Below are 114899 nucleotides of genomic sequence, written 5' to 3'. Positions count from 1 at the left end.
GCCTCGGTACGCAGCGGGTTGATCTCCGAGACGGCGCCGACGAACGTGGTCTTGCCCACGCCGAAGCCGCCCGCCACCACGATCTTCGCGCTGGTCGTCGACCGTCCTCCGGCGGCCGCACCGCCGCTAGAGCTTCCGAAGTCCACTGAGCACCCTTTCGAGCAGCGTCACATCCGGCGTGCCGCCGGCCTCTCCGTTTCCTGGCTGGTGGATCGCCACCATGCCCGCCTCGGCCAGATCGGCGACGAGGATCCGGGCCACCCCGAGCGGCATCGACAGCAGCGCCGACACCTCGGCCACGGACTTCACCTCACGGCAGAGGTGGCAGATCCGCTGGTGCTCGGGGAGCAGCCCGGCGAGGTGCGCCGGATCGGCCGTGGTGGACACCAGCGCCTCTATGGCGAGCTGGTACCGGGGTCGCGTCCGGCCGCCGGTCATCGCATAGGGGCGGACCAGCGGCTGATCGCCTTCATGCCCGTACGAGGCGTCGTCGAACGACGCGCCGTACGGATCGTGAGAGGCGGGGGGCGGGGTCATGAATCCTCCGGTCGTGACAGCAGGTGGTCTGCGTGCCGTCTGACTGGGCCGGTGGGGGGCCGGGTGGGGCGGCCGACGGTGTAGATGACACAAAGGCGACAGGCGGGTACGGAGGGGCGTACCCGCCTGGCCGGGGTTAGTGGAGCAGGCTGCCCTGGAGCTCCGCGCGGAGATCCGGGGTGAGGACGCCGCCGGCCCGGTCGACCAGCAGCGCCATCTCGTAGCCGACGAGGCCGATGTCGCATTCGGGGTGGGCGAGGACGGCGAGGGACGAGCCGTCCGAGATGGACATGATGAAGAGGAAGCCGCGCTCCATCTCCACCACGGTCTGGTTGACCGGCCCGCCCTCGAAGATGCGGGACGCGCCCGCGGTCAGCGAGGTCAGGCCGGAGGCGACGGCGGCCAACTGGTCGGCACGGTCACGCGGGAAACCCTCGGACATCGCCAGCAGGAGTCCGTCGGCGGAGACCACCACCGTGTGCGACACCCCGGGGGTGTTGTCCACGAAGCTGGTGATCAACCAGTTCAGATTCTGCGCCGCCTGGCTCATCGCGCTCAAAACTCACGCTCCTGCTGGTGAGTGGGGCCGACATGGAAGCTGCCGGTGTTGCCGGACCCGGCCTGACGTCCCTGCTGGATGCCGCGCCGCAGGTTCGTCAGACGGCCCCGCACGTCGTCGGGCGCCCGGGAGACCTGCGGACCGGACTGGAGCGGCTGCTCCTGCGCCGTGCCCGGCACCAGGTTGGCGCGCGGCACCCGGCGGGGGAGGCCGGAGGTCGTGACGCCGCCGGCCGCGGGCTTGCGCACGCGCTCGGCCTGGCGGACCAGTTCGTCGTTGGGCGTCGCACGCCAGCCCGTCGACGCGGCCTCGCGGCCCTGGCCCTGGCCGGCCGGTCCCTGGCCCTGGCCCGGCGCTTGGCCGGCGCGCTGCGGCACCGCCGGGGCCGGGCGGCCGTACGCGGGCTGCTGCGGCTGCGGTACGACCGGAGTGGGCATCGTCTGGTCGTGCGCCGGGTAGGACTCGCCGGCCGGGCGGCCCTGGTGCCGTCCGCCCTGACCCTGACCCTGGTCCTGCGCCGGGCCCTGCGGGGCGCCGTTCCGGCCCTCCTGCTGGCCGTGGAACCAGTTGGTCTCCAGCGTGTCGTACAGCGGCGTGCGGCCGTCGCCGGCGCCGGCGGGCGGCAGGCTGCCGACCGGCTGGCGCGGGGCGTCGAAGTCCGGGCGCGGGGTGCCGAAGTCCGGGCGCGGGATCGCCGCGGTGGCCGCCGGGTCCTGCGGTTCCCGGCCGCCCTGCGGGACGCCCGGGTCCGGGCGCGGCCCGTCGAAGTCGGGGCGGGGGAACTCGGCCGTGGAGCCCGGGCCCTGGTGGTCCGCCGCCGGGCGCGCGAACCGGCCGGTCGCCTCGTGCTCCTCGTGGCCGCGCGGCACGTCCAGCGGGGAGCGCGGGACACCCTGGTCGCCGGCCCAGCCGCCGGGCTGGGGCCGCGCGGAGCGCTGCGGGCCGCCGGGGAGTTCGGCGCGCGGGCCGCCGGAGGGCGGGAGCTGCTGCTGGCGCTGCTGCCCCTGGCCGCCCTGCGGGGCCTGCCCGGCCTGGCCGCCCTGCCACACGTCGGAGCGGGACGGGATGCCGTCCTGCGCGGCGGGGCCGCCCTGCGGCGCGCCGCCCTGAGCGGGACCGCCCCGGGCCGGACCGCCCTGCGGCGCCTGGCCGCCCTGGTCCCCGTACGCACCGGGGAACCCGGCACCCTGGCCGCGGCCGTCCCGGCCGGGCTGCCCGCCCTGGGGCCCGCCGAACAGCCCGCCGCCCTGCGGCGCACCGCCCTGCGCGCCGCCCGGGCGCCCGCCCTGGTCGTCGCGGCCCGGCAGCGCGGCGCGGGCGCCGCCGGCGGCGCCGACCTGGCCGCGCGCACCGGCGAGGCCGGCGGCGAGCCGGTTCTGCGGCGCGCCGCCCTGGCCGGGACCGCCCAGACCGGGACCGCCCGGACCGGGCCGTCCGCCGCCGGGCATCCCGCCCTGGCCGCCGGGGGTCCGGCCGCCCTGGCCGGAGCCGCCCTGCGGCAGCCCGCCCGGACCACCGGGGCCACCGGGCTTCTTGCCGCCCTGCGTGACGTCCACGGGCAGCATGACCAGCGCGGTCGTACCACCGGAGTCGGAGGGGCGCAGCTGGATCCGGATGCCGTGCCGCAGCGACAGGCGGCCGACCACGAACAGACCCATGCGGCGGGAGACGGAGACGTCCACGGTGGGCGGCGAGGCGAGCCGCTCGTTGATCGCGGCGAGGTCCTCGGGGGAGAGGCCGATGCCGGTGTCGTGGATCTCGACCAGCACGCGCCCGTCGGGCAGCGCGTGGCCGGTGACGCGCACCTTGGTCTGCGGCGAGGAGAACGACGTGGCGTTCTCCAGCAGCTCGGCCAGCAGGTGCACGAGGTCGTTGACGACGCGGCCGGCGACCTCGGTGGCCGGCACGGACGCGAGCTCGATGCGCTCGTACTGCTCCACCTCGGACGCGGCGGCGCGGAGCACGTCGACGAGGGGCACGGGCCGCGTCCACCGGCGGCCGGGCTCCTCGCCGGCGAGGACGAGGAGGTTCTCGCCGTTGCGGCGCATGCGGGTGGCGAGGTGGTCGAGCTTGAACAGCGAGGAGAGCTGGTCCGGGTCGGCCTCGCGGGACTCCAGTTCGGAGATGAGCGAAAGCTGACGCTGGATCAGGCCCTGGGAGCGGCGCGAGAGGTTGGTGAACATCGCGTTGACGTTGCCCCGCAGCAGGGCCTGCTCGGCGGCGAGGCGGACCGCCTCGCGGTGCACGTCGTCGAAGGCCGCGGCCACCTTGCCGATCTCGTCGCGCGAGTGCACGCCGACGGACTCCACGGACGTGTCGACGTCCTGCGGGTCGGCCTCGGAGAGCTGCTTGACCAGCTGGGGCAGCCGCTCCTGGGCGACCCTGGTGGCGGTGTCCTGGAGCCGCCGCAGCGACGTGATCATGGAGCGGGCCACCACGAAGGCGCCGATCAGCGAGACGCCGAGGACCAGGATGATCAGGGCGCCGTTGACGATCGCGTCGCGCTGCGCCTCCTGGCGCAGCTCACGGGCCTTGCTCTCCATCTCGCCCAGCAGCGTGGCCTCGATGGTCTCCATGGCGCGCAGCTTGGTCTCGGCCTCGTCGGTCCAGTCGAGGAACGTACGGGTCTCGGCCCGCTCGAGCCCGTTCGGCTCGCGCAGCACGCGGTCCGCGTACTGGTCGGCGGCCTGGATCGAGGGGTTGCCCGAGTTCAGCGGGCCGAGCAGGTCGGTGGCGTCCCCGCCGGCCGACTCGTAGATCGAGCGGAACGACTTGAGGGCCGCGTTCTCGTTGACGCGGGCGTCCTCGGCGTACTGCCGGTCGTTCTCGTTGAGCTTCGCCTTGTTCTTCGTCGTCTTGGGCAGGGCGGCGGCGATGATCGCCCGCTGCATGGAGGCGTACTCCTTGGCGGACGAGAACGCCGCCAGCGCGCGGGTGCGCTTGATCATCTCGGGGTTGCTGGTGGCCTGCGCCATGTCCTGCGACAGGGTGAGCAGCGACTCGATGAGCCGGTTGTACTTGCCGACCGTCGCGGAGGACATCTGGTTCTTGGCGTAGGCGTCCTTGCGGATCGTGCCGAGCGTGACGACCTGGTTGGCGATCTGGGTGACGTTGGCGCGGATGCTCGCCAGCGCCTCGTCCTCCTGGGTGTCGCCGATCTCGTCGGTGGCGTTCAGGAACGCCCGCTGCGCCGCGTCGGTCTTGTCGCGCGGCGTCTTGATCGTCAGGTTGTCGTCAGCGTAGCCGTTGGCCTTCGGGCCCGCCGACAGGTCGCGCTCCTCCTGGAGCGCCTGCGCGAGGTGGTGCGCCTCGCGGGTGAGCTTGGTGAGCAGCTGCATGTGGTCCAGCTGCTCCATGTTCTCCATCGACTCCTGGATGCGGAGTCCGCCCAGCGAGGTCGCGGCGACCACGGGCAGGGCCAGGAGGGAGACGAGCCGGGTGCTGATGCGCCAGTTGCGCAGGGCTATTCGCGAGCCGGTGTCGCCCGGCGCCGCGGCCTTCGGTTCCTTCCCCGGCTTGGCCGACCTGCCCGCCTTGTCGCGCCGCCCGGGCTTCCCGCCCTTGCCGCCGCCCGCCGCACCTGCCGCCTCGGCCCCGGCCGCCGCGCCTGCCGCGCGGCCGGAGCGGCCGCCGCCGTTCCCGGCGACCGCCGGTCCCGGGTCGTGGGTGTGCTGGGGCGAGGAGCCGCGGTCGGTCCCGCCGCGCGGCTCCTGTTCCGCCGCAGCGCTGCCATCCCTCTTGAAACGTCCCTGCACTAGCGTCGCAACCTCTGGACCAGGCGTCCCTCCGCGCGAACGGACAGGACGGTGTCGGCGTCGTGGGAGCGCGAGTGCGCCCCTCGGTGGTCGTCGGTGACCGGCGCGGAATCCCCCTTCCCCACCGCCGCTCGGCGCTGCCTTTGCGCCCCAGCTCGCCGGTCTCCATCGCGGCGGTGCGTGGAATTCCAGCACAGTGCCGGATCTCCAACAAGGGCGGTGGCCGGCCCCGCGAACGGGGTCACCAGATGTGATGACTCACTCACATGCAGTAGAAAGCTATCAGGGAGGAAACGGACTTTCTCGAACGAGTCGCTTACGCGTGGAGGGTGCCCCAGTCGAGATGATCAGCGGCGGAATAAAGCGTTCAGTGGCGTGATGTCCCTTTTCGTCACCCCGGTCGATCATCCGGAATGTCCGACTTGCATGGTCGGTGGTGAGCAAACTCACATGCCAACGGCGGCCTCTTCGCGGTATTGGCGGGGAACACGATGTTTAGCCTGACGCGTTACCGAGGACGGGCCGCCCGTCAAGGGCGCCCCGCGTCCACCCGAGCCGAGCAACGCCGAGCGACGAGGTCTGAAGCCACCGTGAAGACGACGATGACGATCCGCAGCACCGCCAACCCCCGCCGTACCACCCTCGCCCACCTGGGGGACGCGGCCGGGCTGGAGCGCGGCGCCCTGCCGGAGCAGGCGACCGGGCTGCCCTCCGTCACCGCCAACCCGCGCCGCACGGTCCTGATGGAGGCCCCGGCCCCCGCGGAGCGCTGACGCCGCCGGTGCGCGCGGCCCGCGAGCGGGGAGCGCGCACCACCGTACGGCAGGTCCCCCGCCCCTCCCGCGTTAGCCTGGAGCGTCAGACTCCAGCCAGCTCAGTGAGGGGCACACGCATCCGTGCGCATCGCCAGATTCTCCATCGACGGCAATGTCGCCTTCGGCGCGGTCGAGGGTGGGAGCGCCCCCGGCGCAGAGGGTGACCTCGTCCTCGACATCATCAAGGGCATTCCGTACACCGACTTCGAACTCAGCGGTACGAAGGTCCCGCTGAGCAAGGTCAGGCTCCTGCCGCCGGTGCTCCCCAACAAGGTCGTGGCCATCGGCCGCAACTACGCGGAGCACGCCGCGGAGCTCGGCAACGAGGTCCCGGAGGTACCCGTCGCCTTCTTCAAGCCCACCACCTCGGTGATCGGCTCCGGCGACGCCATCGAGTACCCCTCCTTCTCGAACGAACTGCACCACGAGGCCGAGCTCGCCGTCGTCATCGGCCGCATGTGCCGCGAGGTCCCGCGCGAGCGCGTCAAGGACGTCGTCTTCGGCTACACCTGCGCCAACGACGTCACCGCCCGCGACGCCCAGAAGCGCGAGAAGCAGTGGGCCCGCGCCAAGGGCTTCGACACCTCCTGCCCGCTGGGCCCCTGGGTGGAGACCGACCTCGACCCGAGCGACCTGGCCATCCAGTGCACGGTCAACGGCGCGCAGCGCCAGCTCGGTCGTACGAGCGAGATGATCCGCTCCATCGAGGACCTGGTCGTCCACATCACCGAGGCCATGACGCTGCTCCCCGGTGACGTCATCCTCACCGGCACCCCCGCCGGGGTCGGCCCCCTCAACGTCGGCGACGAGGTCGCCGTCACCATCGAAGGCATCGGCACTCTCACCAACAAGGTGATCAAGCGTGGCTAACGCGAACTCCCCCAAGCTCTCGGCTCCGCTGGAGCAGGGGGTACCCCCCCGCGTACGTTTCTGTCCCTCGCCGACCGGCAACCCCCACGTGGGCCTGGTCCGCACCGCCCTGTTCAACTGGGCCTTCGCCCGGCACCACGGCGGCACCATGGTCTTCCGCATCGAGGACACCGACGCGGCCCGCGACTCGGAGGAGTCCTACCAGCAGCTCCTCGACGCCATGCGCTGGCTCGGCCTCGACTGGGACGAGGGCCCCGAGGTCGGCGGCCCCCACGCGCCGTACCGCCAGTCGCAGCGCACGGACATCTACCGGGACGTCGCCGACCGGCTCCTCGAGGGCGGCTACGCGTACCGCTGCTACTGCACCGCCGAGGAGCTGGACGAGCGCCGCGAGGCCGCCCGCGCCGCCGGCAAGCCCTCCGGGTACGACGGCCACTGCCGCGACCTCACCGCCGAGCAGGTCTCCGCGTACGAGGCGGAGGGCCGCGCCGCGATCGTCCGCTTCCGCATGCCGGACGAGCCGATCACCTTCCGCGACCTGGTCCGCGGCGAGCTGACCTTCACCCCGGACAACGTCCCGGACTACGGCATCGTCCGCGCCAACGGCGCCCCGCTGTACACGCTGGTCAACCCGGTCGACGACGCGTTGATGGAGATCACGCACGTGCTGCGCGGCGAGGACCTGCTGTCCTCCACCCCGCGCCAGATCGCCCTGTACAAGGCGCTGATCGACCTGGGCGTCGCGAAGTCCGTCCCGGAGTTCGGCCACCTGCCGTACGTCATGGGCGAGGGCAACAAGAAGCTGTCCAAGCGCGACCCGCAGTCCTCCCTGAACCTGTACCGGGAGCGCGGCTTCCTCCCCGAGGGCCTGCTGAACTACCTGTCGCTCCTCGGCTGGTCCTTCTCCGCGGACCAGGACGTCTTCACGATCCCGCAGATGATCGAGAAGTTCGACGTCGCGGACGTCAACGCCAACCCGGCGCGCTTCGACCTGAAGAAGGCCGAGGCGATCAACGCCGACCACATCCGCATGCTGGACGTCCAGGCGTTCATCGCCGCCTGCGAGCCCTGGCTCCGGGCCCCGCACGCCCCCTGGGCGCCCGAGGACTTCGACCGCGAGGCGTGGGAGCGGATCGCCCCGCACGCCCAGACGCGCCTGACGGTCCTCTCCGAGATCACCCAGAACGTCGACTTCCTCTTCCTGAAGGAGCCGGTCGAGGACGAGGCGTCCTGGCAGAAGGCGATGAAGGGCGACCCGGCGGCCCTGCTCACCACGGCCCGCGCCGAGCTGGAGGCCGCGGACTGGACGAGCCCCGAGTCCCTGAAGGACGCCGTCCTGAAGGCGGGCGAGGAGCACGGCCTGAAGCTCGGCAAGGCCCAGGCCCCGGTCCGCGTCGCCGTCACCGGCCGCACGGTCGGCCTGCCCCTCTTCGAGTCCCTGGAGGTCCTCGGCAGGGAGAAGACCCTGGCCCGCATCGACGCGGCCCTGGCGAAGCTCGCCTCGTAGGCGATCGGACACGCTCCGTGGGGGCGGCGGCCACGACGGCCGCCGCCCCCACGGCCTTTCCCGGCCCCGGCACGCGCCCCCGGCCGGGCCCCCTCTCCGGCGGTACCGCCGCCGTGCGGCGATCCGCGCGGTCCTGGGGGCGCCGGCACGGCGTCTTCCGGGAGGTGACCCCTGGCCCCCGGCCGGGCCCCCTTCCGGCGGTACCGTCGCCGTATGGCGATCCGCGCGGTCCTCTGGGACATCGACGACACGATCTTCGACTACGCCACCGCCGACCGGGCCGGGATGCGCCGGCACCTGCGGGACGAGGGGTTGGACGGGGTGTTCGGCGGCACCGAGGAGGCCCTGCGGCGGTGGCGGGAGGCGACCGTGCTGCACTGGGCGCGGTTCGCCGCCGGAGAGACGTCCTGGGAGGAGCAGCGGCGGGACCGGGTCCGCACGTTCCTCGGCGCCCCGCTGGGCGACGACGAGGCGGACGCCTGGTTCGAGCGGTACCTGGCGCACTACGAGGCCGCCTGGGAGCTGTTCCCGGACACCGTCCCCGTGCTGGACGTCCTCGCCGCCGAGTACCGGCACGCCGTCCTGTCGAACTCCTCCCTCCTCAACCAGGACCGCAAGCTCCGCGTCCTCGGCGTGCGGGATCGGTTCGAGGCGGTGCTCTGCGCCGCCGACATCGGCGTGTCCAAGCCCGACGCCGCCGCCTTCCACGCCGCGTGCGACAGGCTCGGCCTGGCCCCCGGCGAGGTCGCGTACGTGGGGGACCAGCCCGACATCGACGCCCGGGGCGCCGCCGAGGCGGGCCTCCTCGGGGTCTGGCTGGACCGCTCGGGCCTCGGCGGACGCCCCGAGCTGGCCCGGATCACGGACCTCCACCAGCTCCCCGCGCTGCTCCGCGGCGATACCCGTTTTGGAGCGCCGGACACCTTCGGGTAATGTTCTTCCTGCGCCGAGGGAAGCGGGCCGAAAGGCCGGAAGCCCGGAGCGCGAGCCGAACAAGATCTCCCTCGGGGGTTGCGTTCCGGTGGCCTATGGTGTAATTGGCAGCACGACTGATTCTGGTTCAGTTAGTCTTGGTTCGAGTCCAGGTAGGCCAGCTCGCAGAGCTCATCTGCAAAGCCCCCGTTGTGTAGCGGCCTAGCACGCTGCCCTCTCAAGGCAGTAGCGCCGGTTCGAATCCGGTCGGGGGTACAGATCCTTCCCGCGGGATCATCAGGGTCGCACCCGATGATCGCGATGCAGGATCGCTAGGGCCCCCGTTGTGTAGCGGCCTAGCACGCCGCCCTCTCAAGGCGGTAGCGCCGGTTCGAATCCGGTCGGGGGTACCAACTGGTCTAAACCACCAGTGGCCTATGGTGTAATTGGCAGCACGACTGATTCTGGTTCAGTTAGTCTTGGTTCGAGTCCAGGTAGGCCAGCGGGTTCACGCGAGTGATCCACGCCCCCGTTGTGTAGCGGCCTAGCACGCCGCCCTCTCAAGGCGGTAGCGCCGGTTCGAATCCGGTCGGGGGTACCACACGAGGAAGCCCTCCCCAGCAGGGGAGGGCTTCCTCGCGTTGCCGACGCGAAACGACCAGCACCACACACAACTCCGGCCCACCGCTGCGGCGTTGAAGCGGTGAGCCGGGGATGTCAGAAGGATCATGGACAGGTACGAGCGGGTGCTCAGCCCGCGCGGCGCAGCGCCTCGGACAAGCGGGAGGCCGCGTCGATGACGGCCTGGGCGTGCATCCGGCCCGGGTGGCGGGTCAGGCGCTCGATCGGACCCGACACGGACACCGCGGCCACCACCCGGTTCGACGGGCCCCGCACGGGCGCCGAGACGGACGCGACCCCCGGCTCCCGCTCGCCGATCGACTGGGCCCAGCCGCGGCGCCGTACGCCCGACAGGGCCGTCGCCGTGAAGCGGGCGCCCTGCAGGCCCCGGTGCAGCCGCTCGGGCTCCTCCCAGGCCATGAGGATCTGCGCCGACGAGCCGGCCTTCATCGTGAGCGTCGAGCCCACGGGGACCGTGTCCCGCAGGCCCGACAGCCGCTCCGCCGCCGCCACGCAGATGCGCATGTCGCCCTGGCGCCGGTAGAGCTGCGCGCTCTCGCCCGTCACGTCGCGCAGGTGCGTGAGCACCGGGCCCGCCGTGGCCAGCAGACGGTCCTCACCGGCCGCGGCGGCCAGCTCGGCCAGCCGCGGGCCCAGGATGAATCGTCCCTGCATGTCCCTCGCCACCATCCGGTGGTGTTCCAGTGCCACGGCCAGACGGTGGGCCGTGGGCCGTGCGAGCCCGGTCGCCGCGACCAGCCCGGCGAGGGTGGCCGGACCGGACTCCAGAGCGCTCAGAACCAGAGCTGCCTTGTCGAGAACGCCGACGCCGCTAGAGTTGTCCATGCAACGATACTCGCGTCTCACTCTGTGAAACGCAAGTTCAATTTTCCCGGGATCTTGCCAACCTGGAGGGGCGGCCCGGGATCCACGGTCCGCTGCCGCCGTCCACAACGTGGAATCACGGGGAGACCCGGGCGCCGGCGCAGATGTCTCTAGATCGCCGGCTCACCCGCCGGCCGGAGGGAAAGCGATGGGTAGGACACTCGCGGAGAAGGTCTGGGACGACCACGTCGTCCGGCGCGCCGAGGGCGAGCCCGACCTCCTCTTCATCGATCTGCACCTGCTGCACGAGGTGACCAGCCCCCAGGCCTTCGACGGCCTCCGCAAGAGCGGCCGACAGGTGCGGCGGCTCGACCTGACCATCGCCACCGAGGACCACAACACCCCGACCCTCGACATCGACAAGCCCATCGCCGATCCCGTCTCCCGCGCCCAGTTGGAGACCCTGCGCAAGAACTGCGCGGAGTTCGGCGTGCGCCTCCACCCGCTCGGCGACGTCGAGCAGGGCGTCGTCCACGTCGTCGGCCCCCAGCTGGGCCTGACCCAGCCCGGCACGACCGTGGTCTGCGGCGACTCCCACACCTCCACGCACGGTGCCTTCGGCGCGCTCGCCTTCGGCATCGGCACCTCCCAGGTCGAGCACGTCCTGGCCACGCAGACGCTGCCCATGGCCCGTCCCAAGACCATGGCCATCACCATCGACGGCGAGCTGCCCGACGGCGTCACCGCCAAGGACCTCATCCTGGCGATCATCGCGAAGATCGGCACCGGCGGCGGCCAGGGCTACGTCCTGGAGTACCGCGGCTCCGCCATCGAGAAGCTCTCGATGGAGGCCCGGATGACCATCTGCAACATGTCCATCGAGGCCGGCGCCCGCGCGGGCATGATCGCCCCCGACGAGACCACCTTCGCGTACCTCAAGGGCCGCGCGCACGCCCCCGAGGGCGCCGACTGGGACGCCGCCGTCGCGTACTGGAAGACCCTGCGCACCGACGACGACGCCGTCTTCGACGCCGAGGTCGTCATCGACGCCGCCGAGCTGTCCCCGTTCGTCACCTGGGGCACCAACCCCGGCCAGGGCGCACCCCTTTCGGCGTCCGTCCCCGACCCCGCTTCGTACGAAGACGCTTCGGAGCGGCTCGCCGCCGAGAAGGCCCTGGAGTACATGGGCCTCACCGCCGGACAGCCCCTGCGCGACATCAAGGTCGACACCGTCTTCGTCGGCTCCTGCACCAACGGCCGCATCGAGGACCTGCGCGCCGCCGCCGCCGTCCTCGAAGGCCGCAAAATCGCCGACGGCGTAAGGATGCTGGTCGTCCCCGGCTCCGCCCGCGTCGGCCTCCAGGCCGTCGACGAGGGACTGGACAAGGTCTTCAAGGAGGCCGGCGCCGAATGGCGGCACGCCGGCTGCTCCATGTGCCTGGGCATGAACCCCGACCAACTCGCCCCCGGCGAGCGCTCCGCGTCCACCTCCAACCGCAACTTCGAGGGGCGGCAGGGCAAGGGCGGCCGCACCCACCTCGTCTCGCCGCAGGTCGCCGCCGCCACCGCGGTCCTCGGCCACCTGGCCTCCCCGGCCGACCTGTCCGACGCCACCACTCCCGCGGGGGTCTGAAGAACCATGGAAGCATTCACCACGCACACCGGCCGCGCCGTCCCGCTGCGCCGCAGCAACGTGGACACCGACCAGATCATCCCCGCGCACTGGCTCAAGAAGGTCACCCGCGACGGGTTCGAGGACGGCCTCTTCGAGGCCTGGCGCAAAGACCCCGAGTTCATCCTCAACCGCCCCGAGCGCCAGGGTGCCACCGTCCTCGTCGCCGGCCCCGACTTCGGCACCGGCTCCTCCCGCGAGCACGCCGTCTGGGCCCTGCAGAACTACGGTTTCAAAACCGTCCTCTCCTCCCGCTTCGCCGACATCTTCCGCGGCAACTCGCTGAAGAACGGCCTGCTCACGGTGGTGCTCGACCAGAAGACCGTCGACGCCCTGTGGGAGCTGATCGAGGCCGACCCGCAGGCCGAGATCACCGTCGACCTCGTCGCCCGCCAGGTCCGCGCCGAAGGCGTTACCGCCGACTTCGAACTCGACGAGAACGCCCGCTGGCGGCTGCTCAACGGACTCGACGACATCAGCATCACCCTCCAGAACGAGGCGGACATCGCCGCGTACGAGGCCAAGCGCCCCTCGTACAAGCCGCGCACCCTCCCGGTCTGACCCCGCCGGGGCCCCGGCCCCGTGCGACACCCCGTGCCCCCGGCCGCCCAGCGGCCGGGGGCACGCCCGTGTCCAACTGGCGTGAAAACGCCCCTCACGACACCCCGGGGGAGTGCCCGCGCCGCCATCCGGCTGACGCCGCGCGCCCTGGGTCGACCCCCCTCCGGCGGCCCTCCCGAGGCCGCCGAATCGACGCCAACTCGGTTTATGACCTGGGAGGTTGGGCAAACGGGGAGTGCCGCACGGAAGGCACCCGGGCATGCCCCGAAACACCGCTGGATCACGTCAGTTACCCCCTACGCAGGCGACAACTCGCCCCAGATGGCACAATCGGCGCATGGAACGCGACAGCCAACTCGAGCTCTACGAGGCGGTCGCAGCCCGGCTGAAAGAAGCGCACTCCCGAGTGCGCGCACTGCAAGTCCCGGAGGGCGTAAGGATGGCGCTGTCCCGGAAGCTGCTGGTCATCACGGCCGCGGCGAAGCACGATCTCGCGGACGCGGCGCGGCGTCTCGACCGGTTGTTGAAGGACCTCGACGAGGGCCGATTCCCTGAAGGGGACTGACCGCCCGGAAGTCCGCGAACGGCTACTGCGTTGCGGCACAAGGGTGATTAGCCCGTTTCGTGTTTGATTTGCGGTATATATCTGCCTAACGTGCGAAAACGCTTGAACACTTTCGTTCCGGCAATGTCTCCGAAGGGGAAGACGTGAACAAGGCGCAGCTCGTAGAAGCGATTGCCGACAAGATGGGCGGCCGGCAGCAGGCCGCCGACGCCGTCGACGCGGTACTCGACGCGATCGTCCGTGCGGTGGTCGCCGGCGACCGGGTCTCGGTCACCGGCTTCGGCTCGTTCGAGAAGGTCGAGCGTCCGGCCCGCTACGCCCGCAACCCGCAGACCGGTGAGCGCGTACGGGTCAAGAAGACCTCCGTTCCGCGCTTCCGCGCCGGCCAGGGCTTCAAGGACCTGGTCAGCGGCACCAAGAAGCTGCCCAAGGGCGGCGAGGTCGCCGTCAAGAAGGCCCCCAAGGGCAGCCTCTCGGGCGCGCCGCCCACCATCGCCAAGGCCGCCACCAAGAAGGCCGCCGCGAAGAAGGCCGCGGCGAAGAAGGCCGCCCCCGCCAGGAAGACGACGGCGGCGGCCAAGAAGACCACCACCGCCGCGGCCAAGAAGACCACCGCGACCGCGGCGAAGAAGGCCACCACCGCGAAGAAGGCGACCCCCGCGAAGACCGCGACCGCGCCCGCGGCGAAGAAGGCCACGGCGAAGAAGACCGCGCCCGCCAAGAAGGCCACCGCCAAGAAGGCGCCCGCCAAGAAGACCACGGCACGCAAGACCACCGCGGCCAAGAAGGCCACGGCGGCGAGGAACAAGTAAGCGGCGCGACGGCGAAGGGGCACCCGCCGGCGACGCGACCGCCCGCCGGGCCACTCACACGCGGGGCCGGGCTTCCCTCGGGGGAAGCCCGGCCCGCGGTGTCCCCGGGGCGCCACCGGGAGCCGTCTCAGAACGTCTGCAGCGTCACCAGCGTGATCCGCAGGGCCCCGCCCTCGCCCTCCGTCTCGATCCGCACCCGCTGCCCGGACCGCAGCAGCCGCAGCCCGCCCGCGTCGAACGCCTCCGCGTCGAACTCCACCGGGGTGCCGTCGTCGAGCAGCACGCTGCCGGTGCGGGTCTCGGGGTCGTACGTGTACGCGGTCGCCTGCATGCACCGCAGCCTATCCGGCTACCCCGCCGGGAGGATCCCCGCCCGGCACAGCCGTGCCGTGCACCGCCCCACGCCCAGCTCCAGCGCCGCCCGCAGGTCCGCCTCCGTGTCCACGTCCCGCCGGACGGACACGACACCGCCGAGCCGGATTTCCACCGCGCCCGACGACAAATGCCGCAGCCGCGAGGCGCCCCCGAAAGCCGGACGCAATTCCATTCTCGGCGCCGCCGACAGAAAAGTCGTACCGATATCTGCGGCATCCGCCAGAAAAGCCCGCGGAAAACGCCCCGCGACCGCCAGGACCCGCCCCAGTTCCGCCGGGCGCAGCGCCGGGAGGTCCGCGTTCAGCGCCGCCACCGCGGCCCCCGGCCGCCGCGCCCGCACCGCCTCCGCCCCGTACGCCAGCGCCGCGTTGAGCCCCGCCCCCGGCCGGTCCGGTACGACCCCGGCGCCCAGCGCGGCCAGCCGCGACGCGGCCACCGGGTCGTCCGTGACGACCACCACATCCCGCACCGCCCCGCAGGCCAGCGCCGCCGCCACCGTGTCCTGCGCGAACGCCAGCGCCAGCCGCCGCCGCTCCGGCGGGCCGACCGCCCCCGCGAGCCTGGTCTTCGCCAGGGCAAGGGGTTTCAGCGGAACCACCAGCGACCAGGGCGTGGCAGCCAGACCCCGCCCGCCGGCGCCCGCTGCCCGCTCTCCGTCCGTCTCCATCCCGGCCATTGTGGCGCGACCGGTCACGACCGGGAGAGCCGGCCCGGAGGGCGGGGCGTACGGTGTTCTCGACAGACCAGGGGCCTGGGGCGACACTTGACCCCCGGCAAGACGAGTACCACAGGAAGGTGTCCGCGTGTCCCGCCGCAGAATCGGCTTCTGGTACCGCCTGGCGGCGGTCATCGCAAAACCGCCACTGGTGGTTCTGTTCAAGCGGGACTGGCGCGGAATGGAGCACATTCCGGCTGACGGCGGATTCATCACGGCCGTGAACCACAACTCGTATCTCGACCCGCTGTCGTACGCGCACTTCCAGTACAACACCGGACGCGTACCGCGCTTCCTGGCGAAGGCCGGCCTCTTCAAGGGCTCCTTCGTCGGCATGATGCTCCGCGGCACCGGGCAGATCCCCGTCTACCGCGAGACGACCAACGCCCTGGACGCCTTCCGTGCCGCCGTCGCCGCCATCGAGCGGGGCGAGTGCGTCGCCTTCTACCCCGAGGGCACCCTCACCCGCGACCCCGAGATGTGGCCCATGGCCGGCAAGACCGGCGCCGCCCGCGTCGCCCTCCTCACCAAGGCGCCCGTCATCCCCGTCGCCCAGTGGGGCGCCAACCTGGCGATGCCGCCCTACGCCAAGGAGAACAAGGTCCGCCTCTTCCCGCGCAAGACGCTGACCGTCGTCGCCGGCCCCCCCGTCGACCTCTCCCGGTTCCACGGGGTGGAACCCACCAACGAGGTGCTCCGCGAGGCCACCGAGGAGATCATGAAGGCCATCACCGCGCTCCTGGAGGACATCCGGGGCGAGAAGGCCCCCGACGAGCCGTACGACCACCGCAGGGCCCGGCTGGAGCAGCGCCGCGGGGCCGCGGGGGAGGGAGTCAAGTGACACGCCCCGTCAAGGCCGCCGTCTTCGGAACCGGCTCGTGGGGTACGGCCTTCGGCATGGTCCTCGCCGACGCCGGCTGCGACGTCACCCTCTGGGGCCGCCGCCCCGAGGTCGCCGACGCCATCAACACCACGCGCACCAACCCCGACTACTTCCCCGACGTCACGCTGCCCGCGAACCTCCGCGCCACCAGCGACCCCGTCGAGGCCGCCGCCGGCGCCGACTTCACGGTGCTCGCCATCCCCTCCCAGACCCTCCGCGGCAACCTCGCCGCCTGGGCGCCGCGGCTCGCCCCCGGCACCGTCCTCGTCTCCCTGATGAAGGGCATCGAACTCGGCACCTGCGAGCGGATGAGCGAGGTGATCCAGGAGGTCGCCGGGGTCTCCGCCGACCGCGTCGCCGTCGTCACCGGCCCCAACCTCGCCAAGGAGATCGTGGCCCGCATGCCGGCCGCCTCCGTCGTCGCCTGCCGGGACGAGGCCGTCGCCCGGCGGCTCCAGGCCGCCTGCCACACCCCGTACTTCCGCCCCTACACCAACACCGACGTGGTCGGCTGCGAACTGGGCGGCGCCGTCAAGAACGTCATCGGCCTCGCCGTCGGCATCGCCGACGGCATGGGCCTCGGCGACAACGCCAAGGGCTCCCTCATCACCCGCGGCCTCGCCGAGACCACCCGGCTCGGCCTCGCCATGGGGGCCGACCCGCTGACCTTCTCCGGCCTCGCCGGCCTCGGCGACCTGGTCGCGACCTGCTCCTCGTCGCTGTCCCGCAACCACACCTTCGGCTTCAACCTCGGCAAGGGCATGACGCTGGAGGAGACGATCGCCGTCACCCGGCAGACCGCCGAGGGCGTCAAGTCCTGCCGGTCCGTCCTCGACCTCGCCCGCCGGCACGGTGTCGACATGCCGATCACCGAGACCGTCGTCGGCATCGTCCACGAGGGAAAGCCGCCGATGGTGGCGCTCAAGGAGCTGATGTCCCGGAGCGCCAAGCCCGAGCGGCGCTGACGGAGCCCCGGTGAGCGGGTACGCTCGTCGCGATATGAGCAGCGAGAACCTCCCCACCAGCCCCGGGCGTAAGCCGCGCGTGGCCGTCGTCTTCGGCGGACGCAGCTCCGAGCACGCCATCTCCGTCGTCACGGCCGGCGCCGTCCTGCGCGCCATCGACCGGACGAAGTACGACGTGCTGCCCATCGGCATCACCACGGACGGCCGCTGGGCGCTGACCGCCGACGCCCCGGAGCGGATGGCCATCGCCGACCGCGCGCTGCCCAGCGTCGACGACCTCGCCGAGCCCGGCGAGGGCAGCGTCGTGCTCTCCGCCGACCCCACCAGCCGGGAGGTCGTCTACACGGAGCCCAGCTCCGTCCCGAAGGCCCTGGGCGAGGTCGACGTCGTCTTCCCCGTGCTCCACGGCCCGTACGGCGAGGACGGCACCCTCCAGGGCCTCCTGGAGCTCGCCGGGGTTCCCTACGTCGGCGCGGGCGTCCTCGCCTCCGCCGTCGGCCAGGACAAGGAGTACATGAAGCGCGTCTTCACCTCCTTCGGCCTGCCCGTCGGCCCGTACGAGGTCGTCCGCCCCCGCGAGTGGGACCGGGACCCCGCAGCCGCCCGCCGGAAGGTCACCGACTTCGCCGCCGAGCACGGCTGGCCGCTGTTCGTGAAGCCCGCCCGCGCCGGCTCCTCCATCGGCATCACCAAGGTCGACGACGAGTCCGGTCTCGACGCCGCCCTCGCCGAGGCCCGCCGCCACGACCCGAAGGTCCTCGTCGAGTCGCTGCTCACCGGCCGCGAGATCGAGTGCGGCGTCCTGGAGTTCGAGGACGGCCCGCGCGCCAGCGCCCCCGCCTGGATCCCGCCCGTCGGCGACCACGACTTCTACGACTTCGAGGCGAAGTACATCGACTCGGCGTCCGGCGTCGTGCCCGCCCCGATCACCCCGGAGCAGACCGCCGAGGTGCAGCGGCTCGCGATCGCCGCGTTCGAGGCGGCGTCCTGCGAGGGACTGGTCCGCGCCGACTTCTTCCTCACCGACGACGGCGAGTTCGTCATCAACGAGATCAACACCATGCCGGGCTTCACCCCGATCTCGATGTACCCGCGGATGTGGGAGGCGAGCGGCGTCGACTACCCCGAGCTGATCGACCGCCTCGTCCAGGCCGCCCTGCGCCGCCCGACCGGACTGCGCTAGGCCCCCGGCGGCGGGGCCGCGCGGACGGACCGCGCCCGGAACCCCGCCGCACGGGCCGCCTCAGAGGCTCGGCGGGACGGCCCTGCCCACGGGCCCGGCGAACGCGGCCAGCGGGCCGGCGTCGTGCGCGAACCGCTCGTCGAGCGACAGCTCCACGTACGCCTTCCGGTAGGTGGTGGTGAAGCGCGGCCCGGTGCCCTCCCGCTGTTCCAGCAGCCAGTTGACGCCGTCCGCCTCGATCGCCTCCGCCTGCGGATCGTCCATCCTGGCGGGCCGGGGCACCCCGCAGCGCAGTACGATCGCCCCGTCCCCCCACACGGCGGTCAGTTCGGAACGCGGCTCCGCCGCGCTCCGGCGCAGACCCGCGACCGCGTCCGGAAGCTCCTGGTGCAGTGCCCGGCAGTACGCGGCCTCCTCCGCGGCCGGACTCGGAACCGGGACCGGCGTCTTCGCGTCCGTCGTGGCGCAGCCCGGGGCCGTCGCCAGCAGCACGGCCGCGGCGACGGCGCCGGCCGCGGCGGGCAGGCGGGAAAACCGGTGGGAGGACTTCACCGGCTCAGCGTAGACGGGGGCTACAGGTGGACGACCGGGCAGGTCAGGGTACGGGTGATGCCTTCCACCTGCTGGACCTTGGCGACGACCATGCGGCCCAGCTCGTCGACCGTGTCCGCCTGGGCGCGCACGATCACGTCGTACGGGCCCGTCACGTCCTCGGCCTGGATCACGCCGGGGATCTTCGCGATGGTATCGGCGACCAGCGACGCCTTCCCCACCTCGGTCTGAATCAGGATGTACGCCTGTACCACGAAACCTCCAGGGCGGCCGCGGGGATCATCCTGGGCTGGGAGGACCCAGGGAGAAAGGGACGCCACGGTATCGCGTCGCCGCGCGCGGCGGGGAGACCACCGGGCCGGGGTGCCCCGGAGCACGGCGCGCGAAAGACAGAAGTTGACGGCTCCGCCCGTCTCGATGACCGTACCTACAGCAGTGACGGCTCGCGACCGCAACCGCACGAGGACCAGCCGGTCGCACGGCGGGCCCACGACGACATGGAGAGGTGAACCTCGGTGAAGGGCACTGTCGGCGAGCTCGGGGAGTTCGGGCTCATCAGGGAGCTCACGTCCCGGCTCACCACCACCCCGGCGGTACGGGTCGGGCCGGGGGACGACGCCGCCGTCGTGGCCGCACCCGACCGGCGCGTCGTCGCCAGCACGGACATCCTGCTGGAGGGCCGCCACTTCCGCCGCGACTGGTCCACCGCGTACGACGTGGGGCGCAAGGCCGCCGCCCAGAACCTCGCGGACATCGCCGCCATGGGCGCCGTCCCCACCGCGCTCCTCCTCGGCCTGGTCGTCCCCGCCGAACTCCCCGCCACCTGGCCCACCGAGCTCATGGACGGGCTGCGCGACGAGTGCCAGGTCGCCGGAGCCGCCGTCGTCGGCGGCGACGTGGTGCGCGGCGACACGATCACCGTGTCCATCACCGCCCTCGGGGACCTGCGCAACCACGAGCCCGTCACCCGCGGCGGCGCCCAGCCCGGCGACGTCGTCGCCTACACCGGCTGGCTCGGCTGGTCCGCCGCCGGGTACGCGGTCCTCTCCCGCGGCTTCCGCTCTCCGCGCGCGTTCGTCGAGGCGCACCGCCGGCCGGAGCCGCCGTACCACGCCGGTCCCGCCGCCGCCGGCCTCGGCGCGACCGCCATGTGCGACGTCAGCGACGGCCTCATCGCGGACCTCGGGCACATCGCGGAGGCCAGCAAGGTCCGCATCGACCTGCGCTCCGGCGCCATCGACATCCCCACGCAGATGAACGACATCGGCCAGGCCGTCGGCGTCGACCCGCTGCAGTGGGTGCTCACCGGGGGAGAGGACCACGCGATCGTCGCCACGTTCCCGCCCGACGTGAAACTGCCCGCCCGTTGGAAGGTGATCGGCGGGGTCCTCCACCCCTCCGCCCTGCCGCAGGTCACCGTCGACGGCGCGCCCTGGCACACCACCGGCGGCTGGGACCACTTCGGCGGCCCGTACGGAGAAGGCGAATGACCCGCCAGGCCCCGCCGCGGGTGCTCACCGTCGCCGGGTCCGACTCCGGCGGCGGCGCCGGCATCCAGGCCGACCTGAAGACCATGCTCGCCCTCGGCGTCCACGGCATGAGCGTCCTCACGGCCGTCACCGCGCAGAACTCCCTGGGCGTGCAGGGCGCCTGGGAGCTGCCGGAGGAGGCCGTACGCGCCCAGTACCGCAGCGTCGTCGACGACATCGGCGTGCAGGCCGTGAAGACCGGGATGCTCGCGTCCGCACCGCTCGTCGAGACCGTCGCGGAACTGCTCGCGGCGACGGACGCCCCCGTCGTCGTCGACCCCGTGGGCGTCTCCAAGCACGGCGACCCGCTCCTCGCCGCCTCCGCCCTCGACTCGGTGCGCGAGCGGCTGCTGCCCGTGGCGACCGTCGCGACCCCGAACCTCGACGAGGTGACGCAGCTCACCGGCGTACGGGTGGAGGGCGAGGGCGACCTGCGGCGGGCCGCCGACGCGGTGCTGGCGTTCGGGCCGCGCTGGGCGCTGATCAAGGGCGGGCACCTGACCGGGGAGGCGGTCGACCTGCTGACGGACGGCCGCGAGGAGCACTGGTTCCGGGCGCCCCGCCTCGACAACCGGCACACGCACGGCACCGGCTGCACGCTCGCCTCCGCGGTCGCCGCGGGCCTGGCGAGGGGCCTGGCCGTGCCGGACGCCGTACGCGGGGCCAAGGAGTACGTCACCGGGGCCGTCGCCGCCGGGTTCGCGCTGGGCGGCGGGATAGGCCCGGTCGACCACGGCTGGCGCCTGAGCGTCCCGTCCTAGGGCTTCCCGAGGCTTCCTCGGATCCGGTCCGGCTCCGGGGCGCGCCCTGCGGCCGGGGGTCGAGCGGGCCCGGCCCCTCCTCGGCCGGGGCACGCGCGCGTTCTCCCTTCCGGCAGCCGCGGGCCCCTGCGCCCCACTCGCCGGGCACGGACGTCGGGCACGGCGCCGGGCACGGGCGCCGAGTACGGCGAAAAGCCGGCCCATCCGGAGGTGGGCCGGCTTGCGGGGCAACCTCAGAGGCCGCGCTACGACGAGACGCCGCCTTGAGCGCGGGACCTCGCCGGCCTCGATGCACGGGGTGCGGACGTCGGGCCGCTTCGGCGTCCGACCGGCCGCGGCACGCACGCGCCGGACGCTCGCGTTCCGGCGACGGGGCGGGCGTACGGCGGCGCGGACGCGAAAGGTCGTTGCCGGACCCGGCCCCGACCGACGCCCCGCCGCAGACCTCGCAGTCGGCCGGCACGGGCCACTCGAAGGATTTCGGACGCATGTGCGGTGGGATCCGGCGCGGGCCGGAAGCAGATCGATGACGTACGGGCCGGTGACCGAAGTGGCGTTGCCGGGGAACGGTTTGATTCCCATAAGGCGACCGGAGCGGGGTACGAGGGCCACTCCGGTGGGGCGAAGCCACCGCGGACCGCCGGACCCCCGCCCCGGCCCTCCCCGCCCTCCTGGGTCTACCCTGCGGTGCAGCCCACGCCCCGACGCCCCGGCGGCGTGCGGGACCCCCACGAGGAGGATCACCAGGTGCCGGAGAAGTTGGGGCGGGACCTCGACCCCGCAGCGGTCCGTGCCTGGTGCGCGCTGGCGCTGGACGCCCTCGGCCGGGAGCGCGAGGAGATCGACGCGATCAACGTCTACCCGGTCGCGGACGGGGACACCGGCACCAACCTGTACCTGACCGTGGAAGCCGCCCGCCAGGCCGTGGAGGCGGTCTTCGCGGCGCACGAAGCGGACGGCACCGCTCCCGCGCCCGCCGACACCGTACGGGCCCTCGCGCACGGCGCCCTGATCGGCGCCCGCGGCAACTCCGGCACCATCCTGGCGCAGCTCCTGCGCGGCATGGCCGAGGTGCTGGCCCGCGGCGGTGACGGACCCCACCTGGCGGAGGCCCTGCGCACCGCCTCCGCCTCCGCCCGGCAGGCCGTCGCCCACCCCGTCGAGGGCACCATCCTCAGCGTCGCCGCCGCCGCGGCGCGGGCCGCCTCCGGGGCCGGCTCCGCCCTCCCCGCGGTGGCCAGGGCCGCGTACGACGGCGCCCTCGCCGCGCTGGAGGACACCCCCGGGCAGCTGGACGTCCTGGCCAGGGCGGGCGTCGTCGACGCGGGCGGACGCGGCCTCGTCACCGTGCTCGGCGCGCTCGTCGAGGCCCTGTCGGGCGAGGCGCCGGCGAAGGGGCCCCGCGCCCGGCGGGCCGCGCCCCTCCCGCACACCGCCGCGGCCCCGCAGGAGCCCTGCGCGGCGAGCGGACCCGCGTACGAGGTGATCTACCTGCTGGAGGCCGACGACGACGCCGTCGCCCGGCTGCGCGCCCGCCTCGACGGGCTCGGGGACTCCCTGGTGGTCGTCGGCGGCGACGGCCTGTGGAACGTCCACGTGCACGTCGACGACGCGGGCGCGGCCGTGGAGGCCGGTGTCGAGGCGGGCCGCCCGTACCGGATCCGCGTCACCCACTTCGCCGCCGACGCGGCGAAGAGCGCGGCCGGGCCCGCCGAACCGACCCAGCGCGCGGTCGTCGCCGTCGTACCGGGCGAGGGGTTGGCCGCGCTGTGCGCCGAGGCGGGCGCCACGGCCGTCCTGGCACTGCCCGGCCGCCCGCCCGCCAGCGGCGAGCTGCTCGACGCGATCCGCCGCGCCCACGCGCGCGAAGTGGTCCTCCTGCCCAACTCCGCCGAGCTGCGCCACCCCGCCGCTGCCGCCGCCGAACAGGCCCGCGCCGAAGGCGTCCGCGTCGCCCTCGTCCCCACCCGGGCCGCCGTCCAGGGCATCGCCGCGCTCGCCGTCCACGAACCGGGGCGCCGCTTCGACGAGGACGTGGTCGCCATGACGGCCGCCGCCGGCGCCACCCGCTACGGCGAACTGGCCGTCGCGGAGCACCAGTCGTTCACGTCGGCCGGCGTCTGCCAGGCCGGCGACGTCCTGGGCCTCATCGACGGCGACGTCGCCGTGATCGGCCACGACCTCGCCGAGACGGCCCGGACCGTCCTCGACCGGATGCTGTCGGGCGGCGGCGAGCTGGTCACCCTGGTCCTCGCCGCCGACGCCCCGCCGGCCCTCGCCGACCGCCTGGAGCGCCACGTACGCGACCGGTACCTCGCCGTCGACACCTGCGTCTACCACGGCGGTCGCCAGCAGGCCCCCCTCCTGATCGGCGTCGAGTGACCCGGGCCCCGGCGCCGCCGGGGCCCGGGTCGCCGCCCGTTGTCAGCGGCGTGGTGTGAAATGGACCTCCGACCAGGACGGGGTACGGAGGAGGAGGCCGCGGTGCTGAGCGAACCCCTGAAGAAGGTCCTCGGACCGGCCACCGCCAAGGTGATGGCCGAGGCCCTCGACCTGCACACCGTCGGCGACCTCCTGCACCACTACCCGCGCCGGTACGCCGAGCGGGGCGAGCTGACCGCGCTGGCCGACCTGCCGCTGGACGAGCACGTCACGGTCGTCGCGCAGGTCGCGGACGCGCGCCTGCACACGTACGGCGGCCCCCAGGGCCGCGGCCAGCGGCTGGAGGTGACCATCACCGACGGCAGCGGCCGGCTGCGCCTGGTCTTCTTCGGCAAGGGCGTCCACAAGCCCCACAAGGAACTCCTGCCGGGCACGCGCGCGATGTTCGCCGGCAAGGTGTCCCTCTTCAACCGGCGGCTCCAGCTCGCCCACCCCGCCTACGAACCGCTGCGCGGCGACAGCGACGAGGCGGTGGACACCTGGGCCGGCGCCCTCATCCCGATCTACCCGGCCACCACCAAACTGGAGTCCTGGAAGATCGCCAAGGCCGTCGACGCGGTCCTGCCGCGCGTCCACGACGCCGTCGACCCGCTGCCCCCCGCCCTGCGGGAGGGCCGCGGCCTCACCGACCTGCCCGACGCCCTCCGCAAGATCCACCGCCCGCGCACCAAGGCGGACGTCGCCGACGCCCGCGAACGGCTCAAGTGGGACGAGGCGTTCGTCCTCCAGGTCGCGCTCGCCCGCCGCCGGTACGCCGACACGCAGTTGCCCGCCGTCCCCCGCGAGCCCGTCCCCGACGGCATCCTCGACGCCTTCGACGCCCGCCTGCCGTTCACCCTCACCGACGGCCAGCGCGCGGTCTCCAAGGAGATCTTCGACGACCTCGCCACCGACCACCCCATGCACCGCCTCCTCCAGGGCGAGGTCGGCAGCGGGAAGACGATGGTGGCCCTGCGCGCCATGCTCGCCGTGGTCGACGCCGGAGGGCAGGCCGCCCTGCTCGCCCCGACCGAGGTGCTCGCCCAGCAGCACCACCGGTCCATCACCGAGATGATGGGCGACCTGGCCCAGGGGGGGATGCTCGGTGGCGCCGAACACGCCACCAAGGTCGTCCTGCTCACCGGCTCCATGGGCGCCGCCGCCCGCCGCCGGGCGCTCCTCGACCTGGCCACGGGCGAGGCCGGCATCGTCGTCGGCACGCACGCCCTGATCGAGGACAAGGTCAGGTTCCACGACCTCGGCCTCGTCGTCGTCGACGAGCAGCACCGCTTCGGCGTCGAACAGCGCGACGCCCTGCGCGGCAAGGGCAAGCAGCCGCCCCACCTGCTGGTCATGACCGCCACGCCCATCCCGCGCACGGTCGCGATGACCGTCTTCGGCGACCTGGAGACCTCCGTCCTCGACCAGCTCCCGGCCGGCCGCTCACCGATCGCCACCCACGTCGTGCCCGCCCAGGACAAGCCGCACTTCCTCGCCCGCGCCTGGGAGCGCGTCCGCGAGGAGGTCGAGGGCGGCCACCAGGCGTACGTCGTGTGCCCCCGCATCGGCGACGACGAGGACGAGCCGGGGGGCGGCGGCAAGGCCGCCGCGAAGAAGGCGCAGAGCGACGAGGAGGCCGCCGGGAAGCGGCCGCCCCTCGCCGTCACCGACGTGGCCGCACAGCTCGCCCGGGGGCCCCTCGCGGGCCTGCGCGTGGAGGTCCTGCACGGCAGGATGCACCCCGACGACAAGGACGCCGTCATGCGCCGCTTCGCCGCCGGCGAGGTCGACGTGCTCGTCGCGACCACCGTCATCGAGGTCGGTGTCAACGTCCCCAACGCCACCGCCATGGTCATCATGGACGCGGACCGGTTCGGCGTGTCCCAGTTGCACCAGCTGCGAGGGCGCGTCGGCCGCGGCTCCGCGCCCGGACTGTGCCTCCTCGTCACCGACATGCCCGAGGCCGCCCCCGCCCGGCAGCGGCTGGCCGCCGTCGCCGCCACCCTGGACGGCTTCGAGCTCTCCCGCATCGACCTCGAACAGCGCCGCGAGGGCGACGTCCTCGGCCAGGCCCAGTCCGGCGCCCGCTCCTCCCTGCGCGTGCTCACCGTCATCGAGGACGAGGAGGTCATCGCCGCCGCCCGCGCCGAGGCCACCGCGGTGGTCGCCGCCGACCCCGACCTGGAGCACCTGCCGGAGCTGCGCACGGCGCTCGACGCGCTGCTCGACGCGGAGCGCGAGCAGTACCTGGAGAAGGGGTGACACGCCCCCGGTCCCGCCGACCCATATCGTGGAGTCGACGCACGCCCGCGAACGACCGACAAGGACTGACATGACCCGCGTGATCGCCGGAGCGGCCGGCGGACGCCGCTTGGCCGTGCCGCCGGGCAACGGCACCCGCCCCACCTCGGACCGGGCGCGCGAGGGCCTGTTCTCCACCTGGCGGTCGCTCCTGGGGACGCTCGACGGCATCCGCGTCGCCGACCTGTACGCCGGGTCCGGCGCGGTCGGCCTGGAGGCCCTGTCGCGGGGCGCCGCGCACGCCCTGCTCGTCGAGGCCGACGCCCGCGCCGCCCGCACGGTCCGGGAGAACGTCCGCGCGCTCGGACTGCCCGGCGCCGAGGTCCGCGGCGGCAGGGCCGAGCAGGTCGTCGCGGGGCCCGCGCCCGCCGAGCCGTACGACGCGGTCTTCCTCGACCCGCCGTACGCCGTCTCCGACGACGATCTTCGCGAGATACTCCTCACACTCCGCGCTCGGGGCTGGCTCGCGACGGACGCCCTCGTCACCGTGGAGCGCAGCACCAGAGGCGGGGAATTCGGCTGGCCGGAGGGGTTCGAGCCGCTGCGGGCCCGTCGCTACGGCGAGGGAACGTTTTGGTACGGTCGCGCCGCCTCTACGTGCGAAGACGCACCATGACCGGACCGGAGAGCGAGGGACTTCAGTTGCGCCGAGCAGTCTGTCCGGGGTCATTCGACCCCATCACCAACGGACACCTCGACATCATCGCCCGAGCCTCCAAGCTGTACGACGTCGTGCACGTGGCCGTGATGATCAACAAGTCCAAGCAGGGCCTGTTCACCGTCGAGGAGCGGATGGACCTCATCCGCCGGGTCACCGCCGAGTACGACAACGTGGTGGTCGAGTCGCACCACGGCCTCCTCGTCGACTTCTGCAAGGAGCGCGACATCCCGGCCATCGTGAAGGGCCTGCGCGCGGTCAGCGACTTCGACTACGAGCTCCAGATGGCCCAGATGAACAACGGCCTCACGGGCGTCGAGACGCTGTTCGTACCGACCAATCCCACGTACAGCTTCCTCTCCTCCTCGCTGGTCAAGGAGGTCGCGGCGTGGGGCGGCGACGTCTCGCACCTGCTGCCGCCGACCGTGCACGAGGCGCTGGTCGCGCGGCTCCGCGAGAAGTGATCCCCTGACGGCCCGGCGGGAGCGCCCCGGGCGGGCGGGACCGGGCCCGGGGGATCGGTGTCGAAGGGGGCCCGACTGGCCGTACAGTCGTCCCGTCCGTCTTCCCATCCGGCTGTAGAGAGTGGCGAGCACACGGTGGACGTGCAGAAGAAGCTCGACGACATCGTCGAGACGGTCGGGAACGCCCGTTCCATGCCCATGTCGGCCTCCTGCGTGGTGAACCGCGCCGAACTGCTCGCGATGCTGGAAGAGGTCCGCCAGGCCCTCCCGGGCTCCCTCGCCCGGGCGCAGGAGCTGATCGGCGGCCGCGAGCAGTTGGTCGAGGAGGCCCGCCGGGAGGCCGAGCGGATCATCGCGGCCGCCCACGCCGAGCGCGGCTCCCTGATCTCCGACAGCCAGGTCGCCCGCCAGTCCCAGGAGGAGGCCGACCGCATCCTCGCGGAGGCCCGCCGGGAGGCCGAGGAGATCCGCGCCGAGGCCGACGACTACGTCGACTCCAAGCTCGCCAACTTCGAGGTCGTCCTCACCAAGACCATCGGCTCCGTCGACCGGGGCCGCGAGAAGCTCCTCGGCCGCGGCCCGGGCCTCGACGAGCGGGGGTACGCCGACGAGGACGCCCCCGAGTACAGCTCCGACCCGCGGACCCTCGTCCAGCGCGCCGACGCGTACGTGGACGCCAAGCTGAGCGCCTTCGAGGCGGTCCTCAGCAAGACCCTGGAGGCCGTCGGCCGCGGCCGGCAGAAGCTCCACGGGCGGACCGCCACGGACGCCCTCGGCGAGCACATGGCGGCGCAGGACGCCGCGGGCCCGCAGCAGCCGCACACCAGCGACGCCGACTACCTGGCGGGCCTCGCCGAGCTCGCCGACCCCCAGCCGGCCGCCGCGGCCGTCCCGCCGCAGGCGCCCCCGCAGGCCCCGCCGCCGCCCGTGCACCAGCCGGACCCGTACGGCTACCCGGCGCAGCAGCCGCAGGACGCCTACGCCTACCAGCAGGACCCCTACGCGTACCACCAGCAGGGGTACGACCAGGGCGGCTACGCTCACGGCTACGGCGCCGAGCCCGACCCGTACGCCTACCAGCAGCCCCAGGCCGTACCCGCCCCGCAGGTGCCGCACCAGCAGGCGGCGGCGCTCGACGAGACCAGCTTCTTCGACACGAGCATGATCGACCTGGAGCAGTTGCGCCGCTACGAGCAGGGCCACTGACCCTTCCCCGGCGGCCGTCGCCGGGGGCCGAGACCGGCCGATTGGGTCCTGGGCGAAGCGTCCAGTATCCTGGCTGTTCGGTCGCGAGTACGTCCGCGATCCTGGCTGCCCGCTTCGCCGTACGGCACGGACGGTGCGGCCCCCTCCCGATCCCGAAAGCAGGAAGAGCCCTGAGTACGCGCCTCGACCACCGCAACCCCCTCGTGTTCGACACGCACGAGCTGGGGCGGCGTCCCGGTGCCCTCCAGCGGCTCACCCGCGAGGTGGCGGCCCCCGTCGACCTCGGTATCGACGGAGTCATCGGCGTACCGGAGGGCTCGCCCGTCGAGCTCGAACTCCGCCTCGAGTCGGTCATGGAAGGGGTGCTCGTCACGGGCACCGCCCGTGCGTCGGCCGAGGGGGAGTGCGTAAGGTGTCTGGAGCCGCTGCGCCGAGAGGTCGTGGCGGACTTCCAGGAGATGTTCTCGTACCCCGACACCGACGACCGGGGCCGCCGTGCGGCATCGGGCGACGATGCCGAGGACGACGAGGACGTCACCCCCCTCGAGGACGGCATGTTCGACCTCGAACCCGTGCTGCGTGACGCGGTGGTGCTCGCACTGCCGATGCAGCCGGTGTGCCGGGAGGACTGTGCGGGACTGTGCCCCGAGTGCGGGGTCAACCTGAACGACGACCCGGACCACCACCACGACGCCGTCGACATTCGTTGGGCGGCACTGCAGGGACTCGCCGGTTCACTCGGGACCGACGAGAAGGACGACATGAGCGGCGCCGAACCGGGCGTCGACGAGAAGCAGGAGAAGTAGCCGTGGCTGTTCCGAAGCGGAAGATGTCGCGCAGCAACACGCGCCACCGCCGGTCGCAGTGGAAGGCTGCGGTCCCCACCCTGGTTTCGTGCGAGCGTTGCCAGGAGCCGAAGCAGCAGCACATCGCGTGCCCCAGCTGCGGCACGTACAACAAGCGCCAGGTCCTCGCGGTCTGAGCGGCTGGTGAGAGGCACCGTGTCTAGCCACAAAACGGCGGATGACGCCAGGAAGCAGGCGGAGAACACGGCCTCGTCCCACACGCTTCTGGAAGGGCGGCTCGGCTACCAGGTCGAGTCCGCCCTTCTGGTGCGTGCGCTGACCCACCGTTCGTACGCGTACGAGAACGGCGGCCTGCCCACCAACGAGCGGCTGGAGTTCCTCGGGGACTCCGTGCTCGGCCTGGTGGTCACGGACACGCTGTACCGCACCCACCCGGACCTGCCCGAAGGCCAGTTGGCCAAGTTGCGGGCCGCGGTGGTCAACTCGCGTGCGCTGGCGGAGGTGGGCCGCGGGCTCGACCTGGGCTCCTTCATCCGGCTCGGCCGCGGTGAAGAGGGCACGGGCGGCCGGGACAAGGCGTCCATCCTCGCCGACACCCTCGAAGCGGTGATCGGCGCCGTCTATCTCGACCAGGGCCTCGAAGCGGCGTCCGAGCTGGTCCACCGGCTCTTCGACCCGCTGATCGAGAAGTCCTCGAACCTCGGTGCGGGCCTGGACTGGAAGACCAGTCTCCAGGAGCTGACCGCGTCCGAAGGCCTCGGAGTGCCGGAGTACCTCGTCACCGAGACGGGCCCGGACCACGAGAAGACCTTCACTGCTGCTGCCCGCGTCGGTGGTGTCTCGTACGGCACCGGCACCGGCCGCAGCAAGAAGGAAGCGGAGCAGCAGGCGGCGGAGTCCGCGTGGCGCGCCATCCGCGCGGCCGCCGACGAACGCGAGGCGGCGGCGAAGGAGGCCGCGTCCACCGCGGCCGCGGCCACCGCGACCGTCACGTCCGCGACCACCACGGCCGCGCAGGCCCCGGCCGATGCGGCCCCCGCCGATCCGGCGACGGCCGACCCGGCCACGGCCGACTCGGCCACGGCCTGACACTCCGGCCCGGGCGGGACGGGCGGGACCGCCGCGGTCCCGCCCGCCGCCCGGACCCGTGACCTGTCGTGCCTCCGGTGGCCGCCCCGCTCGGGCCGGCCGCCGGAGCCGCGTCGGCGCTCCCGCGCTTCCGCCCCGCCGCCCCACCGTTCTCCGACAGGAGGAGTGCCGTGCCCGAGTTGCCCGAGGTCGAAGTCGTTAGGCGGGGCCTCGAACGCTGGGTGAGCGGGCGTACCGTCGCCGCCGTCGAGGTGCTGCACCCGCGTGCCGTGCGGCGGCACCTCGGGGGCGGACCCGACTTCGCGGCGCGCCTCACCGGCCACCGCGTCGGCGTCGCGCGGCGGCGCGGCAAGTACCTGTGGCTGCCGCTCGACGACACCGACGCCTCCGTCCTCGGCCACCTCGGCATGAGCGGCCAGCTCCTCGTCCAGCCCGAAGGCGCCCCCGACGAGAAGCACCTGCGCGTCCGCATACGCTTCGACGACGCTCTCGGCACCGAGCTGCGCTTCGTCGACCAGCGGACCTTCGGCGGGCTGTCCCTCCACGACAACGCCCCCGACGGCCTGCCCGACGTCATCGCGCACATCGCCCGCGACCCGCTGGACCCGGCGTTCGACGACGCCGCCTTCCACGCGGCACTGCGACTGCGCCGCACCACCGTCAAACGCGCCCTGCTCGACCAGAGCCTGATCAGCGGCGTCGGCAACATCTACGCGGACGAGGCGCTGTGGCGCTCCCGCCTCCACTACGACCGCCCGACCGCCCTGCTCACCCGCCCCCGCGCGTACGAACTGCTCGGCCACGTCCGGGACGTGATGAACGCGGCGCTCGCGGCCGGCGGGACCAGCTTCGACAGCCTGTACGTCAACGTGAACGGCGAATCCGGCTACTTCGACCGGTCGCTCGACGCGTACGGGCGCGAGGGCGAGCCCTGCCGGCGCTGCGGCACCCCGATGCGCCGCCGCCCGTGGATGAACCGGTCCAGCTACTTCTGCCCGCGCTGCCAGCGCCCGCCCCGCCCGACGGCGCCCCGCCTCTGAACGCCCGCCCGGTGGCTCCCGTGTGTGAGCGTCCGCCTGGTGGCGCCCGGCGCTGAGCGCCCGTCTGGCTCGGGGCTCCCGTGTCCGAGCGCCTGCCCCCGCCCGGCGGCTCCCGTGTCCGAGCGCCTGCCCCGCCCGGCGGTCCGGGCGGACGCCGTCACGCGGACGCGTCGCCCCGCGCGGAGTCGTACCGCTCGCGCGCCGCGAGGATCCGCGGCATCCGGTCCTCCAGCAGGCGGATGAGGCACAGCAGCCGCTCCGCGACCTCCCGGCCGAGCGGCGTCAGCTCGTAGTCGACGCGCGGCGGGTTCGTCGGCTGCGCCTCCCGGTGGACCAGCCCGTCCCGCTCCAGCGCGTGCAGCGTCTGCGAGAGCATCTTCTCGCTGACGCCGTCCACCCGCCTGCGCAACTCGTTGAAGCGGAGGCTGCCCTCGTACAGCGCCCCCAGGGTGAGGCCGCCCCAACGGCCGGTGACGTGCTCCAGCGTGCCCCGGGACGGGCAGTACCTGGCGAACACGTCGAAGGCGAGGTCCTCGTCACGCGCCACGTTGTCCGATGCTGCTGTTTCTGCCATGAAACCACCATACTCGGCCACAGCGCTTACTATTTGCTTGCGATTTCTAAAAGTTAGCGCATAGCCTCAGGGGTGCGTCGCCCCCGGGCCCCGGGGGAGCCGGTACGCGGCGGAGCACGACCCCGAGCCAGGAGAGCGCGCATGACCATCCCCCTCATCTCGATCGCCTACCACTCCGGTTACGGCCACACCGCCGTCCTCGCCGAAGCCGTCCGGGACGGTGCTGCGGGCGCCGGCGCCGTCGTCCACCTGCTCAAGGTCGACGCCCTGACGGAGGCGGAGTGGGAACTGCTCGACGCCTCCGACGCCCTCGTCTTCGGCTCGCCCACGTACATGGGCACGGCCTCCGGCGCCTTCCACGCCTTCGCCGAGTCCACCTCCGGCCGCTGGGCCACCGGCGCCTGGCGGGACAAGCTGGCGGCCGGCTTCACCAACTCCGCCTCCAAGAGCGGCGACAAGTTCCACACCCTGCAGTACTTCCAGGTACTGGCCGCCCAGCACGGCATGCACTGGATCAACCTCGGGCTCGGGCCCGGCTGGAACTCCAGCACCGGCTCGGAGAACGACCTCAACCGCCTCGGCTTCTTCACCGGTGCGAGCGCCCAGTCCAACAGCGACGAAGGGCCGGAGGCAGTGCACAAGGCGGACATCGCGACGGCCGAGCACCTGGGCCGCCGCGTCGCGGAGACCGCCCGCGTCTTCACGACGGGCCGAGCGGCCGTGAACGCCACCCCCGAAGCCTGATCTCCGCCCGCTTCCACCACGGCAGAGGCCCCGCGCGCCCCCGGCGCCCAGGACGCCCCGACCGAACCGCGCCCGCCCACCAAACGGCACGGAACCGGCCGTACCTCCGCCCACCCGCGGACTTCTTCAGAAGCCGAAGTTCTGGGTCCACCACGGGCCGCCGCCGGCGATGTGGACGCCGACGCCCAGGCGGGTGAAGTCGCAGTTCAGGATGTTCGCGCGGTGGCCGTCGCTGTTCATCCACGCCTCCATCACGGCCGCCGCGTCGGCCTGGCCGCGGGCGATGTTCTCGCCGCCCAGGCCCTCGACACCCGCCTGCGCGGCCCGCTCCCAGGGGCCGTCGCCGTCCGGGTCCGTGTGGGAGAAGAAGTCCCGCGCCGCCATGTCCTGGCTGAACGCACGCGCCAGGTCGCCCAGCTCCGTCGACGCGCGGACCGGGCTGCAGCCCACCTTGGCGCGCTCCTGGTTGACCAGTGCGAGCACCGCGGCCTCCGCCGCGACGGCCCGGCTCGTCACCGACGTACCCGAGGGGGTCGACGCCCGCGAGGGGACCGGCGCGGTGGTCCTCTCCGGCGCGGGCGCCTTCGCACGGGGCGGGGCCGGGGGCGTCTTCGTCCACACCGGCGCCGGGGATGCCGTCTTCGTCCGCGCGGGCGAGGACGAAGGGGCGGACGGACTGGGGGAGGGGGCCTTCGAGGGGGTTTTGGAAGGGGCCTTCGAGGAAGGCGGTGTGTTCGGTGCGGCCGGTGTGCCGGGCGTGGCCGACGCGGCCGGCGTCCCGGTGCTGGGTACGGCGTCGGCGCGGCCCTGCGCGTCCAGCTCCGGTGCGTTGGAGGAACGTATCTGCTCCTGCGGCGCACCGCTGCCGACCGTGAACGTCCCGCCGCCGGGCAGGACCCCCGACGTCACCGCGACGGCGCCCACCGCCATGGCGGCCGAAGCGCCGAGCAGCCCTCCGCGGAGGGGCAGCGCCCGCTTCTTCCGCCGCGCCGCCCGGTGCCCGCGGGGCGCGCCGGCGGCACCGGCCGCGTGCTCGTCGGCGGCGGGTGCGGCGCCCGAGCGTCGATGGCGTCCCATCTGCTCTGCCTCCTGCTGCTGCGTCCTGCGCTGCTGTCTTCGGTCCTGAGCCCCGGGGCCGCCGGGATGCACCCGAATGGGTGAAGCTCATTGGGTGGGGACTGTACGCCATGACACGCGGGGGCGAAGTGCCGCCGGAATGATCGGCCGGTTAGCGTGCAGCCATGAACGACGAGGCACGGCTCACGGCATGGGTACGCGGACGGGTACAGGGAGTGGGCTTCCGCTGGTTCACCAGGGCGAACGCCCTGGAGATCGGCGGCCTCACCGGATTCGTCCTGAACCTCGACGACGGCCGCGTCCAGGTCGTCGCCGAAGGCCCGCGTGAGAATTGCCACCGTCTTCTGGACTGGCTGCGCTCGGGCGACACACCCGGACGCGTCGACGGGGTCACTGAGATCTGGGACACGCCGCGCGGCGGATACGAAGGCTTCGAGGTCCGCTGAAAGGGCGCCGGCGCACCCCTCATTCCGGGGGCGCACGAGGCATTCGTAAGCGCCCCCGCCGGTCGTCCGCCCTCTTGTGGGGGACAGAAATGACCAGGTGATTGCCGAGAAGGGGTTGTGGTGCCGGTTCCGGCGCGGAAGGATGATCTCTACGCCCTTCCGGGCACCGCGCGCGAGGCGCCGCCGCACGTTCAGCGGCAGCGGCGCTCCCGGTCGCCTGTTGATCCGGGGCGTGATCGTGTTGACCGTCAAACTTTTTGGTGAGACCCTGGAAGCCCCGCGCACCTTAGTTGTTCGGCGGTAGGAACCGCAGCGGCATCCCTCCCGTCGGGCACCGCGGGTGCGAATCCCTCACGACCCACACCGCTTCGGTCGGTCACTCAGTGTGGAGGACCATCCATCATGGCAAAGGCGCTTCTCGGTTATGTCGGCGGTACCGACCCGCGACTGCTCGCCGAGATGCGACGGCTTCAGCAGCGCGTCCAGGACCTGGAGTCCGAGCTGGTCCGGATCCAGTCCGAGAACGACGCGCTCGCCGCTGCCGCCGCTCATCGCGAGCCGCTGCTCGACGGCATCGACATCGACGTACCCAAGGGCGAGCCTGCGCTCACCTGACCCCCGCCGGGGAACCCCGTAGCACTTGGGCCTGCGGGACGGTGAGAAACACTCTCGCGAACAGATATGCAAGGGACGCTTCGGCGTCCCTTCTTTCTTTTCCACTCCCCTGTTCACCCGCGTGTCCCCCGTCGTACGCGGCGCGCTTACCGACTGATCTGCCCTCCTCGTTCACCGGCCAAACGAAACCCGCCCGGTAGAGTCCCGGAGCGTGCACCTCAAGGCCCTGACCCTCCGCGGTTTCAAATCGTTCGCCTCCGCCACCACCCTGCGATTCGAACCGGGCATCACCTGCGTCGTCGGCCCCAACGGCTCCGGAAAGTCCAATGTCGTCGACGCGCTCTCCTGGGTCATGGGCGAACAGGGGGCGAAATCCCTGCGCGGCGGCAAGATGGAAGACGTGATCTTCGCCGGGACGACCGGCCGACCGCCCCTCGGACGGGCCGAGGTGTCCCTCACGATCGACAACTCCGACGGCGCCCTCCCGATCGATTACGCGGAAGTCACCCTGACGCGGATCATGTTCCGCAACGGCGGCAGCGAATACCAGATCAACGGCGACACCTGCCGCCTCCTGGACTTCCAGGAACTCCTCAGCGACTCCGGAATCGGCCGCGAGATGCACGTCATCGTCGGTCAGGGCCAGCTCGACTCCGTCCTCCACGCCGACCCCATGGGCCGCCGCGCCTTCATCGAGGAGGCCGCCGGCGTCCTCAAGCACCGCAAGCGCAAGGAGAAGGCGCTGCGGAAGCTCGACGCCATGCAGGCCAACCTCGCCCGCGTCCAGGACCTCGCCGACGAACTGCGCCGCCAGCTCAAGCCCCTCGGCCGGCAGGCCGCCGTCGCCCGCCGCGCCGCCGTCATCCAGGCCGAGCTGCGCGACACGAGGCTGCGGCTCCTCGCCGACGACCTCGTACGGCTCCGCGAGGCCCTGGAGGCCGAACTCGCCGACGAGGCCGCGCTCAAGGAGCGCAAGGAACGCGCCGAGGCCGAGCTGGGGGCCGCCCTCGCCCACGAGGCCGCCCTGGAGGAGGAGGTGCGGCGCCTGGCGCCCCGCCTCCAGCGGGCCCAGCACACCTGGTACGAGCTGTCGCGGCTCGTCGAGCGGGTGCGCGGCACCGTCTCCCTGGCCGACGCCCGCGTCACGAGCGCCACCGCCCGGCCCGTCGAGGAGAGCCGCGGCCGCGACCCCGAGGACCTGGAGCGGGAGGCCGCCCGCGTACGGGAGCAGGAGGCGGAGCTGGCGGCCGCCCTGGAGGCCGCCGAACAGGCCTTGGAGGGCACCGTCGCCCACCGCGCCGAACTGGAGCGGGCCCTCGCCGCCGAGGAGCGCCGCCTCAAGGACGCCGCCCGTGCCGTCGCCGACCGCCGCGAGGGCCTCGCCCGCCTGACCGGCCAGGTGGGCGCCGCCCGCTCCCGCGCCGCCGCCGCCCAGGCCGAGATCGACCGGCTGACCGCCGCCCGCGACGAGGCGCGGGAACGCGCCGCCGCCGCCCAGGAGGAGTACGAGCGGCTCCGGGCCGAGGTCGACGGCCTCGACGCCGACGACGCCGAACGCGCCGCCGCCCACGAGACCGCCCGGCGCGAACTGGCCGACGCCGAGGCCGCGCTCGCCGCGGCCCGCGAGGCCGCCACCGACGCCGAGCGCCGCCGCGCCGCCACCCGCGCCCGGCACGACGCCCTCGCCCTCGGCCTGCGCCGCAAGGACGGCACCGGCGCCCTCCTCGACGCGGCCGGCCGGCTCACCGGGCTCCTCGGCCCCGCCGCCGAACTCCTCACCGTCACCCCGGGCCACGAGGTTCCGCTCGCCGCCGCCCTCGGCGCCGCCGCCGACGCCCTCGCCGTGAAGGGCCCCGCGGCCGCCGCCGAGGCGATCCGGCTGTTGCGCAAACAGGACGCCGGCCGCGCCGCCCTCCTCGTCGCGGGTCCGCCCGGCCCGCCCGGCGGGGAGTGCCCCGCCCTCCCGGACGGCGCCGCGTACGCCGCCGACCTGGTGCGCGGCCCCGACGACCTGATGCCCGCCGTACGGCGCCTGCTGCGGGACGTCGTGGTCGTCGCCACCCTGGAGGACGCCGAGGACCTGGTGCGCGCGCGGCCCGGGCTCACCGCCGTCACCGCCGACGGCGACCTGCTGGCGGCGCACTTCGCGCACGGCGGCTCCGCCGGGGCGCCCAGCCTCCTGGAGGTCCGGGCGTCCGTCGACGAGGCCGCCGCCGAGCTGGCCGAACTGGCCGTACGGTGCGAGGAGCTCGCCGAGCGGGAGGAGCGGGCCGCCGCGCACCGCCGGGCGTGCGCCGCCCGGGTCGAGGAGCTGGGGGAGCGGCGCCGGGCCGCCGACCGGGAGAAGTCGGCCGTCGCCCAGCGGCTCGGAGGGCTCGCCGGGCAGGCCAGGGGCGCCGCCGGAGAGGCCGAACGGGCCGCCGCCGCCGTGGCCCGTGCCCAGGAGGCCCTCGACCGGGCCGCCGAGGAGGCCGAGGAACTGGCCGAACGGCTGCGCGTCGCCGAGGAGGCCCCCGTCGAGGAGGAGCCCGACACCTCCGTACGGGACCGGCTCGCCGCCGACGGGGCCAACGCCCGCCAGACCGAGATGGAGGCCCGCCTCCAGCTCCGCACCCACGAGGAACGCGCCAAGGGCCTCGCCGGGCGGGCCGACTCCCTCGACCGCGCCGCCCGCGCCGAGCGCGAGGCCCGCGCCCGCGCCGAGCAGCGCCGCGCCCGGCTGCGCCACGAGGCGGCGGTCGCCGCGGCCGTCGCCTCCGGTGCCCGGCAGCTGCTCGCGCACATCGAGGTGTCCCTCGTCCGCGCCGAACGGGAGCGGTCCGCGGCCGAGACCGCCAGGGCCGCCCGCGAGCAGGACCTGGCCGCCGCCCGCGCGCGGGGCCGGGACCACAAGGCCGAGCTGGACAAGCTGACGGACTCGGTGCACCGAGGGGAGGTCCTCGGCGCCGAGAAGCGGCTGCGCATCGAACAGGTGGAGGGCCGCGCCCTGGAGGAGCTGGGGGTGGATCCGGCGGCGCTCGTCGCCGAGTACGGCCCCGACCAGCCCGTGCCGCCCCCGCCGCCCGCCGACGGCGAGCAGCCGGCCGAGGACCCGGACGGCGCGCCGGGCCGGCCCTTCGTCCGCGCCGAGCAGGAGAAGCGACTCAGGGCCGCCGAACGGGCGTATCAGCAGCTCGGAAAGGTGAATCCGCTCGCCCTTGAGGAGTTCGCGGCGCTGGAGGAGCGGCACAGGTTCCTCTCCGAGCAGCTGGACGACCTGAAGAAGACCCGCGCGGACCTCCTCCAGGTGGTGAAGGAGGTCGACGAGCGGGTCGAGCAGGTCTTCACCGAGGCGTTCCGGGACACGGCGCGCGAGTTCGAGGGCGTCTTCTCGCGGCTGTTCCCGGGGGGCGAGGGACGGCTCGTGCTGACCGACCCGGACGACATGCTGACCACGGGCGTGGACGTCGAGGCACGCCCGCCCGGCAAGAAGGTCAAGCGGCTGTCGCTGCTGTCCGGCGGCGAGCGGTCGCTGACGGCCGTCGCCCTGCTCGTGTCCATCTTCAAGGCGCGCCCCAGCCCCTTCTACGTGATGGACGAGGTGGAGGCCGCGCTCGACGACACCAACCTCCAGCGGCTCATCCGGATCATGCAGGAGCTCCAGGAGAGCTCGCAGCTGATCGTCATCACCCACCAGAAGCGGACGATGGAGATCGCGGACGCGCTCTACGGGGTGTCGATGCAGGGCGACGGGGTATCGAAGGTCGTGAGCCAGAGGCTCCGCTGATACAACCACATGATCAACTTCAACTTTTGAACACAAGTGGCTGAGATGTGCGCTCCAAGTCACAGGAGACGAACTATTGACTTCGAAACTTGAAGGCATAGTCTCGGCAACGTTGTTTTCACCTTCAAGTGGTGGGCGGCGTGAGGTTGTGCGCCACTGGAAGGGCTCGCCCCCCATGCCCGGCGACGGTGCCGGGCCCAGGAGTACACGTTGACCAGCACCACGCAGCCCCCTGGGTCGGGAGCCCGGCAGGCCCACCCCGACCACCTCAGCCACGTCATCTTCATCGCGGCCGCGGCCGCGATGGGCGGCTTCCTCTTCGGCTACGACAGCTCCGTCATCAACGGCGCCGTCGAGGCCATCCGGGACCGCTACGACATCGGCTCCGGCACCCTCGCCCAGGTCATCGCCATCGCCCTGATCGGGTGCGCCATCGGCGCCGCCACCGCCGGCCGGATCGCCGACCGCATCGGCCGCATCCGCTGCATGCAGATCGCCGCCGCCCTCTTCACGGTCAGCGCCGTGGGCTCCGCCCTGCCGTTCGCCCTGTGGGACCTCGCCTTCTGGCGCGTCGTCGGCGGCTTCGCCATCGGCATGGCCTCCGTCATCGGCCCCGCCTACATCGCGGAGGTCGCTCCCGCCGCGTACCGCGGCCGGCTCGGCGCCTTCCAGCAGGCCGCCATCGTCATCGGCATCGCCGTCTCCCAGCTGGTCAACTGGGCCATCCTCAACCTCGCCGACGGCGACCAGCGCGGCGAGATCGCCGGCCTGGAGGCCTGGCAGTGGATGCTCGGCGTCATGGTCGTGCCCGCCGTCCTCTACGGCCTGCTGTCCTTCGCCATCCCCGAGTCGCCCCGCTTCCTGATCTCCGTCGGCCGCAAGGACCGTGCCCGCGAGGTGCTCGCCGAGGTGGAGGGCCACAACGTCGACCTCGACGCGCGCGTGGCCGAGATCGAGACCGCCATGCACCGCGAGCACAAGTCCACCTTCAAGGACCTGCTCGGCGGCCGCTTCGCGTTCCTGCCGATCGTCTGGGTCGGCATCGGCCTGTCGGTCTTCCAGCAGCTCGTCGGCATCAACGTCGCCTTCTACTACTCCGCCACCCTGTGGCAGTCGGTCGGCGTCGACCCGTCCGGCTCGTTCTTCTACTCGTTCACCACGTCGATCATCAACATCGTCGGCACCGTGATCGCGATGATCCTGGTCGACCGGGTCGGCCGCAAGCCGCTCGCCCTCGTCGGCTCCGCCGGTATGGCCCTCGCCCTCGCCTTCGAGGCATGGGCCTTCTCCGCCGACCTCGTGGACGGCAAGCTCCCCGGCACCCAGGGCGTCGTCGCCCTGATCGCCGCCCACGCCTTCGTCCTCTTCTTCGCCCTCTCGTGGGGCGTGGTCGTCTGGGTCTTCCTCGGCGAGATGTTCCCCAACCGGATCCGCGCCGCCGCCCTCGGCGTCGCCGCCTCCGCCCAGTGGCTGGCCAACTGGCTCATCACCGCCAGCTTCCCGTCGCTCGCCGACTGGAACCTCTCCGGCACGTACATCCTCTACACGGTCTTCGCCGTGCTCTCCATCCCCTTCGTGCTCAAGTACGTGAAGGAGACCAAGGGCAAGGCGTTGGAGGAGATGGGCTAATCCCCGCTGCCCCTCTCCTCGATCTTCCGACTGCCCCGGCCCGCGCCTTCCGCGCACCGGGGCAGTCGGCCGCGGTGCGCCGTGCGTCCCCGCCGCCCCCGGTGCGGCTGCCCCGGTACGGTCGCGCCCGGGCCCGGTCCGCGCCCGGAGGTCGGCACGGGCCCGGGCCCCCCACCCCTCCTCCGTTCGCCGCACGACCGCCGAAACCAGGTGTCTCGGCACGAGGGCGCGGCAACGGTGTCGCGCATACTGGACGGACCATGGAATTCGTCATCCTTGCTGTAGTCATCGCCCTGGTCGCGGTCGGAGTGATCAGCGGCCTCGTCGTCGGCGGACGCCGGAAGAAGCAGCTGCCGCCGCCCGAGGCCCCGTCGACCACGCCGACCATCACCGCTCCGCCCGCCGAACCGCGCGTCGGCGAGGAGGCGGAGACACCCCGCGCGGAACCGCGCCGGACCATAGAGGAGGTCGACCTCCCGACGGCCGAGGAAGCCGTCGAGACGCCGGCCGCCGTCGAGGACCCGGTCGTCGCGGAGCCCCCGGTCCGCGAGATCGAGATCCCTGCGCCCACCGCCGGCCGGCTCGTCCGGCTGCGCGCCCGACTCGCCCGCTCCCAGAACTCCCTCGGCAAGGGCCTGCTCACGCTCCTCTCGCGCGACAACCTCGACGAGGAGACCTGGGAGGAGATCGAGGACACCCTCCTCACCGCCGACGTCGGCGTCACCCCCACCCAGGAGCTCGTGGAGCGCCTGCGGGAGCGTGTCCGGGTGCTCGGCACGCGTACGCCGGACGAACTGCGCACCCTGCTCCGCGAGGAGCTGCTCACCCTCGTCGGCACCGACTTCGACCGCTCCGTGAAGACGGAGGGCGGCCTGGAGACGCCGGGCGTCGTCATGGTCGTCGGCGTCAACGGCACCGGCAAGACCACGACGACCGGCAAGCTCGCCCGCGTCCTCGTCGCGGACGGCCGCTCCGTCGTGCTCGGCGCCGCGGACACGTTCCGCGCGGCCGCCGCCGACCAGCTCCAGACCTGGGGCGAGCGCGTCGGCGCCCGTACGGTGCGCGGCCCGGAGGGCGGCGACCCGGCGTCCATCGCGTACGACGCGGTGAAGGAGGGCATCGCGGAGGGCGCCGACGTGGTGCTCATCGACACCGCGGGACGCCTGCACACCAAGACCGGGCTCATGGACGAGCTCGGCAAGGTCAAGCGCGTCGTCGAGAAGCACGGCCCGCTCGACGAGGTCCTCCTCGTCCTGGACGCCACGACCGGCCAGAACGGCCTGATCCAGGCGCGCGTCTTCGCGGAGGTCGTCGACATCACCGGCATCGTCCTGACCAAGCTGGACGGCACGGCGAAGGGCGGCATCGTCATCGCCGTCCAGCGCGAGCTGGGCGTCCCGGTGAAGCTGGTCGGCCTCGGTGAGGGCGCGGACGACCTGGCCCCCTTCGAGCCGGAAGCCTTCGTCGACGCCCTGATCGGCGAGGGCGCCTGAGTACCTCCCACGAGCTCTCCCGCGAGCGGGGCGGCCGGCCGGAACGCGCGCGAGCGCCCGGCGGGCCGCCCCGCCGCCGTTCACGGCGCGGCCCGCGGACGCGCGCGGGACCGCCGCGGAGGGCGGGTGTGCGGGACCGCGGCGCGCGGGGTCGCGGGCGTACGCGCGTGGCGGGCGGGGCCGCGTGGCGGGCCGTGCCGGCCCGGCGGGCGGCTGGAGGGATCGGCCTCCGGACGGCGGCCCGGCGGTCAGGCCGCGGTGGAGCGGTGGCTGATGTAGGCCAGGGTGCCCAGCAGCAGACGGGCCTGGGGGGCCGCGTGGCCGGCGTCCGGGCACGGGGGGCGCAGCCAGCGGACCGGGCCCAGGCCGCCGAGGTCGGACGGCGGGGCAGTGATCCAGGAACCGGGCCCCAGGCACCGCAGGTCCAGCTCCGCGTCGTCCCACCCCATCCGGTACAGCAGCCGCGGCAGCTCCTCCGCCGCCCCCGGCGCCACGAGGAACTGCGCCCTCCCCGTCGGCGTCACGCACACCGGCCCCAGCGGCAGCCCCATGCGCTCCAGCCGCACCAGCGCCCGCCGCCCCGCCGCCTCCGCGACCTCCAGCACGTCGAACGAGCGCCCGACGGGCAGCAGCAGCGACGCGCCCGGGTACTGCGACCACGCCGCGGCCACCTCGTCCAGCGACGCGCCCGCCGGCACCTCGGGGGCGAACCCCAGCGGGTGCGCCCCCGGCGCCGCGCACGACGCGTCCCCGCAGGAGCACTCGCCGGACACGGCCCGCGCCCCGGGCACCACGTCCCAGCCCCACAGGCCGGTGTACTCCGCGACCACGGTGCACTCCGCCGCCCGCGTCGCGCGGCGACGGGACCCTGACAACGTCAATCCGGCCAGCCCGGTGAAACCCGTCCACCCGGACCGCATCTCGCGGATGCGCGTGCCGCCGATCGTGAAGCCCATGCCCCCTCCAACGGGTCGATCTCGCCGGTGGTTACTATCTGGAGCCTAGCTGTGACTCTACGTCACTGCGCCTTCGTCCAGGGGGCGTACGGACGCCCGCACGGTGGTACGCGCACCATCCGCGCGCCACTTCGGGCCTCGATGCACCGGGCCCCCGATTGTCATGTGTCAAGTGAATCGCGCCCGGCGGTAGGAGAGTTCATTCGATGGGGTGGCGAATGGTGGCGTTTCTGTGAGCGGCCTCGCGAAGTCAGTGATCGTGAGGTTACTTTCGGTGCGCGAACCCCGGGTAGCGTCCGCGCCCGTGAGTATGCCGGAGGCAACACGGGTCCCGTCCGAAGGGCGCGGACCCCGGGCGCGGGCCCACGATCCACGGCATCCTGACCAGGGTTCGGCAACACGGAGATTCGGCGGATGGGGGCCTTCCAGTGGGCGGCAGCGGCACGGACGGTACGAATGCCGGCAAGCGCCCGAACGAACAGCTCGGTTCGTGGTTCGTACGCAGCGGCTGGTCGAAGGGCGAGCTCGCGCGCCAAGTGAACCGCCGGGCGCGCCAGATGGGCGCCCACCACATCAGCACCGACACCTCCCGCGTGCGCCGCTGGCTCGACGGCGAGCAGCCCCGCGAACCCATCCCCCGCATCCTCTCCGAGCTGTTCTCCGAGCGCTTCGGCACCGTCGTCGCCGTCGAGGACCTCGGCCTGCGCGCCACCCACCAGTCACCCTCGGTGTCCGGCGTCGACCTGCCCTGGGCCGGCCCGCAAACGGTCTCCCTGCTCAGCGAGTTCTCCCGCAGCGACCTCATGCTCGCCCGGCGCGGCTTCCTCGGCACGTCGCTCACCCTCGCCGCCGGCCCCTCCCTCATCGAGCCGATGCAGCGCTGGCTCGTCCCCGCCCCCACCACCGACCGCGCCGACCCGCCCCCGCAGGCCCGCCGCCCGCACCGGCTCTCCCGCGCCGAACTGGAGATGCTGGAGTCCACCACCGCCATGTTCCGCACGTGGGACGCCCAGTGCGGCGGCGGCCTGCGCCGCAAGGCCGTCGTCGGGCAGCTCCACGAGGTCACCGACCTGCTCCAGGAGCCGCAGCCCGCCGCCGTCTCCCAGCGCCTCTTCCGCTGCGCCGCCGAACTGGCCGAGCTCGCCGGGTGGATGAGCTACGACGTGGGCCTCCACCCCACCGCCCAGAAGTACTTCGTCCTCGCCCTGCACGCCTCCAAGGAGGCCGGCGACAAGCCCCTCGGTTCGTACATCCTCTCCTCCATGAGCCGCCAGATGATCCACCTGGGACGGCCGGACGACGCCCTTGAACTCATCCACCTCGCGCAGTACGGCAGCCGCGACTGCGCCACCGCCCGCACCCAGGCCATGCTGTATGCGATGGAGGCCCGCGCGTACGCCAACATGGGCCAGCCCAGCAAGTGCAAGCGCGCCGTGCGGATGGCCGAGGACACCTTCGCCGACGCCGGCCTCGACGGCGAGCCGGACCCCGACTGGATCCGCTTCTTCAACGAGGCCGAACTCAACGGGGAGAACTCCCACTCCTTCCGCGACCTCGCCTACTTCGCCGGCCGCAGCCCCACCTACGCCTCCCTCGCCGAGCCCGTCATGGAACGCGCCGTCGAACTGTTCGCCGAGGACAAGGAGCACCAGCGCTCCTACGCCCTCAACCTCGTCGGCATGGCCACCGTCCACCTGCTGAAGCGCGAGCCCGAGCAGGCCGTGGCCCGGGCGGCGCAAGCCCTCGAGGTCGCCCAGCGCGTCCGCTCCGAACGGGTGAACACCCGCCTGCGCAAGACGGTCGACACCGCCGTACGCGACTTCGGCGACGTCCCCGAGGTCGCCGACATCACCGAACTCCTCGCCAAGACCCTCCCCGAGACCGCCGAAGCGGTCTGAGCCCCCCGTGGCCCCGGACCCCGGCCGCGGCGCCCGCCCCCGTACGGTCCCGACCCGGTTCCCCACCGCCGGGTCGGCGGGCGCGGCTCCGCAGCCGGTTCACGACCGGGGCGGGGGACACCTCCGTAACCCAACCGTGACCCAGTGGTTCACGGTGCCGTAACACGCCCCGCCTCTTCGTCACTGCTCCGAAACATCGGGCGGCATCGTCGGAAACGGCGCTGCGCGAATCTCCTGCGTCATAACCGGCCATCCCTCACAGCCGCGCAGCCCCGGCTCCGCGCCCCGCACAGGCCGACCGACGACGAGGAGACGCCGATGCCCCCAGGCATCCTGACGCTCGCCGCAGAGGAAGCGCCCACGCTCTCTGCCGCCAACACCGGCTTCATGCTCATCTGCTCCGCCCTCGTGATGCTGATGACCCCCGGCCTGGCCTTCTTCTACGGAGGCATGGTCCGCGTCAAGAGCACCCTCAACATGCTGATGATGAGCTTCATCAGCCTCGGGATCGTCACCGTCCTGTGGGTGCTCTACGGCTTCAGCATCGCCTTCGGCACGGACTCCGGATCGGTCGTCGGCTGGTCCTCGGAGTACGTCGGGCTGAGCGGCGTCGGCCGCGACCAGCTCTGGGACGGGTACACGATCCCGGTCTTCGTCTTCGCCGCCTTCCAGCTGATGTTCGCGATCATCACGCCCGCGCTGATCAGCGGCGCCCTCGCGGACCGCGTGAAGTTCGGCTCCTGGGCCCTGTTCATCGCCCTGTGGGCCACGGTCGTCTACTTCCCCGTCGCCCACTGGGTCTGGGGCGCGGGCGGCTGGCTGTTCGAGATGGGCGTCATCGACTTCGCCGGCGGCACCGCCGTCCACATCAACGCCGGCGCCGCCGCCCTCGGCGTGATCCTCGTCATCGGCAAGCGCGTCGGCTTCAAGAAGGACCCGATGCGCCCGCACAGCCTCCCCCTCGTCATGCTCGGCGCCGCCCTGCTCTGGTTCGGCTGGTTCGGCTTCAACGCCGGCTCCTGGCTCGGCAACGACGACGGCGTCGGCGCGGTGATGTTCGTCAACACCCAGGTCGCCACCGCCGCCGCCATGCTCGCCTGGCTTGCGTACGAGAAGATCCGCCACGGCGCCTGCACCACCCTCGGCGCCGCCTCCGGCGCCGTCGCCGGCCTCGTCGCCATCACCCCGGCCGGCGGCTCCTGCTCCCCGCTCGGCGCCATCGCGATCGGCGCCGTCGCCGGCCTCCTGTGCGCCATGGCCGTCGGCCTCAAGTACAAGTTCGGCTACGACGACTCCCTCGACGTGGTCGGGGTCCACCTCGTCGGCGGCGTCGTCGGCTCCGTCCTCGTCGGCTTCTTCGCCACCGGCGGCGTCCAGTCCGACGCCAAGGGCCTCTTCTACGGAGGCGGCGTCGACCAGCTGGTCAAGCAGGTCGTCGGCGTCGCCGCGGTCCTCGCCTACTCCCTGGTCGTCTCCGCCGTCCTCGCCCTGGTCATCCACAAGACGATCGGCATGCGCGTCAGCGAGGACGACGAGATCTCCGGCATCGACCAGGTCGAGCACGCCGAGACCGCGTACGACTTCAGCGGGGCCGGCGGCGGCACCGCCCCCCGCAAGGCCGCACCCGCCCCCGCCGGGACCGCGACGGCAGCAGCACAGCAGAAGAAGGTGGACGCATGAAGCTCATCACCGCGATCGTCAAGCCGCACCGGCTCGACGAGATCAAGGAGGCCCTCCAGGCCTTCGGAGTCCAGGGACTGACCGTCACCGAGGCCAGCGGCTACGGACGCCAGCGCGGCCACACCGAGGTCTACCGCGGCGCCGAGTACACCGTCGACCTCGTCCCCAAGATCCGCATCGAGGTCCTCGTCGAGGACGACGACGCCGAACAGCTCATCGACGTGATCGTCAAGGCCGCCCGCACCGGCAAGATCGGCGACGGCAAGGTGTGGAGCGTCCCCGTCGACACGGCCGTACGCGTCCGCACCGGCGAACGCGGCCCCGACGCGCTGTAAGGGAGCTGCCGGGTGACGAGCACCGAAGCGAACGGGACAACGGAAGACTCGGGACCCAGCGGCTACGCGGCGGCCCGGCTGCGCCTCCTCCAGCAGGAGACGCGGCCGGGGCCGCCGCGCCGCGCCGCGCTCGCCCGGCTCACCGACGACTGGCTCACCGCGCTCTACGCGGACGCCTCCCCGCCCCGCGGCACCGCCCTCGTCGCCGTCGGCGGCTACGGGCGCGGCGAACTCTCCCCGCGCAGCGACCTCGACCTGCTCCTCCTCCACGACGGCAGCGCCGACCCCGCCGCCGTCGCCGCCCTCGCCGACCGCCTCTGGTACCCCGTCTGGGACCTCGGCCTCGCCCTCGACCACTCCGTGCGCACCCCCGGCGAAGCCCGCAGGACGGCCGGCGACGACCTCAAGGCCCACCTCGGCCTCCTCGACGCCCGCCCCGTCGCCGGCGACCTCGGCCTCGTCGCCGCCCTGCGCACCGCCGTCCTCGCCGACTGGCGCAACCGGGCCCCCGGACGCCTCCCCGAACTCCACCGGCTGTGCCAGGAGCGCGCCGAACGCCAGGGCGAACTGCCCCACCTCCTCGAACCCGACCTCAAGGAGGCCCGCGGCGGCCTCCGCGACGCCACCGCCCTGCGCGCCGTCGCCGCCTCCTGGCTCGCCGACGCCCCCCGCGAGGGCCTCGCCGAAGCCCGCCGCACCCTCCTCGACGTACGCGACGCCCTCCACCTCGCCACCGGCCGCGCCACCGACCGCCTCGCCCTCCAGGAGCAGGACCAGGTCGCCCGCGCCCTCGGCCTCCGCGACGCCGACGCCCTGCTCCGCGAGGTCTACGAGGCCGCCCGCACCATCGCGTACGCCTCCGACGTCACCTGGCGCGAAGTCCACCGCGTCCTGCGCGCCCGCTCCGCCCGGCCCCGCCTGCGCACCCTCCTCGGCGGCGGCAGGCCCCAGCCCGAGCGCACCCCCCTCGCCGAAGGCGTCGTCGAGATGGACGGCGAGGCCGTCCTCGCCCGGACCGCCCGCCCCGAACGCGACCCCGTCCTCCCGCTGCGCGCCGCCGCCGCGGCCGCCCAGGCCGGCCTGCCCCTCTCCCGGCACGCCGTACGCCACCTCGCCACCACCGCCCGGCCCCTGCCCGTGCCCTGGCCCGCCGAGGCCCGCGAGCAGCTCGTCACCCTCCTCGGCGCCGGCGAACCCGCCGTCGCCGTCTGGGAGGCCCTCGAAGCCGAAGGGCTCGTCACCCGCCTCATCCCCGACTGGGAGCGCGTACGGTGCCGGCCGCAGCGCAACCCCGTCCACACCTGGACCGTCGACCGCCACCTCGTCGAGACCGCCGTCCGCGCCGCCTCCCTCACCCGCCGCGTCGGCCGGCCCGACCTGCTGCTCGTCGCCGCGCTCCTGCACGACATCGGCAAGGGCGGACCCGGCGACCACTCCGTCACCGGCGAGGCCGTCGCCCGCGACGTGGCCGCCCGCATCGGCTTCGACCAGGCCGACACCGCCGTCATCGCCACCCTCGTCCGCCACCACCTCCTCCTGGTCGAGACCGCCACGCGGCGCGACCTCGACGACCCCGCCACCGTCGAGTCCGTCGCCCGGGCCGTCGGCGGCGTCCCCACCCTGGAGCTGCTGCACGCCCTGACGGAGGCCGACGCCCTGGCCACCGGGCCCGCCGCCTGGTCCTCCTGGCGCGCCTCGCTCGTCGCCGACCTCGTCAAACGGGTCGCGGCCGCCCTCGCGGGCGACGTCCCGCCCGCCCCCGAACCGGCCGCGCCCGGAGCCCAGGAGGAACGCCTCGCCGTCGAGGCGCTCCGCACCGGGGAACCCGTCCTGGCCCTCCACGCCCAACAGGAGGCAGCCGAGGAGGGCGGCGAACCCGAACCGGTCGGCGTGGAACTCCTGATCGCCCTGCCCGACCAGCCCGGCGTCCTCCCCGCCGTCGCCGGGGTCCTCGCCCTGCACCGGCTCACCGTCCGCTCCGCCGACCTGCGGGCCATCGAGCTGCCCACGGAGCTGGGCCCCGCGGGCACCGTCCTGGTACTGAACTGGCGCGTCGCCGCCGAGTACGGCTCCCTCCCGCAGGCCGGCCGCCTGCGCGCCGACCTCGTCCGCGCCCTCGACGGGTCCCTGGACGTGGCCGCCAGGCTCGCCGAGCGCGACGCCGCGCACCCGAGGCGCCGCGGCGTGCAGGCCCCGCCCCCGCGGGTCACCGTCGCCCCGGCCGACTCGGCGGCCCGCGCCACGGTCCTGGAGGTCCGCGCCCAGGACGCGCCGGGGCTCCTGCACCGGATCGGCCGCGCCCTGGAGGGCGCGGAGGTACGGGTGCGCAGCGCCCACGTCAGCACCCTGGGCGCGAACGCGGTGGACGCCTTCTACGTCACGGACCTGAAGGGCGCGCCCCTGCCGCCGCAGGAGGCGCTGGGGACGGCGGGGGAAGTGGAGCGGGCCCTGTCGGGGTCGTGACCCCGACGCCGCCGCCCCGTCGGCGGGAAGGAGCGCTCCCCGCGCCGCGGGGTCCGGCCCCGCCGCCGCGGGACCCCGCCCCGCCCCGCTGCCCTCCGCCGAGGACGGCTCCACCGCGCGGCCGGATACCCTTGGAGCAACCGTCCGCCCACCCCCTAGACCCGAGGATCCGCGACCGCCGTGTTCGATACCCTCTCCGACCGCCTTGCAGCGACCTTCAAAAGCCTCCGGGGCAAGGGAAGGCTCAGCGAGGCGGACATCGACGCCACCGCCCGCGAGATCCGCATCGCCCTGCTGGAGGCGGATGTCGCCCTGCCCGTCGTCCGGGCCTTCATCAAGCAGGTCAAGGAGAGGGCGGCCGGCGCCGAGGTCTCGCAGGCCCTGAACCCCGCCCAGCAGGTCATCAAGATCGTCAACGAGGAACTGGTCAAGATCCTCGGCGGCGAGACCCGCCGGCTGCGCTTCGCCAAGCAGCCGCCGACCGTGATCATGCTGGCCGGTCTCCAGGGCGCCGGTAAGACCACGCTCGCCGGAAAGCTCGGCAAGTGGCTCAAGGGCCAGGGGCACTCGCCGCTGCTCGTCGCCTGCGACCTCCAGCGGCCGAACGCCGTCAACCAGCTCTCCGTCGTCGCCGAGCGCGCCGGCGTGGGCGTCTACGCGCCGGAGCCGGGCAACGGCGTCGGCGACCCGGTCCAGGTCGCGAAGGACTCCATCGGCTACGCGCGGACCAAGCTCCACGACATCGTCATCGTCGACACCGCCGGCCGCCTGGGCATCGACCAGGAGATGATGCAGCAGGCCGCCGACATCAGGGACGCGGTCCAGCCGAACGAGATCCTCTTCGTCGTCGACGCGATGATCGGCCAGGACGCCGTCAACACCGCGGAGGCCTTCCGCGACGGCGTCGGCTTCGACGGCGTGGTCCTCTCCAAGCTCGACGGCGACGCCCGCGGTGGTGCCGCCCTGTCGATCGCGCACGTCACCGGCCGCCAGATCATGTTCGCCTCCAACGGCGAGAAGCTGGACGACTTCGACGCGTTCCACCCGGACCGCATGGCGTCCCGCATCCTCGGCATGGGCGACGTGCTCTCGCTGATCGAGAAGGCCGAGCAGACCTTCAGCCAGGAAGAGGCCGCCAAGATGGCCTCCAAGCTGGCGAGCAGCAAGGGCAAGGACTTCACGCTCGACGACTTCCTGGCCCAGATGGAGCAGGTCCGCAAGATGGGCTCCATCTCGAAGCTGCTCGGCATGCTGCCCGGCATGGCGCAGATGCGGGAGCAGATCAACAACATCGACGAGCGGGACGTGGACCGCACGGCCGCGATCATCAAGTCGATGACCCCGGCCGAGCGTCAGGACCCGACGATCATCAACGGTTCGCGCCGGGCGCGCATCGCGCGGGGTTCCGGTGTGGACGTCAGCGCGGTGAAGTCGCTGGTGGAGCGGTTCTTCGAGGCGCGGAAGATGATGTCGCGCATGGCGCAGGGCGGCGGCCTGCCGGGGATGCCGGGCATCCCGGGCATGGGCGGCGCCGGCCGGCAGAAGAAGCAGCAGAAGCAGGCGAAGGGCAAGCGGCGCAGCGGCAACCCGATGAAGCGGAAGGCCGAGGAGGAGGCCGCCGCGCAGCGCCGGGAGCAGCAGGTGCAGCAGGGCGGGGCGTTCGGGCTTCCGGCGGGCCAGCCGGACCAGGACTTCGAGCTTCCGGACGAGTTCAAGAAGTTCATGCGCTGAGGCGTGCGCCGACGCGGGCCGGTCGCGACCTGCGGACGCGGAAAGGGGCACCCGCCCATGGCGGGTGCCCCTCGCGCGTGGGGGGCTGGGCCACGCGTACGTATCCGTGATGCCGCTTTTGTGGCGCTCTGCTGATAATCGCAGCGTGACCAGTTCCGTGCCCCCGCGTGACCGCACCGACCAGCCGTGGCGTTCGGAGGGCGCCCCTCCGGAGCCGCCGCCGAAGCGGCGGATGCCCGGTGGCTGGGTGGGGCTGGTCCTGGCGGCACTGGTGCTGTTCCTGCTGACGAACCTGGTGCTGACCCTGGTGAACGGGGAGGGCGACGAGCCGACCGTCTCGTACACGGAGTTCAGCAAGCAGGTCGCGGCGGGGAACGTCGCGAAGATCTACTCCAAGGGCGACGCCATCGAGGGCGAGCTGCGCGAGAAGCGGCCGGTCCCGGGCGGTGACGGCGACTACACGAAGTTCACGACGCAGCGGCCGGCGTTCGCCGAGGACCCGCTGTGGCGGCGGCTGGCCGAGCACGACGTGACGGTGACCGCCGAGCCGGTGGTGGAGCGGCCGAGCTTCCTGGCGAACCTGCTGTTCTCGCTCGCGCCGATCGTGCTGCTGGTGGTGCTGTGGCTGTTCCTGGCGCGGCGGATGAGCGCGGGGCTCGGCGGGGCGGGCGGGATGCTGGGGCGCAAGGCGCCGCCGAAGCCGGTGGAGGTGGAGGCGGGGCGGCGTACGACGTTCGCGGACGTGGCGGGGATCGACGAGGTCGAGGGCGAGCTCAACGACGTCGTCGACTTCCTCAAGAACCCGGAGGCGTACTGGCGGATGGGGGCCAAGATGCCGCGCGGCGTGTTGCTGTCGGGGCCGCCGGGCACCGGCAAGACGCTGCTGGCGCGGGCCGTGGCGGGGGAGGCGGGCGTGCCGTTCTTCTCGGCGTCGGCGTCCGAGTTCATCGAGATGATCGTCGGCGTGGGCGCCTCGCGGGTGCGCGAGCTGTTCAACGAGGCGCGCAAGGTCGCCCCGGCGATCGTCTTCATCGACGAGATCGACACGATCGGTCGGGCGCGGGGCGGCGGCGCGGGCATGGGCGGACACGACGAGCGCGAGCAGACCCTGAACCAGATCCTCACCGAGATGGACGGCTTCTCCGGTTCGGAGGGGGTCATCGTGATCGCCGCGACGAACCGGGCGGACGTGCTGGACCCGGCGCTGACCCGGCCGGGGCGGTTCGACCGGATCGTGAGCGTGAGCCCGCCGGACCGGGGCGGCAGGGAGGCGATCCTGCGGATCCACACCCGGGGCATCCCGCTCGCCGAGGACGTGGACCTGGCGCAGGTGGCGCGGACGACACCGGGCATGACGGGGGCGGAACTGGCCAACCTCGCGAACGAGGCGGCGCTGCTGGCCGTCAAGCGGAGGCAGGAGCAGGTCACCCGTTCGGACCTGTCGGACGCGCTGGAGAAGGTGCAACTGGGGGCGGAGCGGCAGCTGATCATGCCGGTCGAGGAGAGGCGCCGTACGGCGTACCACGAGAGCGGGCACGCGCTGCTGGGGATGCTCCAGCCGGGTGCCGACCCGGTGCGGAAGGTGACGATCGTGCCGCGCGGGCGGGCGCTGGGGGTGACGCTGTCGGCGCCGGACACGGAGAAGTACGCGTACACGGAGGAGTACCTGCGGGGGCGGATCATCGGGGCGCTGGGCGGGATGGCGGCCGAGGAGGTGGTGTTCGGGGTCGTCACGACGGGCTCGGAGAGCGACCTGGAGCAGGTGACCAACCTGGCGCGGGGCATGGTGGGGCGGTGGGGGATGAGCGGCCGGGTGGGGCGGCTCACGGCGATCCCCTCGGACGCGCAGCAGGCGTACGGACTGTCGGCGGCGCCGGCGACGCTGGACACGGTGGACGACGAGATGCGGCGCATCGTCGACGAGTGCTACGCGAGCGCGTGCCGGCGGCTGCGGGAGAACCGGGACCGGCTGGACGCCCTGGCGTCGGCGCTGCTGGAGAACGAGACGCTCGACGAGGACGCCGCCTACCGGGCCGCCGGCATCGCGCGCTTCGGGAAGGAAGGGAAGGACGCGAGGGACGGGAGGGACGGGAGGGACGGCGACCGGCGGCCGTAGCGGGACGGCCGCCGTGTCCGCGCACGGGGGCGCGTCCGGGGAGGGCTACGGGATCCGGGCGACGAGGTACCGGAAGACGTTCGGCATCCAGACCGTGCCGTCGTGGCGGACGTGGGGGTGGAGCGCCTCGACGATCTCCTTCTCCACGGTCACCCGGTCGGAGGCGGCCACGGCCGCGTCGAAGAGGCCCGTGGAGAGCAGCCCGCGCACGGCGCTGTCGGTGTCCGCGTAGCCGAAGGGGCAGGAGACCCGGCCGGAGCCGTCCGGCCGGAGCCCGGCCCGCGCGGCCACTTCCTCCAGGTCGTCGCGGCGGGCGGGCCGCCAGGCGCCGGGGCCGCGCAGCCGCTCGGCGAGCCGGCCGGCGACGCGGAACACCGCGGTCGTGGCGCACCGCTCGGGCGGGCCCCAGCCGGCGAGGACGACGGCGCTGCCGCGCTCCGCCAGGGGGACGGCGGCGGTGAGGGCGGGGACGAGGCCGTCGGAGTCACCGGCGGTGCAACCGACGGGCTGGAAGGCGGTGACGAGGTTGTACGCGGGACCGGCCCGGTCGGCGACCGCGTCGGGGGTGCCGTGGAGGAGTCTGGTCTCCGGGTCGGGGCCGCCGTGCGGTCCGCGGCGGCGGTCCCGGCCGGGGCCGGTGGCCACCGGATCGGGGAGCAGCCGTTCCCTGGCCAGCTCCACGCGTGCGTGGTCGGTGTCCACGCCGGTGACCTGGGCCCCGCGCGTGGCGGCCATGAGCAGGGCCAGTCCCGAGCCGCAGCCGAGACCGAGGAGCCGTGTCCCGGTGCCGACCTCCAGGTGCGCGTACACCGCCTCGTAGAGCGGCACCAGCATGCGCTCCTGGATCTCCGCCCAGTCGCGGGCGCGCTCCGGCGCGTGGGCGGCCGGAGAGGCCGGGGCCGGGTGGGGGTGGTGCTGGACGAGCATGGGTGTCATCGAAAGCGCCCCAATCAGCCGAGAGTCAATCTGTGCGTCCGTGCCCTGATCGACAGCCCCCGTGTGCGTGCGCTCGCACGGTCCGTAGCCAGGGAACTCCGCTTCCGCCCCCGCGTCCAGGGGGTCGGGCCGCAATGCGCGCGTGCCCCGGTCGTGCGCCCCCTGGCCCGGCACGAACCACCTCCCATAGTGGGGTCGCCGTGCGAATCCCGCCATGGCAACGGGGTCGGTGACACGGGCCTCCGGCCGCCGGGGTAACGTCGCCCACGGTGATGCGCCGTCACCGAACGCCGCACCGTGAGTCAGGACCGGCGCGCGGACGCGGGCGGGCGCCGGGGCACACGCCTCGGGGGCGCCCGCGACCGCGCCACTACGTACCACCTTGATGCGAGCTGTGCGGCTTCTCCGCAGATCAGCGCACTGGCCCTCGTGAGGACACATCAATGACAACTGACGGGTACGTGCAAAATATTTGGGATGCCCCGGAATGGAACCCGACGGCTCCCCGGCTCGTTGTTCACGACGTGAGCACGACACCACCTGTCCTCGCCGCAGAACTGGCACAGGCGTGGGCCGACATTCAGCGGCACCACCCCGAACTGCCGGATCTCGCCGCGCCCGAGTCCCTGATCGGAGAGTCGTCGTCCGCTTGTGGCGCCGAGCTCTCCTTCGAGCGACTGCTCCACGAGGCAGTCCACGGCATCGCCGCCGCCCGGGGGGTCCGCGACACCTCCCGTGCCGGCCGCTACCACAACCGCCGATTCCTGGCGATCGCCGAGGAGATGGGCCTGGACCACTCCGAGGAGCCGCACCCGAGCAGCGGTTTCTCACTGGTCACGCTCAGCCCCGAGGCCAAGCGCCGGTACCGGCCGACGATCGAGCGGCTGCAGCGCGCCCTCAAGGCGCACACGGCCGCCACGGCCGCGGACACGAAGCGCTCCTTCCGCGGGCCCGCCGCGCGGCACGGCTCGTCGGGCGGCGGCGTGCGGGTCAAGGCGGTCTGCGACTGCGGACGCAACGTCCGGGTGGTCCCGTCGGTCCTGGCCCAGGCGCCGATCGTCTGCGGCGGATGCGGGAAGCCCTTCCGCATCCCGGAAGCGGTGGGCGCCGCGAGATGATCCACGGCCCGCTCGCCCCGGGAACCGGCGACCATGCGGGATGTGGCACAATGGCTAGCTGTACTCGACAGTCGAACAGGACCCCTCTCTCCTACGGCTGACGCGTCCATCGGGCATTCGGGTACCGCAACCCCACGTGGCATCTCGTTGTGCCCAACCACGTCAAGACCAGGAGACACCACACCCGTGGCAGTCAAGATCAAGCTGAAGCGTCTGGGCAAGATCCGTTCGCCTCACTACCGCATCGTCGTCGCCGACTCCCGCACCCGCCGTGACGGCCGGGCGATCGAGGAGATCGGCCTGTACCACCCGGTGCAGAACCCGTCGCGCATCGAGGTCGACTCGGAGCGCGCGCAGTACTGGCTGTCCGTCGGCGCCCAGCCGACCGAGCCGGTCCTCGCCATCCTGAAGCTGACCGGCGACTGGCAGAAGCACAAGGGCCTGCCGGCTCCGGAGAAGCCGCTGCTGGCCCCGGCCACGAAGGAAGACAAGCGCGCTTCCTTCGACGCTTTCGCCAAGTCGATCGAGGGCGACGACGCCAAGGGTGAGGCCATCACCCCGAAGGCCAAGAAGGCCGACAAGAAGGCGGACGAGGCCGAGGCCGCGTCCTCCGAGTCGACCGAGGCCTGAGCATGCTCGAGGAGGCTCTCGAGCACCTCGTGAAGGGCATTGTCGACAACCCCGACGATGTGCAGGTCGCCTCGCGCGACCTGCGCCGCGGACGTGTGCTCGAGGTCCGGGTGCACCCCGATGACCTCGGCAAGGTGATCGGCCGCAACGGCCGCACCGCGCGCGCACTGCGTACGGTCGTGGGTGCCATCGGCGGCCGAGGGATCCGGGTCGACCTCGTCGACGTGGACCAGGTTCGCTGAGCGAAGTTGAACACCGGCGCACGGGCCGGGGAGGGCTGCGGCCCGCCCCGGCCCGTCGTCGTCCGACAGGAGAGTTCAGAAAGTGCAGCTCGTAGTCGCGCGGATCGGCCGCGCCCACGGCATCAAGGGCGAGGTCACCGTCGAGGTGCGTACGGACGAGCCCGAGCTGCGGCTCGCGCCCGGCGCCGTACTCGCCACCGACCCGGCCTCCGCCGGGCCCCTCACCGTCGAGAGCGGCCGCGTCCACAGCGGCCGGCTCCTGCTGCGCTTCGCGGGCGTGCGCGACCGGAACGCCGCCGAGGCGCTGCGCAACACCCTCCTCATCGCCGAGGTCGACCCGGACGAGCGCCCCGAGGAGCCGGACGAGTACTACGACCACCAGCTGATCGACCTCGACGTCGTCCTCGCCGACGGCACCGTGATCGGCCGGATCACCGAGGTCTCCCACCTGCCGTACCAGGACCTGTTCGTCGTGGAGCGGCCCGACGGCGGTGAGGTGCTGATCCCGTTCGTCGAGGAGATCGTCACCGAGGTCGACCTCGACGGGCAGAGGGCGGTCGTCGTGCCGCCGCCGGGCCTCATCGACGACCGCGCCGTCATCGCCTCCATGCGCGCGGAGGACGGCGTCGACACCTCCGACGGCGGGGCCGCCGGGGACGGGGACGATCGCTGATGCGGCTCGACGTCGTCACGATCTTCCCCGAGTACCTCGACCCGCTGAACGTCTCGCTCGTCGGCAAGGCCCGCGCCCGCGGCCAGCTCGACGTCCACGTCCACGACCTGCGCCGCTGGACGTACGACCGGCACCACACCGTCGACGACACGCCCTACGGCGGCGGCCCCGGCATGGTCATGAAGACCGAGCCCTGGGGCGACGCCCTCGACGAGGTCACCGCCGCCGGGTACGAGGCCGGCGCCCACGGGCCCGTGCTCGTCGTCCCCACGCCCAGCGGGCGCCCCTTCACCCAGGAGCTCGCCGTCGAGCTGTCGCAGCGGCCCTGGCTGGTCTTCACGCCGGCCCGCTACGAGGGCATCGACCGCCGCGTCATGGACGAGTACGCCACGCGGATGCCCGTGTACGAGGTGTCCATCGGCGACTACGTCCTGGCCGGCGGGGAGGCCGCCGTCCTGGTGATCACCGAGGCCGTGGCCCGGCTCCTCCCGGGCGTCCTGGGCAACGCCGAGTCCCACCGGGACGACTCGTTCGCCCCCGGCGCCATGGCCAACCTCCTGGAAGGCCCCGTCTACACCAAGCCGCCCGTCTGGCGGGGCCACGGCATCCCCGACGTCCTCCTCAGCGGCCACCACGGGAAGATCGCGCGGTGGCGGCGGGACGAGGCGCTCCGGCGCACCGCGCTGCATCGTCCCGACCTCATCGAGCGGTGCGACCCCGCGGCCTTCGACAAGAAGGACCGCGAGACCCTCTCCATCCTCGGCTGGGCGCCCGAGCCCGGTGGCCGATTTTGGCGCAGGCCGCAGAGCGTGGAAGAATAGGACGCTGCCGTACGTCCGGTCGGCGCCCCTGCCACAGGGGGACACGACGCCGCACCCGCCGCACGGCCACACCCACTCGACTTTCCAGTTGCCGTTGATGACCTGTGGCATCAGCGAGGAAGCAGACGACCATGTCCCACGTGCTCGACGCCGTCAACTCCGCCTCCCTGCGGACCGACATCCCGGCGTTCCGTCCCGGTGACACCGTGAACGTCCACGTTCGCGTCATCGAGGGCAACCGCTCCCGCATCCAGCAGTTCAAGGGTGTCGTCATCCGCCGCCAGGGCTCCGGCGTCTCCGAGACCTTCACGGTCCGCAAGGTCTCCTTCTCCGTCGGCGTCGAGCGCACCTTCCCGGTGCACAGCCCGATCTTCGAGAAGATCGAGCTCGTCACCCGTGGTGACGTCCGCCGCGCCAAGCTGTACTACCTCCGTGAGCTGCGCGGCAAGGCCGCGAAGATCAAGGAGAAGCGCGAGAACTGAGCCCCGGCTCAGCCCGCGCGCCCGCGCCTTGGGTGAGCCTGACAGGGTGGCCGGTTAGGCTCGCCCCCGATGGACACCGAAGCCAAGCACACGGAGCGCGACCTCCCTCCCGACGCCGAGAGGCAGCCGGAGCGGAGGTCGCGCTTCGCGCTTTCCTGGCGCACCGCCGGCCTGCTCGGCCTCGCCTGGGCCGTCGGCATGCTGCTCGTCAGCCACTTCCTCATCCAGCCCTTCCAGATCCCCAGCGGGTCGATGGAGCCGACGCTCCAGGTGGGCGACCGGGTGGTCGTCAACAAGCTGGCGTACCGCTTCGGCGCCCGGCCCGCGCGCGGGGACGTCGTCGTCTTCGACGGAACCGGCTCCTTCGTCCGTACCGTTCCGGAAGAGAACCCGGTCACCGGGTTCCTGCGCGGCGCCGCGGCGGCGCTGGGCCTCGCGGAGCCCGCCGACACCGACTTCGTCAAGCGCGTCGTGGGCGTCGGGGGCGACCGGGTGAGGTGCTGCGACGAGGAGGGCAGGATCGAGGTGAACGGCGCACCCGTCGAGGAGGGGTACCTGTACCCCGGTGACGCCCCCTCCCGGGTGCCGTTCGACGTCGTGGTGCCGGAGGGCACCCTCTGGGTGATGGGCGACCACCGCAGCCAGTCCCGGGACTCCCGCGACCACCTGGGCGCGCCGGGCGGCGGCATGGTTCCCGTCGACAGGGTGATCGGCAGGGCCGACTGGATCGGCTGGCCGGTGCGGCGCTGGTCCGGCGTCGACGCGACGGGCGCCTTCGGCGCCGTACCGGACGCCCCCGTCCCGGGCGGAGGGCATGGGTAGCCGGGGCCGGCGCGGCGGGCACCGCGCCGGGACCGGGCCGCCCGCCGGGGCGCGGTCCGCGGACGGCCGCCGCCCGCTGCCCGGCCGGGCCGAACGGCGCAGGCTCGCCCGCAGGGTGAAGCGGCGCAGGCGCCGGTCCGCGCTCAAGGAGATCCCGCTCCTCGTCACCGTCGCGGTCCTCATCGCGCTCGTCCTGAAGACCTTCCTGGTGCAGGCGTTCGTCATCCCGTCCGGCTCCATGGAGCAGACGATCCGCATCGACGACCGCGTCCTGGTCGACAAGTTGACGCCCTGGTTCGGTTCGCGGCCGGAGCGCGGCGACGTCGTCGTCTTCAAGGACCCCGGCGGCTGGCTCCAGGCCGAGCAGCCGCCGCCGGACGACGACCCGGTCGGCGTCGCCCAGGTCAAGCAGGCCCTGACGTTCATCGGCCTGCTGCCGTCGGACGACGAGCAGGACCTCATCAAGCGGGTCGTCGCCGTCGGCGGGGACACCGTCACGTGCTGCGACGCGAACGGGCGGGTGACCGTCAACGGCGCACCCCTGGACGAGCCGTACCTCCATCCGGGCAACGCGCCCTCGCAGATCCCCTTCGACGTCAGGGTCCCCGAGGGACGGCTGTTCGTCCTCGGGGACCACCGCTCCAACTCGGCCGACTCGCGCTTCCACCTCGACGAGGCGTTCCAGGGGACGATCGCGCAGGAGCAGGTCGTGGGGCGCGCCTTCGTGATCGCCTGGCCGTTCGGTCACTGGCGCGGGCTGGACGGCGAGGACGCGTTCGCCGGGGTCCCGGACGCGCCGCCCGGGACCGCGACGGCGCTCGGCACGTCGCATAGTGTGTCCCCCTGGTACGCGAATGGATCGCTACGGCTCCCGACCCCTGCGGAACTCCCGCTCGTTATGGGAGTGGTGGGCCTTCCCCTGCTTCGGGGGAGGGTGAGAGCACGGACTGAGGAGTGGATGTGGGGGATCTGGCGGTCGGCGCACGATCCGGACGCGACGAGCCGGAGAAGGGGCGCGGGCAGCTCGCGGACCCGTCCCCCGGCCCGGGCGGGACGCCCGCCGCGGGCGTGAACGAGAGCGCGGCCGTCCGCAGTGACGCGCCGCACGTGACCGGCGCGAGGAGCGCCGAGAACGCCGAGGGCGACAGCGTGGACAACGACGACACCGTGGACGACGGCGGGCAGCCGCAGCCGAGGAAGCAGCGCTCCTTCTGGAAGGAGCTGCCGCTGCTGGTCGGCATCGCCCTGCTGTTGGCACTGCTGATCAAGACCTTCCTGGTCCAGGCATTCTCCATCCCCTCCGAGTCGATGATGAACACGCTGCAGCGCGGCGACCGGGTGCTGGTCGACAAGCTGACCCCGTGGTTCGGTTCGGAGCCGGAGCGCGGAGAGGTCGTCGTCTTCCACGACCCGGGCGGCTGGCTCAACGAGCCCGCGCCCGAGCCGAATCCGCTGCAGAAGTTCCTGAGCTTCATCGGGCTGATGCCGTCGTCGGAGAAGCAGGACCTGATCAAGCGCGTCATCGCGGTCGGCGGGGACACCGTCGAGTGCAAGAAGGGCGGCAAGGTCTTCGTCAACGGCAAGACGCTCGACGAGACCGCGTACCTGTACCCGGGCTCCACGTCGTGCGACGACGAGCCGTTCGGGCCGATCAAGGTCCCCGACGGCCGCATCTGGGTGATGGGCGACAACCGGCAGAACTCGCTGGACTCCCGCTACCACCAGGAGCTCCCGGGCAACGGCACGGTCTCCAACGAGGAGGTCGTGGGCCGCGCGATCGTCGTCGCCTGGCCGCTGGGCCGCTGGTCGACCCTGCCGGTGCCGGACACGTTCGACCAGCCCGGACTGACCGCGACCGCCGCGACCGCCGCCGGGCCCGGCGCCCTGGGGCTCGCCGGCGCCCTGCCGCTGGTGCTGTGGCGCCGCCGCCGGATCCTCGCGCGCGAAGGGGCGGCCGAACAGGCGCCCGCCCGTGCGTGAGCGGGGCGCAGCGGGGCGTACCGCCCGGTAGCGGGCGCGGGTAGGGTGCCGTCCCAGGGCACTCGATCTCCTGAATGGGGAGCGCTGGGATGGGCGGAACGGGCGGAACGATACGTACGGGCGGCCGCGGCCGCCTCGGCAGCGTGCTGTCGGGGCTGGTCGTGGCCGCCGGCTGTGTGCTGTTCTTCGGCGGGTTCGCCTGGGGAGCCGTCCTGTACCGGCCCTACACCGTGCCCACCGACTCGATGAACCCGACCGTCACGGCGGGCGACCGGGTCCTGGCCCAGCGGATCGACGGTTCGGAGGTGCGGCGCGGCGACGTCGTGGTCTTCACGGACCGCACCTGGGGCGACCTGCCGATGATCAAGCGGGTCGTCGGTCTCGACGGCGACGAGGTCGCCTGCTGCGACGCGGACGGCCGGCTCACCGTCAACGGCAGGCCCGTCCAGGAGCCGTACCTGCGCTCCCAGGGCTGGGGCGGGAAGGAGGCCGCGTCGCCGACGGAGTTCGCCGCGACCGTGCCCGAGGGGCACCTCTTCCTCCTGGGCGACCAGCGCGCCGGGTCCCAGGACTCGCGGGCGCACCTCCAGGACGCGGGGAAGGGGGCGGTGCCCCGGAGCGCCGTCACCGCCCGGCTCGACGCCGTCGTGTGGCCGCTGGACGGGCTCGGCGTGGTCGACCGGCCGCAGGGCTTCGCCGCCCTGCCGGGCGGGGTGTCGGAGCCCGGGCCCGTACGGCCGCTGGCGTGGGCCGTCACGGCCGGTGCGGCGCTGATCCTGGGCGGAGCGGCGTACGGGCCGCTGGCGCGGGCGGTGTCGCGGTCCCGGCCGCGGAGCGGGGCGGCGGCACGTGGCTGACGGGGCGGCGCGGGCGGCGGACGGACACGGGTGCGCGCCGGAGGACCGGCGGCCGGAGGACCGGCGGCCGGGCGAGCCGCCCCAGGAGCCTTTGGGGGAGCCGCCGCCCGGGCTGCCGCCGGGCGAGCTGCGGAGGGTCGCGCGGGTCGTGCTGCTCGACCCCGACGACCGGATCCTGCTCCTGCACGGCTACGAGCCGGACGATCCGGGGCGGACCTGGTGGTTCACGCCGGGCGGGGGCGTCGAGGGAGACGAGACCCGCGAGGAGGCCGCGCTGCGCGAGTTGGCCGAGGAGACCGGGATCACCGACGTCGAGCTCGGGCCGGTGCTGTGGCGGCGCGTCTGCTCGTTCCCGTTCGACGGGCGCCGCTGGAACCAGGACGAGTGGTACTACCTGGCCCGGACCCGGCACACCGCCGCCGCCCTGGGGGACCGCCTCACCGAGCTGGAGAGCCGCAGTGTCGCGGGGCTGAGGTGGTGGACCTCCACCGAACTGTCGACGGCCCGTGAGACGGTGTACCCGACACGACTCGCCGGGCTGCTGCGCACGCTGCTCGACGAGGGCCCGCCGCCCGCGCCGGTCGCCCTGTCCCCGGAAATCGTCTGGGAGTACGGATGACTGGCGCACAATGGGGGCACGCACGGCTGAAGGGGAACATGCCATGAGCGCCGAGGACCTCGAGAAGTACGAAACCGAGATGGAGCTGAAGCTCTACCGGGAGTACCGCGACGTCGTCGGGCTGTTCAAATACGTCATCGAGACCGAGCGGCGCTTCTACCTGACGAACGACTACGAGATGCAGGTGCACTCCGTGCACGGCGAAGTCTTCTTCGAGGTGTCGATGGCGGACGCGTGGGTCTGGGACATGTATCGGCCGGCCCGCTTCGTCAAACAGGTACGGGTACTCACGTTCAAGGACGTGAACATCGAAGAGCTGAACAAGTCGGATCTGGAGCTTCCGGGCAGCTGACGCACCCGTACGGGTGACCGGGTTCTCCACAGCGGGACCGGTTGTCCACCAAGATCCACAACTGAGCGCCCGAGGCGTCACAGTCGGTACCGGAGGTGGTGCCGAGATGAACGCGACGGGGGCACTCGGACAGTACGGGGAGAGGCTGGCGGTACGCCGGCTCGGCGAGGTGGGCATGGCCGTCCTCGCCAGGAACTGGCGCTGCGGGCGCGGCGGCGAGATCGACATCGTCGCCCGCGACGGCGACGCGGTCGTGATCTGCGAGGTGAAGACCCGCCGGGCGGACGCCTTCCAGCACCCGCTGGCGGCGGTCACGCGCGCCAAGGCGGAGCGGCTGAGGAGACTCGCCGAGTGCTGGCTCGACCGGCACGGCGGGCCGCCCCCGGGAGGGGTCCGCATCGACCTGGTCGGCGTGGTCCTGCCCCGGCGCGGCGCCCCCGTCGTGCACCACGTGCGGGGGGTGGCCTGATGGGGTTCGCCCGGACGTGCGCGGTGGCACTGGTCGGTGTCGACGGGGTCGTGGTGGAGGTCCAGGCGGACCTGGAGCCGGGGGTCGCGGCGTTCACGCTGGTCGGCCTGCCGGACAAGAGCCTGTCGGAGAGTCGCGACCGGGTACGGGCCGCGATGGTCAACTCCGGGGCGGAGTGGCCGCAGAAGAAGTTGACGGTCGGGCTGAGCCCCGCCTCGGTGCCCAAGGCGGGTTCCGGCTTCGACCTCGCCGTCGCGTGCGCGGTGATGGCCGCGGCCGAGCTGATCGATCCGCGCACGATCGCGGATCTCGTCCTCATCGGGGAGTTGGGCCTCGACGGCCGGGTCCGGCCGGTGCGGGGCGTGCTGCCGGCGGTCCTGGCGGCGGCCGAGGCCGGGTACGAGCACGTCGTCGTCCCCGAGCGGACCGCGGGGGAGGCGTCGCTGGTGCCGGGGGTGTCCGTGCTCGGCGTGCGGAGCCTGCGCCAACTGGTCGCGATCCTCACCGACGCGCCCGTACCCGAGGAGGAACCGGACGAGGAGGGCAGGCCCGACCCGATGCTGGCCGGTCTGGTCGTCCCCGGCGCCGGGGTCGGTACGGGACTGGCCGCCGACTCCGGCGACGGCCCCGACCTGGCGGACGTCGCCGGGCAGCGCGCCGCACGGCTCGCCCTGGAGGTCGCCGCCGCCGGCGGCCACCACCTGCTGTTGTCCGGGCCGCCCGGCGCGGGCAAGACCATGCTGGCCGAGCGGATGCCCGGCCTGTTGCCGCCGCTGACCCGCGGCGAGTCGCTGGAGGTGACCGCCGTCCACTCCGTGGCCGGCATCCTCCCGCCGGGAAGGCCGCTGGTGAGCCGGGCGCCGTACTGCGCGCCGCACCATTCGGCGACGATGCAGTCCCTGATCGGCGGCGGCAACGGGCTGCCGCGTCCGGGGGCCGTCTCGCTCGCGCACCGGGGCGTCCTCTTCTTGGACGAGGCCCCCGAGTTCTCGGGGAAGGCCCTGGACGCCCTGCGGCAGCCCCTGGAGTCGGGCCAGGTGGTCGTGGCGCGCGCGGCGGGCGTGGTGCGGCTCCCCGCGCGGTTCCTGATGGTCCTCGCCGCGAACCCGTGCCCGTGCGGGCGGCACAGCGCCCAGGGGGACGGCTGCGAGTGCCCCTCGTCGGTGATCCGCCGCTACCAGTCGCGCCTGTCGGGGCCGCTCCTGGACCGCGTCGACCTGCGGGTCGAGGTCGAGCCGGTCGGCCGCGCCGAGCTGCTGGCCGCGGACGGCGAGTCCACCGCCGCGGTCGCCCCCCGGGTCCACGCCGCCCGGGAGCGCGCCGCGGCGCGGCTGATCGGCACGCCGTGGACCCGCAACGCCGAGGTGCCCGGCCACGAGTTGCGCACCCGCTGGCACCCCGCCCCCGGCGCCCTGGCCGCCGCCGAACGCGACATCGAACGCGGCCTGCTCACCGCCCGCGGCCTCGACCGGGTCCTGCGCACCGCCTGGACCCTCGCCGACCTGGCGGGCCGCGGCCGCCCCGGCGCCGACGACGTCAACCTCGCCCTGGAGCTGCGCACGGGAATCCCCCGGGGCGTACCGGTGAGGACGGGAGGACGGCGGTGACGGCCACCGCCGGGATGCGGGCGGGCCCGGGTCGGGACACCGGCCCGGGGGAGGGCTGGCGGAGGACCCGGGGAGAGGGCCCGGAGGAAGGGCTGGTGGAGGAGCTGGAGGGAGGGCCGGCGGGCGGGCCCGCCGGCAGGCTGCGGGGAACGGACACCGGGGGTGCCGGCGTGGTGGTGACGGACGAGGAGCGGGTCGCCCGGGCGGCGCTGTGCCGGGTGGTCGAGCCGGGGGACGAGCACGGCGGGCGGTGGCTGCGCGAGCTGGGGGCCGTGGAACTGCTGCGGCGGCTCACCGCGGAGCCGTACCGGAGCGGATCGCTCACCGGGGCGAGCGAGCGGCGCCTCCAGGGGTATCTGGCGCGGACGGCCCGGGTGCGGCCCCGGCAGGACCTGGAGCTGATCGGGTCGCTCGGCGGGCGGTTCGTCGTCCCCGGTGACGCGGAGTGGCCCGGTCAACTCGACGACCTCGGGGACGCCCGGCCCGTGGGCCTCTGGCTGCGGGGCCCCGCCGACCTGCGGCGGTGGGCGCTGCGCTCCGTCGCCGTGGTGGGCGCCCGCGCCTGCACGCCGTACGGGGCGCACATGGCGGCCGCGCTCGGCGCCGGGCTGGCGGAGCGCGGCTGGGTCGTCGTCTCCGGCGCGGCGTTCGGCATCGACGGCGCCGCCCACCGCGGCGCCCTCGGCGCGGAAGGCGCCACGGTCGCCGTGCTCGCCTGCGGCGTCGACGTCGCCTACCCGCGCGGGCACGCCGGGCTGATCGGCCGGATCGCCCAGCAGGGGCTGGTGGTGGGGGAGCTGCCGCCCGGCGACCACCCCACACCGGGGCGGTTCCTGATGCGCAACCGCGTCATCGCCGCCCTCACCCGGGGCACCGTCGTCGTCGAGGCCGCGTACCGCAGCGGGGCGCTCGCCACCGCGCGCGACGCCCAGCGGCTCGGCCGCCACACGATGGGGGTGCCGGGCGCCGCGACCAGCGGCCTCTCCGCGGGCGTCCACGAACTCCTGCGCGGCGGCGCCGTCCTGGTCACCGACGCCGACGACGTCGCCGAACTCGTCGGCGACATCGGGGAGCTCGCCCCCGACCGGCGCGGCCCCGTCGTCCCGAGGGACCTCCTCGACCCGGTCACCGCACGCGTGCTCGACGCGCTCCCACCGCCCGGCCGGGCCGCGACCGTCCCCGACGTGGCGGCGAACGCCGGGACGAGCGTTGACGACGCACTCGGCAGACTGTACGAGCTCCACTCCCTCGGACACGTCTAACGGCATGGCGACATCTGGCGGTTGACGACCACCGGGGAACACCACCCGGACGCCCGGCGAGGCGGTCCTTGACCTGGAGCAATCGGGTGAAAAGGTGAACCCGATGACCATCCTTGCTCCATCGGTGACGGCGGAGGCACCCGTGGACGGCCCGCCACCCCCATTCGAAGATGCGGCCGACGACGTGATCCCGCCTACGGACGATCCCCTCGCCTTCGCTCACCGCGACGGCCCAGTCACGCTACGCTCACCGCTACCTCCCGTCCATCCCTGCACATCACGGCAGAACGGCTCAAGGCGACGCATGCCCCAGCACACCTCCGGGTCCGACCGCGCTGCGGTACCGCCGCCCGCTGCCCGGGGCAGCGCGCGGCCGGCCGCTCCCTCGTCGCTGGACGAGCTGTGGCGGTCGTACAAGGACACGGGCGACGAGCGGCTGCGGGAACAGCTGATCCTGCACTACTCGCCCCTCGTGAAGTACGTCGCGGGCCGGGTCAGCGTCGGCCTGCCCTCCAACGTCGAGCAGGCCGACTTCGTCTCCTCCGGGGTCTTCGGCCTGATCGATGCCATCGAGAAGTTCGACATCGACCGGTCGATCAAGTTCGAGACCTATGCGATCACCCGCATCCGCGGTGCCATGATCGACGAACTGCGGGCCCTGGACTGGATCCCCCGCTCCGTCCGCCAGAAGGCCCGGGCCGTGGAGCGCGCCTACGCCACCCTGGAGGCGCGGCTGCGGCGCACCCCCTCCGAGAGCGAGGTCGCCGCCGAGATGGGCATCCCCGTCGAGGACCTCCACGCCGTCTTCAGCCAGCTGTCCCTGGCCAACGTCGTCGCCCTGGAGGAGCTGCTGCACGTCGGCGGCGAGAACGGCGACCGCCTCAGCCTCATGGACACCCTGGAGGACACCGCCGCCGACGACCCCGTCGAGGTCGCCGAGGGCCGCGAGGTGCGCCGGCTGCTCGCCCGGGCCATCAACACCCTCCCGGAGCGCGAGAAGACCGTCGTCACCCTCTACTACTACGAGGGCCTCACCCTCGCCGAGATCGGCAACGTCCTGGGCGTCACGGAGAGCCGCGTCAGCCAGATCCACACCAAGTCGGTCCTCCAGCTCAGGGCGAAGCTGGCGGATGTCGGACGCTGACCGGGGACGGCCCCCCGAGGTCGAACGGACGGCCGTACAGTGGGTCCCGTGCCAAGGATTCGAGCGGCCTCCGTGGCCGAGCACCGGACGATGCAGCGCGCCGCCCTGCTGGATGCGGCGCGCTCCCTGCTGTCCGAGGGCGGCACGGAGGCGCTGACCTTCCCCGCCCTCGCCGAACGCACCGGCCTCGCCCGGTCGTCGGTGTACGAGTACTTCCGCTCCCGCGCCGCCGTCGTCGAGGAGCTGTGCGCGGTCGACTTCCCCGTCTGGGCGGCGGAGGTCGAGGCGGCCATGGAGCGGGCGGCCACCCCCGGGGCGAAGGTCGAGGCGTACGTGCGCCGCCAGCTGGAGCTCGTCGGCGACCGCCGGCACCGCGCGGTCGTCGCCATCTCCGCCAGCGAACTCGACGACGGCGCCCGCGAGAAGATCCGCGCCGCGCACGGCGGCCTCGTCGCGATCATCGTCGAGGCCCTCGCCGAACTCGGCCAGCCCGAGCCCCGGCTCGCCGCGATGCTCCTCCAGGGCGTCGTCGACGCGGCCGTCCGCCGGATCGAGCTCGGCGCCGCCGAGGACCCGACCGCCATCGCCGACACGGCCGTCGCCGTCGCCCTGCGCGGTGTCGCCCACCCCTGAGGCCGCGCGCCCTCACCACCAGGGCAGCAGCCGGGACGGCGGGCGGCGCGGCAGCCGCGGCAGGAGCGACAGCGGGTCCAGGTAGGCGTCCCCCCGCCTGAGCCCCCAGTGCAGGCACGCGCCCGCGCAGTGCGACGCCGCGTCGGTGGCCGTCAGGGCGACCACCTGACCCGCCCGCACCCGCGCCCCGGCCTCCACCACGGCCCGCACCGGCTCGTACGTGATCCTCAGCGGCACCGCGCCCGGTGGTGCCGGCAGCGTCACCACCAGGACGCCCCGCCCCGCCACCGGCCCCGCGAACGACACCCGCCCCGCGACGGCCGCCCGCACCCGCGTGCCCGGCGGCGCGGCCAGGTCGACGCCCCGGTGCCCCCGCCCGTACGCCGACACGGGCGGCTCCCACCCGCGCACCACCACCGCCCGGGGCGGCCCCACCGGCCACACCGCGTCCCGCGCGGGCAGCCCCCCATCCGACGGCCCGCCGTCGAGCGGCCTCCCACCCGGCGGCCCCCCGCCCGGCGGCCCGCCGTCGAGCGGCCTCCCACCTTGCGGTCCCCCGCCCGGCGGCGCGCTCCCGTCCGGGCCCGCCCGCAGCGGCGCCGCGGAGACGGCCGCCGCCGGGGCGCGCGGCCCCGGCACGGCGGCCGCACCCGCGACCGCGACGACGAACAGCAGGAGCGCCAGGGCCGCCGGCAGGGCGGCGCGCGGAGAACGTCGGTCCATGCAACGCACTGTCCCCCCGATCCCCCCGCCCGGGTGGATCACGGCCCCGATCTGTGGACGACGGCGCCGCTTGTGGACAGCGCCGTCACCCGGCGGCGCCCAGGTCCCGTACACTTCTTCTGGCGACCCGGGCCACCGGGTCGACTTCGCACGCCCCGCCACCGCCCTCACCGGCCGTGGTGGCGCTCATCGGTCCATTCGTGGCACAGCGCGCCGGGGCGTCAGGAAACAACCGACACACTCAAGGAGATACGGCCATGGCCGTCGTCACGATGCGGGAGCTGCTGGAGAGCGGCGTCCACTTCGGTCACCAGACCCGTCGCTGGAACCCGAAGATGAAGCGCTTCATCTTCACCGAGCGCAACGGCATCTACATCATCGACCTGCTCCAGTCGCTGTCGTACATCGACCGCGCCTACGAGTTCGTCAAGGAGACCGTCGCGCACGGCGGCTCGATCATGTTCGTCGGCACGAAGAAGCAGGCGCAGGAGGCCATCGCCGAGCAGGCGTCCCGCGTCGGCATGCCGTACGTCAACCAGCGCTGGCTGGGCGGCATGCTCACCAACTTCTCCACCGTGTACAAGCGCCTCCAGCGCCTCAAGGAGCTCGAGGCGATCGACTTCGAGGACGTGGCCGCCTCCGGCCTCACCAAGAAGGAGCTCCTGGTCCTCTCCCGCGAGAAGGCCAAGCTGGAGAAGACCCTCGGTGGTATCCGCGACATGCAGAAGGTGCCCAGCGCCGTCTGGATCGTCGACACCAAGAAGGAGCACATCGCCGTCGGTGAGGCGCGCAAGCTCAACATCCCGGTCGTCGCGATCCTCGACACCAACTGCGACCCCGACGAGGTCGACTACAAGATCCCGGGCAACGACGACGCGATCCGCTCCGTCACCCTGCTCACCCGTGTGATCGCCGACGCCGTCGCCGAGGGCCTCATCGCCCGCTCCGGCGTCGCCACCGGCGACAGCAAGCCGGGCGACAAGGCCGCCGGCGAGCCGCTCGCCGAGTGGGAGCGCGACCTGCTCGAGGGCGAGAAGAAGGCCGACGAGGCCGAGAAGTCGGCCGAGGCCGCCGCCGAGGCCCCGGCCGCCGAGGTTGCCGAGGCCCCGGCCGCCGAGGCGCCGGCCGCCGAGGCCGAGCAGGCCTGACCAGCGGTCCTGACCCCGAGGCCCGGGCCCCCGCGCCCGGCCTGACCGGTCCGGTCGTCGACGGAGGGGGCCACAAGCCCCCTCCGTCACCCCATAGATCCTGGTAGATCTTCCAGACTTCGAGAGAGATTCACAGATCATGGCGAACTACACCGCCGCCGACGTCAAGAAGCTCCGCGAGCTCACCGGCGCCGGCATGATGGACTGCAAGAAGGCGCTGGACGAGTCCGACGGCAACGTCGACAAGGCCGTCGAGGCCCTGCGCATCAAGGGCCAGAAGGGCGTCGCCAAGCGCGAGGGCCGCTCCGCCGAGAACGGTGCCGTCGTCTCCCTGATCGCCGACGACAACACCTCCGGCGTCCTCGTCGAGCTGAAGTGCGAGACGGACTTCGTCGCCAAGGGCGAGAAGTTCCAGTCGGTCGCCAACCAGCTCGCCCAGCACGTCGCGGCCACCGGCCCGGCCGACATCGAGGCGCTGCTCTCCTCCGAGATCGAGCCCGGCAAGACCGTCCAGGCGTTCGTCGACGAGGCCAACGCGAACCTCGGCGAGAAGATCGTTCTCGACCGCTTCGCGCAGTTCTCCGGCGGCTACGTCACCGCGTACATGCACCGCACCATGCCGGACCTGCCGCCGCAGATCGGTGTCCTCGTCGAGCTCGACAAGGAGAACGCCGAGGTCGCCAAGGGCGTCGCGCAGCACATCGCCGCGTTCGCCCCGAAGTACCTCTCCAAGGACGACGTCCCGGCCGAGGTCGTCGAGGCCGAGCGCCGCGTCGCCGAGGAGACCACCCGCGCCGAGGGCAAGCCCGAGGCCGCGCTGCCGAAGATCGTCGAGGGTCGCCTCAACGGCTTCTTCAAGGACGCGACGCTGCTCGGCCAGCCGTACGCGCTCGACAACAAGAAGTCCGTTCAGCAGATCCTGGACGAGGCCGGTGTCACCCTGAAGCGCTTCACGCGCATCAAGGTCGGCATCTGAGTCCGTACCGACGGACACCGGACCCCATAGGGTCGTAGCAGTCGTCCGCGTCCGCGCCGGACGACCGCAGATCTGACGAGGAGGCCATTGCCGCACAGGGACATCAGCACCCCCGGCAATGGCCTTCTTCGTATGTGCACGAGGAGATCTCCAATGAATCAGGGCGCCGCACAGAGCGACGACAACACCGGCAAGAAGGCCGGACGCTTCCTCCTGAAGCTGTCCGGCGAGGCGTTCTCCGGCGGCGGCGGCCTCGGCGTCGATCCCGACGTCGTCCACGCCATCGCCCGCGAGATCGCCGCGGTCGTCCGTGACGGCGCGCAGATCGCGGTCGTCATCGGCGGCGGCAACTTCTTCCGCGGCGCCGAGCTCCAGCAGCGCGGCATGGACCGGGCCCGCTCCGACTACATGGGCATGCTCGGCACGGTCATGAACTGCCTCGCCCTCCAGGACTTCCTGGAGAAGGAGGGCATCCAGTCCCGCGTCCAGACCGCCATCACCATGGGTCAGGTCGCGGAGCCCTACATCCCGCTGCGCGCCGTGCGCCACCTGGAGAAGGGCCGCGTCGTGATCTTCGGCGCCGGCATGGGCATGCCCTACTTCTCCACCGACACGACCGCCGCCCAGCGCGCGCTGGAGATCGACGCCGAGGCCCTCCTCATGGGCAAGAACGGGGTCGACGGGGTCTACGACTCCGACCCGAAGACCAACCCGGACGCCGTGAAGTTCGACGCCCTGGAGTACGGCGAGGTGATCGCCCGGGACCTCAGGGTCGCCGACGCCACCGCCGTCACCCTCTGCCGCGACAACAAGCTGCCGATCCTCGTCTTCGAACTCCTCACGGCCGGCAATATCGCCCGCGCCGTGAAGGGTGAGAAGATCGGCACTCTCGTGAGCGGCGAGGGCACCCGGCACTGACCCTTCCCCGGGCTCTCGACTTCGTTCGAGCGGGGGGACCCCGGGGCCCAGCCGGGGATGGACAAAGCCCTGCCGGTCGGACACCGTGCAGGAGAAGACGCGACGCAGGTTCCGCGGCCGTGGTGCACGCCGGGACAAACCCAAGACACGCAGGAGCAAGTGGTGATCGAAGAGACCCTCCTCGAAGCCGAGGAGAAGATGGAGAAGGCCGTCCTGGTCGCCAAGGAGGACTTCGCCGCGATCCGCACCGGGCGTGCGCACCCGGCCATGTTCAACAAGATCGTGGCCGACTACTACGGTGCCCTCACGCCGATCAACCAGCTGGCCTCCTTCTCGGTGCCGGAGCCGCGCATGGCCGTGGTGACCCCGTTCGACAAGACCGCGCTGCGCAACATCGAGCAGGCGATCCGCGACTCCGACCTCGGCGTCAACCCGACCAACGACGGCAACATCATCCGGGTGGTCTTCCCCGAGCTCACCGAGGAGCGCCGCCGGGAGTACATCAAGGTCGCCAAGGGCAAGGGCGAGGACGCCAAGATCTCGATCCGCTCCATCCGCCGCAAGGCCAAGGAGACCATCGACAAGTTCGTCAAGGACGGCGAAGTCGGTGAGGACGAGGGCCGCCGTGCGGAGAAGGAGCTCGACGACACCACCGCGAAGTACGTCGCGCAGGTGGACGAGCTGCTCAAGCACAAGGAAGCCGAGCTGCTCGAGGTCTGATGAACGACGCTTCCTGGGGGGCCCCGCCGCGAGGCGGACACTGGGGTCCGCCCGACCAGGGGCACGCTCCGGCCGCCCCGGCGGGTCCCGTCCACGATGAGCACGCCGCGCAGCAGACTCGGCCCATGCCCATCGTGCCCGACGTCCCCGCCGGCGGAGACCAGGACGACCCTGACCGGGGGACCGCTCGGCTGAGCGGTCCCCCGTTCCGTGACGAGATGCCGCAGGAGCCCATGCCCTCGGAACCACCGGAGCCCGCCGAGTCGCAGGGACGCTCACACCCACCGCACCAGCACCAGCCGCACCAGCGGCAGCGGCAGAAGAAGCAGGCCGGGCGTGACCTCCGGGCCGCCATAGGGGTCGGCGTCGGCCTCGGCGCGGTGATCATCGCGTCGCTGTTCATCCAGAAGGCCGTCTTCGTCGGCGTCATAGCGATCGCCGTCGTCGTCGGCCTGTGGGAGCTGACGTCCCGGCTCCAGGAGCGCAAGGGCATCAGGGCGCCGCTCGTCCCGCTCGCCGTCGGCGGCGCGGCGATGGTCGTCGCCGGGTACGTGCGCGGCGCCGAGGGCGCCTGGGTGGCGATGGCGCTGACCGCTCTCGCGGTGCTCGTGTGGCGGATGACGGAGCCGCCCGAGGGCTACCTCAAGGACGTCACGGCCGGGGTGTTCGCCGCCTTCTACGTGCCGTTCCTGGCGACGTTCGTGGCGCTGATGCTGGCCGCGGACGACGGGCCGCGGCGGGTGCTGACGTTCCTGCTGCTGACCATCGTCAGCGACACGGGCGCGTACGCGGTCGGCTGGCGCTTCGGCCGGCACAAGCTGGCGCCGCGGATCAGCCCCGGCAAGACCCGCGAGGGCCTCTTCGGCGCGGTCGCCTTCGCGATGGCCGCCGGTGCGCTGTGCATGCTGTTCCTCGTCGACGGCGGTACGTGGTGGCAGGGCCTCCTCCTGGGCCTCGCGGTCGCGGTCAGCGCCACGCTGGGCGACCTCGGCGAGTCCATGATCAAGCGGGACCTGGGCATCAAGGACATGGGCACCCTGCTCCCGGGCCACGGCGGCATCATGGACCGCCTGGACTCCCTGTTGCCGACGGCGCCGGTCGTGTGGCTGCTGCTGGTGATCTTCGTCGGAGCGGGTTGACCGCCAGCAGGTACTCTGGAAGGGCTCGCGGCATCGGGTTGCGGGCCCTTTCGCTTCCCCGCCGACGCGGGGAAGATCCGGTGAGGTCTCCCGGCTCCGGCACAGCACTGCCGCCGTCCCCGCGCACGCGGGCCCCAGACCTCAGTCCTCACGAGGAGTTGCTCGCGTGGTACGCCCCGTCCCTGGCGAACTCACTTTCGTCGCGCCCCGCGGAGCCAAGAAGCCGCCGCGGCACCTCGCCGACCTCACGCCCGCCGAGCGCAGGGAGGCCGTCGCCGCGATCGGCGAGAAGCCGTTCCGCGCCAAGCAGCTGTCCCAGCACTACTTCGCGCGGTACGCCCACGACCCCGCCGAGTGGACCGACATCCCCGCCGCCTCCCGCGAGAAGCTCGCCGGCGAGCTGCTGCCGGAGCTGATGAGCGTCGTCCGACACATCTCGTGCGACGACGACACCACCCGCAAGACCCTGTGGCGGCTGCACGACGGCACGCTCGTCGAGTCGGTGCTCATGCGGTACCCCGACCGCGTGACGATGTGCATCTCGTCGCAGGCGGGCTGCGGCATGAACTGCCCGTTCTGCGCCACCGGCCAGGCCGGTCTGGACCGGAACCTGTCGACCGCCGAGATCGTCCACCAGATCGTCGACGGCATGCGCGCCCTGCGCGACGGCGAGGTCCCCGGCGGCCCCGCGCGGCTGTCGAACATCGTGTTCATGGGCATGGGCGAGCCGCTCGCCAACTACAAGCGGGTCGTCGGCGCCATCCGCCGCCTCACCGACCCCGAGCCGGACGGGCTGGGCCTGTCGCAGCGGGGCATCACGGTCTCGACGGTCGGCCTCGTCCCGGCGATGCTGCGCTTCGCCGACGAGGGCTTCAAGTGCCGCCTCGCCGTGTCGCTGCACGCCCCGGACGACGAGCTGCGCGACACGCTCGTCCCGGTCAACACGCGCTGGAAGGTCCGCGAGGTCCTCGACGCCGCGTGGGAGTACGCCGAGAAGTCCGGGCGCCGCGTCTCCATCGAGTACGCGCTGATCCGCGACATCAACGACCAGGCGTGGCGCGGCGACCTCCTCGGCCGCCTCCTCAAGGGCAAGCGGGTCCACGTCAACCTGATCCCGCTCAACCCCACGCCCGGCTCGAAGTGGACCGCCTCCCGGCCCGAGGACGAGAAGGCGTTCGTCGAGGCCATCGCCGCGCACGGCGTCCCGGTCACCGTCCGCGACACCCGCGGCCAGGAGATCGACGGGGCCTGCGGCCAGCTCGCGGCCACCGAGCGCTGACCGAAAGCCGCCCCGTTGTACTCTGAGCTCGAACATCTGGATATTCCGACAGGGGAGCGCCACAGCGCTGAGAGTGCGGTGACCGCCAGACCGCAGACCCTCTGAACCTCGCCCAGGTCATTCTGGGTAGGGAGTTCGGTCTTTACTCGAGCTGTTGCGCCCTGCCCGCCGCGCCCGCGGCGGGCAGGGCCGCGTCTCTTCCTGGTCACCCCCAGGAGGAATCAGTGGGCACCACCAAGAAGACCGCCGCGGGCGCGGTCGCCACCGCGCTGGGCGTGCTGGCGCTCACCGCCTGCGGCACGGGCTCCGGCGACACGGCCGACGGCGCGAAGTCCCGCACCGTCACGCTCGTCAGCCACGACTCCTTCGCCGCTTCCGACGCCGTCCTGAAGGCGTTCACCGAGGAGACGGGCTACACGGTCAAGGTCCTCAAGAGCGGCGACGCCGTCGAGGCGGTCAACAAGGCCGTCCTCACCAAGGGCGCCCCCCAGGGCGACGTCTTCTTCGGCGTCGACAACACGACCCTCTCCCGCGCCCTCGACAACGGCCTCTTCGAGCCGTACGAGGCGAAGGGCCTCGACCGGGTCGACGAAGCCGTCCAGCTCGACAAGGGCCGCCACCGCGTCACCCCCGTCGACTACGGCGACATCTGCGTCAACTACGACAAGAAGTACTTCGCCGACAGGAAGCTCGCCCCGCCGCGGACCTTCGACGACCTCGCCGAGCCCGCCTACCGGAACCTCCTCGTCGTCGAGAACCCCGAGCGCTCCTCGCCCGGCCTCGGCTTCCTGCTCGGCACGGCCGCCGCGTACGGCGACGGGGGCGCCTCCGGCTCGGGCGGGGGAGGCTGGCAGGGCTACTGGAAGAAGCTGAAGGACAACGGCGTCAAGGTCGTCGACAGCTGGGAGATCGCCTACAACCAGGAGTTCTCCGGCTCCGCGGGCGGCAGGAAGGCCAAGGCCGACCGGCCGCTCGTCGTCTCGTACGCCTCCAGCCCGCCCGTCGAGGTCCTGTACGGCGACCCGAAGCCCGCCGAGGCGCCCACCGGCGTCGCCGAGGGCACCTGCTACCGGCAGATCGAGTTCGCCGGCCTCCTCGAGGGCGCCGGCAACCCGGAGGGCGGCAAGGCCCTCCTCGACTTCATGGTCGGAAAGAAGTTCCAGGAGGACATGCCGCTGAACATGTTCGTGCACCCGGTCGCGAAGGACGCGAAGCTGCCCGAGCTGTTCACCCGGCACGGCGTCGTGATCGACGAGCCGCTGACCATGGCCCCCGAGAAGATCGCCGAGAACCGCGACCAGTGGATCCAGACGTGGTCCTCGCTCGTCCTGAAGTAGACGGCCGCCCGGAGGGGGACGCCCCGGCGGGTGCCGTCCGCGCGGCACGCGCGCGGGGCGGCGCGGTGCGCGGTGCGCTCGTCGTACTGCCCGCCGCGTTCTTCGCCGTCTTCTTCGCCTACCCCGTCGCCACGATCGTCGGGCGCGGCCTGAGGACGGACGAGGGTTGGCGGCCCGGCCGGCTCGGCGAGGTGCTGGCCCGCCCGGACGTCCTCGACGTCCTGTGGTTCACCACCTGGCAGGCGCTCGCCTCCACCGCGCTCACCCTCCTCGTGGCGCTCCCCGGCGCGTACGTCTTCGCCCGCTTCGACTTCCCCGGCAAGCAGGTGCTGCGGGCGGTGGTCACCGTGCCGTTCGTGCTGCCGACCGTGGTCGTGGGCACCGCGTTCCTGGCGCTCCTGGGGCGCGGCGGGCTCCTCGACGGGCTGTGGGGCGTCCGCCTCGACACGACCGTCTGGGCGATCCTCCTCGCGCACGTCTTCTTTAATTATGCCGTCGTCGTCCGCACCGTGGGCGGGCTGTGGGCGCAGCTCGACCCCCGGCAGGAGGAGGCCGCGCGGGTCCTGGGCGCGTCCCGCCTCGCCGCCTGGCGGCGGGTGACGCTGCCCGCGCTCGGCCCGGCGGTGGCCGCCGCCGGGCTGATGGTGTTCCTCTTCACGTACACCTCCTTCGGCATCGTCGTGATCCTCGGCGGACCCGCGTACCGCACGCTGGAGGCGGAGATCTACCGGCAGACCGCGCAGCTCCTGGACCTGCCGACCGCCGCCGTCCTCACCCTCGTCCAGTTCGCCGCCGTCGCCGCCGTCCTCGCCGTGCACGCCTGGACCGTGCGGCGCCGGGAGACCGCGCTGCGGCTCGTCGACCCGGCGGGCACCGCGCACCGGCCGCGCGGCGCCGGGCAGTGGGCGCTGCTCGGCGGGGTCCTCGCCTCGATCGCGCTGCTGCTCCTGCTGCCGCTCGGCGTGCTCGTCGCCCGGTCCCTCGACGCCTCCGGCGGCCTGGGCTTCTACCGGGCGCTGCGCTCGGTGGAGGCGAGCGGCGGCACGTTCGCCGTCCCGCCGCTGGAGGCCGTCGGGAACTCCCTCCGGTTCGCGCTCGCCGCGACCGCGATCGCCGTCGTCGTCGGCGGGCTCGCGGCGGCGGCCCTCACCCGGCGGGCCGGCCGCCTGGTGCGCGCGTTCGACGCGCTGCTGATGCTGCCGCTCGGCGTGTCCGCCGTCACCGTGGGCTTCGGCTTCCTCGTCGCGTTGGACGAGCCGCCGCTGGACCTGCGCTCGTCGTGGATGCTGGTGCCGCTCGCCCAGGCCCTGGTCGGGGTGCCCTTCGTCGTACGGACGATGCTGCCCGTCCTGCGCGCGGTCGACGCGCGGCTGCGGGAGGCGGCGGCGGTGCTCGGGGCGTCGCCGCTGCGGGCGTGGCGGGAGGTGGACCTGCCGATGGTGCGGCGGGCGCTGCTCGTCGCGGCCGGGTTCGCGTTCGCCGTGTCGCTCGGCGAGTTCGGCGCGACCGTGTTCATCGCCCGCGCCGACCACCCGACGCTGCCGGTGGCCGTGGCGCGGCTGCTCGGCCGGCCCGGCGAGCTCAACTACGGCCAGGCGATGGCCCTGTCCACGATCCTGATGGCGGTGTGCGCGACCGCGCTCCTGCTGCTCGAACGCGTCCGCACGGACCGCGGGGGGGAGTTCTGACGATGCTGCTTCACCTGGACGGCGTCACCGTGCGCTTCGGCGCCCGCACGGCCCTCGACGCGGTGGACCTGTCGGTCGACGAGCACGAGATCGTCTGCGTCCTCGGGCCGAGCGGCAGCGGCAAGTCAACCCTGCTGCGGGTCGTCGCCGGACTCCAGCGGGCCGACGCGGGCCGGGTCCTCCTGGCCGGCGCCGACCAGGCCCGCGTGCCCGTGCACCGGCGCGGGGTGGGCCTGATGTTCCAGGACCACCAGTTGTTCCCGCAGCGGGACGTGGCCGGGAACGTCGCGTTCGGGCTGCGGATGCGCGGCGTGCCCCGCGCCGAGCGGGCCGCGCGGGTGGCGGAACTGCTGGACCTCGTCGGCCTGCCGGGCGCCGGACGCCGGTCCGTCGCCGCCCTGTCCGGCGGTGAGCAGCAGCGCGTCGCCCTCGCCCGGGCGCTCGCCCCCAGCCCGCGGCTGCTGATGCTGGACGAGCCGCTCGGCCAGCTCGACCGGGGGCTGCGCGAGCGGCTGGTCACCGAGCTGCGCGGCCTGTTCGGCCGGCTCGGCACGACCGTGCTGGCCGTCACGCACGACCAGGCCGAGGCGTTCGCCCTCGCCGACCGGGTCGTCGTCATGCACGAGGGCAGGATCGCCCAGGCGGGCACGCCGCTGGAGGTGTGGCAGCGCCCCGCGTCCGAGTTCGTCGCGCGGTTCCTCGGCTTCGACAACGTGGTCGCCGCGACCGTGAGCGGCGACGCCGCCGACACCGTGTGGGGCAGGGTCCCCGTTCCGCCCGGCACCCCGCGGGGCGCCGCCCGGCTGCTGGTGCGGCCCGCCGGCGTACGGCTCGGGGACCCCGCCCACGGGCTGCGGTGCACGGTCGAGGGGCGCACGTTCCGCGGCCACCACGTGGCGGTCCTGCTGCGGCCCGCCGACGCGGACGCCCCCGTGCTGGAGGCCGAGTGCGCCCTGCGGGACGCCCCGGACCAGGGCGCGGCGGTGGGCGCCACGTTCGCCCCGGACGAGGTCGTCGTCCTCGGCTGACGGGCGGCACCGCGCACGGGCGGCGTGTCCGCGCCGGGTGCGCCTCCGTCGCGCGCCCCGGCGCCGTCCCGTACGCCGAGGAGCCCCGGTACGCGACGACCGCCCCCCACGGGGCGTGGTCCCCGCCTCTCGGGGCCCGCCGGGCCCACCGTGTCAGGGGCGCAGGGGGAGTGCCGTCAGCGCGGCCACCAGCCAGGTCAGCGGGGCGAAGGCGGCGAGCAGGGTCGCCGCGCGCAGCAGCGCGGCCGAGCGGAGCAGGCCCGCCGGGGCGCCGAGGCGGAGCAGGGCGGCGGCCGTGCCGGCCCGGCGCTGCCGGGTCTCCACGGCGGCGGTGAGCAGCGCGGCCGACGCACACGCCAGGACGAGGGTCGCGCCGAGTCCGGACAGCGGGCCGAAGGGCCGGGTGTCGGCCTGCGCGTACAGGGTGTTCGCCGCGATCCCCGCGGAGACGACCGCGCACAGCACGCCGAGGGGCCGGCCGACGCGGCGGGACTCGTCCATCAGCGCGCGGCCGGCGAGGAGCCGCGCCGCGCCCGGCCGGTACGCCTGGAGGAGTCGTCCGCACAGGTGGGTGAGGCCCGGTCCGGTCACGGCGAGGCCCAGGGTGGCCAGGGCCCAGCCGGCCAGGGCGGGGACGGGGCTGCCGGGCACGCCGCCCGGCAGCGGCAGCGCGTCGCCCGTGCCGCGCACCCCGTACAGCTCCAGCGCCAGGCCCGCCGCCATGAGGGCGACGCCCCAGGGCAGGCCGGCCGGCGCGGTCACCGGGTCGAACGGGTCGCGGGCGGCGGGGGGCGCGGCGTCGGTGTCCGCCCCGGTGGCGGCCCGCCGCCCGCCGGTGCGCTCCCGGCCGGGGCGCAGGACCAGCGTGACGGCAGTGGACGCGACGACCGGGACGAGTGCGAGCAGGGTCAGCGCGGCGGGCACCGGCAGGGGCCGTCCGCCGCCCAGCAGGTCGGCGCCGGCCCCGCCGAACGGCAGGCCGGGCAGGCCGCCGCGCAGGTGCAGGGAGACGAGGAGCGCGAGCACCGAGCCGAGCGTGCAGGCGGCGGCGGTCGACGCCGCCGCGATGGCGGTCAGCCGGGCCGGGCCGAGCCCGATGGAGGAGAGCCCGGGCCGGGGGCGGGTGCTCGGGTCGGTGCGCGCCACGGCGACCGCCAGGTGCACGGCGGCGGCGAGCGGCAGGGCGCACCAGGCGAGCCGGAGCACGGAGGCGGACGGTCGGTCGGGGTGCGCCACGGCGTGCCCGAGGGCGCACAGCAGCAGGAAGCCCGCCCCCGCCGACGCCGCGGCGACCAGCAGCCGCAGTAGGAGGAAGGGGTGGGCGCCGCGGGCTAGACGGAGAGCGAGCACGCGTCGCGCCCCTCCACCTCGGCGGTCCTCGGGGCGTTGACGCGCCGTCCGTCGAGCAGGGCGACGACACGGTCGGCGAGGGCGGCGACCTGCGTGTCGTACGTGGCGAGGACGACGGTGATGCGGTGCGAGCGCGCCGCGGCGGTCAGGGTGCGCAGCACCTGTGCGCCCTCCGCGCTGTGCAGGGTGGCGGTGGGCTCGTCGGCGAAGAGGACGGCGGGCTCGGCGGCGAGCGCGCGGGCGACGGCGACGCGCTGGCGCTGCGCCTGGAGCAGGGCGCGAGGCCGCCGCTTGGCGCAGGCGCCGATGTCGAGCCGCTCCAGCCATTCGAGGGCGGCGGCCTTGGCGGCCCGGCGGGGGGTGCCGCGCAGCAGCAGGGGCAGGGCGGCGTTCTCCCAGGCGGTGAGCTCGGGCACGAGGGTGGGCTCCGGGTCGATCCAGGCGAACCGGTCGCGGCGGAGCCGTTCCCGCTGGAGCGGGCTCATGGTGTGGACGGGGGCACTGTTGAACCAGACCTCGCCCTCCTGGGGGGCGGTCTGGCCGGCGAGACAGCGCAGCAGTGTCGTTTTTCCGCACCCGCGCGGGCCGTGGACGGCGAGGATCTCGCCCTCGCGAACGCCGAGCGAGACGCCGCTGAGCGCGGGGGAGCCGTTGTGCGTGTGGTGCAGGGAACGCGCCCACAGCACGTCGTTGTCGGGCGGGGCCACCATGTCTCTCATCCCATCGGATCAGCTCGGAGCCTTCTGGAGTCCCCCCGAACCGGTCGGAACATAACACGCGGCTCGGCGGGCCCCAACGGGATGGCACCGTAACGGGAAACGGCCGCGGCCCGGATGCACCCGCATGGGTGAATCCGGGCCGCGGCCGGCCGACGTACGGCCCGATCGGCCAGGGCAAGTCCGATCGGTCGACCGGTCAGAGCTTGGTCCAGGCCTCGGTGAGGGTGGCCCGGAGGATCTGCTCGATCTCGTCGAACGTCGACTGGTCGGAGACCAGCGGCGGGGCGAGCTGGACGACCGGGTCGCCGCGGTCGTCGGCGCGGCAGTACAGCCCGTTGTCGAACAGCGCCTTGGAGAGGAAGCCGTACAGGACGCGCTCGGTCTCCTCCTCGTTGAAGGACTCCTTGGTGTGCTTGTCCTTCACGAGCTCGATGCCGTAGAAGAAGCCGTTGCCGCGCACGTCGCCGACGATCGGCAGGTCGTGCAGCTTCTCCAGCGTCGCGCGGAACGCGCCCTCGTTGTCCAGGACGTGCTGGTTGAGGTTCTCGCGCTCGAAGATGTCGAGGTTGGCGAGGCCGACGGCCGCGGAGACCGGGTGGCCGCCGAAGGTGTAGCCGTGCAGGAACGTGTTGTCGCCCTTGTAGAACGGCTCGGCGAGGCGGTCGGAGATGATGCACGCGCCGATCGGGGAGTAGCCCGAGGTCATGCCCTTGGCGCAGGTGATCATGTCCGGCACGTAGTCGAACTTGTCGCAGGCGAACATCGTGCCGAGGCGGCCGAAGGCGCAGATGACCTCGTCGGAGACGAGCAGCACGTCGTACCGGTCGCAGATCTCGCGGACCCGCTGGAAGTACCCGGGCGGCGGCGGGAAGCAGCCGCCGGCGTTCTGCACCGGCTCCAGGAAGACCGCGGCGACGGTGTCCGGGCCCTCGAAGAGGATCTGCTGCTCGATCTGGTCGGCGGCCCAGCGGCCGAAGGCCTCCGGGGAGACGCCGGAACCGTCGTCGAGGAAGGAGGGCGCGCGGTAGATGTTGGTGTTCGGCACCTTGTGCGCGCCGGGGACCAGCGGCTCGAAGGGGGCCTTCAGGCCCGGCAGGCCGGTGATGGACAGGGCGCCCTGCGGCGTGCCGTGGTAGGCGACGGCGCGGGATATCACCTTGTGCTTGGTCGGCTTGCCGACGAGCTTGAAGTACTGCTTCGCCAGCTTCCAGGCGGTCTCGACCGCCTCGCCGCCGCCGGTGGTGAAGAAGACCTTGTTCAGGTCGCCGGGGGCGTGGTGGGCGAGGCGCTCGGCCAGCTCGACGGCGCGCGGGTGGGCGTACGACCACACGGGGAAGAACGCGAGCTCCTGCGCCTGCTTGTACGCGGTCTCGGCGAGCTCGGTGCGGCCGTGGCCCGCCTGGACGACGAACAGGCCGGCGAGGCCGTCGAGGTAGCGCTTGCCCTTGTCGTCGTAGATGTAGGTGCCCTCGCCGCGGACGATGGTCGGGACGGGGCTGTTCTCGTACGACGACATGCGGGTGAAGTGCATCCACAGGTGGTCGTAGGCGGACTTTGACAGGTCGCTGCGGGAGTTGCTCACGGCTATCGGGTTCCCCACATGTAGGTCTGCTTCTTGAGCTTGAGGTAGACGAAGCTCTCGGTGGAGCGCACGCCGGGGAGGGTGCGGATGCGCTTGTTGATCACATCCAGCAGGTGGGCGTCGTCCTCGCAGACGACCTCCACCATCAGGTCGAACGAGCCCGCGGTCATCACCACGTACTCGCACTCGGGCATGGCGGTCAGCGCGTCGGCCACCGGGTCCACGTCGCCCTCGACGTTGATGCCGAGCATCGCCTGCCGCCGGAAGCCCACGGTGAGCGGGTCGGTGACGGCGACGATCTGCATCACGTTCTGGTCGAGGAGCTTCTGGACGCGCTGCCGCACGGCCGCCTCCGACAGGCCCACGGCCTTGCCGATGGCGGCGTAGGGACGGCGCCCGTCCTCCTGGAGCTGTTCGATGATCGCCAGGGACACGGCGTCGATCGCGGGGGACGATCCACTGTTGGTCCTGGAGTCTGCGCTTCGACTGGCCACACCTTCACTCTGCACCGAGACCCGTCGGTTTCGCAACCTCAGAATGGCGGAATCCGTTGTTTGTGGTTGTCGATCTCACTGAATCCGAAGTTCTGGAGCGTCGGGCCTGTCGAAAGCGTGGCATCAGCGACTAGGCTGGGTGTCTCACCCACCGGACAGCACCACCGGGCCGGAGGGTGACCACGGACACCGAAATCGACAGGAGGGTGGCCACGTGACCACCGAACTGCGTCGTCTGCGCAACTACATCAACGGCGAGTTCCGGGATGCCGCCGACGGACGGACCATCGACGTCGTCAACCCCGCCACCGGGGAGGTCTACGCCACCTCTCCGCTCTCGGGCCCGGCCGACGTGGACGCCGCCATGGAGGCCGCCGCCGCCGCGTTCCCCGCCTGGCGGGACGCCACCCCGGCCGAGCGCCAGAAGGCCCTGCTGAAGATCGCGGACGCGTTCGAGGAGCGCGCGGAGGAGCTGATCGCCGCCGAGTGCGAGAACACCGGCAAGCCCTTCGGCCTCACGCGGACCGAGGAACTGCCCCCGATGGTGGACCAGATCCGCTTCTTCGCCGGCGCCGCGCGGCTGCTGGAGGGCCGCTCCGCGGGCGAGTACATGGAGGGCATGACCTCCATCGTCCGCCGCGAGCCGATCGGCGTCTGCGCCCAGGTCGCGCCGTGGAACTACCCGATGATGATGGCCGTGTGGAAGTTCGCCCCGGCCCTCGCCGCGGGCAACACCGTCGTCCTCAAGCCGTCCGACACGACGCCCGCCTCGACGGTCCTGATCGCCGAGATCATGGGGACGGTCCTGCCCAAGGGCGTCTTCAACGTCATCTGCGGCGACCGCGACACCGGCCGGGCGATGGTCGAGCACCCGGTCCCGGCGATGGCCTCCATCACCGGTTCCGTACGCGCCGGCATGCAGGTCGCCGAGTCGGCCGCCAAGGACGTCAAGCGCGTCCACCTGGAGCTGGGCGGCAAGGCCCCGGTCGTCGTCTTCGAGGACGTCGACATCGAGAAGGCCGTCGAGGACATCTCCGTCGCCGGCTTCTTCAACGCCGGCCAGGACTGCACGGCCGCCACCCGCGTCCTGGTCCACGAGTCGATCCACGACGAGTTCGTCGCCGCCCTCGCCAAGGCCGCCGCCGACACGAGGACCGGCGCGCCCGAGGACGAGGACGCGCTGTACGGCCCGCTCAACAACGCCAACCAGCTCAAGCAGGTCAGCGGCTTCATCGACCGCCTCCCGGCCCACGCCAAGGTGGAGGCGGGCGGCCACCGCGTCGGCGAGAAGGGCTACTTCTACGCGCCGACCGTCGTCTCCGGCCTCAAGCAGGACGACGAGATCATCCAGAACGAGGTCTTCGGCCCCGTCATCACCGTCCAGTCGTTCCGCGACGAGGAGCAGGCGCTGGAGTACGCGAACGGCGTCGAGTACGCCCTCGCCTCCTCCGTCTGGACCAAGGACCACGCGCGCGCGATGCGCATGTCCAAGGCCCTCGACTTCGGCTGCGTCTGGATCAACACCCACATCCCGCTGGTCGCCGAGATGCCGCACGGCGGCTTCAAGAAGTCCGGCTACGGCAAGGACCTGTCGGCGTACGGCTTCGAGGACTACACGCGCATCAAGCACGTGATGACCTCGCTGAGCTGACGCTTCGCGACCGACCGGAGGGCGGACCCGTGCGGGGGGCCGCCCTCCGGGCGTTTCCGCGGACGGTCGTTCCCGCGGACGGTCGTTCCCCCGGTGCGGGCGGTCCCGCCCCGTCCGGGCCGCGGTCGCCGCCGTCTTCCCGCACACGCTCGCGCGGAAGGCCGCCGGGCTCCGGCGAAGGGGCGGTGAACACGGGCGTACGCTGCGGACATGACCGAGCAGAACGCCCTTCTGAGGCGGATCCGTGTGTGGTTGGTGTTCTTCATCGTCTGCCTGGTGCTGAGCGGGGCGACCGCCTTCCCGCTCGTCACCGAGATGCGCCTGGCCCACGACGCGCTGACCGGCTGGGCGTCGCCCGTCGCCGACGCCTTCCCCGGTCTGCTGGAGTGGATCGAGCGCGTCCGCGCCGGCCTGGACACCGCCGACTCCCGGTACCCGTTCCTGCTCTACGGCACGGACTGGCTGGCCTTCGCGCACCTCGTCATCGCGGTCGCCTTCTACGGCCCGTACCGCGACCCCGTACGCAACATCTGGGTGGTCGACTTCGGGATGATCGCCTGCGCCGGGATCGTCCCGCTCGCCCTGATCTGCGGCCCGATCCGCGACATCCCCGTCTGGTGGTCGCTGATCGACATGTCGTTCGGGGTGTTCGGGGTGGTCCCGCTGCTGGTGGTGCGCCGTCAGATCAAGCGGCTGGAAGCCCTGACGGAACCGGTCATGACGGTACGCCGAACGCTGCCCGTGTGATCCGGCGGCCGGTCACCGCGCCCGCCTCCCGACCCTCGGCGCCGGGGGAGCCGGCCGAGCGCACCGGGGCACCGGACGGGCCCCGGGCGGCCCGCGCCGACCGCGCCGTCCCCCGGCAGGCGCCCGCCCCGCGCCGACCGCGCCGTCCCCGACGGCTGTCCGCCCCGCGCCACGGGACCCGCCCGCCGCCGGCGCCGTGATCCTGTGAGCCCGTACGCCCGTACGCCCGTACGCCCGTCAAGGCTTGCGGGCCACGGCGCCGAACTGGGCGACCACGCCCCCCTGCCCGGGTCGGGGCCGCCAGTCGGCGCAGGACACGATGCCCGGCTCCAGGACCTCCAGTCCGTCGAGGAACGACGCGAACTCCTCGCGGCTGCGGGCGGTGATGGGCGGCGTGGCGTTGGCGTTCCAGAACGCCATCGCCTCCACGTTGCCCTCGCCGCCCAGTTCCGGGTCGGTCGTCGGGTGGGTCAGCACCAGGTGGCTGCCGGACGGGACGGCGGCCATCAGGGTCCGGACGATCCGCCGGGCCTCGTCCGTGTCGAGGACGAAGTTGAGGATGCCGAGCATCATCACGGCCACCGGCCGCCCCAGGTCCAGGGTCGGCGCCACCGCGTCGAGGATGGCCTCCGGGCGGTGGGCGTCCGCGTCGACGTACTCCGTGGCGCCCTCGGGCGAGCCGGTGAGCAGGGCGCGCGCGTGGGTGAGCACGATCGGGTCGTTGTCGACGTACACGATCCGCGCGTCGGGGGCGACGCGCTGGGCGACCTCGTGGGTGTTGTCCGCGGTCGGCAGGCCGGTGCCGATGTCCAGGAACTGCCGGATGCCGGCCTCCGCCGCGAGGTGCGTCACCGCGCGGCCGAGGAACGCCCGGTCGGCGCGGGCGACTTCGCCGATGCTCGGGTGGAGCGAGGCGACCCGGTCGCCGACGACGCGGTCGACGGGGTAGTTGTCCTTGCCGCCGAGCCAGTAGTTCCACACGCGTGCGTTGTGTGCGACGTCGGTGCGGATCCGGTCGATGTGGTCGGACGTCACGTACGGGCTCCCGTCAGTACGGCGTTGAGCGTGTCCACGCGGTTGGTGGTGATCGAGTCCACCCCGTTGGCGATCAGCTTACGCATGGTCCTGCGCGTGTCGGCCGTCCACGCGGAGACGAGCAGCCCGTCGCGGTGGACGCGGTCCGCCAGCGCCCTGCTCACCAACCCGAAGCGGTAGTTGAGCCAGCGCGGGGCCAGCGCGTCCAGGAGCACGGGGCGGACCGGCGCGAGCGTCGTCCACGTCAGGGCCAGTTCGGCGGCCGGGTCGGCGGCGCGGACGAGCAGCATGGCGGGCGCGCTGGAACAGTAGAAGACCCGGTCCTCCGCGTCGCACTCGTGGACGGCGCCGACGACGGCGCGCACGGACGCCTCGGTGGCGCCGGGCAGGTCGATCATCACGCGGTGCGGAGCCGCCGCGGCCAGCGCCTCGTGCAGCGTCGGCACGCCCTCCGGGCCGGTCCGCTCCCGCACCTCGGCGAAGCCGAGCGCGGCGAGCGGCCGGTCGACGCGCCAGAGCCGCCGCAGCGTGTCGTCGTGGAGGAGGACCGGGACGCCGTCCCAGGTGAGCCGTACGTCGATCTCCACGGCGTCCGCGCCGCGGGCCAGCGCCGAGCGGATCGACGCGACCGTGTTCTCACGGACCCGGTACGGGTCGCCCCGGTGCCCCACGGCGGTGACGGTGCGCATGTGACCCATTGTCGGCGCGGGGCGGGTCAGAGCGCGAGCCACTGCTCCGTGTACGCGTCGATCTCCCCGGTGATCCGGGCCTTGCCGGCCGGGTCCAGGAAGGACGCCTCGACGGCGTTCTTCGCGAGGGCGGCGACCCCCCGCTCGTCGAGTCCGAGGAGGCGGGCGGCGACCCCGTACTCGGTGTTCAGGTCGGTGCCGAACATCGGCGGGTCGTCGGAGTTGATCGTGACGAGGACCCCGGCGGCCACCATCTCCCTGATGGGGTGCCGGTCGAGGTCGGGGACGGCACGGGTGGCGATGTTGGAGGTGGGGCAGACCTCCAGGGCGATGCGGTGCTCGGCGAGGTGCGCGAGGAGCGCCGGGTCCTGCGCGGCGCTCGTGCCGTGGCCGATGCGCTCGGCGCGCAGGTGGGTCAGCGCGTCCCAGACGGTCTGCGGGCCGGTCGTCTCGCCGGCGTGCGGCACGGAGTGCAGGCCGGCGGCGATGGCCCGGTCGAAGTACGGCTTGAACTGCGGGCGCGGCACGCCGATCTCCGGCCCGCCGAGGCCGAACGACACGAGCCCCTCGGGCCGCAGGTCCACGGCGAGGCGGGTGGTCTCCTCGGCGGACTCCAGACCGGCCTCGCCGGGGATGTCGAAGCACCAGCGCAGGATCACGCCCAGCTCGGTCTCGGCGGCGGTGCGGGCGTCCTCGATGGCCGCCATGAACGCCTTCTCGTCGATCCCGCGCCGCACCGAGCTGTACGGCGTGATCGTCAACTCCGCGTACCGGATGTTCTGCCGCGCCATGTCGCGGGCGATCTCGTAGGTCAGCAGCCGGACGTCCTCGGGGGTGCGGACCAGGTCGACGACCGACAGGTAGACCTCGACGAAGTGCGCGAAGTCGGTGAAGGTGAAGTAGTCCACCAGCGCCTCGGGGTCCGTGGGCACCTTCGAGTCGGGGTGGCGGGCGGCCAGCTCCGAGACGATGCGGGGCGAGGCCGAGCCGACGTGGTGGACGTGCAGCTCCGCCTTGGGCAAGCCCGCGATGAAGGGGCGCAGATCGGTCATCGGTGTCCTCCGTGCGTGTGGGCCGTCCCTGGTCACGGATCATCGTAGGCGGGTCGTTAGCATGTTCGGACACGATGGGGGAGCCTCATGTCAGAGAACAGCGAGCGGAACGACCCCTGGGCGCCGCCGGAGAGCCGGCCGGCCCAGTTGCCGGGGATCGACCTGGGCAAGGCCGCGTCGCCGGCGTCCGGGCCGCACGACCAGCCGACGGTGACGTCGATGCGCACCGACGGCTTCGGCCCCCCCGAGGGCGACCGACTGCCGCCGCCCCCGGTCGCGCCCGGCGGACCCGCGCAGCCCGCCCCCGGCCCGTACGGCTACCCGGCGCCGGGCGCCGCGCCCGCTCCGGGCGCCCAGGGCGGTTACGGCTACCCGGCGCCGGCGGGCTACCCCGGTTCGTACGGGACGTACGGCGGCGCCGGTGCGTGGGGCCCCGGCCCGGCGAACGGGCTGGGCATCGCGTCCATGGTCATCGGCATCGTCTCGCTCGTGACCTGCTTCCTGTACGGCCTCGGCGTCGTCCTGGGCATCCTCGCCCTGGTCTTCGGCATCATCGGCCGCAAGCGCGTGCAGCGGGGCGAGGCGAACAACGGCGGCATGGCCACGGCGGGCATCGTCACCGGCGCGGTCGGCATCGTGCTCGGCGCCGTGGTCCTGGGCCTCATGATCTGGGCGATCGTCCAGGGCGTGAACCGCGAGGACGACGGCGGCAACCACGACGACCCGTACGCCACCTCCCTGGTCGTCACGGATCCGGGGACCCCGGCCCCGAGGTGATCGTCGGGCCCTACGATGGGCCGACGCGTTCCTCGGAGGGGAGACCACTCATGTCCGACCCGTATCAGCAGCCCGGCGGCTTCGGGCCCAGCCCGTACGGCACCGGCCAGCCGCCGCAGCCCGGCTACGGGTACCCGGCACCGGCCACCCCTCCGCCGCCCCCGGCCGGCTACCCGACCGCTCCGCCGTCCCCGGCCGGCTACCCGACCGCTCCGCAGCCCTCGCCGTACGCGGCGCCCGCGCCCGTCTACGGCGCGCCCGTGCCGCAGCCCAGCAACGGGCTGGGCACCGCGGGCCTGGTGCTCGGCATCATCGGCGTCGTCTGCAACCTGACCGTCTTCCTCTGGTTCATCGGCGTGATCCTCGGCATCCTCGCGATCATCTTCGGCGCGGTCGGCCGGGGCAAGGCCAACCGCGGCGAGGCGACCAACAAGGGCGCGGCCACGGCGGGCCTCATCACGGGCATCATCTCGGCCGTCCTGATCCCCGGCATCCTGCTGCTGCTGTTCGCCGGCGCCATGGGCCTGGCCTCCAGCACCTGACCGGACCGTCCGGCCCCGGTGGCCCGGCACGCCCCCGGCGTGTCGGGCCACCGGCGTCCGACCCCGCCGCACTACCGCCCGCGCAGCTCCTCGCGCGCGTCCATCAGCGCGAAGCCCAGCAGGTTGAGGCCCCGCCAGCGGGCCGGGTCGTGGGCGCGCTCGTCGTCGGCGGCGAGCCCGATCCCCCACACGCGGTCCACCGGGCTGGCCTCCACCAGGACCCGGTCGCCCGTGCCGAGCAGGAAGCCCAGCAACTCCGGGTGGTGCGCGAACTTGTGGCGGCTGCCCGCCACCACGATCCCGTACCGCTCGCGCTCCCAGACGGCCTCGTCGAAGCCGCGCACCAGCCGCCCCGCCTTCTTCGCGAGCGCCGGATTCGCCGCCGAGACGGCCTTCCGCTCCGCCTCGGCGTCGCCGAACAGCCGTGCCTTGGCGGCCATCATCCAGTGCTCCGCCGTCGCGTACACGACGCCGTCGACCGTGAACGGGGAGGGCCACCACTGGCTCAGGCAGCTCGCCCCGATCCTTCCGTCGGGGCGCGGGCGGTGCCCCCAGAAATGCAGGTACTTCACCCGGTCACCCCTGCCGACCCGCCCGATCAGCGCTTCCAGCCGTTCCATGCACGCCAGCATGGCAGCCGCCCCTGACACTCCGTACGGGGTTTTCCGGCGCGGCACGCCACGGGGTCGACCGAATCCGTCGCGTAATCAAAAGGCAACAACGGAATCCCTTGTTGGGTGGGTGGCCCTCTGCCAGGATCGGCACCCCATTCACGCCGGGACAACGGAGAGCGTCCATGGACGACCGCTTCCCCACCGCCGCGGAGCGGGGCAGCGTCCCGCCGCGCACCCGCGGCGCACCGCGGGCCGCCCGCGGCCCGGCACCCCGGGCCGCGCCCACGCTCCCGTCGTCCCCGCCCGCGGCGAGGAGGCCCGCACGTACGAACCGGCCGGCACCGCCGACGTGGACGCGGCCGTCGCCGCCCGCGCCGTCCACGTCGTCCGGGCCGCCCGCGCCGCCCGCGCGGGCCGCGTCCCGGGCGGCGGCCCCGTCCCGATCGTCAGCGGGACGCCCCACGGGGACCACCGAGCGCCAGGCTCCGGGAAGGGCGTGCCAACCTACTCCTTCGAGCAGTACACGCAGGTCAAACACGTCATCCACGACAACACCGCGGTCGCCGGGAAGGACCGGCGCCGCACGGTCTCCGGGGCCCGACGCCCGCAGCACGCCGCCCGGCCGGCGGCCCGACCCCTCCCGAAAGGCACAGCGCATGGAGCAGTACGAGCCCGACCGCCTCTCCGCGGCACAACGCGCCGCGATGCGGCGCAGCCTGGCGAACGGCAGGGGAGCCCTCACCCGCCGCTCCCTGCTGCGCGCCCAGGGCGCCGGTGCCCTCGCCCTCGCCGGGCTCGCCGGGCTGAGCGGCTGCGGCATCCCGCCCGCCCGACGGGAGGGCCAGGGCCCCGCCCCCACCGACCACTCGGCCGCGGAGAGGCGGCTCACCTTCTCCAACTGGACGCAGTACATCGACGTCAGCGAGGACGAGAAGCGCCGCCCCACGCTGGAGGAGTTCACCGAGCGGACCGGGATCGTGGTCAGGTACACCGAGGACATCAACGACAACGTCGAGTTCTTCGGCAAGATCAGACCGCAGCTCGCCGCCGGCCAGGACACCGGGCGCGACCTGATCTGCCTCACCGACTGGCTCGCCGCCCGCGTCATCCGCCTCGGCTGGGCCCAGAAGCTCGACCCGGCGAACCTCCCCACCGCGTACGCCAACCTCGCCCCGCAGTTCCGCCGCCCCGACTGGGACCCGGGCCGCGCCTACTCCTACCCCTGGACCGGCATCTCCACCGTCATCGCCTACAACGCCAGGGCGACCGGCGGCCGCACGGTCGACTCCGTCACCCAGCTCCTCGACGACCCCCGGCTCAAGGGCCGCGTCGCCTTCCTCTCCGAGATGCGCGACACGGTCGGCATGACCCTCCTCGACATGGGCAAGGACCCCGGCGCGGTCACCGCCGCCGACTACGACGCGGCGATCGGCCGCCTCCAGAAGGGCGTCGACACGAAGCAGATCCGCCGCTTCACCGGCAACGACTACACCGCCGACCTCAGCAAGGGCGACCTGGCGGCGTGCCTCGCCTGGGCGGGCGACCTCATCCAGCTCCGGGCCGACAACCCCGACATCAGGTTCGCGATCCCCGCCGCCGGCTACCTCACCTCCACCGACAACCTGCTCGTCCCGGCCGGGGCCCGGCACAAGGCCAACGCCGAGAAGCTCATCGACTACTACTACGAGCCCCCCGTCGCCGCCCGGCTCGCCGCGTACATCAACTACGTCTGCCCCGTCGAGGGCGTACGCGAGGAACTCGCCCGGATCGACCCGGCGATGGCGGCGAACACGCTGATCCTCCCCGACCGGGCCACGGCCGCGAAGTCGCACGCCTTCCGCTCCCTCAGCGGCGCGGAGGAGACGGCGTTCGAGGAGAAGTTCGCCAAGCTCATCGGCGCCTGAGCCGACCGCGGCCCGCCCCCGTTCCGCCCCCGACCCCCTGGGACCCCACCCATGACCGACACGCACACCGGCGGCGACGTCCGCCTCGCCGGGATCAGCAAGACGTACGGCTCGTTCACCGCCGTCCACCCGCTCGACCTGACCGTCCCCGAGGGCTCCTTCTTCGCCCTCCTCGGCGCCTCCGGCTGCGGCAAGACCACCACCCTGCGCATGATCGCCGGCCTGGAGGAGCCCACCACCGGCGCGGTCCTGCTCGGCGACCGCGACGTCACCGGCCTCCCCCCGCACAAGCGGCCGGTGAACACCGTCTTCCAGTCCTACGCCCTCTTCCCGCACCTGGACGTCCACGAGAACGTCGCCTTCGGCCTGCGCCGGCGCGGCGTCAGGTCCGTCAAGCGCCAGGTCGACGAGATGCTCGACCTCGTCCAGCTCGGCGACAGGGCCCGGCACCGCCCGCACCAGCTCTCCGGCGGCCAGCAGCAGCGCGTCGCCGTCGCCCGCGCCCTGATCAACCACCCCCGCGTGCTCCTCCTCGACGAGCCGCTCGGCGCCCTCGACCTGAAGCTGCGCCGCCGGATGCAGCTGGAGCTCAAGCGCATCCAGACCGAGGTCGGCATCACGTTCGTCCACGTCACCCACGACCAGGAGGAGGCCATGACCATGGCCGACACGGTCGCCGTGATGAACGCCGGCCGCGTCGAGCAACTGGGCGCCCCCGCCGAGCTGTACGACAACCCGCGCACCACGTTCGTCGCCAACTTCCTCGGCACCTCCAACCTCATCGAGGCCGAGGTCGCCGAGTCCGGCGCCGACGTCGTCGTCACGGCCGGCGGCGGCGCGCTGCGGCTGCCCGCCGCCCGCTGCTCCGTCCCCGCCCGCCCCGGCGGCCGGCTCCTCGTCGGCATCCGCCCGGAGAAGATCGCGCTCGCGCACGCCGACGACGCGGACGCGATCCCCGCCGGCCGCAACAGGGTCACCGGCCGCGTCACCGACGCGTCCTTCATCGGCGTGTCCACCCAGTACGCCGTCGACGGCCCCGCCGGCACCGGCCTCCAGGTGTACGAGCAGAACGTCGAACGCGACCCGCGGCTCGTCCCCGGCGCCGAGGTCGTCCTCCACTGGAACCCGGCCCACACCTTCGGCCTCGACGCCGCACAGGACGCGGAGGCGGGCGCCCCGACGGTGGAGGACGCCCCGTGACGACCGCCACCGGCACCCCGCCCGGGGCGGTGGCGACGACCGCCCCCGCCCCCGCCGCACGGCGGCGCTCCGCGCGCCGGCGGCTCGTCCCGTACTGGCTGCTGCTGCCCGGCGTCCTGTGGCTGCTGGTCTTCTTCGTCCTGCCGCTGGTCTACCAGGCGTCCACCTCCGTGCAGACCGGCTCCCTGGAGGAGGGGTTCCGGGTCACCTGGCACTTCTCGACGTACGGGGAGGCCCTGCGCGAGTACCACCCGCAGTTCGTGAAGTCGCTGCTGTACGCCGGGACCGCCACCCTGCTGTGCCTGCTGCTCGGCTACCCGCTCGCGTACCTCATCGCCTTCCGGGCCGGCCGCTGGCGCCACGTCCTGCTCGTCCTCGTCGTCGCGCCGTTCTTCACCAGCTTCCTCATCCGGACGCTGGCCTGGAAGACGATCCTCGCGGACGGCGGCACCGTCGTCGGGGCCCTCGACGCGCTGCACGTCCTCGACGTGACCAGCCGGCTCGGCTGGACCGAGGGCGACCGGGTCCTCGCCACGCCGCTCGCGGTCGTGTGCGGACTGACGTACAACTTCCTGCCGTTCATGATCCTGCCGCTGTACACCTCGCTGGAGCGGATCGACGGGCGGCTCCACGAGGCGGCCGGGGACCTCTACGCCCCGCCCGCCACCACCTTCCGCACGGTGACCCTCCCGCTGTCCATGCCGGGCGTCGTCTCCGGCACGCTGCTCACCTTCATCCCCGCGAGCGGCGACTACGTCAACGCCGAGCTCCTCGGGTCGACCGACACGAAGATGATCGGGAACGTCATCCAGGGCCAGTTCCTCCGGGTGCTCGACTACCCGACCGCGGCCGCGCTGTCGTTCCTCCTCATGGCCGTCGTGCTGATCGTGGTCACCGTCCACATCCGCCGGGCCGGAACGGAGGACCTGGTCTGATGCTGCGCTGGATACGACGCCACCTCGTCGTCCTCGCGGGCCTGCTCACGCTCGCCTACCTCACCCTGCCGAACGTCGTCGTCCTGGTGTTCTCGTTCAACCGGCCCGACGGCCGCTTCAACTACACCTGGCAGCGGTTCTCGCTGGACGCCTGGAAGGACCCCTGCGGCGTCCCCGACCTGTGCGGCGCGCTCACCCTGTCGCTCCAGCTCGCCGTCTGGGCCACGCTCGGCGCGACCGCGCTCGGCACGATGATCGCCTTCGCGCTGGTCCGCTACCGCTTCCGGGCGCGCGGCGCGGTCAACGCGCTGATCTTCCTGCCGATGTCCATGCCCGAGGTCGTCATGGCCGCCTCGCTGCTCACGCTGTTCCTCAACATGGGCGCCGAGCTGGGCTTTTGGACGGTCCTCATCGCCCACGTCATGTTCTGCCTGAGCTTCGTCGTCGTCGCGGTCAAGGCGCGCGTGACGTCCATGGACCCACGCCTGGAGGAGGCCGCGCGGGACCTCTACGCCGGCCCCGTGCAGACCTTCCTGCGGGTCACCCTGCCGATCGCGGCGCCGGGCATCGCGGCCGGCGCGCTGCTCGCCTTCGCGCTGTCGTTCGACGACTTCATCATCACCAACTTCACCGCCGGCTCGACGGTCACCTTCCCCATGTTCGTGTGGGGCTCGGCCCAGCGCGGCACCCCCGTGCAGATCAACGTCGTCGGCACGGCGATGTCCGTCGTCGCGGTGCTGGCCGTCGTCGCCGGACACCTGCTCACCGCCCGCCGGAAACGGACGGGAAGACACCAGTAGCACCGGAACCCGGAGGGAGTGGGAGCCATGGCCCCCGCCGCCATGCGCACCGCCGCACGATCGCTCTCGGACGCCCAGCCCGTCCCCTTCTGGCTGGAGGACCCCGGTAGGCCCGCCGCCCTGCCCGCCCTCGCCGCCACCGAGCACTGCGACCTCCTCGTCGTCGGCGGCGGCTACACCGGACTGTGGACGGCGCTCCTCGCCAAGGAGCGCGACCCCGGGCGGGACGTCGTGCTCATCGAGGGCCGGGAGGCGGGCTGGGCCGCCTCCGGGCGCAACGGCGGCTTCTGCGCTGCCTCCCTCACCCACGGCCTCGGCAACGGCCTGGCCCGCTGGCCCGCCGAACTGCCGAAGCTGGAGGAGCTCGGCGCGCGCAACCTCGACGCCATCGAGGACGCCCTCACGGCGTACGGCATCGACTGCGACTTCGAGCGCACCGGCGAGATCGACGTCGCCACCGAACCCCACCAACTCGACGAGCTGCGCGTGCTGTACGAGGAGGCCGGCCGGCGCGGCCTCGGCGGCGGCCTGGAGCTCCTCGACCGGGACGCGGTCCGCGCCCAGGTCGACTCGCCGACGTTCCTCGGCGGCCTCTGGGACCGGCGCGGCGTCGCCGTCCTCCACCCGGCGAAGCTCGTCTGGGGCCTGAAGCGGGCCTGCCTCGACGCGGGGGTCCGCCTGTACGAGAACACCCGCGGCCTCGACCTCGCCGCGTCCGGTGCCGCCATGGCCGTCCGCACCCCGTACGGCCGCGTCCTCGCCCGCCGGGTCGCCCTCGGCACCAACGTCTTCCCGTCCCTCGTCCGGCGCGCCCGCCCCTACACCGTCCCCGTCTACGACTACGCCCTGATGACCGAGCCGCTCACCGCGGACCGGCTCGCCTCCGTCGGCTGGAGGAACCGCCAGGGCCTCGGCGACAGCGCCAACCAGTTCCACTACTTCCGGCTCAGCGCCGACAACCGCGTCCTGTGGGGCGGCTACGACGCGATCTACCCGTTCGGCGGGCGCGTCCGCGCCGAACTGGACCAGCGCCCCGAGACGTACCTGACCCTCGCCGCGCACTTCTTCCGCTGCTTCCCGCAACTGGAGGGCGTGCGGTTCAGCCACGCCTGGGGCGGCGCCATCGACACCTGCTCCCGCTTCGCCGCCTTCTTCGGCACCGCGCACCGCGGCCGGGTCGCGTACGCCGCCGGGTACACCGGGCTCGGCGTGGGCGCGTCCCGGTTCGGCGCGGACGTGATGCTGGACCTGCTGTCGGGGGAGCGCACGGAGCGCACGGAGCTGGAGATGGTCCGCACCAAACCGCTGCCGTTCCCGCCGGAGCCGTTCACCTGGGCGGGCATCGGCGTGACCAAGTGGTCCCTGGCCCGCGCCGACGCCAACGGCGGACGCCGCAACCTGTGGCTGCGCGCCCTGGACCGCCTCGGCCTCGGCTTCGACAGCTAGCGGGGGCGCCCCGCCGCCGCGCGCCGGGCGGGCGAGCGCCGTGCGCCCGCCGCGCCCGTCCGCGCGCCGGTTCACTCCTTCGGGAACGGCGAAACCGCGTGACGATCCCCGCGCGTCCACCTCTCCCGTGTGAGGGAACTGCCGGGCAGGGCAGTCACGCGCGGACATGGAGGCTGTGGACGCATGACGGGTTCTGGGGTTTCGGGGAGGGCCGGCTCGTCCGGGGCGGTGGTGGAGTGGCTGGTGTCGGTGGCGCCCGACCCCGACGCCTGCCGGTGGGAGTGGGAGCGCGACCCGCGGGGGACCACGCTCCTGCCCGCCGGGCGGCGCTGGGACGTGCTCATCGTCCCGGCCCGGCTCGGCTACCCCACGCTGGACGTGCTCCAGCGGCTGGTCGACCGCCCCGGGCCGGTGCTCCGCGACTTCGGCGACGAGCGGGTGGGCTTCTTCGTCCCGGCCGGCACGGCCGCGCGCTGGGTCGGCACGGGGGTCCGCGGTGCAGGCGGCGGCACCTGGATCGTCGTCCCGTACCCGGGGCGGGCCTTGGGCGGGGTGCGCTGGCTGGTCCTGCCGGACGGAGCGGGCACGCTCACCGACCCGGCGCTGCTGGAGCTGGCGATGCACGAGGCGGCGGGGCGCCTCGCGGGGGGCGGTGACGACCGGAGGTCTTGACAACCGGATTGGTCTGGACCATGTTGTGCGCGCCGCACGTCGACACCCCCACACCCGGAGGAAGTTGTGGACCGCACCCGTCGCACCAGACCTCTCGCCGCCGTACTGGCGGCCACGATCGCGGCGGGCGGCCTCATCGCCGCGACGCGGACCGCCGAGGCCCGCCCGCACCCCGCGACCGCGGCCGAAGCCGCCCCACCCGCCGCCTTCGCCGACACCGAACTCGTCCGCAACGGCGGCTTCGAGGCCGGCCTGGACGGCTGGACCTGCACGGCGGGAGGCGCGGCCGCCGCCGTCACCTCGCCCGTGCACGGCGGCACCCGCGCCCTGAAGGCCACCCCCGCGGGCGGCGACAACGCCCGCTGCTCCCAGACCGTCGCCGTGCGCCCCGACTCGGCGTACACGCTCAGCGGCTGGGTGCGGGGCGGCTACGCGTACCTCGGCGCGTCCGGCACCGGCACCACCGACACGTACACCTGGACGCCCTCGGCCGCCGACTGGCAGAAGCTCACCACGACCTTCCGCACCGGCCCCGCCACCACCTCGGTCACCCTCTACACGCACGGCTGGTACGGCACGCCCGCCTACCACGCCGACGACCTCTCCCTCACCGGCCCCGGCGGCGACCCCGTCACGGTCCCCTCCGCGCCCACCGGGCTCACCGCGGGCACCCCCACCTCCTCCAGCGTGCCGCTGAGCTGGCAGCCCGTCAGCGGCGCGACCGGCTACACCGTCTACCGCGACGGCGCGAAGGCCCTGTCGGTCACCGGCACGTCGGCCACCGTCACCGGCCTCGCCGCCAACACCTCGTACGCCTTCCAGGTCACCGCGACCAACAGCGCGGGCGAGTCCCCCAAGTCCCCGGTCACCACGGCGCGCACCGCCGAAGGCGGCACCCCCGGCCCCGGCCCGCAGCTGCCCGCCCACGCCCTCGTCGGCTACCTCCACGCCAGCTTCGCCAACGGCTCCGGGTACACCCGCATGGCCGACGTGCCGGACTCCTGGGACGTCGTCAACCTCGCCTTCGGCGAACCGACCTCCGTCACCTCCGGCGACATCCGCTTCAGCCTCTGTCCCCGCACCGAGTGCCCGAACGTCGAGACCGTCGACGAGTTCAAGGCGGCCATCAAGGCCAAGCAGGCCGCCGGCAAGAAGGTCCTGATCTCCATCGGCGGCCAGAACGGGCAGGTCCAGCTCGCCTCCACCGCCGCCCGCGACGCCTTCGTCTCCTCCGTCTCGAAGATCATCGACGAGTACGGCCTCGACGGCCTCGACATCGACTTCGAAGGCCACTCGCTCTCCCTGAACACGGGCGACACCGACTTCCGCAACCCCACGACGCCGGTCATCGTCAACCTGATCTCGGCGCTGAAGACGCTGAAGGCCAAGTACGGCCCCGACTTCGTCCTGACGATGGCGCCCGAGACCTTCTTCGTGCAGCTCGGCTACCAGTTCTACGGCTCCGGTCCCTGGGGCGGGCAGGACCCGCGCGCCGGCGCCTACCTGCCGGTCATCCACGCCCTGCGCGACGACCTGACGCTCCTGCACGTCCAGGACTACAACTCCGGCCCGATCATGGGCCTCGACAACCAGTACCACCACATGGGCAGCGCGGACTTCCACATCGCGATGACCGACATGCTGCTCACCGGCTTCCCCGTCGCGGGCGACGCCGGGCGCTTCTTCCCGGCGCTCCGCCCCGAGCAGGTCGCCATCGGCCTGCCCGCCTCCCCGAACGCCGGCAACGGCCACACCCCGCCCGCCGAGGTGAACAAGGCCCTGAACTGCCTCACCAGGAAGACCGACTGCGGCACCTACCAGCCCCACGGCACCTGGCCCGCCCTGCGCGGCCTGATGACCTGGTCCATCAACTGGGACCGCTTCAACGGCTGGGAGTTCTCCCGGAACTTCGACGCCTACGGATGGCGCTGACCCCGAGGAGGCCCGCCCCGAACAACAGCACGCTGCCCACCACGTCCAGCGGCCAGTGGTAGCCGCGCAGGACGAGACCGGTGCCCGTCGCCGCCGTCAGCACCGCGGCGACGGGCACCAGCGCGCGCCGGCGCGTCAGCAGCGCCGCCGCCCCGTACGCCACCAGCGCCGTCGCCGTGTGCCCGGACGGGTAGTAGCCCGTCGCGTCGGTGAGCGGACCGGGCCGGTCGAGGAGCAGCTTCAGCGGGACCACGAGGGCCGGTACGAGCGCCATGGCCGCGCCCGCGCACAGCGCCTGCCACCGGCGCCCGCGCCACACGGCGTACGCCACGGCGGCGGCCAGCACGGGGAGGGCGACGGGAAGGCCGCCGAGGTCGGCGCCCAGCTCGGTGAGCCACGCGGGGCCGCGGCCGGCCAGGGCCCGCCCGGCGCGCTCGTCCAGGGCGGCGAGCGGCCCGCGGACCGCCACCTGCCACGTGACCAGCAGGAACCCGCACAGGGAGAGCAGCGCGACGACGAAAGCCGGCCGTCCCGGAACAGGGGGGGTTGTTCCGGGACGGCCGGCGGGACCGGTGTGCCGCTCGCCCCGGGGGGTATGGGGCGGGCGACCGTCCGATCGGTGAGGATCGCCGGTACGCGAGGTGCCGGCGGTGTGCGCGAAGGCACGCCCGGGGCGGAACCGGGGAAGCCCCGACCCGGATCCGCCCCCGGTTTCCCGCGGGCGGGGTTCTTCTCTCATCGGTCTCGACCGTACGCCACGGGCGGGGGGACCGACAGGCGGATCTCCAACCCGCCATCGGCCCCCCACAGCTTCTTCACGACCCGCCCGGACCGGCGCGTTCCGGGCCGTCGGGCGGGCCGCCGGGCAGCCGTCAGATGCGGGCGAAGGCGCCCTCGATGATGTCCAGGCCCTCGTCGAGCAGGTCCTCGCCGATCACCAGCGGGGGCAGGAAGCGCAGCACGTTGCCGTACGTGCCGCAGGTCAGGACCAGCAGGCCCTCGGCGTGGCAGGCCTTCGCCAGCGCGCCGGCGGCCTCCGGGTTCGGCTCCTTGGTCGCCGGGTCCTTCACCAGCTCGATCGCGATCATCGCGCCGCGGCCGCGGATGTCGCCGATGATCTCGTACTTCTCCTGCATGGCGGTGAGGCGGCCCTTCATGACCTCCTCGATGCGCTTCGCCCTGCCGTTGAGGTCGAGCTCCTTCATCGTCTCGATGGCGCCGAGCGCACCGGCGCAGGCCACCGGGTTGCCGCCGTAGGTGCCGCCCAGGCCACCGCCGTGCACCGCGTCCATGATCTCGGCGCGGCCGGTGACGGCGGCGAGCGGCAGGCCGCCCGCGATGCCCTTGGCGGTGGTGATCAGGTCCGGGACGACGCCCTCGTCCTCGCAGGCGAACCACTGGCCGGTGCGGCAGAAGCCGGACTGGATCTCGTCCGCGACGAAGACGATGCCGTTGTCCTTCGCGAACTGCGCGATCGCCGGCAGGAAGCCCTTGGCCGGCTCGATGAAGCCGCCCTCGCCGAGGACCGGCTCGATGATGATCGCGGCGACGTTGTCCGCGCCGACCTGCTTGCTGATCTGGTCGATGGCCTGGGCGGCGGCCTCGGGGCCGCAGTTCTCCGGGCCGGTCGGCCAGCGGTAGCCGTACGCCACCGGCACGCGGTACACCTCGGGGGCGAACGGGCCGAAGCCGTGCTTGTACGGCATGTTCTTGGCGGTCAGCGCCATCGTGAGGTTCGTCCGGCCGTGGTAGCCGTGGTCGAAGACGACGACGGCCTGGCGCCCGGTGTGCGAGCGGGCGATCTTCACCGCGTTCTCGACGGCCTCGGCACCGCTGTTGAACAGCGCCGACTTCTTGGCGTGGTCACCGGGCGTGAGCTCGGCCAGCGCCTCGCAGACCTCCACGTACCCCTCGTACGGCGTGACCATGAAACAGGTGTGGGTGAAGTCCGCCAGCTGCGCGGAGGCGCGGCGCACGACGGCCTCGGCGGAGGCGCCCACGGAGGTCACAGCGATGCCGGAGCCGAAGTCGATCAGGCGGTTGCCGTCGACGTCCTCGATGATGCCGCCGCCCGCGCGGGCGGTGAACACCGGGAGCACGGAGCCGACGCCACCCGCGACGGAGGCGACGCGGCGGGCCTGAAGCTCCTGCGACTTCGGGCCGGGGATGGCGGTGACGACGCGGCGCTCCTGCGGAATTTCGGTCATGCGGGGCTCCTGGGGGTGCTTACGGACGCTATGTCTCTACTTTCCCCCGCAGGCTAGGCCCGGGCGGGGCCCCCGGGCATGCGCCGTTCGGGAGTGGTGCGGCCGGTGCCGTTGTCCGCGGCGGACATAGCGTCGCCCCGGTGCCGTTCGCGTCCGCGTCGACCGGCCCCAACGCCCCGTACGGGCACTAGATTGGCCGGTGCGCAGACGCGCGCGGCCTGGCAGCTCAGGGGGCAGGGATTGATGGACAGGGACGGTACGTCGTACGAGGCACGGGGCGCCCACGCCGGCCCGGTCCCGCACCCGGCCGGTCCGCCACCGCAGCCGGCCGCCCCGCCGCCCCGCCCGCCGGCCCCGCCCGCGCCGCGCCACGCGCCCGGGTCCCCGGGCGGGACGTCCGTCGCGGACTGGCTGCGCACCCCGCGCCCCGAGGCCGAACCCGGCGTGTGGCGGTTCGGCCACCGCCCCCGCCCCCAGGAGGAGCCCGAGCGCGTCCCCGCCCGGCGGCTCCTCGCCGGCGCGCTGATCTCCCTGCTCAGCGGCTGGCTCCTGTGGTCCCTCCTGTGGAACGGCTATCTCGGCCACTACTGGCTGTGGCCCCTCCTCGTCCTCACCCCGGACTCCTGGCGCCACGAGCCGTCCACCTGGGCCACCGCCAGCTACGTCTACTACGCGCTGGTCGGCGGCGGCCTCCTCGTCTTCTTCGCCCGCGTCGGGCACGTCCCGGAGATCTTCCGCCGCTACGCCCGCCGCTCCCGCGCCACGGCCGCCCCGCCCCCGCCGCCCCGCCACGGCGCCGACCCCGCCGACTGGCCCGAGCTGCGCGCCGCCGGCCTGACCGCGGTCGCCGACCGGCTCGCCGAGGCCACCCGGGCGGGCGCGCTCGGCGACGTGGACTACGCCCGCATCCAGCGCGCCTGGCACGGCGTGCGCACCCACCCCGACCGGCTCGCCGCGTTCGCCGAGGCGGTGCGCGCCCAGGGCCCCGCCGCCTGCGCCCACCCCTCCGGCGAGCGGGACCTCCCCGTCCGCACCGCCACCCACGACCTCGCCACCGGCCAGGTCCGCATCGGCACCGCGGCCGACCACCCCCGCAACCCGTACGCCCGCCGCACCACCGGCGTCGCCCTCGAACCGGCCCTGCTCGGCACGTCCCTCCTCGCGGTGGGCCCGGCCGCCTCCGGCAAGACCGTCCGGCTCGTCCGGCCCGTCACCGAGTCGCTGTGCCTCCAGGCCCTCGCCAACCGCGCCGCCGTCGTCGCCGTCACCGCCCAGGGCGCGCCGCTCGCCCCGGACGCGGCGTTCGACGTCGTCATCGCGGTCGGCCGGCCCGGCGCGCGGCACGACCTCGACCTGTACGGGGGCGCCGACGACCCCGACGAGGCCGCCCGCACCCTGGCGGAGGCCCTGGTCGGCGACCTCCTCCCGGACAGCCGCCGCGCCGCGACCGCGCTGGCCCAGCTCATCGGTCCGTACCGGGCCGCGTACGGCCGCTTCCCCGCCGTGCCGGAGCTGCGCGAACTCCTCGGCGGCGCCCCGCGGGCCCTCGCGGAGCTGCGCGCCGCCGTCGCCGGGGACCCCGCGCAACTGCGCGAGCTGGACGCCCGGGCGCGGCAGGCCGAACGCGGCGACGACGTCGCCGTCCTGCTCGCGGAGCGCGTCGCCTTCCTGGACCGCCCGGCCTTCGCGGACTCCTTCCGCACCGGCGGCGAGGGCCGCCGCTTCTCGCTGCGCGCCATCGAGCACCCGCTGCGCGTCCGCGTCGACCTGCCGGAGCGCGGCCACGCCGAGGCGTCCCGGATCGTCGCCCGGCTGCTGCTCGCCCAGTTCACGGAGGCCGCGCTCGCCCGCGCCGACCGGTCGCTGTTCGCCTGCCTCGTCCTGGACGACGCGACCGACACGATCACCGCCGACTCCGTCCGCGCCATCCAGCGGCTCCGCTCCGCGCACGCCGGCGTCGTGCTGTCGCTGCGCACCCTGGAGGACGTACCGGAGGCGCTGCGCGGGCCGCTGCTCGGCGCGGTCGGCTGCCGGATGGCGTTCGCGGGACTCGCGCCGTGGGACGGCGGCAGGTTCGCGGAGGTGTGGGGCACCGAGTGGGTGCAGACGCGGGACGTCACCAACCGCCAGATCGTCTCCGACGAGCCGCTCACCAAGGCCGTGCACTTCATGCGGCGCCTGGTCACCGGCCGCGCCGCCACCGCCGAGGCGGTCACGGTCCGGGAGGTCGAGCGGCAGCGCTGGTCGGCGTCCGAGCTGGCGCACGGGGTGCCCGCCGGGCACGCGGTGCTGTCGGTCACCGGTGTCCGCGGGGAGCACGCGCCGCCGCTGCTGGTCGATCTGCGGGGGTGAGCCGAGCGGCGTGGGGCGCAGTCGTACGCCCTGGCAGAATCGAAGGGAGCCGTTCATACGGGACGGCGAAAAGTCGCCACCCCCCACGTCCCCTCCCGAAGGCCCGCCGGTCCCATGCCGCTCACCCTCGCCTCGCTCGTCCAGCACTCCGCGCTCAAGCTCGTCGTGCGCGCCGGCGCGGACCGCCTCGACACGCCCGTCCGCTGGGCCCACGTCAGCGAGCTCGCCGACCCCGTCCCGTACATGGAGGGCGGGGAGCTGCTGCTCACCACCGCCATGACGCTCGACGCCGAGGACGGCGGGGCGATGCGCCGGTACGTCCGCCGGCTGGCCCGGGCGGGGGTCGTCGGGGTCGGCTTCGCGGTCGGCGTGAACCACGACGAGATCCCGCCGGCCCTGCTGGAGGCCGCCCGCGAGGAGGGGCTGCCGCTGCTGGAGGTGCCGCGCCGCACGCCGTTCCTCGCCATCTCCAAGGCGGTCTCCGCCGCGCTCGCCGCCGACCAGTACCGGGCCGTGACCGCCGGGTTCGAGGCGCAGCGGGAGCTGACCCGGGCGGCGCTCGCCGAGGGCCCCGACGCCGTGGTGGCCCGGCTCGCCGCGCACGTCGACGGCTGGGCGGCGCTGTACGACGCGTCCGGCGCCGTCCTGACCGCCGCGCCCGACTGGGCGGCGCGACGGGCCGCCCGGCTCACCCCGGACGTGGAGCGGCTGCGCGAACGGCCCGCCCCGGCCAGCGCCGTCGTCGGCGGCACCGACGACCGGGTCGAGCTCCAGTCGCTGGGCACCGGGCGGCGCGTGCGCGGCGCGCTGGCGGTGGGCACGGGGGCCCCGCTCGGCACGGCGGAACGGTACGCCGTCCACTCGGCGGTCGCCCTGCTCACCCTCACCACGGAGCGGTCGCGGTCCCTGCAGGCCGCCGAGCAGCGCCTCGGCGCGGCGGTGCTGCGGATGATGCTCGCCGGACAGCCCGACCACGCCCGCACGGTCGCCGGGGACCTGTACGGGAGCCTGCTGGACGCCCCGTTCCGGCTGCTGATCGCGGAGGCGGCGGGCGACTCGGACCCGGCCGCCGAGCCGCCGCTCGCCGCGCTCGCCGACACGCTGGAGGCGGCCGCCGCCCGTGCGGGGGAGGCCGTGCTGACCGTCCCGGAGGGCGAGGACCGGCTGGTCGTCCTGGCCGAGGACGGGGGAGCGGTGGTCACCGCCTGCGACGCGTACGCCGCCCGCGAGGCCGACGACGCCGGCGCCGTCATCGGCCTGTCCGCCCCGGCCGGCCCGATAGCGGCCACCACCGCCTACAAGCAGGCCGAGCAGGCCCTGTCGGTGGCCCGCCGACGGGGCCGCGCCCTCGTCGAGCACGAGGAGCTGGCCACCGGCTCCCTCCTGCCGCTCCTCGCGGACGACGCCGTACGGGCCTTCGCGGACGGCATGCTGCGGGCGCTGTACGAGCACGACGCGACCGGCCGCGGCGACCTGGTCGCCTCCGTCCGCGCCTGGCTCTCCCGGCACGGCCAGTGGGACGCCGCCGCGGCCGACCTGGGCGTGCACCGCCACACGCTGCGCTACCGGATGCGGCGGGTCGAGGAGATCCTGGGCCGCTCCCTGGACGACCCGGACGTCCGCATGGAGCTGTGGCTCGCCCTCAAGACGACGGGCGACCGGCCGCCGGCGTACGACCAGCCCAGGAAGAAGTAGGGGAAACCCCCCGCCAGCCGTGACAACCACGGTCGCCTGCCCGGAACCGGGCAGATTCTTTGCCGATCGCGCGCAAGATCCATACTCTCCTGCTCATGACAACCGCGCGCATCAGCGGCACCGTGTGGGCCGCGCTGGCGATCGTGTACCTCGTGTGGGGCTCCACCTACCTCGGCATCCGCATCGTCGTAGAGACCCTCCCTCCCTTCCTCTCCGCCGGCGCCCGCTTCGTCGTCGCCGGACTGCTCCTCGCCGCGCTGCTCGCCTGGCGCCACGGGCCCGGCGTCCTGAAGGTCACCCGGGCCCAGCTCGCCTCCACCGCCGTCGTCGGCCTGCTGCTGCTCCTCGGCGGCAACGGCCTCGTCGTCCTCGCCGAGACCTCCGTGCCCTCCGGCCTGGCCGCCCTCCTCGTCGCCGTCGTACCGGCCTGGGTGGTCGTCCTGCGCACCGCGTTCGGCGAACGCCCGGGGACCTTCGCGTACGCCGGCGTCCTGCTCGGCCTCGCCGGGCTCGCCGTCCTCACCCTCCCCGGCCTGAGCGGCGACGTCCGCATTGGCGGCGTCCTCACCGTCGTCGCCGCCACCCTCATGTGGTCCGCGGGCTCGTTCTCCTCCTCCCGCGTGCCCATGCCCCGCAACCCGTTCGCCGCCAGCGCGTACGAGATGGTGGCCGGCGGCCTCGGCTGCGCCCTCGTCGGCCTCGCCCGCGGCGAGCAGCGCGGACTGGACCCGGCCGCCGTCTCCGCCCGCTCCTGGGCCGCCCTCGCCTACCTGGTCGTCTTCGGTTCGCTGCTCGCCTTCACCGCGTACGTCTGGCTCCTCCACAGCGCCCCGGTCTCCCTCGTCGCCACCTACGCCTACGTCAACCCCGTCGTCGCCGTCCTCCTCGGCTGGCTCGTCCTCGACGAGGCGCTGACCTGGCCCATCGCCCTCGGTGGCGCCGTCGTCGTGGCCGGCGTCTGGCTGATCGTCCGCGCCGAACGGCGCACCGTACCTGCCGAACCGGCGGAGCCGGAGCCGCTACCGCTCCACAGCGGACAAGTCCCCAGCCGTCCGTCCGGGCCTACCGTGTGAGCTGAGCGCCGAGCGCGTGCGCCAGACACCCCATTACTCGGAAAGGGCCGGGACCGCGATGACTGCCACCCACGCCTTCTGGCTCGCCGGCCGCCAGGCCACCGGCGAGACCACCTTCGACGTCACCTCCCCCTGGGACGGCCGCCTCGTCGGCCGGGTGAGCGTGCCCACCGAGGCCCAGGTCGAAGAGGCCGTGGCCGCCGCCCACGCCGTGGCCGACGAGTTCGCCGCGACCCCCGCGCACGTACGCGCCGCCGCCCTCGACCACGTGTCGAAGCGGCTCGCCGAGCGCACCGAGGAGATCGCGCGGCTCATCACCGCCGAGAACGGCAAGCCCCTCAAGTGGGCCCGCGGCGAGGTCGGCCGTGCCCTGTCCGTCTTCCGCTTCGCCGCCGAGGAGGCCCGCCGCTTCAACGGCGGCGAGGCCCAGCGCCTCGACACCGACGCCGGCGGCACCGGCCGCCTCGCCCTGACGCGCCGCTTCCCCAAGGGCCCCGTCCTCGGCATCGCGCCGTTCAACTTCCCGCTGAACCTGTGCGCCCACAAGGTCGCCCCGGCCATCGCCGTCGGCGCCCCGATCATCCTCAAGCCGGCCCCGGCCACCCCGCTCTCCGCCCTCCTCCTGGGCGAACTGCTCGCCGAGACCGACCTGCCCGCCGGCTCCTGGTCCGTCCTGCCGGTGTCCAACGACCGCATGCCCGCCCTCGTCCAGGACGAGCGCCTGCCGGTCATCTCCTTCACCGGCTCCGACAAGGTCGGCTACGCCATCCAGCGGTCCGTGCCGCACAAGCACTGCACGCTGGAGCTGGGCGGCAACGCCGCGGCCGTCGTCCTGGCCGACTGGTCCTCGGAGGAGGACCTGGACTGGGCGGCGAGCCGCATCGCCACCTTCTCCAACTACCAGGGCGGCCAGTCCTGCATCTCCGTCCAGCGCGTCATCGCGGACGCCTCCGTCTACGACCGGCTCGTCCCGAAGATCGTCGCCGCGGTCGAGGCGCAGGGCACCGGCGACCCGGCCGACGAGTCCACCGACGTGGGCCCGCTCGTCAGCGAGGACGCCGCCAAGCGCGTCGAGGCGTGGGTCGACGAGGCCGTCGAGGGCGGCGCCACCCTCCTCGCCGGCGGCAAGCGCGAGGGCGCCAGCTACGCCCCGACCGTGCTGGCCGACCTGCCGGCCGACACGACCCTCGCCCACGAGGAGGTCTTCGGCCCGGTGCTGACGCTCCACAAGGTGGACGGCGAGGCCGCCGCCTTCGCCGAGGTCAACAACTCCAAGTTCGGCCTCCAGTCCGGGGTGTTCACCCACGACCTGCGCACCGCGTTCCGCGCCCACCGCGCGCTCGAGGTCGGCGGCGTGATCATCGGCGACGTCCCGTCGTACCGCGCCGACCAGATGCCGTACGGCGGCGTCAAGCAGTCCGGCGTCGGCCGCGAGGGCGTCGCGTACGCCATGGACGACTACACGTACGAGCGGGTGCTGGTCCTCACCGGTCTGGCCCTGTAACCCGGTCACTCGTACGGCCGAGCCGACGACCGGAGCCCACTGTGCGGGGGCTCCGGTCGTCTTTTCGTACCCGCCGTAATCGGGTAACACGGACGAGTAGCACCGACCGGTAGGACCACCGGCCGGCCACCCCCGACCCGCGGTGAGGTGAGCCCCCATGCCCGGCCCGCACCACACACCCAAAGTCTCCGAGCGCGAGGCCCGGCAGGTCGCCGAGGCCGCCCGTCAGCAGGACTGGCACAAGCCCAGCTTCGCCAAGGAGCTGTTCCTCGGCCGCTTCCGCCTCGACCTGATCCACCCCCACCCGCTGCCCCCGGCCGAGGACGTCCAGCGCGGCGAGGAGTTCCTGGCCAAGCTGCGCGACTTCTGCGAGACGGAGATCGACGGGGCCCTCATCGAGCGCGAGGCCCGCATCCCCGACGCGGTGATCGACGGCCTCAAGGAGCTCGGCGCGCTCGGCATGAAGATCGACACCAGGTACGGCGGGCTCGGCCTCACCCAGGTGTACTACAACAGGGCGCTCGCCCTCGTCGGCTCCGTCAGCCCCGCCGTGGGCGCCCTGCTCTCCGCCCATCAGTCGATCGGCGTACCGCAGCCGCTGAAACTCTTCGGCACCCCGGAACAGAAGGAGGCGTTCCTGCCGCGCCTCGCCCGCACGGACATCTCCGCCTTCCTCCTCACCGAACCCGACGTGGGCTCCGACCCGGCCCGCCTGGCCACCACCGCCGTCCCCGACGGCGACGAGTACGTCCTCGACGGCGTCAAGCTGTGGACCACCAACGGCGTCGTCGCCGACCTGCTCGTCGTCATGGCCCGCGTACCGAAGTCCGAGGGCCACCCCGGCGGCATCACCGCGTTCGTCGTGGAGGCCACCTCCGAGGGCGTCACCGTCGAGAACCGCAACGCCTTCATGGGCCTGCGCGGCCTGGAGAACGGCGTGACCCGCTTCCACCGGGTCCGCGTCCCCGCCGCCCACCGCATCGGCCCCGAGGGCGCCGGCCTGAAGATCGCCCTCACCACCCTCAACACCGGCCGCCTCTCCCTGCCCGCCATGTGCGCCGGCGCCGGCAAGTGGTGCCTGAAGATCGCCCGCGAGTGGTCCGCCGCCCGCGAGCAGTGGGGCAAGCCCGTCGCCCACCACGAGGCGGTCGGCACGAAGATCTCCTTCATCGCCGCCACCACCTTCGCCCTGGAGGCCGTCCTCGACCTGTCCAGCCAGATGGCCGACGAGGACCGCAACGACATCCGCATCGAAGCCGCCCTCGCCAAGCTGTACGGCTCCGAGATGGCCTGGCTCATGGCCGACGAACTGGTCCAGATCCGCGGCGGACGCGGCTACGAGACCGCCGCGTCCCTCGCCGCCCGCGGCGAACGCCCCGTCCCCGCCGAGCAGCTCCTGCGCGACCTGCGCATCAACCGGATCTTCGAGGGCTCCACGGAGATCATGCACCTGCTGATCGCCCGCGAGGCCGTCGACGCCCACCTCGCCGTCGCCGGCGACATCATCGACCCCGACAAGACCCTCGGCGACAAGGCGAAGGCCGGGGTCCAGGCCGGCGCCTTCTACGCCCGCTGGCTGCCCCGGCTGGTCGCCGGCCGCGGCCAGCTCCCCACCGCGTACGCCGATTTCCACCCCAAGGGCCACCCCGACCTCGCCCAGCACCTCCGTTACGTCGAGCGGGCCTCCCGCAAACTGGCCCGCTCCACCTTCTACGCCATGTCCCGCTGGCAGGGCCGCATGGAGACCAAGCAGGCGTTCCTCGGCCGGATCGTCGACATCGGCGCCGAACTCTTCGCGATGAGCGCCTCCTGCGTGCGCGCCGAACTGCTGCGCACCGACGGCGACCACGGGCGCGCCGCCTACGAACTGGCCGACACGTTCTGCCGCCAGTCCCGGCTCCGCGTCGAGGAGCTGTTCGGCCGCCTCTGGGACAACACCGACGACGTCGACCGCCACGTGGTCAAGGGGGTCCTCGCCGGCCGCTACGCCTGGCTGGAGGAGGGCGTCCTCGACCCCAGCGGCGACGGCCCCTGGATCGCCGACGCCACCCACGGACCCTCCACCCGCGAGAACGTCCACCGCCCCGTCCGGTGACCGCGCCGGTGCGGCGCGCGGCCCGTCGCCGGGCGGGCGGACGGCCCGCCCGGCGAACCGGCGCGCGACGGCGCCGGGACCGTCAGATGTCGATGACCCGGTAGGCGATGGTGTAGACGCCGCCGGACCCCTCGAGCGAGCGGTACTGGACCTCGGCGCCCGCCTCGCTGCCGGTGACGAGCGTCGAGCCCAGCTTGTCGTCGCCGCTCGTCGTGTCGTCGTCCCACAGCGTCATGGTGCGGGCCTGCTGCTTGCCGAGGACGAGGGCCGCGTTGCCGTTCCCGTCCGTCATCGACCGCACGTAACCCGGGCCCATCGTCTGGTACTTGAGGCTCCCGGGCCACACCTTGACGGCGTTGCCGTTGGCGTCGGTGACCTTCAGGTAGGCCTCGTCGTGATCGCCCTCGCTCTGCTGGTGGCAGGTCAGCTCCAGCAGTTCGATGCGGACGTAGTCGATCGGTTCGGCCTGCGCCGTCCCGGCGAACCCGGCGACGCCGGCGAGCGAGACGAGTGCGGCCGCGGCCGTTCGAGCGATTCCACGCATGGTCGGTTTCCCCCTTGGGTGATGTGGTGGCCCCGCGTCGTCCCGCGGGGCCCGTGCCTTCCCCCGGCACACCTCCACCCTGCCCGGCGGCACCGGCCCGCATCTACGCGCGTTCCGCTGAGTGGAACGCCCACGCGCGCCCTCACGGCCGCACCTCGACCCCCGCCCGGGCCAGCGCGCGGGAGACGGCGCAGGCCGCCTCGGCGACCCGGTCCGCCACCACCTCCAGCCGCTGGCCCGCCTCGACCATCGCGGCCACCGCCCCCACCACGGCCCCCGCCGGGGACCGCACCGGCAGCGCGGCGCAGCAGACCCCCGCCACCACTTCCTCCCGGTCCAGTACGGCGCCGCCGCGCACCGGGCCGCGCAGCGCCTTGCCCAGCGCCGTGTCCAGCGAGAACGCCTCGCCGTCACGGACCGGTACGAACGGCTCCACCCGGCCGGGCACCGAGCACACCGTCAGCGCCCGCTCCTCCCGCAGCACCGCCAGCAGCACACTGCCCCCCGTGGCGGCCCTCAGCCGGTGCAGGGGCAGGCGCCCCGCCGCCCGCAGCCCCGGGTGCGGCTGCCACCCCTGGCCGAGCCGGTAGAGCTGCGCGCCCAGCCGGTAGCGCGGACCGCGGCGCTCCACGGCCTCCAGGGCCACCAGTTGCTCCAGCAGCCGGTGCGCCGTGCTCTTGGGCATCCCGCACGCGGCCGCCAGCTCGGTCACCCCCGCCTCGCCGCCGTGCCGCCGAAGGGCGTCCAGCAGCGCGAACGCCCCCTCCAGCACCCCGCGTCCCCTGCCCGCCGTCCGTGCGCGTATGGCTGTGTCCATGGCATCCCCCCGGATGACGTGACCCGGCCGCGTCCCTCGAGCGACCGCGCGGCCCCGGCCCTTGTGTCCGCGCACATGTTCCTCGGATCGGCGCGCCGGGTGAAACATTTCCGACGTGTCGCCCGCACGCCCCACGGGACGCGCCGCCCCGCCCGCGTCCGCGGGACGCGCCGTTCCCCCCCGCACGCCGCCGGGCGCTGACCACCCCCTGAGACACGAGGCGCCCGCCCGGCCCCACCCGGCAGGATGGGCGCCGTGACCGTCATCGACATACCCGGCTCCAAGTCCGTCACCGCCCGTGCCCTGTTCCTCGCCGCGGCGGCCGACGGCACCACGACCCTCCTGCGCCCCCTCGCCTCCGACGACACCGAGGGCTTCGCCGAGGGCCTGAGCGCCCTCGGCTACGAGGTCGAGCGCACCCCCGGCGCCTGGCGCGTCACCGGCCACCCCGACGGGCCGCCCGCCGCCACCGCCGACGTCCACTGCCGCGACGGCGCCACCACCGGACGCTTCCTGCCCGCCCTCGCCGCCGCCGGCCGCGGCGACTTCCGCTTCGACGCCTCGCCCCAACTGCGCCGCCGCCCCCTCGGCCCGCTCACCCGGGCCCTGCGCGCCCTCGGCGCCGACCTGCGCCACGAGGAGGCGGAGGGCCACCACCCGCTGCGCATCGCCGCCGCCGGGATCAAGGGCGGCGACCTCACCCTCGACGCCGGGCAGTCCTCCCAGTTCCTCACCGCGCTGCTGCTGCTCGGCCCGCTCACCGCCGAGGGCCTGCGCATCACCGTCACGGACCTCGTCTCCGTGCCGTACGTGGAGATCACCCTCGCGATGATGCGCGCGTTCGGCGCCGAGCCCGTCCGCGACGGCGACGTCTTCACCGTCCCCCCGACCGGCTACCGGGCCACCACCTACGCCGTCGAGCCGGACGCCTCCACCGCCAGTTACTTCTTCGCCGCCGCCGCCCTCACCGGCCGCGAGGTCACCGTCCCCGGCCTCGGCGCCGGCGCCCTCCAGGGCGACCTCCGCTTCACCGACGTCCTGCGCCGCATGGGCGCCCACGTCGAGACCACCGCCGACGCGACGACCGTGCGCGGCACCGGTCGCCTCCACGGCCTCACCGCGAACATGCGCGACATCTCCGACACGATGCCCACCCTCGCAGCCCTCGCCCCCTTCGCCGACGGGCCCGTCCGCATCGAGGACGTCGCCAACACCCGCCTCAAGGAGTGCGACCGCCTCGACGCCTGCGCCGACAACCTCCGTCGCCTGGGCGTCACCGCCACCACCGGCCCCGACTGGCTGGAGATCCACCCCGGCACGCCCCGGCCCGCCGAGATCGCCACCCACGGCGACCACCGCATGGTCATGTCCTTCGCCGTCACCGCGCTGCGCGCCCCCGGCATCACGTTCGACGACCCCGGCTGCGTGCGGAAGACGTTCCCCGGCTTCCACGAGGCGTTCGCCCGGTACCGCGACGCCACGGACTGACGCCCTCCGGAAGTGGCCACCCGGGGGAGCCGGTCAACGCAGGGGCCGGATGCGGCAAGAATGGGGGCATGAGCGACAGCCCAGCACCCCTCGCCGACCCGCACATCGCCTTCGATCCGGCCGAAGGCCGCCGGGACATCGTCGTCCTCGGCTCCACCGGGTCCATCGGCACCCAGGCCATCGACCTGGTGCTGCGCAACCCCGACCGGTTCCGCGTCACCGCGCTCTCCGCCGCGGGCGGCCGGGCCGGGCTCCTCGCCGAGCAGGCGCACCGGCTGCGCGTCCGCACGGTCGCCGTGGCCCGCCAGGACGCGGTGCCCGCGCTGCGCGACGCGCTGGCGGAGCGGTACGGCTCCGAACCGCTGCCCGAGATCCTCGCCGGCCCGGACGCCGCCGCCCAGCTCGCGGCGTCCGACTGCCACACGGTGCTCAACGGCATCACCGGTTCCATCGGCCTCGCCCCGACGCTCGCCGCCCTCGAAGCCGGCCGCACCCTCGCGCTCGCCAACAAGGAGTCGCTCATCGTCGGCGGACCCCTGGTCAAGGCCGTCGCCAAGCCCGGTCAGATCATCCCGGTCGACTCCGAGCACGCCGCGCTGTTCCAGGCCCTCGCCGCGGGCACCCGCGCCGACGTCCGCAAGCTCGTCGTCACCGCGTCCGGCGGCCCGTTCCGCGGACGCACCCGCGCCGAGCTGGCCGAGGTCACCCGCGAGGACGCCCTCGCCCACCCCACCTGGGCGATGGGTCCGGTCATCACCGTCAACAGCGCCACGCTCGTCAACAAGGGCCTGGAGGTCATCGAGGCCCACCTGCTGTACGACATCCCGTTCGAGCGCATCGAGGTCGTCGTCCACCCGCAGTCGTACGTGCACTCGATGGTGGAGTTCACCGACGGCTCCACCCTCGCCCAGGCCACCCCGCCCGACATGCGCGGCCCCATCGCCATCGGCCTCGGCTGGCCCGAGCGCGTCCCGGACGCGGCCCCCGCCTTCGACTGGTCCACGGCGTCGACCTGGGAGTTCTTCCCGCTCGACACGGAGGCGTTCCCCTCCGTCGACCTCGCCCGGCACGTCGGCGGGCTCGGCGGCACGGCCCCCGCCGTGTTCAACGCCGCCAACGAGGAGTGCGTCGACGCCTTCCTCGCGGGCCGGCTCCCCTTCACGGGCATCATGGACACGGTCACCGAGGTCGTCGCCGAGCACGGCACACCCGCCTCGGGAACCCCGCTGACGGTCCCGGACGTCCTGGAAGCGGAGACCTGGGCCCGTGCCCGGGCCCGCGAGCTGGCCGCCAAGGCCGCCGGGACGACCTCGGAGGTCCGCGCATGACCGTACTGCTGACGATCCTCGGCATCGTGCTGTTCGCCGTCGGACTGCTGATCTCCATCGCCTGGCACGAGCTGGGCCACCTCTCCACGGCCAAGCTGTTCGGCATCCGCGTGCCCCAGTACATGGTCGGCTTCGGTCCGACGCTCTGGTCCCGCAAGAAGGGCGAGACGGAGTACGGCATCAAGGCCATCCCCATGGGCGGCTACATCCGCATGATCGGGATGTTCCCGCCCGGCGAGGACGGCCGCATCGAGGCCCGGTCCACCTCCCCGTGGCGCGGCATGATCGAGGACGCCCGCTCGGCGGCGTACGAGGAGCTGCAGCCCGGCGACGAGGAGCGGCTGTTCTACACGCGCAAGCCGTGGAAGCGCGTCATCGTCATGTTCGCCGGGCCGTTCATGAACCTGGTCCTCGCCGTCGCGATCTTCCTCGGCGTCGCCATGTCGTTCGGCTTCGCGACGCAGACGACCGAGGTCGCCGGCGTGCAGAAGTGCGTCATCGCGCAGAGCGAGGAGCGCGACACGTGCGCCAAGGGCGACAAGGAGTCCCCGGCCCACGCCGCCGGGCTCAGGGAGGGCGACCGCATCGTCGCCTTCAACGGCGAGCCCGTCGCCGACTGGGCCGCCCTGTCCGCCCGCATCCGCGACACGATCGGCCCCGCCACGGTCACCGTCGAGCGCGACGGCCGGCAGCTCGTCCTCCACCCCGTGCTCGAGAAGAACATGGTGGTGAAGAAGGACGCCGACGGCGAGGCGGTCCCCGGCGAGTACGTACCCGCCGGCTACCTCGGCTTCGCCGCCAAGACCGAGATCGTGCCGCTCTCCTTCGGCCAGTCCGTGGACCGCATGGGCGGCATGATCGAGGACGGCGTCCACGCCGTCGTCGCGCTCCCCAGCAAGATCCCCGACCTGTGGGACGCCACCTTCGGCGACGGCGAGCGCAAGGCCGACTCCCCGGTCGGCATCGTCGGCGCCGCCCGCATCAGCGGCGAGGTGATGAACCTCGACGTGCCGACGCAGAACATCATCGCGTCGTTCCTGCTGGTGCTCGCCACGTTCAACCTGTCGCTGTTCCTCTTCAACATGCTGCCCCTGCTGCCCCTCGACGGCGGCCACATCGCGGGCGCCCTGTGGGAGTCCGCGCGGCGGCACCTGGCGAGGCTGTTCCGCCGCCCCGACCCGGGCCCCTTCGACGTCGCGAAGCTGATGCCGGTCGCGTACGTCGTCGCGGGCGTCTTCATCTGCTTCACGGTGCTCGTGCTCCTCGCCGACATCGTGAACCCGGTGAAGATCTCGTAGCCCGCGCCACGCGGGCGGGCGGACCCCGGGGGAGCGGCCGGACGCGTCCGCGTCCGGCCGCTCCCCCGGCGGCACACCCCGCCGCGATGTGCTGGTGCGAGCATGCCACCTGTAATCTCGGAGCCTGGAGCCCGCCGATGTCGGGGCCTCGATCCATACCTTGGGGTTGCACAGCAGATGACCGCCATTTCTCTCGGCATGCCGTCCGTTCCGACCCGGCTGGCCGAGCGCCGGAAGAGTCGGCAGATTCAGGTCGGTTCGGTTGCGGTGGG

General features: G+C 73.4%; 102 protein-coding genes, 5 tRNA genes and 3 pseudogenes. 84 read left to right on the top strand and 26 right to left on the bottom strand.

Translation table 11 applies throughout. From position 1 onward, the window contains the following. The 4 genes and pseudogenes from AC07D6_RS28600 to AC07D6_RS28585 form a co-directional block, all read right to left on the bottom strand. Positions 1–146: pseudogene (locus AC07D6_RS28600) on the bottom strand (ATP-binding protein); the annotation flags it as partial. Continuing rightward, positions 127–537 (bottom strand): DUF742 domain-containing protein, encoded by a 411-nt coding sequence (locus AC07D6_RS28595; protein ID WP_250334579.1) that lies wholly within the window; start codon positions 535–537, stop codon positions 127–129. The pseudogene AC07D6_RS28600 and the gene AC07D6_RS28595, both read right to left, overlap by 20 nt. A 136-nt stretch (positions 538–673) precedes the next feature. After that, positions 674–1087 carry a roadblock/LC7 domain-containing protein gene (locus AC07D6_RS28590; RefSeq protein WP_479049132.1) on the bottom strand — a complete coding sequence of 138 codons (414 nt, stop codon included), beginning with the start codon at positions 1085–1087 and terminating at the stop codon, positions 674–676. A 5-nt stretch (positions 1088–1092) separates the two neighbouring features. Further along, complete coding sequence (locus AC07D6_RS28585; RefSeq protein ID WP_479049125.1) at positions 1093–4851, bottom strand: sensor histidine kinase; 3759 nt, start codon at positions 4849–4851, stop codon at positions 1093–1095. Between the two features lie 590 nt (positions 4852–5441). Here AC07D6_RS28585 and AC07D6_RS28580 point away from each other — a divergent pair. From AC07D6_RS28580 to AC07D6_RS28540, 9 genes are all read left to right on the top strand, one after another. Then, complete coding sequence (locus AC07D6_RS28580; protein WP_315878957.1) at positions 5442–5624, top strand: hypothetical protein; 183 nt, start codon at positions 5442–5444, stop codon at positions 5622–5624. 123 nt (positions 5625–5747) lie between these two features. Beyond that, positions 5748–6536, top strand: coding sequence for a fumarylacetoacetate hydrolase family protein (locus tag AC07D6_RS28575; protein WP_315878956.1), 789 nt, complete (start codon positions 5748–5750; stop codon positions 6534–6536). Beyond that, entirely contained in the window at positions 6529–8043 is a 1515-nt protein-coding gene (gene gltX / locus AC07D6_RS28570; RefSeq protein ID WP_479049123.1) for a glutamate--tRNA ligase, read from the top strand. Before AC07D6_RS28575 ends, gltX begins: the two co-directional genes overlap by 8 nt. Positions 8044–8256: 213 nt before the next feature. Then, positions 8257–8976, top strand: coding sequence for an HAD family hydrolase (locus tag AC07D6_RS28565; protein ID WP_315878954.1), 720 nt, complete (start codon positions 8257–8259; stop codon positions 8974–8976). Positions 8977–9065: 89 nt separating this feature from the next. Further along, a tRNA-Gln gene (locus AC07D6_RS28560) sits at positions 9066–9137 on the top strand. 21 nt (positions 9138–9158) lie between these two features. Continuing rightward, positions 9159–9231: transfer RNA gene (locus AC07D6_RS28555), tRNA-Glu, on the top strand. Between the two features lie 61 nt (positions 9232–9292). After that, positions 9293–9368: transfer RNA gene (locus tag AC07D6_RS28550), tRNA-Glu, on the top strand. An 18-nt stretch (positions 9369–9386) separates the two neighbouring features. Then, a tRNA-Gln gene (locus tag AC07D6_RS28545) sits at positions 9387–9458 on the top strand. Between the two features lie 22 nt (positions 9459–9480). Continuing rightward, a tRNA-Glu gene (locus AC07D6_RS28540) sits at positions 9481–9556 on the top strand. Between the two features lie 149 nt (positions 9557–9705). On the opposite strand, the gene ndgR is transcribed toward AC07D6_RS28540, so the two are convergent. Continuing rightward, positions 9706–10422 carry an IclR family transcriptional regulator NdgR gene (ndgR, locus tag AC07D6_RS28535; RefSeq protein ID WP_166021030.1) on the bottom strand — a complete coding sequence of 239 codons (717 nt, stop codon included), beginning with the start codon at positions 10420–10422 and terminating at the stop codon, positions 9706–9708. A gap of 187 nt (positions 10423–10609) precedes the next feature. On the opposite strand from ndgR, the gene leuC reads away from it, so the two are divergent. From leuC to AC07D6_RS28515, 4 genes are all read left to right on the top strand, one after another. Then, positions 10610–12034, top strand: coding sequence for a 3-isopropylmalate dehydratase large subunit (gene leuC, locus AC07D6_RS28530; protein WP_315878953.1), 1425 nt, complete (start codon positions 10610–10612; stop codon positions 12032–12034). A 6-nt stretch (positions 12035–12040) separates the two neighbouring features. Beyond that, positions 12041–12634 (top strand): 3-isopropylmalate dehydratase small subunit, encoded by a 594-nt coding sequence (gene leuD / locus AC07D6_RS28525; RefSeq protein ID WP_479049119.1) that lies wholly within the window; start codon positions 12041–12043, stop codon positions 12632–12634. A gap of 337 nt (positions 12635–12971) precedes the next feature. Next, a complete protein-coding gene (locus AC07D6_RS28520) occupies positions 12972–13199 on the top strand; it encodes an SCO5555 family protein (protein WP_315878951.1) in 228 nt (75 codons plus the stop codon). Positions 13200–13342: 143 nt separating this feature from the next. After that, positions 13343–14011 (top strand): HU family DNA-binding protein, encoded by a 669-nt coding sequence (locus AC07D6_RS28515; protein WP_479049117.1) that lies wholly within the window; start codon positions 13343–13345, stop codon positions 14009–14011. A 127-nt stretch (positions 14012–14138) separates the two neighbouring features. Here AC07D6_RS28515 and AC07D6_RS28510 read toward each other — a convergent pair whose 3' ends face one another. Together AC07D6_RS28510 and cofC are read right to left on the bottom strand one after the other, a co-directional pair. Continuing rightward, positions 14139–14342 (bottom strand): hypothetical protein, encoded by a 204-nt coding sequence (locus tag AC07D6_RS28510; protein ID WP_315878949.1) that lies wholly within the window; start codon positions 14340–14342, stop codon positions 14139–14141. Between the two features lie 18 nt (positions 14343–14360). Continuing rightward, complete coding sequence (gene cofC, locus AC07D6_RS28505; protein WP_479049115.1) at positions 14361–15053, bottom strand: 2-phospho-L-lactate guanylyltransferase; 693 nt, start codon at positions 15051–15053, stop codon at positions 14361–14363. Positions 15054–15189: 136 nt separating this feature from the next. Between cofC and AC07D6_RS28500 the strand changes: the two genes are divergently transcribed. The 3 genes from AC07D6_RS28500 to AC07D6_RS28490 are packed head-to-tail and all read left to right on the top strand — an operon-like array spanning position 15190 to position 18132. Beyond that, positions 15190–15942: a lysophospholipid acyltransferase family protein gene (locus AC07D6_RS28500; RefSeq protein WP_315878947.1), complete on the top strand. Its 753-nt coding sequence runs from the start codon at positions 15190–15192 to the stop codon at positions 15940–15942. Further along, entirely contained in the window at positions 15939–16949 is a 1011-nt protein-coding gene (locus AC07D6_RS28495; protein ID WP_315878946.1) for an NAD(P)H-dependent glycerol-3-phosphate dehydrogenase, read from the top strand. Before AC07D6_RS28500 ends, AC07D6_RS28495 begins: the two co-directional genes overlap by 4 nt. Positions 16950–16983: 34 nt before the next feature. Further along, on the top strand, positions 16984–18132 hold the full coding sequence (locus tag AC07D6_RS28490) for a D-alanine--D-alanine ligase family protein (protein ID WP_479049112.1): 1149 nt from the start codon (positions 16984–16986) through the stop codon (positions 18130–18132). A gap of 60 nt (positions 18133–18192) precedes the next feature. On the opposite strand, the gene AC07D6_RS28485 is transcribed toward AC07D6_RS28490, so the two are convergent. Both AC07D6_RS28485 and AC07D6_RS28480 read right to left on the bottom strand, forming a co-directional pair. Continuing rightward, a complete protein-coding gene (locus tag AC07D6_RS28485) occupies positions 18193–18684 on the bottom strand; it encodes a DUF3515 domain-containing protein (protein ID WP_315878944.1) in 492 nt (163 codons plus the stop codon). A 20-nt stretch (positions 18685–18704) separates the two neighbouring features. Further along, complete coding sequence (locus AC07D6_RS28480; protein ID WP_023586356.1) at positions 18705–18938, bottom strand: Lrp/AsnC family transcriptional regulator; 234 nt, start codon at positions 18936–18938, stop codon at positions 18705–18707. Between the two features lie 261 nt (positions 18939–19199). Here AC07D6_RS28480 and AC07D6_RS28475 point away from each other — a divergent pair, with 261 nt between their 5' ends. The 11 genes from AC07D6_RS28475 (at position 19200) to mutM (ending at position 30959) form a co-directional block, all read left to right on the top strand. Continuing rightward, positions 19200–20174, top strand: coding sequence for a thiamine-phosphate kinase (locus AC07D6_RS28475; protein WP_315878943.1), 975 nt, complete (start codon positions 19200–19202; stop codon positions 20172–20174). Next, the gene (thiD, locus tag AC07D6_RS28470) at positions 20171–20974 is read left to right on the top strand and encodes a bifunctional hydroxymethylpyrimidine kinase/phosphomethylpyrimidine kinase (protein ID WP_479049110.1); all 804 of its coding nucleotides are present in this window, start codon (positions 20171–20173) and stop codon (positions 20972–20974) included. The genes AC07D6_RS28475 and thiD overlap by 4 nt, the downstream gene beginning before the upstream one ends. Positions 20975–21721: 747 nt before the next feature. Next, positions 21722–23356: a DAK2 domain-containing protein gene (locus AC07D6_RS28465; protein WP_315878941.1), complete on the top strand. Its 1635-nt coding sequence runs from the start codon at positions 21722–21724 to the stop codon at positions 23354–23356. A gap of 60 nt (positions 23357–23416) precedes the next feature. After that, positions 23417–25657 carry an ATP-dependent DNA helicase RecG gene (recG, locus tag AC07D6_RS28460; protein WP_315878940.1) on the top strand — a complete coding sequence of 747 codons (2241 nt, stop codon included), beginning with the start codon at positions 23417–23419 and terminating at the stop codon, positions 25655–25657. Positions 25658–25727: 70 nt separating this feature from the next. Beyond that, entirely contained in the window at positions 25728–26312 is a 585-nt protein-coding gene (gene rsmD / locus AC07D6_RS28455; protein ID WP_315878939.1) for a 16S rRNA (guanine(966)-N(2))-methyltransferase RsmD, read from the top strand. After that, on the top strand, positions 26309–26818 hold the full coding sequence (gene coaD, locus AC07D6_RS28450) for a pantetheine-phosphate adenylyltransferase (RefSeq protein ID WP_315878938.1): 510 nt from the start codon (positions 26309–26311) through the stop codon (positions 26816–26818). The genes rsmD and coaD overlap by 4 nt, the downstream gene beginning before the upstream one ends. Before the next feature lie 135 nt (positions 26819–26953). Next, a complete protein-coding gene (locus AC07D6_RS28445) occupies positions 26954–28024 on the top strand; it encodes an ATP synthase F0 subunit B (protein ID WP_479049106.1) in 1071 nt (356 codons plus the stop codon). A gap of 203 nt (positions 28025–28227) precedes the next feature. After that, complete coding sequence (locus tag AC07D6_RS28440) at positions 28228–28830, top strand: YceD family protein (RefSeq protein ID WP_315878936.1); 603 nt, start codon at positions 28228–28230, stop codon at positions 28828–28830. 2 nt (positions 28831–28832) lie between these two features. Then, the gene (gene rpmF / locus AC07D6_RS28435) at positions 28833–29006 is read left to right on the top strand and encodes a 50S ribosomal protein L32 (RefSeq protein WP_003957604.1); all 174 of its coding nucleotides are present in this window, start codon (positions 28833–28835) and stop codon (positions 29004–29006) included. 19 nt (positions 29007–29025) lie between these two features. Then, the gene (rnc, locus tag AC07D6_RS28430; RefSeq protein WP_479049104.1) at positions 29026–29919 is read left to right on the top strand and encodes a ribonuclease III; all 894 of its coding nucleotides are present in this window, start codon (positions 29026–29028) and stop codon (positions 29917–29919) included. A gap of 170 nt (positions 29920–30089) precedes the next feature. Then, positions 30090–30959 (top strand): bifunctional DNA-formamidopyrimidine glycosylase/DNA-(apurinic or apyrimidinic site) lyase, encoded by an 870-nt coding sequence (gene mutM, locus AC07D6_RS28425; protein ID WP_315878934.1) that lies wholly within the window; start codon positions 30090–30092, stop codon positions 30957–30959. Between the two features lie 157 nt (positions 30960–31116). On the opposite strand, the gene AC07D6_RS28420 is transcribed toward mutM, so the two are convergent. Next, the gene (locus tag AC07D6_RS28420) at positions 31117–31533 is read right to left on the bottom strand and encodes a winged helix-turn-helix transcriptional regulator (RefSeq protein WP_315878933.1); all 417 of its coding nucleotides are present in this window, start codon (positions 31531–31533) and stop codon (positions 31117–31119) included. A gap of 141 nt (positions 31534–31674) precedes the next feature. Between AC07D6_RS28420 and AC07D6_RS28415 the strand changes: the two genes are divergently transcribed. Then, a complete protein-coding gene (locus tag AC07D6_RS28415; protein WP_479049101.1) occupies positions 31675–32277 on the top strand; it encodes a flavodoxin family protein in 603 nt (200 codons plus the stop codon). A 126-nt stretch (positions 32278–32403) separates the two neighbouring features. Here AC07D6_RS28415 and AC07D6_RS28410 read toward each other — a convergent pair whose 3' ends face one another. Then, positions 32404–33354: a CAP domain-containing protein gene (locus tag AC07D6_RS28410; protein WP_479049099.1), complete on the bottom strand. Its 951-nt coding sequence runs from the start codon at positions 33352–33354 to the stop codon at positions 32404–32406. Between the two features lie 164 nt (positions 33355–33518). On the opposite strand from AC07D6_RS28410, the gene AC07D6_RS28405 reads away from it, so the two are divergent. The 5 genes from AC07D6_RS28405 to ftsY all read left to right on the top strand — a co-directional run bounded on the left by AC07D6_RS28405 (position 33519) and on the right by ftsY (position 41303). Continuing rightward, positions 33519–33800 (top strand): acylphosphatase, encoded by a 282-nt coding sequence (locus tag AC07D6_RS28405; RefSeq protein ID WP_479049097.1) that lies wholly within the window; start codon positions 33519–33521, stop codon positions 33798–33800. A 402-nt stretch (positions 33801–34202) separates the two neighbouring features. Then, the gene (locus AC07D6_RS28400) at positions 34203–34415 is read left to right on the top strand and encodes a hypothetical protein (RefSeq protein ID WP_023586342.1); all 213 of its coding nucleotides are present in this window, start codon (positions 34203–34205) and stop codon (positions 34413–34415) included. A gap of 211 nt (positions 34416–34626) precedes the next feature. Beyond that, the gene (smc, locus tag AC07D6_RS28395) at positions 34627–38181 is read left to right on the top strand and encodes a chromosome segregation protein SMC (RefSeq protein ID WP_479049095.1); all 3555 of its coding nucleotides are present in this window, start codon (positions 34627–34629) and stop codon (positions 38179–38181) included. A gap of 210 nt (positions 38182–38391) precedes the next feature. After that, entirely contained in the window at positions 38392–39810 is a 1419-nt protein-coding gene (locus AC07D6_RS28390) for a sugar porter family MFS transporter (RefSeq protein ID WP_479049093.1), read from the top strand. Between the two features lie 260 nt (positions 39811–40070). Further along, positions 40071–41303: a signal recognition particle-docking protein FtsY gene (ftsY, locus tag AC07D6_RS28385; protein WP_315878927.1), complete on the top strand. Its 1233-nt coding sequence runs from the start codon at positions 40071–40073 to the stop codon at positions 41301–41303. Positions 41304–41551: 248 nt separating this feature from the next. On the opposite strand, the gene AC07D6_RS28380 is transcribed toward ftsY, so the two are convergent. Next, on the bottom strand, positions 41552–42259 hold the full coding sequence (locus tag AC07D6_RS28380; protein ID WP_479049091.1) for a bifunctional DNA primase/polymerase: 708 nt from the start codon (positions 42257–42259) through the stop codon (positions 41552–41554). Positions 42260–42687: 428 nt separating this feature from the next. Between AC07D6_RS28380 and nsdA the strand changes: the two genes are divergently transcribed. The 6 genes from nsdA (at position 42688) to ftsH (ending at position 52482) form a co-directional block, all read left to right on the top strand. Then, positions 42688–44157 carry a transcriptional repressor NsdA gene (gene nsdA, locus AC07D6_RS28375; RefSeq protein ID WP_315878925.1) on the top strand — a complete coding sequence of 490 codons (1470 nt, stop codon included), beginning with the start codon at positions 42688–42690 and terminating at the stop codon, positions 44155–44157. Positions 44158–44475: 318 nt separating this feature from the next. Further along, the gene (locus AC07D6_RS28370) at positions 44476–45837 is read left to right on the top strand and encodes an ammonium transporter (protein ID WP_315878924.1); all 1362 of its coding nucleotides are present in this window, start codon (positions 44476–44478) and stop codon (positions 45835–45837) included. Next, entirely contained in the window at positions 45834–46172 is a 339-nt protein-coding gene (locus AC07D6_RS28365) for a P-II family nitrogen regulator (protein WP_315878923.1), read from the top strand. The genes AC07D6_RS28370 and AC07D6_RS28365 overlap by 4 nt, the downstream gene beginning before the upstream one ends. 12 nt (positions 46173–46184) lie before the next feature. Then, positions 46185–48635 (top strand): [protein-PII] uridylyltransferase, encoded by a 2451-nt coding sequence (locus AC07D6_RS28360; RefSeq protein ID WP_479049088.1) that lies wholly within the window; start codon positions 46185–46187, stop codon positions 48633–48635. A gap of 180 nt (positions 48636–48815) precedes the next feature. Then, the gene (gene ffh / locus AC07D6_RS28355; RefSeq protein WP_315878921.1) at positions 48816–50366 is read left to right on the top strand and encodes a signal recognition particle protein; all 1551 of its coding nucleotides are present in this window, start codon (positions 48816–48818) and stop codon (positions 50364–50366) included. 145 nt (positions 50367–50511) lie between these two features. After that, entirely contained in the window at positions 50512–52482 is a 1971-nt protein-coding gene (gene ftsH, locus AC07D6_RS28350) for an ATP-dependent zinc metalloprotease FtsH (protein ID WP_479049085.1), read from the top strand. A 45-nt stretch (positions 52483–52527) separates the two neighbouring features. Here ftsH and AC07D6_RS28345 read toward each other — a convergent pair whose 3' ends face one another. After that, complete coding sequence (locus AC07D6_RS28345) at positions 52528–53418, bottom strand: methyltransferase domain-containing protein (protein ID WP_315878919.1); 891 nt, start codon at positions 53416–53418, stop codon at positions 52528–52530. A gap of 524 nt (positions 53419–53942) precedes the next feature. Between AC07D6_RS28345 and AC07D6_RS28340 the strand changes: the two genes are divergently transcribed. From AC07D6_RS28340 to AC07D6_RS28260, 17 genes and pseudogenes are all read left to right on the top strand, one after another. Then, the gene (locus AC07D6_RS28340; protein WP_189537915.1) at positions 53943–54536 is read left to right on the top strand and encodes a hypothetical protein; all 594 of its coding nucleotides are present in this window, start codon (positions 53943–53945) and stop codon (positions 54534–54536) included. A gap of 186 nt (positions 54537–54722) precedes the next feature. Further along, positions 54723–55166 carry a 30S ribosomal protein S16 gene (rpsP, locus tag AC07D6_RS28335; RefSeq protein ID WP_315878918.1) on the top strand — a complete coding sequence of 148 codons (444 nt, stop codon included), beginning with the start codon at positions 54723–54725 and terminating at the stop codon, positions 55164–55166. A 2-nt stretch (positions 55167–55168) separates the two neighbouring features. Further along, positions 55169–55408, top strand: coding sequence for an RNA-binding protein (locus AC07D6_RS28330; protein ID WP_014153811.1), 240 nt, complete (start codon positions 55169–55171; stop codon positions 55406–55408). A gap of 82 nt (positions 55409–55490) precedes the next feature. Next, positions 55491–56081 carry a ribosome maturation factor RimM gene (gene rimM / locus AC07D6_RS28325; protein ID WP_479049082.1) on the top strand — a complete coding sequence of 197 codons (591 nt, stop codon included), beginning with the start codon at positions 55491–55493 and terminating at the stop codon, positions 56079–56081. Next, the gene (gene trmD / locus AC07D6_RS28320; protein WP_315878916.1) at positions 56081–56902 is read left to right on the top strand and encodes a tRNA (guanosine(37)-N1)-methyltransferase TrmD; all 822 of its coding nucleotides are present in this window, start codon (positions 56081–56083) and stop codon (positions 56900–56902) included. Before rimM ends, trmD begins: the two co-directional genes overlap by 1 nt. A 131-nt stretch (positions 56903–57033) precedes the next feature. Next, complete coding sequence (rplS, locus tag AC07D6_RS28315) at positions 57034–57384, top strand: 50S ribosomal protein L19 (RefSeq protein ID WP_031074691.1); 351 nt, start codon at positions 57034–57036, stop codon at positions 57382–57384. A gap of 69 nt (positions 57385–57453) precedes the next feature. Beyond that, positions 57454–58206 (top strand): signal peptidase I, encoded by a 753-nt coding sequence (lepB, locus tag AC07D6_RS28310; RefSeq protein WP_479049079.1) that lies wholly within the window; start codon positions 57454–57456, stop codon positions 58204–58206. Then, a pseudogene (gene lepB / locus AC07D6_RS28305) lies at positions 58199–59282 on the top strand (signal peptidase I); the annotation flags it as partial. The gene lepB (AC07D6_RS28310) and the pseudogene lepB (AC07D6_RS28305), both read left to right, overlap by 8 nt. Continuing rightward, entirely contained in the window at positions 59176–60186 is a 1011-nt protein-coding gene (gene lepB / locus AC07D6_RS28300) for a signal peptidase I (RefSeq protein WP_479049130.1), read from the top strand. The pseudogene lepB (AC07D6_RS28305) and the gene lepB (AC07D6_RS28300), both read left to right, overlap by 107 nt. An 89-nt stretch (positions 60187–60275) precedes the next feature. Then, positions 60276–61043 (top strand): signal peptidase I, encoded by a 768-nt coding sequence (gene lepB / locus AC07D6_RS28295; RefSeq protein ID WP_479049077.1) that lies wholly within the window; start codon positions 60276–60278, stop codon positions 61041–61043. Between the two features lie 91 nt (positions 61044–61134). Beyond that, positions 61135–61662 carry an NUDIX hydrolase gene (locus AC07D6_RS28290; protein ID WP_315878912.1) on the top strand — a complete coding sequence of 176 codons (528 nt, stop codon included), beginning with the start codon at positions 61135–61137 and terminating at the stop codon, positions 61660–61662. Between the two features lie 43 nt (positions 61663–61705). Then, positions 61706–62014, top strand: a complete 309-nt coding sequence (locus AC07D6_RS28285; RefSeq protein ID WP_031130160.1) for a DUF2469 domain-containing protein — start codon at positions 61706–61708, stop codon at positions 62012–62014. A 106-nt stretch (positions 62015–62120) separates the two neighbouring features. Next, the gene (locus AC07D6_RS28280) at positions 62121–62483 is read left to right on the top strand and encodes a YraN family protein (RefSeq protein ID WP_479049074.1); all 363 of its coding nucleotides are present in this window, start codon (positions 62121–62123) and stop codon (positions 62481–62483) included. Further along, on the top strand, positions 62483–64090 hold the full coding sequence (locus AC07D6_RS28275; RefSeq protein ID WP_479049072.1) for a YifB family Mg chelatase-like AAA ATPase: 1608 nt from the start codon (positions 62483–62485) through the stop codon (positions 64088–64090). The genes AC07D6_RS28280 and AC07D6_RS28275 overlap by 1 nt, the downstream gene beginning before the upstream one ends. Before the next feature lie 14 nt (positions 64091–64104). Continuing rightward, positions 64105–65424, top strand: a pseudogene (dprA, locus tag AC07D6_RS28270) (DNA-processing protein DprA). Positions 65425–65656: 232 nt separating this feature from the next. Next, positions 65657–66496 carry an RNA polymerase sigma factor WhiG gene (whiG, locus tag AC07D6_RS28265; RefSeq protein ID WP_315878909.1) on the top strand — a complete coding sequence of 280 codons (840 nt, stop codon included), beginning with the start codon at positions 65657–65659 and terminating at the stop codon, positions 66494–66496. Between the two features lie 72 nt (positions 66497–66568). After that, on the top strand, positions 66569–67129 hold the full coding sequence (locus AC07D6_RS28260) for a TetR/AcrR family transcriptional regulator (RefSeq protein WP_315878961.1): 561 nt from the start codon (positions 66569–66571) through the stop codon (positions 67127–67129). A gap of 12 nt (positions 67130–67141) precedes the next feature. On the opposite strand, the gene AC07D6_RS28255 is transcribed toward AC07D6_RS28260, so the two are convergent. Continuing rightward, a complete protein-coding gene (locus tag AC07D6_RS28255) occupies positions 67142–67852 on the bottom strand; it encodes a murein hydrolase activator EnvC family protein (protein ID WP_479049070.1) in 711 nt (236 codons plus the stop codon). Positions 67853–68109: 257 nt separating this feature from the next. Here AC07D6_RS28255 and rpsB point away from each other — a divergent pair, with 257 nt between their 5' ends. The 9 genes from rpsB to AC07D6_RS28210 all read left to right on the top strand — a co-directional run bounded on the left by rpsB (position 68110) and on the right by AC07D6_RS28210 (position 78085). Beyond that, a complete protein-coding gene (rpsB, locus tag AC07D6_RS28250; RefSeq protein ID WP_479049068.1) occupies positions 68110–69000 on the top strand; it encodes a 30S ribosomal protein S2 in 891 nt (296 codons plus the stop codon). 139 nt (positions 69001–69139) lie between these two features. Then, positions 69140–69976 (top strand): translation elongation factor Ts, encoded by an 837-nt coding sequence (gene tsf / locus AC07D6_RS28245; protein WP_315878906.1) that lies wholly within the window; start codon positions 69140–69142, stop codon positions 69974–69976. Between the two features lie 153 nt (positions 69977–70129). Then, entirely contained in the window at positions 70130–70894 is a 765-nt protein-coding gene (gene pyrH, locus AC07D6_RS28240; protein WP_315878905.1) for a UMP kinase, read from the top strand. A 162-nt stretch (positions 70895–71056) separates the two neighbouring features. Beyond that, positions 71057–71614, top strand: a complete 558-nt coding sequence (gene frr, locus AC07D6_RS28235) for a ribosome recycling factor (RefSeq protein ID WP_315878904.1) — start codon at positions 71057–71059, stop codon at positions 71612–71614. Further along, positions 71614–72753, top strand: coding sequence for a phosphatidate cytidylyltransferase (locus AC07D6_RS28230; protein ID WP_479049065.1), 1140 nt, complete (start codon positions 71614–71616; stop codon positions 72751–72753). Before frr ends, AC07D6_RS28230 begins: the two co-directional genes overlap by 1 nt. 166 nt (positions 72754–72919) lie before the next feature. Beyond that, on the top strand, positions 72920–74032 hold the full coding sequence (rlmN, locus tag AC07D6_RS28225; RefSeq protein ID WP_315878902.1) for a dual-specificity RNA methyltransferase RlmN: 1113 nt from the start codon (positions 72920–72922) through the stop codon (positions 74030–74032). A gap of 224 nt (positions 74033–74256) precedes the next feature. Next, positions 74257–75369 carry a thiamine ABC transporter substrate-binding protein gene (locus AC07D6_RS28220; protein ID WP_479049062.1) on the top strand — a complete coding sequence of 371 codons (1113 nt, stop codon included), beginning with the start codon at positions 74257–74259 and terminating at the stop codon, positions 75367–75369. Positions 75370–75434: 65 nt separating this feature from the next. Further along, positions 75435–77057: an iron ABC transporter permease gene (locus tag AC07D6_RS28215; RefSeq protein ID WP_315878960.1), complete on the top strand. Its 1623-nt coding sequence runs from the start codon at positions 75435–75437 to the stop codon at positions 77055–77057. Between the two features lie 2 nt (positions 77058–77059). Further along, complete coding sequence (locus AC07D6_RS28210; RefSeq protein ID WP_315878900.1) at positions 77060–78085, top strand: ABC transporter ATP-binding protein; 1026 nt, start codon at positions 77060–77062, stop codon at positions 78083–78085. A gap of 153 nt (positions 78086–78238) precedes the next feature. Here the strand turns inward: AC07D6_RS28210 and AC07D6_RS28205 are convergent, their stop codons facing one another. From AC07D6_RS28205 to AC07D6_RS28190, 4 genes are all read right to left on the bottom strand, one after another. After that, positions 78239–79435, bottom strand: coding sequence for a hypothetical protein (locus tag AC07D6_RS28205; protein WP_479049059.1), 1197 nt, complete (start codon positions 79433–79435; stop codon positions 78239–78241). After that, positions 79417–80145 (bottom strand): ABC transporter ATP-binding protein, encoded by a 729-nt coding sequence (locus AC07D6_RS28200; RefSeq protein WP_479049057.1) that lies wholly within the window; start codon positions 80143–80145, stop codon positions 79417–79419. The genes AC07D6_RS28205 and AC07D6_RS28200 overlap by 19 nt, the downstream gene beginning before the upstream one ends. A gap of 205 nt (positions 80146–80350) precedes the next feature. Next, complete coding sequence (locus tag AC07D6_RS28195; RefSeq protein WP_315878897.1) at positions 80351–81754, bottom strand: aspartate aminotransferase family protein; 1404 nt, start codon at positions 81752–81754, stop codon at positions 80351–80353. After that, the gene (locus AC07D6_RS28190) at positions 81739–82245 is read right to left on the bottom strand and encodes an Lrp/AsnC family transcriptional regulator (RefSeq protein WP_315878896.1); all 507 of its coding nucleotides are present in this window, start codon (positions 82243–82245) and stop codon (positions 81739–81741) included. The genes AC07D6_RS28195 and AC07D6_RS28190 overlap by 16 nt, the downstream gene beginning before the upstream one ends. A 199-nt stretch (positions 82246–82444) precedes the next feature. On the opposite strand from AC07D6_RS28190, the gene AC07D6_RS28185 reads away from it, so the two are divergent. Continuing rightward, entirely contained in the window at positions 82445–83881 is a 1437-nt protein-coding gene (locus AC07D6_RS28185) for a gamma-aminobutyraldehyde dehydrogenase (protein WP_479049054.1), read from the top strand. Between the two features lie 210 nt (positions 83882–84091). Beyond that, positions 84092–84628 carry a hypothetical protein gene (locus AC07D6_RS28180; protein WP_479049051.1) on the top strand — a complete coding sequence of 179 codons (537 nt, stop codon included), beginning with the start codon at positions 84092–84094 and terminating at the stop codon, positions 84626–84628. Between the two features lie 237 nt (positions 84629–84865). Here the strand turns inward: AC07D6_RS28180 and AC07D6_RS28175 are convergent, their stop codons facing one another. The 3 genes from AC07D6_RS28175 to AC07D6_RS28165 are packed head-to-tail and all read right to left on the bottom strand — an operon-like array spanning position 84866 to position 87404. After that, positions 84866–85663 carry an SAM-dependent methyltransferase gene (locus tag AC07D6_RS28175; protein ID WP_479049048.1) on the bottom strand — a complete coding sequence of 266 codons (798 nt, stop codon included), beginning with the start codon at positions 85661–85663 and terminating at the stop codon, positions 84866–84868. Further along, positions 85660–86352 (bottom strand): glycerophosphodiester phosphodiesterase, encoded by a 693-nt coding sequence (locus AC07D6_RS28170; protein WP_315878892.1) that lies wholly within the window; start codon positions 86350–86352, stop codon positions 85660–85662. Before AC07D6_RS28170 ends, AC07D6_RS28175 begins: the two co-directional genes overlap by 4 nt. Positions 86353–86378: 26 nt before the next feature. Further along, positions 86379–87404: an adenosine deaminase gene (locus tag AC07D6_RS28165; RefSeq protein ID WP_315878891.1), complete on the bottom strand. Its 1026-nt coding sequence runs from the start codon at positions 87402–87404 to the stop codon at positions 86379–86381. A gap of 87 nt (positions 87405–87491) precedes the next feature. Here AC07D6_RS28165 and AC07D6_RS28160 point away from each other — a divergent pair, with 87 nt between their 5' ends. Both AC07D6_RS28160 and AC07D6_RS28155 read left to right on the top strand, forming a co-directional pair. Then, entirely contained in the window at positions 87492–88181 is a 690-nt protein-coding gene (locus AC07D6_RS28160) for a DUF4190 domain-containing protein (RefSeq protein WP_479049044.1), read from the top strand. A 50-nt stretch (positions 88182–88231) separates the two neighbouring features. Continuing rightward, positions 88232–88723 carry a DUF4190 domain-containing protein gene (locus AC07D6_RS28155; protein ID WP_315878889.1) on the top strand — a complete coding sequence of 164 codons (492 nt, stop codon included), beginning with the start codon at positions 88232–88234 and terminating at the stop codon, positions 88721–88723. A gap of 71 nt (positions 88724–88794) precedes the next feature. Here the strand turns inward: AC07D6_RS28155 and AC07D6_RS28150 are convergent, their stop codons facing one another. Beyond that, positions 88795–89343 carry an NADAR family protein gene (locus AC07D6_RS28150; RefSeq protein ID WP_479049041.1) on the bottom strand — a complete coding sequence of 183 codons (549 nt, stop codon included), beginning with the start codon at positions 89341–89343 and terminating at the stop codon, positions 88795–88797. Positions 89344–89993: 650 nt separating this feature from the next. Here AC07D6_RS28150 and AC07D6_RS28145 point away from each other — a divergent pair. From AC07D6_RS28145 to AC07D6_RS28115, 7 genes are all read left to right on the top strand, one after another. Then, positions 89994–91241 carry a polyamine ABC transporter substrate-binding protein gene (locus AC07D6_RS28145; protein ID WP_479049038.1) on the top strand — a complete coding sequence of 416 codons (1248 nt, stop codon included), beginning with the start codon at positions 89994–89996 and terminating at the stop codon, positions 91239–91241. A 51-nt stretch (positions 91242–91292) separates the two neighbouring features. Beyond that, the gene (locus AC07D6_RS28140) at positions 91293–92441 is read left to right on the top strand and encodes an ABC transporter ATP-binding protein (RefSeq protein WP_479049035.1); all 1149 of its coding nucleotides are present in this window, start codon (positions 91293–91295) and stop codon (positions 92439–92441) included. A 29-nt stretch (positions 92442–92470) separates the two neighbouring features. Continuing rightward, positions 92471–93376, top strand: coding sequence for an ABC transporter permease (locus AC07D6_RS28135; RefSeq protein WP_479049128.1), 906 nt, complete (start codon positions 92471–92473; stop codon positions 93374–93376). Next, a complete protein-coding gene (locus tag AC07D6_RS28130) occupies positions 93376–94176 on the top strand; it encodes an ABC transporter permease (protein WP_315878885.1) in 801 nt (266 codons plus the stop codon). Before AC07D6_RS28135 ends, AC07D6_RS28130 begins: the two co-directional genes overlap by 1 nt. A 27-nt stretch (positions 94177–94203) precedes the next feature. Then, positions 94204–95622 (top strand): NAD(P)/FAD-dependent oxidoreductase, encoded by a 1419-nt coding sequence (locus tag AC07D6_RS28125; protein ID WP_479049031.1) that lies wholly within the window; start codon positions 94204–94206, stop codon positions 95620–95622. A gap of 183 nt (positions 95623–95805) precedes the next feature. After that, positions 95806–96294: a hypothetical protein gene (locus AC07D6_RS28120; RefSeq protein ID WP_315878883.1), complete on the top strand. Its 489-nt coding sequence runs from the start codon at positions 95806–95808 to the stop codon at positions 96292–96294. Positions 96295–96360: 66 nt separating this feature from the next. Then, entirely contained in the window at positions 96361–98226 is a 1866-nt protein-coding gene (locus AC07D6_RS28115; RefSeq protein ID WP_479049028.1) for a chitinase, read from the top strand. Here the strand turns inward: AC07D6_RS28115 and AC07D6_RS28110 are convergent. Beyond that, on the bottom strand, positions 98177–98695 hold the full coding sequence (locus AC07D6_RS28110; protein WP_479049025.1) for a phosphatase PAP2 family protein: 519 nt from the start codon (positions 98693–98695) through the stop codon (positions 98177–98179). The two genes, AC07D6_RS28115 and AC07D6_RS28110, sit on opposite strands and share 50 nt — an antisense overlap. 403 nt (positions 98696–99098) lie before the next feature. After that, on the bottom strand, positions 99099–100433 hold the full coding sequence (gene gabT / locus AC07D6_RS28105) for a 4-aminobutyrate--2-oxoglutarate transaminase (protein WP_315878880.1): 1335 nt from the start codon (positions 100431–100433) through the stop codon (positions 99099–99101). A gap of 243 nt (positions 100434–100676) precedes the next feature. Between gabT and AC07D6_RS28100 the strand changes: the two genes are divergently transcribed. The 5 genes from AC07D6_RS28100 to AC07D6_RS28080 all read left to right on the top strand — a co-directional run bounded on the left by AC07D6_RS28100 (position 100677) and on the right by AC07D6_RS28080 (position 109152). Beyond that, positions 100677–102785, top strand: a complete 2109-nt coding sequence (locus tag AC07D6_RS28100) for an ATP-binding protein (RefSeq protein WP_315878879.1) — start codon at positions 100677–100679, stop codon at positions 102783–102785. Between the two features lie 114 nt (positions 102786–102899). Continuing rightward, on the top strand, positions 102900–104480 hold the full coding sequence (locus AC07D6_RS28095) for a PucR family transcriptional regulator (RefSeq protein ID WP_315878878.1): 1581 nt from the start codon (positions 102900–102902) through the stop codon (positions 104478–104480). A 95-nt stretch (positions 104481–104575) separates the two neighbouring features. Further along, positions 104576–105553: an EamA family transporter gene (locus AC07D6_RS28090; RefSeq protein ID WP_479049021.1), complete on the top strand. Its 978-nt coding sequence runs from the start codon at positions 104576–104578 to the stop codon at positions 105551–105553. A gap of 58 nt (positions 105554–105611) precedes the next feature. Further along, the gene (locus tag AC07D6_RS28085; RefSeq protein WP_315878876.1) at positions 105612–107057 is read left to right on the top strand and encodes an aldehyde dehydrogenase family protein; all 1446 of its coding nucleotides are present in this window, start codon (positions 105612–105614) and stop codon (positions 107055–107057) included. 157 nt (positions 107058–107214) lie between these two features. After that, the gene (locus AC07D6_RS28080) at positions 107215–109152 is read left to right on the top strand and encodes an acyl-CoA dehydrogenase family protein (protein WP_479049013.1); all 1938 of its coding nucleotides are present in this window, start codon (positions 107215–107217) and stop codon (positions 109150–109152) included. A gap of 82 nt (positions 109153–109234) precedes the next feature. On the opposite strand, the gene AC07D6_RS28075 is transcribed toward AC07D6_RS28080, so the two are convergent. Together AC07D6_RS28075 and AC07D6_RS28070 are read right to left on the bottom strand one after the other, a co-directional pair. After that, the gene (locus tag AC07D6_RS28075; RefSeq protein WP_315878874.1) at positions 109235–109696 is read right to left on the bottom strand and encodes a hypothetical protein; all 462 of its coding nucleotides are present in this window, start codon (positions 109694–109696) and stop codon (positions 109235–109237) included. A gap of 142 nt (positions 109697–109838) precedes the next feature. Further along, positions 109839–110513 carry a helix-turn-helix domain-containing protein gene (locus AC07D6_RS28070; protein WP_479049011.1) on the bottom strand — a complete coding sequence of 225 codons (675 nt, stop codon included), beginning with the start codon at positions 110511–110513 and terminating at the stop codon, positions 109839–109841. A 255-nt stretch (positions 110514–110768) separates the two neighbouring features. Between AC07D6_RS28070 and aroA the strand changes: the two genes are divergently transcribed. From aroA to AC07D6_RS28055, 3 genes are all read left to right on the top strand, one after another. Continuing rightward, entirely contained in the window at positions 110769–112001 is a 1233-nt protein-coding gene (gene aroA, locus AC07D6_RS28065; RefSeq protein WP_315878872.1) for a 3-phosphoshikimate 1-carboxyvinyltransferase, read from the top strand. 68 nt (positions 112002–112069) lie between these two features. After that, complete coding sequence (gene dxr, locus AC07D6_RS28060) at positions 112070–113329, top strand: 1-deoxy-D-xylulose-5-phosphate reductoisomerase (RefSeq protein ID WP_315878871.1); 1260 nt, start codon at positions 112070–112072, stop codon at positions 113327–113329. Further along, positions 113326–114627 carry a M50 family metallopeptidase gene (locus tag AC07D6_RS28055; RefSeq protein ID WP_315878870.1) on the top strand — a complete coding sequence of 434 codons (1302 nt, stop codon included), beginning with the start codon at positions 113326–113328 and terminating at the stop codon, positions 114625–114627. Before dxr ends, AC07D6_RS28055 begins: the two co-directional genes overlap by 4 nt. Positions 114628–114899 lie beyond the last annotated feature (272 nt).

Source organism: Streptomyces sp. NPDC045287 (assembly GCF_056432325.1).
The sequence above is the reverse complement of the archived record's forward strand: the minus strand, read 5'-3'. Positions and strand labels throughout refer to the sequence as shown.

Excerpts from the sequence above, each read along its gene's own strand:
- trmD (WP_315878916.1), top strand. The coding sequence starts at position 56,081 with ATGCGGCTCGACGTCGTCACGATCTTCCCCGAGTACCTCGACCCGCTG.
- ftsY (WP_315878927.1), top strand. The coding sequence starts at position 40,071 with ATGGAATTCGTCATCCTTGCTGTAGTCATCGCCCTGGTCGCGGTCGGA.
- AC07D6_RS28255 (WP_479049070.1), bottom strand. The coding sequence starts at position 67,852 with ATGGACCGACGTTCTCCGCGCGCCGCCCTGCCGGCGGCCCTGGCGCTC.
- AC07D6_RS28080 (WP_479049013.1), top strand. The coding sequence starts at position 107,215 with ATGCCCGGCCCGCACCACACACCCAAAGTCTCCGAGCGCGAGGCCCGG.
- AC07D6_RS28405 (WP_479049097.1), top strand. The coding sequence starts at position 33,519 with ATGAACGACGAGGCACGGCTCACGGCATGGGTACGCGGACGGGTACAG.
- AC07D6_RS28150 (WP_479049041.1), bottom strand. The coding sequence starts at position 89,343 with ATGGAACGGCTGGAAGCGCTGATCGGGCGGGTCGGCAGGGGTGACCGG.
- AC07D6_RS28590 (WP_479049132.1), bottom strand. The coding sequence starts at position 1,087 with ATGAGCCAGGCGGCGCAGAATCTGAACTGGTTGATCACCAGCTTCGTG.
- whiG (WP_315878909.1), top strand. The coding sequence starts at position 65,657 with ATGCCCCAGCACACCTCCGGGTCCGACCGCGCTGCGGTACCGCCGCCC.
- AC07D6_RS28155 (WP_315878889.1), top strand. The coding sequence starts at position 88,232 with ATGTCCGACCCGTATCAGCAGCCCGGCGGCTTCGGGCCCAGCCCGTAC.
- AC07D6_RS28145 (WP_479049038.1), top strand. The coding sequence starts at position 89,994 with ATGGAGCAGTACGAGCCCGACCGCCTCTCCGCGGCACAACGCGCCGCG.
- AC07D6_RS28415 (WP_479049101.1), top strand. The coding sequence starts at position 31,675 with ATGACCATCCCCCTCATCTCGATCGCCTACCACTCCGGTTACGGCCAC.
- AC07D6_RS28200 (WP_479049057.1), bottom strand. The coding sequence starts at position 80,145 with ATGGTGGCCCCGCCCGACAACGACGTGCTGTGGGCGCGTTCCCTGCAC.
- lepB (WP_479049077.1), top strand. The coding sequence starts at position 60,276 with ATGGGCGGAACGGGCGGAACGATACGTACGGGCGGCCGCGGCCGCCTC.
- cofC (WP_479049115.1), bottom strand. The coding sequence starts at position 15,053 with ATGGAGACGGACGGAGAGCGGGCAGCGGGCGCCGGCGGGCGGGGTCTG.
- AC07D6_RS28180 (WP_479049051.1), top strand. The coding sequence starts at position 84,092 with ATGACCGAGCAGAACGCCCTTCTGAGGCGGATCCGTGTGTGGTTGGTG.
- AC07D6_RS28345 (WP_315878919.1), bottom strand. The coding sequence starts at position 53,418 with ATGACACCCATGCTCGTCCAGCACCACCCCCACCCGGCCCCGGCCTCT.
- AC07D6_RS28330 (WP_014153811.1), top strand. The coding sequence starts at position 55,169 with ATGCTCGAGGAGGCTCTCGAGCACCTCGTGAAGGGCATTGTCGACAAC.
- AC07D6_RS28410 (WP_479049099.1), bottom strand. The coding sequence starts at position 33,354 with ATGGGACGCCATCGACGCTCGGGCGCCGCACCCGCCGCCGACGAGCAC.
- AC07D6_RS28565 (WP_315878954.1), top strand. The coding sequence starts at position 8,257 with ATGGCGATCCGCGCGGTCCTCTGGGACATCGACGACACGATCTTCGAC.
- AC07D6_RS28100 (WP_315878879.1), top strand. The coding sequence starts at position 100,677 with ATGGACAGGGACGGTACGTCGTACGAGGCACGGGGCGCCCACGCCGGC.
- AC07D6_RS28510 (WP_315878949.1), bottom strand. The coding sequence starts at position 14,342 with ATGCAGGCGACCGCGTACACGTACGACCCCGAGACCCGCACCGGCAGC.
- AC07D6_RS28160 (WP_479049044.1), top strand. The coding sequence starts at position 87,492 with ATGTCAGAGAACAGCGAGCGGAACGACCCCTGGGCGCCGCCGGAGAGC.
- AC07D6_RS28420 (WP_315878933.1), bottom strand. The coding sequence starts at position 31,533 with ATGGCAGAAACAGCAGCATCGGACAACGTGGCGCGTGACGAGGACCTC.
- AC07D6_RS28520 (WP_315878951.1), top strand. The coding sequence starts at position 12,972 with ATGGAACGCGACAGCCAACTCGAGCTCTACGAGGCGGTCGCAGCCCGG.
- AC07D6_RS28090 (WP_479049021.1), top strand. The coding sequence starts at position 104,576 with ATGACAACCGCGCGCATCAGCGGCACCGTGTGGGCCGCGCTGGCGATC.
- AC07D6_RS28095 (WP_315878878.1), top strand. The coding sequence starts at position 102,900 with ATGCCGCTCACCCTCGCCTCGCTCGTCCAGCACTCCGCGCTCAAGCTC.
- AC07D6_RS28595 (WP_250334579.1), bottom strand. The coding sequence starts at position 537 with ATGACCCCGCCCCCCGCCTCTCACGATCCGTACGGCGCGTCGTTCGAC.
- AC07D6_RS28130 (WP_315878885.1), top strand. The coding sequence starts at position 93,376 with ATGCTGCGCTGGATACGACGCCACCTCGTCGTCCTCGCGGGCCTGCTC.
- AC07D6_RS28285 (WP_031130160.1), top strand. The coding sequence starts at position 61,706 with ATGAGCGCCGAGGACCTCGAGAAGTACGAAACCGAGATGGAGCTGAAG.
- gabT (WP_315878880.1), bottom strand. The coding sequence starts at position 100,433 with ATGACCGAAATTCCGCAGGAGCGCCGCGTCGTCACCGCCATCCCCGGC.
- AC07D6_RS28085 (WP_315878876.1), top strand. The coding sequence starts at position 105,612 with ATGACTGCCACCCACGCCTTCTGGCTCGCCGGCCGCCAGGCCACCGGC.
- lepB (WP_479049079.1), top strand. The coding sequence starts at position 57,454 with ATGGACACCGAAGCCAAGCACACGGAGCGCGACCTCCCTCCCGACGCC.
- ndgR (WP_166021030.1), bottom strand. The coding sequence starts at position 10,422 with ATGGACAACTCTAGCGGCGTCGGCGTTCTCGACAAGGCAGCTCTGGTT.
- leuC (WP_315878953.1), top strand. The coding sequence starts at position 10,610 with ATGGGTAGGACACTCGCGGAGAAGGTCTGGGACGACCACGTCGTCCGG.
- leuD (WP_479049119.1), top strand. The coding sequence starts at position 12,041 with ATGGAAGCATTCACCACGCACACCGGCCGCGCCGTCCCGCTGCGCCGC.
- AC07D6_RS28075 (WP_315878874.1), bottom strand. The coding sequence starts at position 109,696 with ATGCGTGGAATCGCTCGAACGGCCGCGGCCGCACTCGTCTCGCTCGCC.
- pyrH (WP_315878905.1), top strand. The coding sequence starts at position 70,130 with ATGAATCAGGGCGCCGCACAGAGCGACGACAACACCGGCAAGAAGGCC.
- coaD (WP_315878938.1), top strand. The coding sequence starts at position 26,309 with ATGACCGGACCGGAGAGCGAGGGACTTCAGTTGCGCCGAGCAGTCTGT.
- AC07D6_RS28055 (WP_315878870.1), top strand. The coding sequence starts at position 113,326 with ATGACCGTACTGCTGACGATCCTCGGCATCGTGCTGTTCGCCGTCGGA.
- dxr (WP_315878871.1), top strand. The coding sequence starts at position 112,070 with ATGAGCGACAGCCCAGCACCCCTCGCCGACCCGCACATCGCCTTCGAT.
- AC07D6_RS28280 (WP_479049074.1), top strand. The coding sequence starts at position 62,121 with ATGAACGCGACGGGGGCACTCGGACAGTACGGGGAGAGGCTGGCGGTA.
- AC07D6_RS28140 (WP_479049035.1), top strand. The coding sequence starts at position 91,293 with ATGACCGACACGCACACCGGCGGCGACGTCCGCCTCGCCGGGATCAGC.
- rpsB (WP_479049068.1), top strand. The coding sequence starts at position 68,110 with ATGGCCGTCGTCACGATGCGGGAGCTGCTGGAGAGCGGCGTCCACTTC.
- rplS (WP_031074691.1), top strand. The coding sequence starts at position 57,034 with ATGTCCCACGTGCTCGACGCCGTCAACTCCGCCTCCCTGCGGACCGAC.
- tsf (WP_315878906.1), top strand. The coding sequence starts at position 69,140 with ATGGCGAACTACACCGCCGCCGACGTCAAGAAGCTCCGCGAGCTCACC.
- AC07D6_RS28380 (WP_479049091.1), bottom strand. The coding sequence starts at position 42,259 with ATGGGCTTCACGATCGGCGGCACGCGCATCCGCGAGATGCGGTCCGGG.
- rsmD (WP_315878939.1), top strand. The coding sequence starts at position 25,728 with ATGACCCGCGTGATCGCCGGAGCGGCCGGCGGACGCCGCTTGGCCGTG.
- AC07D6_RS28365 (WP_315878923.1), top strand. The coding sequence starts at position 45,834 with ATGAAGCTCATCACCGCGATCGTCAAGCCGCACCGGCTCGACGAGATC.
- AC07D6_RS28120 (WP_315878883.1), top strand. The coding sequence starts at position 95,806 with ATGACGGGTTCTGGGGTTTCGGGGAGGGCCGGCTCGTCCGGGGCGGTG.
- thiD (WP_479049110.1), top strand. The coding sequence starts at position 20,171 with ATGACCCGCCAGGCCCCGCCGCGGGTGCTCACCGTCGCCGGGTCCGAC.
- AC07D6_RS28490 (WP_479049112.1), top strand. The coding sequence starts at position 16,984 with ATGAGCAGCGAGAACCTCCCCACCAGCCCCGGGCGTAAGCCGCGCGTG.
- AC07D6_RS28275 (WP_479049072.1), top strand. The coding sequence starts at position 62,483 with ATGGGGTTCGCCCGGACGTGCGCGGTGGCACTGGTCGGTGTCGACGGG.
- AC07D6_RS28165 (WP_315878891.1), bottom strand. The coding sequence starts at position 87,404 with ATGACCGATCTGCGCCCCTTCATCGCGGGCTTGCCCAAGGCGGAGCTG.
- AC07D6_RS28400 (WP_023586342.1), top strand. The coding sequence starts at position 34,203 with ATGGCAAAGGCGCTTCTCGGTTATGTCGGCGGTACCGACCCGCGACTG.
- AC07D6_RS28370 (WP_315878924.1), top strand. The coding sequence starts at position 44,476 with ATGCCCCCAGGCATCCTGACGCTCGCCGCAGAGGAAGCGCCCACGCTC.
- AC07D6_RS28070 (WP_479049011.1), bottom strand. The coding sequence starts at position 110,513 with ATGGACACAGCCATACGCGCACGGACGGCGGGCAGGGGACGCGGGGTG.
- AC07D6_RS28125 (WP_479049031.1), top strand. The coding sequence starts at position 94,204 with ATGGCCCCCGCCGCCATGCGCACCGCCGCACGATCGCTCTCGGACGCC.
- recG (WP_315878940.1), top strand. The coding sequence starts at position 23,417 with ATGGACCTCCGACCAGGACGGGGTACGGAGGAGGAGGCCGCGGTGCTG.
- AC07D6_RS28230 (WP_479049065.1), top strand. The coding sequence starts at position 71,614 with ATGAACGACGCTTCCTGGGGGGCCCCGCCGCGAGGCGGACACTGGGGT.
- AC07D6_RS28170 (WP_315878892.1), bottom strand. The coding sequence starts at position 86,352 with ATGCGCACCGTCACCGCCGTGGGGCACCGGGGCGACCCGTACCGGGTC.
- AC07D6_RS28210 (WP_315878900.1), top strand. The coding sequence starts at position 77,060 with ATGCTGCTTCACCTGGACGGCGTCACCGTGCGCTTCGGCGCCCGCACG.